Source organism: Pseudomonas sp. TE3728, from assembly GCF_056279145.1.
In genome coordinates this window covers 2,519,833-2,635,175 of sequence record NZ_JBWBQT010000001.1, presented here as the reverse complement: position 1 = coordinate 2,635,175, position 115,343 = coordinate 2,519,833, and the positions used below count along the sequence as shown (strand labels likewise).

Here is a 115,343-nt window from a genome sequence, read left to right as displayed (position 1 = left end):
GCGTCCCAACGGTGCAGCGCTTCCCCTGCCAGCCCTGGCAGGCTCAGGCGCCAACCGGCATCGACGCTGTCAACGCAGAGCGATTCGCCCGCAAGACTATAGACGCGGGCAAGGTTGGGTTTGGGGGCCGTGCCGAACAAGCGCGGATCCCATTGCGCCACCAGGTGGCCGGCCGCATCGTAATGCTGGCGGGTTACCAGGGCGGTTGCCGTGTCACTGGCAACCGTACGTAGATAGGCGACCTGGCGGACCGGCAGGCCACGGCCGTCATTCACCGACAGTACGGGAGTGCGCCAATGGACATTGGCCGTCATGACGATGCCTGCGGCGGCAGCGTCTCATCGGTGTCGTTGAAGTCTTCGCTGACGTGATACCAAGGGTGATAGGTATCGCGGGAGAAATAGCCTTTGGCGTTGATCAGCTTGATCGGCCGGCCCGCTACGTCATAGAACAGTTGATCGAAATGGCCTAGCTCGCGCAGGGACTGGTCGTTGACGTAGTGATGGGTGTTGGCAAAAAACGGCCGATACTGCCGGACGGCCTGACCTTTGTTGTTGTAGTCCACCCGTTCGCTGATGCGCCAGCGCGGGTCGGCGAACTCCTCGAGAAATTGACCATTCTCGATGATCAGTTTGCCGTCGGCATCCACCGCGTAGGCCATGCCGGGCTCGACCCGTTGTTGGGTTTGCAGCGCCCGGCCAAAACCGTCCACGCAAGCTTTAACGATTTGAATCTGTGCCGGTTCCCTGTCGTAGGGATAACGGTCGGCGCTGAGGATGACGCTGTGCACCGGCTCGCGGTGAACCGTGTCGATGAGTCGGCTCAACGCCTGTTCCGCCGTCGTCAGCGGACTGCGTCGCTGCAACCGCAGGCGCGCGCTGGCGCGGATGTGCCCACTGGGCAGAACATAACCGTCCGCGATCCAGGCGTCGCGCCATTCGGCGGTCTCGCTGGCGAAGGGAGGAAGCTGTCCCATCCAGCTGAACAAGTCTTTGCGCAACGTACTGGCGGCGTTTTGCACGGCGGCCGGCGGGTCGTCGATGGCCGGGTCCGGCCGATGATCCTCCGGCCGCACGTATTCGCTCAGCGGCCGGAAGCCGGCGGCGCTGCCATTCTCGGTGCCGTAAAAACTGAGGGCCAGCGGCTGTCCGGAAGGTTCGTAAAGGGCTTCCTGAACGTTGTCGTTGGCATCGATGATGCGCAGGGGTTGCAGCGCGTGATAGTCGTATTCGATCCGGGTCGTACAGCCGTCCGGCAGCTCGACGCTTTTAATCGTCAGGCCATAGTCGTCGTATTCGGCCGTCGTCTCGCCGTGGCTGAGGGTTTCGCGGTATTTGCGCACGCTGTAAAAACCGGCGAGGTCGTCGTAGCTGGCGAAACCATAGTGGGCGGACCACAGATTTTCTTCGTTGTCTGCCGGGAACGACGGCTCGAACAGAAGCGACATGGGGGCATAACCGATGTTGGCCAGTTCGTCGCGGATGTCGAAGGGCGGCGGCAGGTCGCCATAAGCGTCGAGCGCCGTTTTATCCAGTTGCGCCACTTCCAGAGGGCCGGCCAGGGCTTCGAACTCCGCCCGGCCATTGGGCAGCGGCGACTGATCGGCCGTCTTGAGATACCGCTGCACCGACTGTCGGGTCAGCACACGCAAGGCATTCCATTGCGGCGAAGCCTGATGCCGGGTCAGTTCCTCATACGACACTTGAGCCGGTTCCAGGCCGCTGGGGAGCGGGCCTTTGGGCAACACTAGCGCATTGCCGCGTTGCTCCCAGGGTAACCCGAGCCGCCAGTGCTGGGGGTCCTCGTCCAGGTCGATGAACCGGGCGCGGGTTTCGTCCACGTACCAGTTCTGCTGAGCGTCGTCATGAGCGTCCCGCCACCACTGCTGTTCATCTGGATCGGTAAAGGGCGGCGTGTCGGCTGCGGCCCGGCGCCGCGCATAGTTGACGGTCAGCGCGTGAGTGGGCAGGCCGTAGGCGTTCCACCGCAGGGTCACGTCATGACGGCACAGCGGGTCGTCGACACAGCGTTCGTACTGGTAGCTGATCGTCTCCAGCGCCAGGGGTAGCAGCACCGCCGCGGCATACAGTTCACCGCGGGGCCGTACTTCGCGAACCAGATAGCGGTGCTCTTGCACCGAGTAAGGCTGCGCCGTGGCCGGGTCATCCTGAGCGGCATAGGTTTCGATTCTGGCGACCGAGCCAACCAGTGCCCGGGCGATTTCGTAGCGGGTGGTATCGTCGGGCGGTGTCACGGGCTCATCACACTCATCATTGGCGTGATAACGGCTGAACAGCGTGTCTCCCAAGGGGAAGGCCTCGGTGTCGCGATCGAAATAACCCTCGCGTGGCCTGTCCATGGACTGCCCGGTATGGAACCAGGTGCACACCCGTACCGGTGCCGTGAAGCCAATATCGTCGTCGCCCGTGGCGGTCTCGCTGTCGGTTTGTCGCAGTTGGCCAAAGCCGCGGAACTCGCGCTCCTTGCCGTCGTAAACACCCTTGCGATAGGCAAACGATTGGGTCAGGCAATTCCCCGTGACTTCATCCAACTGGCGCTGTTGATGCACGACCTGGACGGGGAAGGGTAAAAAGCACGCCGGGACCTCTGTCGGGTTGGCCACGAGCCGTTCTTGCTTTTCGTCCAGCCATTCCTGCGCGCAGCTGCGATAGACCGCCCGGGCGCTGCAGCCCATGTTGTTGTTGCTGGCCGTCAGCAGGTACGGTTTGGCGGCGACAAAGTCATAGCGCCAATGCTGCGGTTTCATGTGCGGCACCGTGAGGATCAGGCTGGCACAGCCCAGGCCTTGCAGGTCGGCGAAGGTGACCTGGCACAGAGGGTCGTAACGCACGTCCTGCGGCCAGGGCACAACGATCGGCGTCTGCTCCAGCCCGTTGCCGCCACGGTTCAGGTAAATCTCGAATGCAGCGGATTTCAGATAGATCAGTGCCGGTGCGCCGGACCCGTCGAGATCGGCGATTCGCACCCGTGCGGAATCGAATTCGCCGTACTCGAACGGCAAGGCGCTGATCACCCGTCCCTGGCCGAATTTGCCGTGCCCCAGATTTGGCCAGCATTCGATTTGGTCATGCCGGATGCGGCACAGCTCGGTCATGTCGCTGCCCAGCAGGTTGCCCAGCAGCACCAGCTCACTGGAGGAATTGCTGAACAGAGGGAGCCGGTCATCCAGTGGCTCATGCGGCGTTTCTTCGGCCGGGGCAAATCCTTGCTCGCGACGATTGGCGTACAGGCGCACGCATTGCGGACCGATCAGCCCCAGGGAATTGAGCCCGTCTCCCGAAAAATCACCCAAGTGGGAAAGGGTGTTGAAAAACTCCAGCGGAAACGCATCAAAGGCGATGGATGCTGCCCAGTTGCGATCGGCCTTCAGCGTGCGGAATACGCTCATGCCCGGTTGGGCACTGATCCAGTCGAGGCGGCCATCCCCAGTCAGGTCGGTGAGTACCTGATGCACGGGTTGGTTGCGGTTCGCGACGGGGATTTTGTCCAGCGCTGTCCAGGGCCCGTAGCCGATGTCATCGGGCCCCGACGAGGCCCGTAGCGGTTCTCGGTAATACCAGTTCTGGTCATAGCGGCAGAGAACGCCTGGCACGCCTTCACCGTACAGGTCGACACTCTGGTAGTACTGGCTATCCTCGATGCCTGGCATGTTGTCCGCTTCAAGCCATCGTGTGGGCGTTTGATTGATCTCGAATGGCGAGTAGTCGAACTCCACCGGTGGGCTGTTTTCCACGGCACCGCTGGCGTCGTAGGCCTGATAGTGGGCGGCGGTTACCTGGCTGAAGGTCCATGCCGGTGTGTTTTTTGAGTACTCCAGCAACAGACGTCGCACCAGCACTGGCTCGACGTCCAGTTCGGTAGGGAAGTAGTGGAACATCAACACTTGCCGGCAGAGTCGGCGCGTGCCCGTTTCAAAGCCCTGCCCATAAGACGAGAAGGCGTCCGCGCGCGTCAGCCAGGGGCGCAGTGTGCCGCCGGCATATTCGGGTTTTTCGGTCAGCGACGTGCTGCGCTCGCCGTAGTCGAACAGCAGATGAAAATGCCAGTCCAGGTCAGCCGGGTTTTCCATCGTCCAGGTATACAAATCCTTGCTGGCCGTGAAGTTGCCGTAGAACACCCGATGCAGGTAACGCTGGGCGCGGTAGTCATGGACGGGGTCGGCGTCTTGATCATCGGCTTTGTAATCGAAGCAAATATGTTCGCCGTGGGTGTTCATGCTTTCGCACAGCAGCCAGGTGCCCACGTGTAGCGGATCGTCGGGATCGGCCCGGCGCGAAGACGTGGTTTTGCCGTACACGTGCAGTGAGCCATCGGCGTTGTGCACCAGCCAGAATGTTGGTGGATTCGCCTCTCTTGACCGGCTCACCCGTTGCCAGCGTTCTCGCAGGGCAAAGCCCTTTTCGCCCTGTGGGCTATAACGCACCACGCTGTGCGGGCCGATGTCGACGCCGTTGTAGCTACTTTCGAGGCGGGACTTGAGTGTTTTGTCTTCGTTGCGTTCGGGCTCCCAGATTTTGCCGTCGTCACCGATGATTTCGTCATGATCGGTGTAGCGCGGCACACCTTTGTGGGTGCGGCGGCTGATCTGGCCGACCCCCAGGCTCCAGCCGATGCCGAACGGCCCGTTACCCGCCTGGCTGCTGTAACTCAGGGACAGTTGCGGATCCCAACCCCGCCCTGCGGAAGCTGGTATCGGCAGTTCGAAGGCTGCCGCTCCGGTCGGGCCCACGGCGACCCAACTTTTGCCGATGGTGGCGATCGATGCGCTTTTCGCGATGGACGGCGTCGTGATGCTGAGGTCTTGATCTGCCATGGTTTCATCCAATGCGCACGGTGGGCGTGGGTGGACTAACGCTATCAAGAAGGGGAAGAGACGTAACCTGTCAGATCTGACAGGTGAAGGCGATTTTTTTAGAATGATTGGGTTGCAAGGCGTGGCTTTTTATCGCGATTGCAACCATTAAAGCCTAATGAGAGCGATGTTGAATGTGATGGCCTCATCGCGAGCAGGCTCGCTCCCACAGGGTTTTGTGGTGTTGGGTCGATCGACAAAAAAACGGCCGGGTCATCTGGGGGATGACCCGGCCGTGTTTGGAGAGGGTTGCGCTTACTGCACTTCCACCGCCAGGCTTTCACTGATCTTTTTCTGCCAGATGGCAGGACCGGTGATGTGTACCGACTCGCCCTTGCTGTCGACCGCAACGGTCACAGGCATGTCTTTGACGTCGAACTCGTAGATCGCTTCCATGCCCAGTTCGGCGAAAGCCACCACGCGGGATTTCTTGATGGCTTGCGCCACCAGGTAAGCCGCGCCGCCGACAGCCATCAGGTAAACGGCTTTATGGTCCTTGATCGCTTCGATCGCGGTAGGCCCGCGCTCGGATTTGCCGATCATGCCCAACAGGCCGGTTTGCTCGAGGATCTGACGGGTGAACTTGTCCATCCGCGTCGCAGTGGTCGGGCCGGCCGGGCCAACCACTTCTTCGCGTACCGGATCGACCGGGCCGACGTAGTAGATGAAGCGACCCTTGAGGTCCACCGGCAGGGTTTCACCCTTGTTCAGCATCTCGACCATGCGCTTGTGCGCCGCGTCGCGACCGGTGAGCATTTTGCCGTTGAGCAGGACGGTTTCGCCCGGCTTCCAGCTCTGCACTTCTTCCGGCGTCAGGGTATCGAGGTTGACGCGACGGGCCGATGGGCCGGCTTCCCAGACGATTTCCGGGTAGGCGTCCAGCGGTGGCGCTTCCAGCGAGGCCGGGCCGGAACCGTCGAGCACGAAGTGCGCGTGACGGGTGGCGGCGCAGTTAGGGATCATGCACACCGGCAGGGACGCGGCGTGGGTCGGGTAATCCATGATCTTCACGTCGAGCACGGTGGTCAGGCCGCCCAGGCCCTGGGCGCCGATGCCCAGTTGGTTGACCTTCTCGAACAGCTCCAGACGCATCTCTTCGATACGGTTCTGCGGGCCGCGTGCTTTAAGCTCGTGAATGTCGATGGATTCCATCAACACTTCCTTGGCCATTACCGCGGCTTTCTCGGCGGTGCCGCCGATGCCGATGCCGAGCATGCCCGGTGGGCACCAGCCGGCGCCCATTTCCGGAACGGTCTTGAGTACCCAGTCAACGATCGAGTCGGACGGGTTGAGCATGGCCATTTTCGACTTGTTCTCGGAACCGCCACCCTTGGCTGCCACGTCCACTTCCACGGTGTTACCCGGAACGATGGAGTAGTGGATAACGGCCGGGGTGTTGTCCTTGGTGTTTTTGCGAGCGCCCGCCGGGTCGGCGAGGATCGAAGCACGCAGGACGTTTTCCGGCAGGTTGTAAGCCCGGCGTACGCCTTCGTTGATCATGTCGTCCAGGCCCATGGTGGCGCCATCCCAACGAACGTCCATGCCCACGCGCACGAACACGGTAACGATACCGGTGTCCTGGCAGATTGGGCGGTGGCCGGTAGCGCACATGCGCGAGTTGATCAGGATCTGCGCCATGGAATCGCGGGCTGCCGGCGATTCTTCACGCAGGTAGGCCTCGTGCATCGCCTGGATGAAATCCACGGGGTGGTAGTAGGAAATGAATTGCAGGGCGTCGGCAACGCTCTGAATCAGGTCGTCTTGCTTGATCACGGTCATGAGTCGCGCTCCTCTAAAAGACGGGAACATTCAATAAGGTGCTTGCAGCTTGGGTGCATCGGTCGGTTGCAAGCACCTTTCAAGGCACGCCGGGCATGCTGGCGCGACGCTAAAAAGGCGCGGCAGTATACCGCGCCTCGATGGCGGGCACATCCGTTGACAGTCAAACGTTGGTCGCATAGGTCGGTGTTGGCTGTCGTGCCCCGATATTTGTCGTGGCTCCTGCATTGATAGCGTGCGACCGTGAGATAACGGGTGTACCCCAACCCCTGTAGGAGCTGGCGAAGCCTGCGATCTTTTGACTTTGCTCTTTTTTGAAGTTGCCGAAGAGCAAGATCAAAAGATCGCAGCCTTCGGCAGCTCCTACATTGATAGCGTGCGACCGTGAAATAACGGGTGTACCCCAACCCCTGTAGGAGCTGGCGAAGCCTGCGATCTTTTGATTTTGCTCTTTTTTGAAGTTGCCGAAGAGCAAGATCAAAAGATCGCAGCCTTCGGCAGCTCCTACATTGATAGCGTGCGACCGTGAAATAACGGGTGTACCCCAGCACATTGATAGCGTGCGACGTTGAAATAACGGTGTACCCCAACCCCTGTAGGAGCTGGCGAAGCCTGCGATCTTTTGATTTTGCTCTTTTTTGAAGTTGCCGAAGAGCAAGATCAAAAGATCGCAGCCTTCGGCAGCTCCTACATTGATAGCGTGCGACCGTGAAATAACGGGTGTACCCCAACCCCTGTAGGAGCTGGCGAAGCCTGCGATCTTTTGACTTTGCTCTTTTTTGAAGTTGCCGAAGAGCAAGATCAAAAGATCGCAGCCTTCGGCAGCTCCTACATTGATAGCGTGCGACCGTGAGATAACGGGTGTACCCCAACCCCTGTAGGAGCTGGCGAAGCCTGCGATCTTTTGACTTTGCTCTTTTTTGAAGTTGCCGAAGAGCAAGATCAAAAGATCGCAGCCATCGGCAGCTCCTACATTGATAGCGTGCGACCGTGAGATAACGGGTGTACCTCAATCCCTGTAGGAGCTGGCGAAGCCTGCGATCTTTTGACTTTGCTCTTTTTTGAAGTTGCCGAAGAGCAAGATCAAAAGATCGCAGCCTTCGGCAGCTCCTACATTGATAGCGTGCGACCGTGAGATAACGGGTGTACCTCAATCCCTGTAGGAGATGGCGAAGCCTGCGATCTTTTGACTTTGCTCTTTTTTGAAGTTGCCGAAGAGCAAGATCAAAAGATCGCAGCCTTCGGCAGCTCCTACATTGATAGCGTGCGACCGTGAGATAACGGGTGTACCCCAACCCCTGTAGGAGCTGGCGAAGCCTGCGATCTTTTGACTTTGCTCTTTTTTGAAGTTGCCGAAGAGCAAGATCAAAAGATCGCAGGCTTCGGCAGCTCCTACAGGGGGAACGGGTCATGGCTTTGACGCCAGTTTTCTGCCCCGAAAATTGAATGGTCATTTATCAGACTCGCCACTAAAGTGGCATCCGGCCTGTAGAGTAGGACACTCGATCAGCCTCCTTCCCCACGGTGAATCAGCGATTGACCCATAACGCCATTCAGCGGCTTTTGCTTAAACGCTTTGCCCTCGCAGCTGGCACCTACGCCCTGGCTTTGCTGCTGCTGTGGCTGGCGTTTTTCACCGGTCACTACCAGGAATCCGTCACCGGCATGGCGATCGGCAGCGCGTTGGTGGTGCTCAGCCAGGCGGTGTTGTTCGCGGTGTTCTCCAGCGGCCGCAACCTGCGTTTTTCCGACCCGAGCCTGACCGAAGTGCAAATACTGCTGGGGCTGGGTTGGCAAACCTGGCTGATCGCCCATCTGGACGAGGCGCGCGGCGTGTTTCTGGTGTTTTACCTGCTGATTCTGTTGTTCGGGCTGTTTCATCTTTCGCGCATGGCTTTCGCCCGTTGCGCGTTTCTGGTGTTTTTCAGTTTCAGCGCCATCACCTTGTGGGAGGGCTATCACTTTCAGCTGCCCGACCCGACGCTGGCCCTGTTGCAGGTGTGCGTACTGTTGGTGGTACTCGCGTGGCTGGTGCTTTACGCCCGTTACGTCCAGATGTCGCGCCAGCGTATGCGTCAGCGGCGGTTTGCCTTGCAGGCGCATCAGGACACCCTGCGCGGGATGATGCGCCAGCTCGAAGGTTTGGTGGCGACCGATGAACTCACCGGGCTGTTCAACCGCCGGCATTTCCTGCGCCTGGCCTCCCGGGAGTTGAACGCCATGGAAGCCGATGTGGTGCATGGCCTGGCGTTGATCGACCTCGATCACTTCAAACGCATCAACGATGTTCATGGCCATGCCGCCGGCGATCAGGTGTTGCAAGCGTTTGCCGGAGTGGCCACCGCCTGCCTGCGCGATGGCGATGTTCTGGCCCGCTATGGCGGTGAAGAGTTCGTGGTGCTGTTGCCCGATTGCGATGCCGAGCGCCTGACGGCGTGTTGTGAGCGGTTGCGCATTGCGTTCATGGATGTCGAATTGGTCGGCCTGGATGTGCGCAACCTCAGCCTGTCGGTGGGCATGACTTTGTTGGCGCTCGGCGACGATCTGGATGACGCCTTGCACCGCGCGGATCAGGCGCTGTATCGCGCCAAGCGTGATGGTCGTAACCGTTGCGCGGCGGCCTGGGAGAATGTCGATGCCTGAGTTACGGGTCGGCGAACGCCAATGGACGGTGGCGGCGGGGAGCAACCTGCTCGATGCTTTGAATCAGAACGGCGTGTCGGTGCCCTATAGCTGCCGCGCCGGCAGTTGCCATGCGTGCCTGGTTAAATGTGTCGAGGGCTTGCCCAGCGACAGCCGTCCCGATGCCTTGAGCCATGAGCAGCGTCAGCAAGGTTGGCGGCTGGCCTGTCAGTGCCAGGTGGTCGACGATCTGCAAGTCGAAACCTTTGACCCGCTGCGTGATGGACTTGCCGCTCAAGTGGCCGCCAGCGATTGGCTGAGCCCCAGCGTTTTGCGTTTACGCCTGACGAGTGAGCGACTGTTGCGCTATCAGGCGGGGCAGCATCTGGTGTTGTGGGCGGGCCAGATTGCGCGGCCGTATTCCCTGGCCAGCCTGCCGGAAGAAGATCGCTTTCTGGAGTTTCACCTCGATTGCCGTCAGCCGGGGGAGTTCAGTGATTCGGCACGCCAGTTGAAAATCGGCGATCCGATCCGCCTCGGTGAGTTGCGCGGCGGAGCGTTGCACTACGACCCGGACTGGCACACCCGACCGCTGTGGCTATTGGCGGCCGGCACCGGTCTGGGGCCGTTGTTCGGTATTTTGCGCGAAGCATTGCGTCAGGATCACCAGGGCGCCATCCGTGTCATTCATCTGGCCCATGATGCGGGTGAGCATTATCTGGCCAAACCCCTGCAAGCCATGGCCGCCAGCCGTGAAAACCTTAGCGTCGAGCTGTGGACCGCGGCCGAGTTGCCCGCGGCTTTGGCACAACTGCGCCTTGTTTCGCGGCAAACCCTGGCCTTAGTCTGCGGGGCCCCCGACAGCGTCGACGCCTTTGCCCGGCGCCTGTACCTGGCGGGTTTGCCGCGCAATCAACTGCTGGCGGATGTCTTTCTACCCCGTGGTTGAGCGCTGATTTCTCTGTGGCGAGCGAGCTTGCTCGCGCTGGGCTGCGCAGCGGCCCCAAAAGTTTGTGAGCGCTGCGCACTCAAGCGCGAGCAAGCTCGTTCGCCACAGTTGATCCTCTCAGATCAGGACTCACCATGCCCGATACCCTCCAGTTTGAACGCGAGCGCGGCCTGCTGACCCTGCGCATCAATCGCCCCGAGAAGAAAAACGCCCTGACGCGTGCCATGTACAGCCAACTGGCGGAGGGTTTGCGGCTTGCCGACAGCGACCCCGAAATCAATGCGGTACTGATCACCGGTGGCGTCGAGTGCTTCACCGCCGGCAACGACATCTTTGATTTCCTCCAGCAACCCCCGAGCAACCTCGACAGCCCCGTGTTCCACTTCATGCTCAATTTGCTCGAGTGCCGCAAACCGGTGATCGCCGCCGTGGCCGGTGCAGCAGTGGGGATCGGCACGACGATGCTGCTGCATTGCGATCTGGTTTACGTCAGCACCGACGCCCGGTTGCGCATGCCGTTCGTCAACCTCGGGTTATGCCCTGAGTTCGGCTCCAGTCTGATCCTGCCGCGAATGCTCGGGCATGCCAAAGCGGCGGAGCTGTTGTTGCTGGGCGAAGGTTTCAGTGGTGAACAGGCAGCCGCGTGGGGGATCGCGACTGAAGCCTTGGACAGTGGCGACGCGGTGTTGGCCAAGGCGCGGGAGATGGCGTTGCGTTTCGAGTCGTTGCCGGCGGAGGCGGTGCGCATCAGCAAGCAATTGATGAAAGCCCCGGATCGGGAACAGATACGCAAAGTGATAGAAGAAGAGGGCGCGTTGTTCACCCAGCGGCTGCGTTCGCCGGAAGCGATGATGGCGTTGTCGGGGTTTATCAATAGGCACTAAATGTGTGGAGATCGGGCTGACGCCATCGCGAGCAGGCTCGCTCCCACAGGGTTTTGTGGTGGTCGCTTGATTTGTGAACAACTCTGGCCAATGTGGGAGCGAGCCTGCTCGCGATGAGGCCCGCCCAGGCAACACAACTTTCGGCTCAAAAACCAAAAAGCCCCGCCATTCACATGGCGGGGCTTTTGTTTTTCAGCGCTCGATCACTCAGACCATCTTGTCGCCAACGTGCAGGATTTTCATCCCGTTGGTGCCGCCGGTGGTGTGGTAGCTGTCGCCCTTGGTCAGGATGACCCAGTCGCCTTTCTCGACCACACCCAACTTGAGCAACTCGTCGATCGCGGCCTGGCTGACTTGCTCAGGCGGCAAGGACGCCGGGTCGAACGGTACGGTGTAGACGCCACGGAACATGGCCGCGCGGGCCTGGGTTTCGCGGTGCGGGGAGAACGCGTAGATCGGCACCGAGGAACGGATGCGCGACATGATCAACGGCGTGTAGCCACTTTCGGTCAACGCGATGATCGCCTTCACGCCCGGGAAGTGGTTGGCGGTGTACATGGCCGCCAGCGCGATGCTCTGGTCGCAGCTTTCGAAGACCTTGCCGATGCGGTGGCTGGAGGTCTTGCTGGTCGGGTGCTTTTCAGCGCCGATGCAGATGCGCGCCATGGCTTGCACGGCTTCCAGCGGGTACAAACCGGCAGCACTTTCGGCCGAAAGCATCACGGCGTCGGTGTAGTCGAGCACGGCGTTGGCTACGTCGGAGACTTCGGCGCGGGTCGGCATCGGGTTCTGGATCATCGACTCCATCATCTGGGTCGCAACGATCACCGCTTTGTTGTGGCGGCGTGCATGCAGAATGATTTTCTTCTGAATGCCCACCAGTTCGGCGTCGCCGATTTCCACACCCAGGTCACCACGAGCCACCATCACCGCGTCGGAGGCTTTGATCAGGCCGTCGAGGGTTTCGTCGTCGGCCACGGCTTCGGCGCGTTCGATCTTCGCCACCAGCCAGGCAGTACCGCCGGCTTCGTCGCGCAGTTGACGGGCGTATTCCATGTCGGCAGCGTCGCGCGGGAAGGACACCGCGAGGTAGTCGACTTCCATTTCGGCTGCGAGCTTGATGTCGGCCTTGTCTTTTTCGGTCAGGGCCGGTGCGGTCAGGCCGCCGCCGCGACGGTTGATGCCTTTGTGGTCCGACAGCGGGCCGCCGATGGTCACGGTGCAATGCAGCTCGGTGGCGGTGGCGGTATCAACGCGCATCACCACGCGGCCGTCGTCGAGCAGCAACTCGTCGCCCACGCCGCAGTCTTTCACCAGGTCCGGGTAGTCGATGCCGACTACTTGCTGGTTGCCTTCGGTCAGCGGATGGCTGGTAGAGAAGGTGAATTGATCACCGATCTTCAGCTCGATCTTCTTGTTGGCGAATTTGGCGATACGGATTTTCGGGCCTTGCAGGTCACCCAGCAGGGCGACGAAGCGGCCGTGCTTGGCAGCGAGGTCACGCACCAGCTTCGCGCGAGCCTTGTGCTCGTCGGGGGTGCCGTGGGAGAAGTTCAGACGGGCGACGTCCAGGCCAGCCAGAATCAGCTGTTCGAGAACTTCCGGCGAGTTACTGGCCGGGCCAAGGGTAGCGACGATTTTGGTGCGACGGACGGACATGCATAGACTCCTGAGTTCAAGCGCTAGCAGAGGCTACTATGGTCTTTGGGTGTAGTCATTGTTCGTTTGCACTACTTATTAGTTTCTTTATTGAACGCGACAATCGGCACAAACCGTCCTGAAGATTTCCGCCCAAGGGTCGATACAGAGCTCAAGACAGGAGATCCCCCATGCGATTCGTGCTCATTGCCGCCCTTGCCATTAGTGCCCTCAGTGTCACGGGCTGCACCCGTTGGTCGATGAACCATCATTTGAATAATGCCTACAGCGCCTACGAGCGCGGCAACTGCGAGCAAGTGATGCTCGAACTGTCCAAGGTCGAGCGTGCCAGCCATGCGCGGCCTTATGTGTGGCCGGAAGTGTCGATGATGCGCGGCCAGTGTCTGGAGCGGCAGAAGCTGTTTATCGATGCGGCGCAGACTTACCAGTTCATCATGGCCTCTTACCCGCAAAGCGAATACGCCTACCGCGCCCGTGCCCGCCTGGAAACCCTGCAGAGCCTGGGCCATTACCCGACCCGCAGCGCGGCGGCGGTGCGTGCGACACGGTTCTGATTGTCATGCGACAGCGGTGAGCTATAGTCCAATGGATCGGTTTAGAGCCTTGCCTCTAATTCGAGGTAACACCTGTGATCGGCAGCAGTAAGCGACAGCGGTTGGAAGGACTGTCGCACCAGGATCGGGGAGAGCGCGGCTGATGCCTCTAAAACAATAGAGCAGGCCCGTTCCGAAGTATTGGTGCGGCCCTGCTCAAGGGCCTTGCGTAGCGAAATCAGCATGTTCACTGACCGCCGGATCGAGCGGCATCAACTGCCGTATTTTCTCAAAGTGTTCAACAGCGTCACCGACAAGCCTATCGGCTTTCTGGGTAATCTGTCCGAGGACGGGCTGATGTTGATCAGCCAGTTGCCGATGATGGTGGGCGCCGATTTTAATCTGCGCCTGAAAATCCCCATGGATGGCGATTGTCAGCAGGTGATCGACCTCAATGCCTGCTGTCTGTGGTGCCATGAAGACGCAACCCCCCACCACTATGACGCCGGCTTCAGCCTGCAACGGGCACCGCCGGAGTATGGGCAATTGGTGGAGGCGTTGAGGCAGTACTTCAGTTTTCAGCCGTTGCCTGCTTCTGCCTGAAAGCAAAAGATCGCAGCCTGCGGCAGCTCCTACATTGACCGCGTTCGCCGCTGTTAACACGGATGAACGTAAGGATTGATGTTCACCGCACTATCGCGGATGACCATCGATCCCCTGTAGGAGCTGCCGAAGGCTGCGATCTTTTGATCTTTGCTTTATGCCGGGCTGATCGCCCGCTCGATATCCAGCGACCGCTCCGCCAGCATCAACCCCATCTCGCTCATCTGATAAATCGCCATCGCCAGATGCCGCTGTTTGTCTTCCAGGCTGTCCGCCAGGTCCAGCAGCAGAAGGCTCACCGAAGAAAAGGTTTCATAGGTCTGGATGATGAGGGCTTCGGGGTTTGCATCAGGTACGACGGTGAACATTTTCATGGCACGGTCCTGGGATGAGCGCTGCGATTCGATGGCGGGTTTGAGGTAGTGGTCGAGGGCCTTTTCGGCGGCGGCGTGGAGCTTTTTTGTATCGAGGGAGGCGTAGGGGGAAACCGGGTCGGTTTCGGGTGGATTTGGTGTTGCTTTGAACATATCTCATTTCTCCGTGATGGGGCTGCCACCCGGCTCGCGACTAAACGAGGGGTGGCGGCTGGACGCAGGTTAGTCGACCGGGGAGAAATGAAAACCGGCGCGCCCGAGGGCGCCCTGCGTACAGCCACCATCAAGTGCGGGGATAGGGAAGACCCGACTGGATGACGCTTATACACATCATTTCACCACCGGGCGACTAAACCCGATCGCTGATTGGCAGCGACGCGGATCAAGTTACGGGGCATGACCAAAGTGCACAAGCCGGCGGATTCTGGCGGATCTGTAGGCAACGACGCAAGGCCGTGTAGTCACTTGCCAAACTTTGTAGGAACCGCGCGAAGACGCCGGGGTGGGGCGTTACCGTTCGTCAGAACTGTCAGATTTAACAGGTGTCAGGCAAGGAGCATGACGACACATCATGTGTTCCTCCCAACCCTGTGAGGTGACGATCATGACGGATGAAACACAGCGCGCTGCCACTGATGATCCCAAGACACAGGACCCCATAAATAATGTCCCGTTGGCTATCTACCCGTCATCCGGTTTGGACGTCAAAGGTCCTCCGGTGTATGTCTGGGGAACCGGAGTCTATGGCATCAATGCGTGGGTGCAGGTCATTGAAATAGTCAACGGCCAGCGGGTGCAGGTGGGGTCGGGAATAACCAGTTCGGCATTTTGGAGTGCGAGATGTAACTTCAGTCAGAGCAGTGGAGAGAAGACCTTCATCGTAAAATATGTCAACTCTGTCCTCGAAAGTGCCCCCCGTACGTTTACGTATGAGTACGATCCAATCACAGGCGACCCGCCCACCATTGACAGCCATGAGAACGGTTCTGCCGTCGACGTGTCCGTACTGATTGGAGGTGTTGGGAGGCATTCGGCCATTGTCCGGGCCTATCGGGATGGAACGGAGGACCTTTTAGGCAGTTCCGTCGTGGGCTATGTCGGAAATGATCCCGGTCCCTTCCCTGAACGCTGGAGAATGCAACTCTACAATCTTCCCGCTGGCAATTTCACCATCACGGCTACGCAGACTACCCTTCTAGGTACTTCACCGCGTAGTGAGCCTTTGATGCTCAGGGTGCGGCCACCCCTGCTGGCAAACATCGCGGTGACCTTCCCAACCAATAACACGGTGAAGTTCTCAGGTGCCGGCTATCTCGATGCCAAGGTCGAGATCACTGTTATCAGCCCGAGTGGCGCGACGCCGCCCCCCGTTGTCGATGTGGTCAACGGTAGTTGGGAAACGACCGCAACGGGCTGGCAACCGGGCGACTACACCCTGAAGGCAATACAAAGTGTTGTCGATCATGCCGGTGGCAGGATTGAGTCGCACGCGTATGAGTTCTCCGTCAAGGTGTTGCTATTACCGCCTACCGAAGTGATTTTCGACACGGACTACAGGCCCACCTTCTCCGGCAAGGGCTATACCGGGGCGACGGTTTCCGTGAAGGATCAGCCTGATGGAACCCAGGTTGCGCCCCCTGTTACGGTCCGCAACGGGGTATGGTCGAGCCGTGCGTCGAGCGAGTGGGGGCCGACCTGGCAGCGCCTTGTCCGCGTCGTGCAGCAGAGGGGTGATTTAACATCGGACCCGGTTGACATGACGGTGACCATCGCACCATTGGCGCCAGTCATTACCCGTCTTGAAGATAACGGGTTCTCACCTCATATTTTCGGCGCTTGCTGGCCAGGGGCTGTCGTTAACCTCAAGTACAGCGATAGCGACATGGTGCATCATCCTTCTGGTGCCAATGGCAGTTGGGACTTTCGCCGTGAAACTGACTTTTCACAGGGTGTTATCCATACAGTCACCGTAACCCAGACCACCGCACAGCAAACCTCACTGTCGGCATCCGAAACATTCACGGTGCAAAGGCAACTCCTCAAACCGGTGATCACTCACCCTTCGCCAAACGAGGAAGTGGGGCGCGACTTGATTGTTCAAGGAGAGGACGGCGTTGCGGGTGCAACAATGCATCTGTGGGACGCCCAATTTGGCAGGCCTCTGGGCGAGCCCGTGCTGCTGTCCCGTTACGGCGCCTGGTCAGTGGAACTCAAGGGGCTGGCGTTTCGCCTATACACCATTGACGCTGTGCAGGCCCACGGTGAGCGGGAGTCTGAACGTAGCGACTATTGCGTCTTTAACGTGGTGCTATTGCCTCCGGAGATCGAGGTACCGCAATCGGGAGAAGATCGGCCGCGAACCTCGATCATTTCAGGCTCCGCTATGCCGGGCGGTGAGGTGACCGTCCGGCTACAGGGCAGTGTCGAGCCTTTGCTCAGGAACCTTCCCGTCGACGACAACGGCCATTGGGAAGGCGAAGTGACTTTGCCGATCGGGACAAAAACCATCCGGGCCATGCAAACCTTCAACCAGCAGACCTCCCGAGAGAGCCCCCCGCTGACCTACAACGTTGTCCCGGCTGCACCGTTTATCGAAACCCCGGCTGAAGACGAAAGCGCAGGGCAGCAAGTGGTGGTGTCAGGGTTTGGCTACGCAGGAGATACGGTGACGGTCAGGCTTGAGGATGCGCCGGACACGGCTCTTGGGCAGGCCACAGTGCTTGAAGACCGGAGCTGGTCGGTGCCGGTCATGATCGACCGCCCCGGTGGCAGTCATCGATTGATTGCCGTGCAATCGCGCGACGGCTTTGACTCCGCCCGGTCAGCTGAGCGATCGATTCGGGTGGGCGCCTACCTGCCGCAGATTGACGTACCGACCGAGGGTGCCCGGGTCACTGACCCGGTGCTGTTCGAGGGGCAAGGCCAGCCCGGCATAGGTGAAGTGACAGCCTGGTTCAATCCAGATCAGGTGTTGGCCGATGCCGTGGGGATCGCTAACGGCGTTTGGCGGGCGACGTCCCGACATACGCTGCGACTCGGTGGCCAATGGGTCCGGTTTCGTCAGGACCTTACGGGGGGGGAATCTGCCTGGGTCGAAAGCCAGCGCTTTGAGGTCGACCCGCCAGAGCCTCCCCGTAAATAGCCCTCTTGCGCTTCCGACAAACGGTCGTCTCTACTGTCATTTATGACAGTAGACGCCGGCCTTGAGGCAGCATCAAATCCGAGCGACGGGTTGTACAGATCAGGCGCCTCCTGGCTGTTCAACGATGCGTAACTGCCAGAAGGAGCTCCAGCATGGCGGCCAACCAGAATCGACCTTCCCTGCAAATGTTCGAGCAAGTGTTCCCATCGTTGCGGGGGGCAGAGTATTCAACGTTGAAGCAGTACCTGGAGGACGGCAAATCGGTTTTCCCTCTGGTGGAAAAAGGTGTGCCGGGGCTGGTGGCTGATTTCGGCCTGACCCCCGCCGACGCACAACGCTTTTTGCAGCGTGCGAATGCGCTGGCGATCTATGTGCGCCGTCAGTTTATCGAACAGCGGTTGTACGGCGCTGATACAGAGGTTGCCAAGCCTTCCAGCGGGCTTTTGTCAATCGTCGCAGGGCCGAGTTTCGAGGGCTTGTTCGACGTTGATTTCGACACACTATGCCCCCCCGATGCACTGGAATCAGTGGCTTCACCGGTGGCTTATCTGGTGGACCTGATGAAGTGGATCAGCGACCGGATCGAGTCAGTTCCGGGTGACGGCGTAAACCCGAAAATGCCACTGAGCGCACGCCGTAAAGACCTTGCGAGGCTCCCCATCCACTTCAATGCCGTGCATCAAGCGGTGTCTGCGGTAGACATCATCCTTGCGAAGCTGGAAACGTTCATCGGAGACCACACTGGTGGGCCTGACAACTTCGACGTCAACGAGGCCATGAGCACTGCTCGATACCCCAACGGGCTTCCCTATTACCAGGCTTGGGTGACGCTGGATTACGTAGCCCGGCAAAACGCGCTGTCGGTGGGGGATGTGACGCGGGCCGTGGATCAGGCCTTTCCCTATTTTCTGCAACCCGAGGCCTGGGCCGCCGAGGGGGGGCGGGCGATGCTCCATGCCTCCCGGTTGGGGCCTTATCAACGGGAGTTGTTGACTGAGGATCCATTTGATAGCGAAGACGATGATGAGCAGGAGCAGTTCTATCTGCTGAATTTTGGCACTATGCCGACGGACTGGCGGAACATCAGTCAAGTGCCGTTCTTCTGTGAACGAACAAAACTTGATGCCTTGCAGCTTGAGGCGTTGCTGTCGCTTCGAAGCTTCGCTCCGGTGCGGTCCGCCAATGCGCTTCCCCTCGATGGCGCATCAAGCGGTGCGCAGTCCGGCTCTGTCTACCTGAATGCGGGTAGCACGCCCGCTGTCGACATTGATTACCTTGCTGACGAGAAACTGCGTCGGTTGTCAGTGTTTCCCGAAGAGCCCGCCCGATACGACCGAATGAATCGCAAACTGCGGCTGGACCAATGGCTCGGCCTGCCACCCGAGCAGGTGGACGGGTTGCTGGTCGCGGCGATCAATGCCCAGGTGCGGGCTCAGATACCCGACCACCCGTGGTGGATCTCGGACCACACCGTACAAGCGCTCGGTTTGTTTCAAGAGTTGCGCGAGCGCTATGACTGCACGGCTGAGGACTTCTCGGTGTTTGTCGATGCGCTGTCGATTTTCGGACGCGGTGATATGCCCTCACAGTTTGACCGGGTCTTCAATGCCCAGACGACCTTTCAGGCTCCGTTGAAACTGGATGGAGGGGCATTCCCGGTGTTCCCGGTCGCCAGTGCAGAAGAACTGACCATCAAGCAACTGTGCAGCGGGCTGGGTATTGACCTGAAGACCTACAGTTACCTGGCGCTGACGATTGCCCAGGCCCATGGCCGGGAAGATACCCTGCTTCGTAACCTGGCCATTGTTTCGAGTTTTTACCGCCTGGTGAAACTGCCCAGGATGCTGGGCATGACGCCGATAGAGGGGCTTGTGCTGCTCACGACGCTGGGAGGTGAAACCTGGCTCAAGGCATTGGCCGGCGTCCCGCAAATCAGGCAGCGCAACCCTTTGCCGGTAGAATCCCAACCGGATGTGCTGAACATCATCCACGGCATGGAGTCCTGCGTGGGTTGGTGCCGTGAGCGTGAATTGCCGGTGCTGTGGATGGTGCAGCAGGTTTCGCCGATCATGGCGTCAGCCACAGCGTCGGCGAATGAGCAACAGTTGTTCGAAAAACTGCGAAGCTTGCTACCGGCAACACTCTTTTCCGATAACGCGTTGCTGATGGCCGGTGTTCCACCGCTGGCAGGCGGGGCGGTGTGGCTGGATTTGCTGACTTCGCTGGTGGACAGCAACGGCTTGGTGATCACGCAGTGGCCGTCGATCGAGTCCGACTACCCGGTATTCGCGCGTGAGCGACTCGATACGGCGGTCAGGGAGGGGCTTGGTGAAGATGACGAGGCGTTGCGTGCGCCTGTCGTTGAGAAAATGCTCGCCGTTCTCCTGCAGGTCAGAGCGGGCCAGGTGTCGGTGGTCAAAGAAAGCCTGGCGGTCTATGCCGGTGTCTCGTCCGAGCTGGCGATACCCGTACTCACTTGGGCGAACGGTACTGTTTATAGCGTGCTCAAACAGGCGCTCGAGCGAGCAGCTGACACAGCGAACAGGCGTTGGCGGGATGGGGAGAACGACGAGCGGTTCCTCGCGTTGCTGGCGGATGTGCGGCGACGCAGTGCCGTGGTGCTAAAGCTGGACCTGAGTGTGGAGCTGTTGGAGGACTACCTGACCTATGGTTATCTCGACTGGTTTGACGGCCTCGACAAACACGCCTTCTCGTTGCGGATTCTGTATTACCTGACGGTGCTTACCCGTGCGTTCGGGTTGAGTGAACTTCCACCGACGCAATTGCTCGGTTATCTGCGAGAGGTCAACGCACTGCTGGGCGACCTGGGGGAGGATGCCTTGGAACTGGTCCGGGAAACAGCGGCGATCAGGCTGGCCGCTTTTTTCAACTGGAGCGTCCAGGAAGTACGCGAGTGCGCCAGTCGGATCAACGCGCAGCACGTTATTCGAAACCTCAAGGAGCTGGACCTGATGCTTCGGGTTCGGGTGCTGGCCACCCGTACCTACATGGATGCCGAGACCCTGTTTCTGATGGGAACGCTCCCGGCGACGCTCGACAGAGCGGTTTACCGCGCGGCGGCCGAGCATGCGGTGCTGAGCCTTTACGAATCGCGAGTACCACTTATACCGGGCGGCGATGAGGCCCTGAAACCATCGACGCCGGTGACCATCGCAGTGGATCGCACCGAGTTGGTGGCTAAAAAAGCGGGAGAAAAAGCCACGTTCACGGTGACCGTTACAAATGCCTCAGGTCGCGCCTTGAGCGGGATTTCTGTCAATGGCTACACCACCTTGGGCTCCATCCAGGAAAGCGTTGCAACCGGGGTGAACGGGGTGGCGACTTTCGAGTTGTCAGCGGGGGGCGTCATGGGCGAAGCAATCGTGCACTTTCAACTCCCTCTGCATGAGAGGCAGCAAGCACCTCGCAGTGTGATGATCGGTGCCGATAAAACCGAGCTGTTCTTTCCACCACCGTTGAAGTCGCCGGTACCGGCTGACGTTGTGTTGTTCGGTGAGTCAATCGAGTTGTCTGCAGCGATGCTGGACAACAATGGAAACTTCGGGATCGGTATGCCGGTGCGATGGAGCAGTACGCCCGATCTGGATATCCGGCCAAGCGAGGGGCTGACCAGTGCGCAGGGACTAACGCAGGTGCGTGTCTCCAGTTCCACGGGCGGGACATTTGTGATCCGCGTCACCAGCGTGCACAACGAAAGATCCGCCGATTTTGAAGCCATTACCTTCGCAGGCCCTGCGTCCCGTTAAACGGAATGGCTGCCGAACCAGGCGCTTGCTGCCTGGCTGAATTCAACTGGGTTACCCCTCGGGAGCAAGGACTATGGGCAACAATAAGATGGCCGGACTGCTCGAAAAACGTCGTACGGCGTTTGTGGAGTATTGCATCGGGCAGGTTAAACCCGACAGTCAATACAGCTTCGTAAAAACACCCGGGGATTTGTTCGAACTCCTGCGCATGGACCCGCTGGACAGTTACCCGGTGCAAAACTCCTGGGTCGCCGAAGCCACAAGTTGCGCCCAAAACTATATTCATGCGGTGTACCGCAAGCTGGAACCGGGGTACTCGACGCATGAGTTTGATAAAGATGAGCTGAAATTATGGGAGCTCTTCAGCAACTACCCGGATTGGGCGGCGCTGCAAATGATCGCGCTCTACCCGGAAAACTACATCAACCCCTATGTGCGCCAGCGTAAGACCAGCCTGTTCAAAAACCTTGAGAACAACTTGAATCAGACGCGCCTGAGTATTGATGCCGTGCTGCTGGCTTTGCGCGATTATCTGCAAGTGTTCGAGCAGACCTGCAACCTGGATGTTATCAGTTGCTATATGGACGGCCTTTCTCCCTCGCGCGCCGATTATTACGTGGTCGGCCGGCAGCGTGTTCAGCCCTTTCAGTACTTCTGGCGCAAGGCCGAGATTGAAATCACGGCTTCCTGTCGGGCGATCAATCCGGCGGCGTGGGGCGAGTGGCAGCCGATCGAGGTTCCCGTGGGGGGGACGGTGCTGGATGTGCGGCCGGTGTTCTGGGGCGGACGTTTGTGCCTGGTCTGGGCCGAGTGGCGTGACAAAGTGGTCGGTACAAACGATGTAGTGCTGCCTAACAAACTGGATATCAACCTGGCATTCATGGCGCAGAACGGCCATTGGTCTGCACCGCTTTCGTTGCACAGCGTTGAAATTTCTCGCGATGTTTCGCCTGGCAGCCGTCTGATCGCGACGGTGTTTGTCGATGACCAGCACCCCAAAGGCAAATTGGCGGTGTTGTTGACCAACCGTAAGAGAGGCACGTCTCCCGAAGTCCCTGTAGATATCTATGAAACGCGGGACGTGCTGTTTCGCAAGATTGACGACGACAAGATGGCGATGGATGCGCTGGCTGACGATCGCTTTGTCAATCCAGAGATTGTGCAGCATCCGATGGTGCCAGAGGGCGCTCCGGATATTACCGACTCTGTTGAAATCGCTGGTACGTTGACCGATCTCTACTCGTTGCAGGCCGTTGTCTGGCGCGTTATCGATGAAACCAGTCAACGTGAGGACGTTCTACTGGTCAGAGGCCTGTGCGCGGCGAGAACCACTGGCGAAGATCCTGTCGAAAAGTACTTTGATCTGAAGTTTCCATTATTTGCAGGAGATGACCCCGAAGAGATCCGTGGCACTTTCTCCAATGCAGGGGGCTGGAGTACGGGCTGGATGGCCATTCGCCGGCCGGCGGGCGGTATGGGAACTTTCAAGTTTACGTTCGGTGGTAGTGACACAACCGACGGGTACGGACGCAAAGAATTTACGGTGTCAGTGGGCGCAGTGACGGCTTTTGTTCCTCCATCACTGGATAAGAGCAATGCCCAGGGCGCGCAATTTCTCTCCCTCAATCAACTCGAACTGGACCTCAAATACGTGCGTCTGAACTCGTTGTTCGGGCCAGAGCTGGTGCAGCGCGCCAATATTTCGGTCGACGCCGTGCTGGACTGGAGTACTCAGTTTCTGGAAGAGCCGGGGCCAACAACGGGTGACATCGACGAACCGAACGGCGCGTTCAATGGCGCCAACGGGCTGTTCTTCTGGGAACTGTTTTTCCACCTGCCGCACCTGGTGGCTTCGCGCCTGAGCGCGGAAAACCGTTTTCTGGAGGCGCAACAGTGGTTGCACTACCTCTTCGATCCCCAGGCCCCGGAGGTCATCCCGGATCCTCCGAAGCCCGAGGATCCAACCAAACCCCGTTACTGGCGGTGTCGGCCGTTGACAAGTGCCGGTAACATGGGCTGTGAGATGCAAACACCGACCGACCCGGATGCCATCGGCTACTCGGATCCCCAGCATTTCCGGATCGTTGCCTACATCGAGTACGTGAAAAACCTGATGGCCTGGGGCGATTGGTACTATCGCCAGCTCACCCGTGACAGCCTGGTGGCGGCCAAGTTGTGTTATGTGCAAGCCGAGTTTCTGATGGGCAAGGCGCCCACCGGCAGAACCATCAACGACTGGCAGACGACCACCCTCGGTGAACTGTTGGGGGCGGCTTCAACCCGGCCCGCGTTGGAACAATTCGAAAAAAATCTTGATTTCACCCTGGCGGACTTCCCTGCCAGCGCCCCGACCATGCCAGCGCTGGGCATGCTCGCCGTCGAACCGTTCAATTTTCCGATCAATGAACAGTTGCTCGACCTGTATGCGTTGCCCGGTCGGCGTCTGCAAAACCTGCGCAATAATCTGACCCTCGACGGTAAACCGATGGATATTCCATTGTTCAGCCCGCCGACGGATCCCAATCAGCTACTGCGTGATCTGGCAGCCGGTGGCACCGGCTCGCCACGCCCGATGGGTGGGCAGTTGGTGGTGGTGGCGTTTCGCTGGAGGGTCATGTTCGAGGCTGCGCTGCGTGCGGTGCAGACGCTGCAAGAGTATGGCAATCAGGTCTTGCGCCTGCTCGAACAGCGGGATCGGGCCGAGGTGGAGGAGCTGCAACACAACCATTTGGTGGAGTTGGGGGCCTATGCACAGACCGTGCAGGAACAGACTATCACGCAGATGCAAGCGAGCGTGACCGCGCTGGAGCAGAGCAAGGTGGCGGCGCAGGAGCGGTCCGAGGCGTATGCGCTCAGGTATGAGCGCAACGTCAGCGACGTTGAATACGACGTGATGGCTCAAATACTTCAGGCAAAACAAATGAGCCTTGCCTCCAATGCCATCAAAGGCGGTGGCGCGGTGATTGCCTCGCTGCCTAATATCTTTGGTATGGCTAACGGCGGCCATCGTGGAGAGGAACTGGCGAACGCGATTGTGTATGGGCTGGAGCTCGCGTCATCAGCGCTGCTGATGGACGCGGAAAAAAGCTCGACCGCTGAAGCCTACCGTCGGCGTCGCGAAGAATGGGCATTGCAACGCGATCAGGCCCTGGCCGAGGTTCGCGTGATCGACGAGCAACTCATTGCGCAGCGTTACGCGGTAGACGCGGCCAACGCCAGCCTGGCGCAAACGTTGCGGGCCAATAGCCAGGCGTTGACGCTCTACACCTTCATGAAGAAGCGTGCGACCAACGCCGAGCTGTTCGGCTGGTTGCTGGGTCAACTCAAGGCGCTCCATTATCAGGCCTATGACGCGGTCGTCGGTTTGTGCATCAGTGCCCAGACTGCACTGAGCGCGGAAACCGGTGATTACGATTCGCAGATTCCACTGCCACAGGTCTGGCTGGACAATCGCCATGGTCTTACGGCGGGCGAGCACTTGCGGGGCTACCTGTTGCGCATGGAGCGTGAGTACCTGCATCGCCATGAGCGGCGCCTGGAACTGGTCAAACCCATCTCCCTGCGGCAGCTGTTCGATGACGGCCGGCAAGTGGGGTTCGACAGCTGGCAGCGGGCGCTCGGTTCGCTTCAGAGCACCGGCACCCTGGAGTTCGGGCTCACCCAACTGCTCTTTGACCGCGACCACCCGGGACACTACTGCCGACAGATCAGTTCTGTGGAAGTGGACCTGCCAGTACTGACAGGCCCGTACGAGAATGTGAGGGCCACCCTGCTGCAAGTCAGCAGCACGACGGCCACCAAGGCAACGGCTCGTTCGGTGGAGTACCTGTACGCTCCTGATAACGCGGTAGCACCGGTCGACGTGCGATTCAATTTACGCAGTGGCCAGCAAATCGCCTTGTCGATGGGGATCGCAGACACCGGCATGGCGGCGATGAAGCCTGATGAAGGTTTGCTCAACCCCTTCGAATGCACGGGGGCGGTGTCGCGCTGGACGTTGAATTTCCCGTGGCCGGGCAGGCAACCGCAAAAGGCCATGCTGGCGTCGCTGACGGACATCATCGTGCGTGTTCGCTACACGGCCAGGGTCGGCGATCCAACGTTCACGCGAAAAGTCGAGGAGTTGGTCAAGAGTGTCGTTCCGGATGAGCCCACCGCGTTGGATGAATCGCCGACACGCGCGGCCAAAACGGACGGACAAGGGAGCATGCAGTCATGAGTGCACCGGTTATTCAGGCCAATACGAGCCTGGTACGCGATGGCGATTTTCGTGAGGGGCTTACTCAATGGGACAAAGGACCGATCAATCCGAGTTGGCTCGGTACTGAATCTGATGGGAACTATCCGGAGGGGCCGATTCGGTATTTGACGGCCGGGAATGGATCGTCGGTCAGCCAACTGATCGACGTGCCGAAAGACTATAGCGAGCATGCTCGTTACGCCCTCAGTTTTCTCTATGAAACGACGCATACCCGTGCCGGCAGGCTGGAGATCAGCATTGAGCGCGAGTCTGGGGCGCCGGAGCCGCAAGTGATCCTGCTGCCCCCGCGTAATAGCCAGGAGGATGGGCAACCCCTGGCGTTCAGGCCGATCAGGCTTGAAGTCGACCTGACTCTGGCGCTCAGAAAAGATGACAAGATCCGCGTCAGCGTATTCAGCCCGGAAAATGATAACCCCCATGACTATTCGTCGAGGGTTTGCATTACCCGCATCAAGCTACTTCTGCACTTGGGACCTCTGGGATTGGAACGCTTGACGGTTGACCGCCAATTACTGCCGCCAGAGCGTCCGTTGTACCTGTGTCTCGGTGCTTCAGGGAGCTTTCAACACAGCTTTGGAGTTGTGCCGGTTGTGAACAATTCCTGGCTGGACACCAAGGCTGCACTGTTCAGTGAAAACAATCCGCAGGAGGCCATCGTCACGATACCAGGGTTGGGTACGGACCATCCGCTGGACAGCGAATGGTTGATTGATTGCCCGATGATCGACGGGGACGGCCCTCATCTGTTCTCGCTGATGCTGTTCAACCAGTACACCGCCGAGGCCTATCCGATCCCTGTTTCGCTGGGACATCACCGGCTTGCGTTCCGTGAAGTCCGAGAGGCCGCCTACTACCCGGTTTTCGAGTACGGACAAGGTGTCCGGCTGGGTGTTCAAGTGGTGTCGCACTACACCGGTCAGGCGCTCAGCGGACTGATCGTGAACTGGGGACTTCAGGGCCAGCAGACGAAAAAATTCGTGGTCACCGATAACGAAGGTTGGGCCTGGTTCGATTTTCAGCCAGCGAGTGCTGATCTGTTTGTTATAGAAGCATCGGTCCAGAGTTTGTATTACGCCAGCGGCAGACTTACTCAAGCGCTCAACGTCCGGGTGTTGGCGACAGATCCCTGGAAGGACGTGATGGCCGTTGTCGATGGGATCGAAGCGCCGTGGAACGAGAAGACCGGCTATCCCAATCGTGGCTCCCGGTATCCCGTTGTTCTGAAATTGCCTGATGACAGCCCGTTGCTAGGCTCCGATCTGTGGCTGCAATCGGAGGGCGCCTCCCTGGATCAATTGGGGGTGACAGTGAGTCCCGCGCTTGACGAGCCGGTGCCGGTTATTGATAGCGCCCCGGTCTGGATACTGGAGTGTGAGGATCGCCTCGACGGCCGCTTCGACCTGTCGCTGGGCTGCTCGAAACTGTTGCTGGCTTCGGGCAAAAAACCCATGTCACTGGCGCGCAACGAGGTCAGGATCGGCGGGGTGCAGGAAGCGAACAAATTTCCGATCGTCGATGAAAATGAAAGTGTGCTGTTGAGGGTACAGGTGGTGCACGTTGGGTCAGGTGACCCTGTGATCAATGCGTTGGTCGATTGGGTGGGGCCTGATGAAACAGTGTCCACCGTCACCGGTGCCGGTGGCTGGGCAAACTTTTGGTATACCCCGCGCAACGCCGGGGATCAGGTCATCATCGCCAGCGTCAAGGCCCACCCAGACGCGCTTGCGGTTGAGCGGTCTTTCAATGTGAAGGCTCTGGCAAACAGCCCCTGGAGAACCGAGGTCAAAATCTTTCTCGATGACGTCGAGGTCGACCGGGTTGCGCTGGGCGTGCTCTGTTGGCGTGGCCAACTCCATACCTTGAAGGTCGAGCCTGTAGCTGCCAGCCAGTTGATCGGAAAGTCCATGATTCTGAGCTGGCGCGGTACTTCCCCGGCTATCGGACTGGTGCCGAGTGACCTTGGCGTGCCGAGGACACTACCGTCAGGTGGTCTGCAATGGACGTTCAGTTCACAGATGGCTACCAGCGTCAGCAGCCTGTTCGAGCTTGAACTGCACAGTGATGCGCTTTCCTCCCCTCGGGAGTTGTTCGGGCGTTTGATCTCCCCGGATCTGGCCGACGAAATGAGCGTTGTGCTGGATCAGATACCGGCAACGATAGGCAATCAGACGCTTTATCCATGCCTGGGGGCGCTTCACCGTTTCAATGTCTTGCCCCATGCACTGAGTCCATTGACCGGGCTGCAGGTCATTCTGCACTGGTCAGGGACGCCGCCCGCAGAGTTGGGGGCAACCGTCGACCCTGAGTTGAACGCTCCTCAGGTCATCAGTGACGGGGGCGCACTCTGGTGCCTGGACTTCAAATTCAGTGAACAAAATGGTCGTTTTTCTCTGGCTGTGGAGCTGCCTCAACTGGGGTGGACGTCCACCGTCAACGAGATGGAGCTGGGGCACTATAAACTCAGGATCGAAGCGTTGCGCGGGACGGCGGTGGACCCGGTCGCCGGGCAGGATCTTGCCTGGATGTGGGTGCAAGTGTTTTCCGCTTTCACCGGGCAACCGGTCCAGCACGCTCCCGTGTCATGGACGGCCACGGGGGCGGCGAGCATCGTGGAAACTGATGCAGATGGGTGGGCCGGCTATGGTTTTGCGCCGTCAGTCGCACAGCAGTATGACGTCGATGCGCTCGTCGTCAGCCCCTATGACGGCTATCAGGAGACCCGCTCCACGACGGTCACCGCACTGGCGAGTGATCCGTGGGAGGGGCTGATGGTGAGTTTTGATCAGCAAACGCCTCAGCCCTGGGGGGCGAAGACGTATTTCCCTCGACGCAAGGGTGAGCACCTGATCGAACTGTCGGCGCAGGAAGGCAGTCCGCTGTTTGATCAGGACTTGACGCTCGGGCTGACAGGCACGGGACCTGGCGAACTGGGTGTCAGTTTTGTACCGGCCGCCCTTGGGATACCGCAATGGTTCTCCAGCGTGGGGTTGCGTTACACGGTCAAGGGCGGTGATCTGAAGGACGGGAGTTTTGCGTTGCGCCTCTCGGCTTCCAGGCTGGCCAAGTTGTCGCCAACGAATGCGATGTCACTGGGCGAAGGTTCGCAGGTGGTGAAAATCATAGCGAACAATCGTGCTCACCTGGTGCTTGACTGGGAGCAGGAACTTTATGAACAGGTGACGGTGATCTCGGTCATCAGCGGCAAGCCGATGCGCCATTTGACCGTGACCTGGCGCAGCCCCGATCTGGGGGTAGTGACCTCGCGGACTGATTTCTATGGCATGACGAAAATTCGCTTCACACCGCTGACCCCTGGGGCGGCCGAGTTGACGGCGACGGTGGGGGATGAGTGGTATTCAGACGCAATTTCGCTGCCGTTTACCGTGAACGAACCTCGGAAAATACAGGCGCTGGTCAGCCCGCAGTCAAGCGGTTATCCAGGGCAGGAGGTCTCGGCGACGGCGACCGTGGTTTCCGCCAGGACAGGCGAACCGCTGTCGGGTGTGAAAGTGATGTGGGAATACACGGGCGTCTCGCTTGCACCAACGATGACAGACGCCGATGGAGTGGCAACGGTCTTGTTCAAGCTTCCCATGAACAGCGATGCGTTGATGGCCAGTGTGCAGGGGGGCGTTGGCGGGTGGGATGTGGCGCAGTTGTTGATTACGGTGTTGGCGGATGAGCCTGTTCTTGAAGACATCAACAGTGATACCCCGACGATTCGTCTGGGTGACGACGTGATCGCTTGGGTGAAAGTGGTGGGCCGCAATGGCGGTGTTGAAATGGAGAATGTTGAGGTTGCCTGGCGTTTTCCAGATCAGGTGTTGCTGCCTTCATCATCCGATAAAAATGGAATCGCAAGGGTCACGTTCAAGCCAGACAAGCTTGGAACCTACGACCTTACAGCCACGCTAGAGAGCAGTAACCCGAGCTCCGTTGCATGGGTCACCATCATGGAAGCGTGGCATGTCGAGATAACGGAGCTAACGCCTTCGGGCGGAAATTATTACCCTATTGGGGGGTATCCTACGGTTCGAGCCATTGTTGCTTCCAAATTTACTCAGCATCCTGCGCAAGGAATAGAAGTATTTTGGTTTAGAAATGGAAATTCGGCGGCACCGGCGACACACACCAATTTGGATGGTTTGACTAGCAAAAACTTTGGGCCTCTCGCCGCTGGAGAGACACGTATTCGTGCTCAGGTGAGGGATCCGCAGGGCAATGTTCTCAGTGAAAAATACTGTGACCTGATCGCTATGAATCGCCCTTGGCCAGTGAATCAATGATGGTTTCGTGAATGAGGCTGTAATCGAAGATGGCGGTGATGAGCTGAGTCTCTGGGGTTTGTTGTCCTGGAGTCTCTCTAAATCACCCCAGCCCGCTTCCAACTCAAATACCGCGTCACCAACGCCGCGCCCAGTTCACTGGGCCTCGCATCCAGCACCGGCACTCCATGAGCACGCAACTGCTCATGGAGTTCGGCTCGCGCGTTCAAATAATCCACCGTGCCGCAATACGTCAGGGCCTCAGGCAAGGTTTGCACGGGGGCCTGGCGCAAGTGGTCGAGCACCTCTTCGCGCAGGCTGACCACCAGCACTCGATGTTGACGGCCCAGGCGTTTGACAGCGGTGAGCAGTTCTTCGTCGTCTTCGTCTCGCAGGTTGGTGACCAGTACCACCAGTGCCCGGCGTTTTTGTCGGGCCAGCAGCTGGTTGATGGCGGCTGGGTAATCGGCAGGGCGTTGCGTGCTGGCCAGGTCGTAGACGGTGTTGAGCAACACGTTGAGCTGGTCTGTGCCCTTGACCGGAGCGAGGTAGCGTGGCGAGTCGCCGGCGAAGGTACACAGGCCCACCGCATCACCTTGACGTAGCGCGACGTAACTGAGCAGCAGGCAGGCGTTGAGTGCATGGTCGAAATGCGACAGTTCACCGTCCTGGCTGCGCATGCGCCGGCCGCAGTCGAGCAGGAACATGATCTGCTGATCGCGTTCATCCTGGTACTCCCGGGCAATTGGCGTACGTTGGCGCGCGGTGGCTTTCCAGTCGATCTGACGCAGGCTGTCGCCTTCTCTGAATTCCCGTAACTGGTGAAATTCCAGACCCAGACCACGGCGTTGACGCTGACGCACGCCGAGTTGACTGAGCCAGTTGTCCACCGCCAACAGTTGGCCACCGTAGAGGCGGGCGAAGTCGGGGTAGACGCGGGTGTGATGAGTCAGGTTCAGAATGCGTTTGTCGAGCCACAGACCCAACGGACTTGGCAGGTGGATTTCGCAGTGTTCAAAGGTGAAGTGGCCGCGCTTGAGCGGGCGTAGCCGATAGCCGATGTGGCTGCGCTGGCCGGGTTGCAGCTCGACTGGCAGTGGCAGGTTTTCGAAACTCAGGCCGCCCGGCACATGGTCGAAGAGCTGAATGCTCAAGGGCTGGGCAAGATCATGCTCGACCTCCAGCCGTACTTCGCCCCATCGACCGAGCGCCAGGCTGCCGGGCATCTGCCGTTGCACACGAGGCGAGGGCAGTCGTTTGAGGCGGATGGCGTCGAGTATCGCCAGGGCCAGCAGCGCCAGGAGCAATCCCCAGTTGATCGATAACAGGCTGGATGGAATGGCGATGTCCAATGCTCGCAACGTGCCCAGTAGGATGCCGATGGTCAACAGGACTGCTAGCCAGATCAACAGAAGCCGGGACGGTTTCATGGCGTAACACCGCGTGGCCTGCTGAAAAGATCGCAGCCTGCGGCAGCTCCTACAGGAGACCGCATTCGGCGTAGGAGCTGCCGAAGGCTGCGATCTTTTCTTGGGGCGACGCGGATCTCGATCACCGTGTTCACAGCCGCGGTGCCGGCACTTGATCGAGCAGTTGTTTGAGCACCTGATCGACTTCCAGCCCTTCGATGTCCAGTTCCGGGGCAATCCGCACCCGGTGGCGCAACACCGACAGCGCGCAGCCTTTGATGTCATCGGGAATCACAAATTCACCACCGCGCAACAAGGCCCGGGCGCGGGCGCAACGTACCAGCGCGATTGACGCGCGAGGCCCGGCGCCGAGGGTCAACCCCGGCCAGGTTCGGGTGGTGCGGGCCAGGCGCACGGCGTAATCGAGTACCTGATCGTCCATGGGCAGATCACTGGCAATGCGTTGCAAGGCCAACACGTCCTTGGCTTGCAACACGGTGCGCAACGGTTGCACGTCGAGCATGTCGGCCCGGGTCGAGCGGCTGACCTGGCGCACCATGTTCAATTCCTGCTCGGCATCGGGGTAGTCCATGCGCACCTTGAGCATGAAGCGGTCGAGCTCGGCTTCCGGCAACGGGTAAGTGCCTTCCTGTTCGATGGGGTTTTGCGTGGCCAACACCATGAACGGTTGCGCGATCGGCAGCGCGCGGCCTTCGAGGGTGACCTGGCGTTCCTGCATGGCTTCGAGCAGCGCCGCCTGGGTTTTCGCCGGGGCGCGGTTGATCTCGTCGGCCAGCAGCAAGTTGGTGAACAGCGGGCCTTTGCGCAGTTTGAATTGCTCGGTCTGCAAGTCGTACACCGCGTGCCCGGTGACATCACTGGGCATCAGGTCCGGGGTGAACTGGATACGTGCGAACTCACCACCGAAGCAGCGGGCGAGGGCGCGCACCAGCAACGTTTTTCCCAATCCCGGCACACCTTCGAGCAGCACATGGCCGCCGGCGATCAGGGCGGTGAGCACGTCGTCGATCACAGTGTTCTGGCCGATCACGGCTTTTTGCAATTCTGTTCTTACCGCTTGGGCCAACTGACTGGCGCGCTGGCGCTGCTGGGCGGCATGGGTCTGTGTGCCGGGCTCGATCTGTTCAGTCATAAGGCATTCCTCAAGGTTTGCAGCTGGGCGACCTGACGGCAGAATTCAGCGCTGGGCAGCCGCTGCTTCGCTCGCGGGCTCATGGCCTGGCTGATGACGCGTGTGGGTTGGCCAGTCAGGCGTGCGAGCACCAGCCATTGTTCGGCAACGCCGAGTTGTTCAAAACCGGGATGACGGTGACGGACACGGCGCAGGATATCTTGTTGCAAGGCTTGCAACAGGCTGTGCTGGCCGTTGCGACGCAGCATGAAATCGGCGCTGGCACGCAGGTGTTCCTGAAGTTGACGACGTGCCCTCGGGGCAGGTTCGAGCAATGGGCCGTTGCGCACGCCAACGTGCCAGAACCCCAAGGCGATCAAGGCAATCAGGGCCACCAGTGCTTGGGGGAAGTTGCGCCACAGCAAGGTCAGCAGACTGTCGTGATCGGTGTTGAACAGCAGGGTCACGTCTGTGTCGGCCGTCAGGTACCACAGCAGCCAGGCGTTATCGTACTGGTCGATGGCCGGGGTTTTCCAGAGGTCGGCATCGGTGATCACGGTGATCGAACCCAGCCCGTGAGTCAGTTGCATCATGTGCGTGGCCTTGCCGCTGTTGGCCCAGGCCTGGGCGAGATTTTTCGGATCGTCGAGATGGAACGCGGTATCGAAGCTGACGTAGGCCGGCGCCTCTTCGTTTTCCAGGTACAGCTTGGTCAGTTTCGGGTAGGGGTCGTCTTCAGGATCGGGCGGTGGTTCCTTGAGGTCTTTGCTCAGGGACTGGTGCACCTGCACCCGATCGAGCAGCAGGTCATTGCTCTGACCGGTCTTCTCATCCCACAGGGCTTCGGCGACGAACAAAAGACGTCCACCGGCCCGGGTCCAGTTCAACACCTGATCCACCTGTCGCGGCGACATGTTCGACCGATCGCCGAGCAACAACAAACTGCGCTGATGAGGCTCGAGCGTCGGCAAGATGTCGAGGCTGCTGGCGTGGCTGACAGTCAGGCCCTGTTTACGCAGAAAATGCTCGGCCGCCAGGTAGGGGTTGGCCTGTGCTTCGGGGGACGGGCCGTGATCGATTTCTGCCTGATAGGGGATGGCCTTGAAATACAGGTAAACACTCAACGCACACACGAGCAGGGCGATGAGCGCACCGACCGAAAGCCACAAACGCCGGTTCAACGGGCCGCTCCGGGACCGAATAACGCGCGCCAGCCGTCACAGAGTTCCTGCTGCAAATGCGCCGGTGGCAGGCGATGCCCGTAGGCCATGTTCTGCCAGTGCCCGGTGAGGTTTTTACTGAAGGCCAGCAAGGCAGGTTGTTGCAGTTGTTCGACCCGCTGAAGAACTTCACCTTCGGTGTCGGCGGGTTTGAGCGCCATGTTGAAATCGTGCAGCAAGTGGCTGAGCAGGGCCCGATAGAGCAACCCGAGGGCTTCACGGGGATTGCTCTGCCAGAGGCTTTCGGCGCTGGCGGCGATGTCGGCGGGCAGGGTTTCGCGGTTGAGGTCCAGGCCGAACGCCTGCTGCGGTAACGGCCGCGCGACTTTACGATTTAACGTGGGTCGACGGCTGACAAAGGCCTGCAGCCAGTCGCGGTAACGCCAGATCAATAGCCCAATGGCGCCGATCACTGTGCCCCACAGCAACACTTCGATCAGGTTGGCCAATACGCCAAAGCGTTGGCTGTCCAGCAAGCTGAACAGCGCCTTCAGCCAGGCGGGTGTTTGACCCTCGTCCGCGTTGTTGGCGGCGGGTTTGTCTTCGCCAAAACGATAGCGGGTGACCGTTTCCTTGTTCTTGAAGGGGGGCTGATCGAGGATGGCCTTGATGCTGTCCCGGGATGCCTGACTGGTCAGTGGTTGCTCCAACAGGCGGGCAGATTCCGGTGAAGTATTCGATTCGGCGGCCCAGCCACTTTGCGCCGTCGGCACCAGCAGCATCCAGGCCAGCAGCAGCGTGACGACCGTGCTGGTCAAGCGTTGGCGCAATCGGCGAAACACCAGTTCGATATCCCAGGCTTCCAGCCGCGTGCGCCGGTTCAGATAAAGGCTGAAACCGCAGGCCACATAGATCGGTTCCCAGACAATCAGCACCAGAACGTAAAAGGTATTGGTCAGGTGTTCCAGCCAGCGCCAGTCTTGGGTGGCGGCGGTAATCAAGGTCTGCCAGCCCCAGTCGAGTTCGACCTGTTGCGGCAAGAGCATGTAGAACAGCACCATCAAGCCGATCCACAGCGCGGTTTCCAGATGCACGCCGATGATCGTCAGCCATTGGGCGGCACCCGCGTTGCGCTGCAGCAGCACGCGCAAACGTTGTTGGCGTGCTTCCCCCGCCAGACCTTCGAGTTGCACCACCGGCATCAGAAAACTGCGGCTCAGGCTCAGGCGACGCCAGGTCAGGCTGGCCAGCAATTGCGGTTTGAGCAGGCGCGGCCATTGGCGCAGGGCCTGCTTCAGTGTGGGCGTTTCGCCGAACATGGCTTTGGACAGGATGTACAGCGGCAGCCGATCGAACGCCGGTTTGAGCCACCAGAACAGGAACACAGCGAGGGAGGGCGAATCCCACAACAGCAAGGTGAGCAGGGCGAAGATCGGCAAGGTCACGATGGCCCAACTGGTCATCAACAAGCGTCGATGGCGCTGACTCAGCAGCACTCCCAGGTCCATGGCTTCCCAGGTCGTGCGCGGGCGGATCACCACACTGGCATCACTCAGGCGCATGACGAGTCCGTCCGGCGAACAATAGATAAATCGCCACCAAGCCCCAGAGTGCCGCGCCGACCAGGTATTTGGTCAGCGGCGCGAGCCCGGTCCGCGACGACCAGTAGGCTTCGATAAACGCCGCAATCAGCAGAAACAACATGACCCCGCAAATCAGCAACACGCTTTTGCGCGCCGCCAGCTGCAGGGCTTCGGCGCGAGGCAAACGCCCCGGCGCGATCAAGGCCCAGCCCAGTTGCAGGCCTGCGGCGCCTGCCAGGGCAATGGCGCTCAGTTCGAAGGCGCCATGGCCGATCACGAACGACCAGAAGGTTTGGCCATAGCCGACGTACGTCAGGTGCCCGGCCACCGCACCGATCATCAACCCGTTGAAGAACAGGAAAAACGCGCTGCCCAGGCCAAACAGCAAACCGCTGGCGAAGGTCTGAAAAGCGATGCCGATGTTGTGCATGATGTAGTAACCGAACATCACCCAGTTTTCACTGGCCGCCCGTTCGGCCGAACGTCCCAAATGGCCGGCGACGGGGTCGTACATGCTTTGCATCTCACTGACCTGCTCGGCCGGGATCAGGTTGTAGATCAGGTCCGGGAACAGATACACCAGCAACGCAAAGCCGATCAGGCTGCCAAAAAACATCAGGCTGGCGGCAAGCACGAAACGCCACTGCTCACGCACCAGTCGCGGAAAATCGGCGAGGATGAAACTCAACACGTTGGCACCCAGTCGACTGCGATGCCGATAAAGCTGTTGATGCCCGCGCAGGACCTGTTGCTGCAATGAATCGATCAGGAAACTGCTATAGCCGCGCTCCTGAGCCAGGGCCAGGTGTTGGCAGAGCCGTCGGTAATCGCTGGGGAAACTGGCGACTCCTGAGGCGTCCTTGCCGCGTTCCAGCCGTTCAAGCATGAGTGCAAACTGCTCCCATTCGGCACGGTGGCGACTTTCGAAAAGGCTTTGCTTCATGTGGGGCCCAACAGTCCGCGGGCGATGCCGTTGAGTTCGGCCACCGCCTGCGGCTTCGATACCTGCAACGGTTGCGCGAGTATCGAGGCGAGCTCGTTGACCCGCGCCTCGGAGAGTTCACCCTGGCGCTCGGCAAACCCGAGGATGGCGCGCTGCTCGGTTAGCGTCAGCGTGAAGGCTGCGCGCCGTGGCGGGACGTCGGGCAGTTGCGGTCGGGTGAGCGGTTGTTCGCGGTAGATCACCAGCGTACCGGCGGCCAGGTCGCCGAGGCGTTTGAAGGTGGGATGTTGCAGGCAGCTGATTGCTCCGAGAAAGTAGCCGAATGGCAACATGTCGACAAATCGCAGCAGGTTGCGCAGCAAGGACGCGGACCAGCCGATCGGCGTGCCATCGTCATGCACCACGCGCAATCCCATCCATTGCTTGCCCGGCGAGCGGCCCTGATTGAGCACCTCGAACAGCACCATGTACCACCAGCTCACCACGAACAGCAGAATCGAACCCAGCCCGGCGCCGAGTTTTCCGAGAAACGCCAACGCAATGAACAGCAGGCCCAGCATCATCCCGCGCAGGCCCAGGTCTATGGCGAACGCCAGCGCACGTACCATCAACCCGGCCGGGCGCAGCGGCAAGTCGATGCCTTCGGGCGTTTCGACGTGATACCGCGTGTCCAGTGGCCGGGACAGCGTCGCTTTCCCTGGCAGTGCTGTGGTGTCGAGCATGGGCAACCTTGATGTGGCCTGGTCCGTCGGATGCTAGCAGCCTCTCGGGGGAAAACGACATAACTATGTATTGCACGGTGCGTGGTCAGAGGTGATTGAATGACAAGATTTCTGGTCGGGGCGGCCTATGTGCGCCTAGACTTCGCCGGTCTTCAGTTCAGGAACAGCCCGTGACCTCGATCTTCTGGTACGACTATGAAACCACTGGCATCAACCCCCGTTGCGACCGCCCGCTGCAAGTGGCGGGGATTCGCACCGACTTCGATCTCAATGAAATAGACGAACCGGTCAACCTTTATTGCCAGCCCAGTGACGACATCCTGCCTCATCCGGCGGCGTGTGCGATCACCGGTATTACGCCCGCGCGTCTGGCCGAACAAGGTTTGAGCGAAGCCGATTTCATGACTCGGGTTCATGCCCAGCTCGCGGCGCCCGGCACCTGTGGGGCCGGATACAACACGCTGCGTTTCGATGACGAGATGACCCGTTACAGCCTGTATCGAAACTTTTTCGACCCCTATGCACGGGAGTGGCAGGGCGGCAACAGCCGCTGGGACTTGATCGATGTGGTGCGCGCCGCTTATGCCTTGCGTCCCGATGGCCTCGTCTGGCCCAGGGACGACGAGGGGCGGGTCACGCTCAAACTCGAACGTCTGACTGCCGCCAATGGTATCGATCATGGGCATGCGCACGAGGCGCTGTCGGATGTGCGCGCCACTATCGCTTTGGCGCGCCTGATTCGGGAAAAACAGCCGAAGTTATATGACTGGCTGTTTCAACTGCGCAGTAAACAAAAGGTCATGGATCAAATTCGACTGTTGCAGCCGATGGTGCATATTTCCGGGCGCTTCTCGGCAGCCCGCAACTATGTGGGTGTGGTACTGCCATTGGCCTGGCATCCACGTAATCGCAACGCGCTGATTGTCTGTGACTTACACCTGGACCCTCAGGGGCTGCTTGATCTGGATGCCGAAACCTTGCGTCAGCGGCTTTATACCCGCCGTGATGACTTGGCCGAAGGCGAACTGCCGGTGCCGCTCAAGCTCATACACATAAACAAGTGCCCGGTAGTGGCGCCGTTATCGGTACTCCGTCCTGTAGATCAGCAACGTCTGGGGCTGGATATGGCGCTTTATCAGGAGCGGGCGCTGCGGCTAAGTGACGCACAACAAGTTTGGCGAGATAAAGTGGCAGACATTTACGCCAGCGACGATTTCTCTTCGAGCCAAGACCCCGAGCAACAGTTATACGACGGTTTTATCGGTGACCGGGACCGGCGTCTATGTGAGCAAGTCAGAGCTGCCGACCCTGCGCAATTAGCACAAGAACAGTGGCCTTTCGATGATGAACGTTTGCCTGAATTATTGTTTCGTTATCGCGCACGCAACTTTCCCGATACGTTGAGCCTGGAAGAGCAAGAACGCTGGCGAATATTCTGTCAGAAACGTTTGTGTGCACCTGAGTGGGGCGCGCCAAATACGCTGGATAGTTTTCTGGAGGCGGCTGCTCAATTGACGACTAGTGCTACATCGATTCAGCGAGAGGTTCTGGATGAATGGCAAAATCATGTCCAGTCATTACGCAAACGTTTGAATCTTTGAAAACGAAAATAATTTGCGCTTGAATTTCAGGCATAAAAAAACGCCAGCATTTGCTGGCGTTCTTTTGGTCGCGGATCAGTCTGCGACACGCTTGCGGCTTATCCCAGCAGGGTAGCCCAACCTTCAACCACATCACCGCCCCACTTGGCTTTCCACTCTTTCAGAGTCTTGTGGTTGCCACCTTTGGTTTCGATGACTTCGCCATTGTGCGGGTTTTTGTATTGTTTAACTTTGCGAGCACGCTTGGTGCCAGTAGTTTTTACTGCGCCGCCACGTGGAGCCTTGGTTTTGGACTCTGGATCCAACAGCGCGATGATGTCGCGCAGGGATTTGGAGTATTCGCCCATCAGGGTGCGCAGTTTGCCTTCGAATTCCAGCTCGGTTTGCAGTTTGTCGTCTTGGGACAGATTCTTCAAACGGGCTTGCAGCTCTTTGATAGCTTCTTCGGTGGCGCGGTATTCGTTGATCAAGGACATGAGGACTACCTTATGTTGGGCGCTGGATGGCAGGTGACAGTGCGACAATAATAGTCAGGGTGTTTCATCAAGTAAACATTTAACCGGAGTTTTATTTAAATTAGTTGCGGAACAGGACACACATTGGAGTGACAGTTAAATAGAGTCACAAATATTCTCAGTTGACCTCTTGAAGATTGCCCGCAAGAACACCATCGCGTGGGGCCGCGTGTGCTTGCAGAACCTGTACCGGACCTGCGGGCAAGGCCATACGTCATCAATACTGCAGTTTTGCTGCGCAATCGCTAGAATGGCGGCCTTTGCGAAGTTCTGGAGTTTCCCCCTCATGCGCACTTTTCGGCTGGTGATTGCTTGCCCGGACCGCGTCGGCATCGTTGCTAAAGTCAGTAACTTTCTGGCGTCACATAATGGCTGGATCACTGAAGCGAGCCATCACTCGGATAATCTCAGTGGCTGGTTCTTCATGCGTCACGAAATTCGTGCCGATTCGCTGCCTTTCGGTATCGAAGCCTTTCGTGAAGCGTTTGCACCGATTGCCGAAGAGTTCTCGATGGATTGGCGCATCACCGACACCGAGCAGAAGAAACGCGTGGTGTTGATGGCCAGCCGTGAATCTCACTGTCTGGCCGACTTGCTGCACCGCTGGCACAGCGACGAACTGGACTGTGAAATCACCTGCGTGATTTCCAACCATGATGATTTGCGCAGCATGGTCGAGTGGCACGGTATTCCTTACTACCATGTCCCGGTCAACCCACAGAACAAGGAACCGGCCTTCGCCGAAGTCTCGCGCCTGGTCAAACAGCACGAAGCGGAAGTGGTGGTACTTGCCCGTTACATGCAGATTCTGCCGCCCGAGTTGTGCAGCGAATATGCTCATAAAGTCATCAATATTCACCACAGCTTCTTGCCGTCGTTCGTCGGTGCCAAGCCCTATCACCAGGCTTCGTTGCGTGGTGTGAAGTTGATCGGCGCCACTTGCCACTACGTCACCGAAGAGCTGGATGCCGGTCCGATCATCGAGCAAGACGTCGTACGCGTGAGTCACAGCGACAGTATTGAAGACATGGTGCGCTTCGGTCGTGACGTCGAGAAAATGGTGCTGGCCCGTGGTCTGCGTTATCACCTGGAAGACCGGGTGCTGGTGCATGGCAACAAAACCGTGGTGTTCTGATAGCCATACGGTTGAAATTCGAAGGGCCTGGGCGTTCAATCGCTTCAGGCCTTTCGCCGTTTTTGCACTGAGAACATGACCATGGCCGATCCATTGGACAAAGCCACTTCCAAAGCACCCGCCACATTGGGTGAGGGCTGTTTGAGTCGCTATGACCCGGATGACCTGAGCGCCGAAGACGGCACGGAGTTTCCCGGCGCAGCCGAGTTGTGGGAGCAGTTGCAGGGCGATTGCGACGATGCAGTCGGGGGCGCCTGAAAAAGATCGCAGCCTTCGGCAGCTCCTACAAGGGCGCGTGTATACCCTAATGTAGGAGCTGCCGAAGGCTGCTATCTATTAAGCCCGTTTGAACTTCATCAGCTTCCTGAGCAATGGCCGCCCGAGCATCAGCAAAAACACCGGACCACCGACCACCAGGTAGAAGTAATAAGTCACTGTCCGCCAGATCAGAATCGCCGCCGCCGCGGTGGACTTCCCGACCATGGGCGCCAGCAGCGCCGCCGATGTCAATTCCGCCGCTCCGGCCCCGCCCGGCAACAGGCTGAACTGCCCCGCACTCAGCGACAGCATCTGGATCAGAAAACACCAGGCCCACTGCAAGTCCGTGCCCAGCCCACGCAACGCCAGATACAACACGCTATAGCGCAAAAGCCAATGCAGGCAGGTCAGTGCAAATACCGTGATCAATGTCTGAAAGGGCAACTTCAGTGTGTCAGTGAACGCCGCCAGGAAGTGCAGGAGCTTTCGTGCCCAGCGCATCCGGGTGGTGCCTTTGACATTGAGATGAGCGAGCAACCGACCACTCAGACGAATCAGCGAGCGGTGGTAGCGAGCCGCCAATACGCAGCTGAACAGTCCGCCGAACATCGAGATGGCGCTGACGGTCAGCAGCCATTCCATGCGCTGACTGAGGTGCTGGAACAGTGCATAAATCAGAATCCCGCTCAGTGCGCAGAGAAAAAACAGCAGATCGCTCAACTGATCCATGGCGAACACGGCGCTACCCCTGGCCGGTCGTACGCCGTGGCGTGCCAGCAGGGCCATGATGGTCAGCGGTCCGCCACTGCCACCGGGGGTGGCGCAGTAAGCGAATTCGGCGGACATCACCACCCCAAGGCTTTTGACGTGACTGATCTTGCCGCGCTGATCTCCCAGCAACAGGCGCAAGCGCAGGGTGTTGAGCATCCAGCACAGCAGGATCATGCCGAACATGACCAGCAACCATTTCAGCGGAAAGCTTTGCAACCGCGACCATGTCTCGCCGCCGCCCAGCAACGACGGGATGAGCACCGCAGCGAGCAGGGCGACGACCAGCAGAATCCCGCGGCTCATGCGGCGCGACCGACGACGTCGCGTTGCTGTGCCAGCCAGTCGGCCTTGGTCATCGGCACACGTCCCTCGTCGAGCAAGCGTTTGAGGGTGTGCAGCCAGTAGTGACGCGAAAACTCATGGCGCATGTCCACGGGGTGCAGGCCGAGACGAATCACCGGCGCCTGGCGCCAACGTTGCTCGCGCTGATCGCTGACGATTTTCGACAGGACTCGACGCCAGGCGCTGTGCGCGCTCCAGACCAGGCACGGGGCATCGATCGCGGTGAAATCCGGCAAACGATACAGATGCTGCGAGTCGCTGGTGTAGTGCAGCGGTACCTGGCGCAAGGCCTGGCGGGTGCCTTCGCTCATCAGCCAGGCCGGAGCGACGAAACCTTCCAGTGGCCAATCATAACGGTGAAACACCTCGATTCCGGCACGCAGGCGGGAGAGGGCGGCTTCCAGAGGCAGGTCGTAGAACTCGCCTTCATGGGTGTAGATTCGGCGCATGAACCAGTCTCGGGGAGTGATGGGGATTGGCCCTTCATCGCAATGGAAATAACCGTGCAGTGCCAGTTCGTCGCCGCGAGCGACGCGGCGGGTCAGCAAACGCCGAAACGCCGGATACGCAGCCAGGTCGTTATGTTTGTGGAAATTTGGCACCACCAGCCAGGTGATCGGCACCTTACCCAATGCGTCGACGGCTTCGACAAAGGCTTGGTAATCGGGCCAGGTTTGCGGCGCAACGTCGTGCAATACCAGTATCAGGCTGGGCGCGTTCATGGGCTCAACCATTGGCGATCAGTGGCCATTGGGTGCCGAGTACCGCGTGATAGTGCCCCAGCAGGCTGTCGACCACGATATCCCAGGCGTAATGCTGCTCGACATGGCTACGGGCTGTTTTGCCCAGCGCGGCGCTGCCCTGACTGAACAGTTCGCGCACCGCGTTGGCCATCGCTGCTGGATTGTTCGGCGCGCAAAGCAGGCCGCATTGACCGGTGACAATTTCCTGAAAAGCCCCGGCCGCCACGGCCACCACCGGAATGCCACTGGCCATGGCTTCAAGGACCACCAGGCCAAAAGTTTCCTGATCACCGGCATGCACCAGCGCATCGGCACTGGCCATCAAGCGCGCGACTTGCGCCGCTGGGTAGAATTCATCGAGGACGGTGACATTGCGCGGTACCAGGGTCGGCATTGATGAGCCCACCAGTAACAGATGGTAACGACGACCCAGGCGTTTCATGCATTTGAGCAGCACCGGCAGGTTTTTTTCCTTGGACCCACGGCCGGCGAAGATCAGCAGGTGGGTATTTTCATCGATGCCCAATTCGGCCCGCAAACCTGGATCCCGTGCATTGGGGTTGAACGTTTGCAGGTCGACGCCCAGCGGTTGTACGAAAACGTTTTTTACGCCCAACCCGATCAGTTTATCGGCCATGATTTGACTTGGTGCCAGAACCCGGTCGAAGTTGCTATAAAGCTTGCTGACATAAGCTTCGACATTGGGTGTAACCCAATTGCCCATGCGATTGCTGACCAGCAGCGGCAGATCCGAGTGATAAAAACCGATCACCGGTACATCGAGTTGCCGCTTGGCGTCCAAAGCGGCCCAGGCAGTCAGGTAAGGGTCGCCGGCTTCAATCAGGTCAGGCTGCAAATCCTGCAGGACATTGCGCCACGGCGCGAGACGGAGGGGGAAGCGATAACCCTTGCCAAAGGGCAGGGCAGGGGCCGGAACCGTGTAAATGCCATCCTGTTCACTCAAATGAGCCCCAGGAATCAGCAAGCTGTGACGAATGCCTGGCTTGCTGCCCAGGCGACGGTGTTTGGCATCCAGATAAGTGCGCACGCCACCGCTGGCAGGGGCGTAGAACATGGTTATGTCAGCGATATGCACGATGAACATCCCTCCGGTCCGTTTGTTCTCCCTTGGGTTGACCTATATGAAGGATAGATGTTCGTTTGGGGTTTTGCGGCGAAGCCAAGGGCTTTGGACGGGGGGGTGGCGAGGGAGCTTGCTCCCGCTCGACTGCGAAGCAGTCGCAAATCAGCCGGTGTGTTCAATCTGACACACCTTTGATCCCGATTTTGGGGGCGTTTCGCGACCCAGCGGGAGCAAGCTCCCTCGCCACAGTGTCCGTAATCAGGCTCTAGATGCGGAAACTACCCACCAACTGCTTCAATCGCGAAGCCTGCTGTTCAAGGTCCGAGCATGCCCGCAACGTCGATTGCAGGTTTTCCACGCCCTCCTGGTTCAGCGTATTGATCTCGGTGATGTCCACGTTGATCGATTCAACCACCGCCGTCTGTTCCTCGGTCGCCGTGGCCACGGACTGGTTCATGCCGTCGATTTCGCCGATGCGCAGCGTCACGCTGTTCAAGCGTTCGCCGGCCAGGTTGGCGATTTCCACGCTGTCCTGGCTGTGGCGCTGGCTGTCGCTCATGGTGCTGACCGATTCCCGGGCGCCGACTTGCAGCTCCTCGATCATGGTTTGCACCTGTTGCGCCGACTCTTGTGTGCGGTGCGCCAGGTTGCGCACTTCGTCGGCCACCACGGCAAAACCGCGCCCGGCTTCACCGGCCCGTGCCGCTTCAATGGCGGCGTTCAGCGCCAGCAGGTTGGTTTGCTGGGAGATGCTGGTGATGACTTCGAGAATCTGCCCGATGTTCACGGTTTTGCTGTTCAGCGACTCGATGTTGGTGCTCGAGGCGCTGAGCATGGTCGACAGCTGATTCATCGCGGCAATGCTGCGATCCACCACCTGCTGGCCATCTTCGGCCAGGCTGCGCGCGTCGCTGGCCTGACTTGACGCTTGTGCGGCGTTGCGGGCGATTTCCTGGGCCGCGGCGCCGAGTTGGTTGATTGCCGCGGCAACGCTGCTGGTGCGCGAGGCTTGCTGGTCGGAATTGAACATCGACGAGTTCGAGGCGGCCACCACACGCAGGGCTACTTCGTTGACTTGGCCGGTGGCCGAGGACACTTCGCGGATCGAGGTATGAACCCGTTCCACGAAACGGTTGAACGCCGTGCCGAGGATGCCGAATTCGTCCTGATTCTGGATGGTCAGGCGCTTGGTCAGGTCGCCTTCACCGTCGGCGATGTCTTCCATGGCGCGGGTCATGACGTGCAGTGGCTGGATCAGCAAGCGGATCAGCATGCCGAGCAAGGCGATGATGATCGCCACCGCAATTATGGTTGCGACGACCGCCGAGGCGCGAAATTCGCTGAGCATCGAGAAGGCTTTGTCTTTATCCACCGACAGGCCGATGTACCAATTGACCGAAGACAGGCCTTTGATCGGAGTGAACGTGACGATGCGGGTCTTGCCGTCGACGTCGATTTCACTGAGTTCGTTGCTGATGCGCGGGGTGTTTTTCGGGTACGCCTCGCTCAGGGACTTCATCGCCAGGGCTTTGTCCGGGTGAACCAGGATCTTGCCATCGGCGCTGATCAGGAAGGCGTAACCCATGCCGTCGAAGTCCAGCGCGTTGAGGCTGTCGGCGATCACCTGCAAGCTCAAGTCGCCACCGACCACACCGATGCTTTGACCGTCCTTGAGCACACTGTTGACGATGGAAATGACCAGTTGACCGGACGCGAGATCGATGTATGGCTCGGTCAGTGCCGAGCCGCCGGTGCTTTGGGCGCTCTTGTACCAAGGCCGGGCGCGAGGGTCATAGCCGTCGGGCATCTTGCTGTCAGGGCGGATGATGAAGGTGCCATCCTTGTTGCCCAGATAAGCGCCCATGAAGGTCGAGGTCACGGCCTTCTGCTCAAGTAGCGAGGAGACGTTACCGATGTCAGCGTTCAGGGCGACGTTTTGTGACAGGTTTTCGATCAACAGGCTACGTCCGGCCAGCCAGGTCTGGATATTGTTGGCTGTTACGCTGCCCATTTCTTGCAGGTAGTTGTCCAGGTCGTTGCGTATCGCATTACGCTGCAGATAGTCGTTGTACAACGTGAACGAGGCGAAGGCAGCAATAACGATGAGGGCGGCGGCAAGCAGTATTTTATGGCTGAAGCGCAGATTTTTATTCATGGCTTGGGGTCCGCTAAAGTCTTAATGTCCAGGGCGTGCTTTTATAAAGGCGCGCAAAATGGGCAGTGTTGAAAGTAAGCTGATATTTCCACCTCTCCTTAGGGGATTACCGACGCTATTTTCAGTCTGGTCTCTCGCTTGTTATCGGCCATGAAGGATCAAAGATTAACCATGGGTGACAAAATGCCTGATTCATCGCAACTCGTTATCGGCGCCGACCTCGCGGGCCAGTCCATCGCCCAGGCCATGCGCCTGGCCAACCGTCACGGGTTGATAGCGGGGGCTACCGGGACCGGTAAAACCGTCACTTTGCAGCGCCTGGCCGAAGCCTTCAGCGACGCCGGCGTGGCGGTGTTCGCGGCGGACATCAAAGGCGATCTGTGCGGCCTGGGCGCTGCCGGCAACCCTCAAGGCAAAGTCGCCGAGCGGATCGCCGGCATGCCTTGGCTGAACCATAAGCCTCAGGCGTATCCGGTGACCCTGTGGGACATTAATGGTCAATCGGGTCATCCACTGCGCACAACCTTGAGCGAAATGGGGCCGTTGCTGCTCGGCAGCCTGCTGGAACTGACCGACAGCCAGCAGTCGGCACTCTATGCCGCGTTCAAAGTGGCCGACCGTGAAGGGTTGCTGCTGCTGGACTTGAAGGACTTGAAGGCGCTGCTCAATCACCTGCGCGACAGCCCCGAACTGCTGGGGGATGACGCGGCGCTGATGACCACCGGTTCCAGCCAGGCGCTGTTGCGCCGTTTGGCAACGCTGGAACAGCAAGGCGCTGAAGCGTTGTTCGGCGAACCGGCGCTGCAACTGGAAGACATGTTGCAACCGGCCGTGGATGGTCGCGGGCGCATTCACTTGCTCGATGCCAGCCGTCTGGTGCACGAAGCGCCGAAGGTCTATGCGACGTTCCTGCTTTGGCTGCTGGCCGAACTGTTCGAGCAACTGCCGGAGCGTGGCGATGCCGAGAAACCGCTGCTGGCGCTGTTTTTCGACGAAGCGCACTTGTTGTTCGCCGGTACGCCCAAGGCGTTGCAGGAGCGTCTGGAACAAGTGGTGCGACTGATTCGCTCGAAAGGCGTGGGCGTGTATTTCGTCACCCAATCGCCGGGCGACTTGCCCGATGATGTACTGGCTCAACTGGGCCTGCGCATTCAGCACGGTTTGCGCGCGTTTACCGCCAAAGAGCAGAAATCCCTGCGCGCGGTGGCCGACGGTTTCCGGCCGAACCCGGCATTTGAAGCCTTGTCGGTGTTGACCGAGTTGGGGATCGGCGAGGCGCTGGTCGGCACCTTGCAGGACAAGGGCACACCCGGGATGGTCCAGCGTGTATTGGTTGCACCGCCACAATCGCGGATCGGCCCGCTGACCGAGACCGAGCGCACCGTGCTGATCGCCGGTTCGCCGTTCAAGGGGCGTTACGACAAACCGGTCGATCGCGAATCGGCTTATGAAGTGCTGATGGGGCGCAAAGGCCTGGCGCCGGAGCCCGAAGCCGCGCCGGGCAAACCTGCACCTGAAGAGCCGAGTTTCACCGAGCAGGCCGGGGAATTCCTCGGCACAGCGGCAGGCCAGGCATTGAAATCAGCGATGCGACAGGCGGCGAATCAATTGGGCCGACAATTGGTACGCGGGTTGATGGGGTCTTTGCTCGGTGGCAGCAAACGCCGCTGAAAATCAAAAGATCGCAGCCTTCGGCGGCGCCCACAGGCGCGTAGGAGCTGCCGAAGGCTGCGATCCTTTGATCTTGCTTTTAAATAATCTTGCTTTTAAACCTTGGGTTTGGCGTGCGCCGCCAACCGCTCCAGCGCCGCCCGCAGGTTCGGGTCGGTAATCCCGTCAGCCGTCGCCTGAATGGTCGCCGCCGCATCGGTCGACAAATTTATCGTATGCCCCGCAGCCCCTTGCTGAACGGTAGGCGGTTGAACCTTGAACAGAATCCGCGTCAGGCTGGCGAACTCGTCGAACAGCTGTAACTGCCGTTGCAGACGCTTTTGTTGATAACGCAGGCGGGTGGCCCAATGGCCGTCGGTGACAATCAGCAATAAACTGCCTTCGCGCCACGACGCCACATGGCAATGCTCGCGGGCTGCTGGCTGCAACTGACTTTCCACCAGACGTTGTAAATGACCCAGGCGTTGAGCGTGGCCAAAAATGGCTTTCAGCGGTTTGGCTTCGCGAAGCAGAACGGCGGGTGCTCTGGCCGTGAGAGGGCGAAATGCCATGATCAGACACCTGAAGTAACAGAGCGGCCATGGTAACAGAAAGCACCCGCTGCCCCCGACCCATTGCTTTGCGAGCGCTTTACCCATTAAATCAACAAGTAACTTGTGCCCTTGATGGGTTGAAGTTCAGCAAAATGCCCTTATTTTAAGTGAGCCCCGTCATAGCGCAGTGCATGCATCGTGGAATAACGCCACTTTCCTCACCATCGTTTCCGGGTAGAATACTCGTTCGCATGCGGCCATGAGGGCTGCACGGGCGACTCACGGGGCCGCCCTCCATCCCTTTAGTGTGGAAGATCCTGCCGATATGTTTGCGCCTTTGTTAAAGAAACTTTTTGGAAGCAAGAACGAGCGTGAAGTCAAACGCATGCTCAAGACGGTGCAGCTCGTCAATGCCTTCGAAGAGCAAATGGTGGCCCTTTCGGACGATCAATTGCGTGCCAAGACAGACGAGTTCAAGGCCCGCCTCGCCAAAGGGGAAACCCTCGACAAGCTGCTGCCAGAAGCCTTTGCGGTCGCCCGCGAAGCCGGTAAGCGCGTCATGGGTATGCGCCACTTCGATGTCCAGCTGATCGGCGGCATGACCTTGCACGAAGGCATGATCGCGGAAATGCGTACCGGTGAAGGCAAGACCCTGGTGGCAACACTGGGCGTTTACCTCAACGCACTGTCCGGCAAGGGCGTGCACGTTGTGACGGTGAACGACTACCTGGCCCGCCGTGACGCCAACTGGATGCGTCCGCTCTATGAATTCCTCGGCATGACGGTCGGCGTGGTCACGCCATTCCAGCCGCCGGAAGAGAAGCGTGCCGCCTACGCCGCCGACATCACCTACGGCACCAACAACGAATTCGGTTTCGACTACCTGCGCGACAACATGGCGTTCAGCATGGAAGAAAAATTCCAGCGCGAACTCAATTTTGCCGTGATCGACGAAGTCGACTCCATCCTCATCGACGAAGCCCGTACCCCGCTGATCATCTCCGGTCAGGCCGAGGACAGCTCCAAGCTGTACATCGAGATCAACAAACTGATCCCGCAGCTGGAATTGCACGTCGAAGAAGTCGAAGGCGAAGTCACCAAGGCTGGCCACTACACCGTGGACGAGAAGACCCGTCAGGTCGAACTCAACGAAGCCGGTCACCAGTTCATCGAAGACATGCTCACCCGCGTCGGCCTGCTGGCTGAAGGCGAGAGCCTGTATTCGGCGCATAACCTCGGTCTGCTGACCCACGTTTATGCCGGTCTGCGTGCGCACAAACTGTTCAATCGCAACGTCGAATACATCGTGCAGGACGGTCAGGTCGTACTGGTCGACGAACACACCGGCCGTACCATGCCGGGTCGCCGTTTGTCCGAAGGCCTGCACCAGGCCATCGAAGCCAAGGAACACCTGAACATCCAGGCCGAGAGCCAGACCCTGGCGTCGACCACGTTCCAGAACTACTTCCGTCTTTACAACAAGCTGTCCGGCATGACCGGTACCGCAGACACCGAAGCGTTCGAATTCCACCAGATCTATGGCCTGCAGGTCATGGTCATCCCGCCAAACAAACCGTTGGCGCGTAAAGACTACAATGACCTGGTGTTCCTGACCGCCGAAGAGAAATACGCGGCGATCATCAACGACATCAAGGAATGCATGACTCAGGGCCGTCCGGTGTTGGTGGGTACTGCCACCATCGAAACGTCCGAGCACATGTCCAGCCTGCTCGTGAAGGAAGGCATCGAACACAAGGTTCTGAACGCCAAGTTCCACGAAAAAGAAGCCGAAATCATTGCTCAGGCCGGTCGTCCGGGCGCACTGACCATCGCCACCAACATGGCCGGTCGTGGTACCGACATCCTGTTGGGCGGTAACTGGGAAGTGGAAGTCGCTTCGCTGGAAGACCCGACCCCTGAGCAGATTGCCCAGATCAAGGCCGACTGGCAGAAACGTCACCAGCAAGTGCTGGAGTCGGGCGGTTTGCAGGTGATCGCTTCCGAGCGTCACGAATCGCGCCGTATCGACAACCAGTTGCGCGGTCGTGCCGGTCGTCAGGGCGACGCCGGTTCCAGCCGCTTCTACCTGTCGCTGGAAGACAGCCTGATGCGCATCTTCGCCTCTGACCGGGTGAAGAACTTCATGAAGGCGCTGGGCATGCAGTCCGGTGAAGCGATCGAGCACCGCATGGTGACCAACGCCATCGAGAAGGCTCAGCGCAAGGTTGAAGGCCGCAACTTCGACATCCGTAAACAACTGCTCGAGTTCGACGACGTCAACAACGAACAACGTAAAGTGATCTATCACATGCGTAACAGTTTGTTGGCCGCCGACAACATCGGCGAAACCATCGCCGATTTCCGTCAGGACGTGCTCAACGCAACCGTCAGCGCGCACATTCCGCCGCAATCGCTGCCAGAGCAGTGGGACGTGGCCGGTCTGGAAGCGGCGTTGCAGAGCGACTTCGGTGTAGCGCTGCCGATTCAGCAATGGCTGGACGAAGACGATCACCTCTACGAAGAGACCCTGCGCGAAAAGCTGATGAACGAGCTGATCGCCGCGTACAACGAGAAAGAAGACCAGGCCGGTGCCGAAGCACTGCGCACCTTCGAGAAGCAAATCGTGCTGCGCGTACTGGACGACTTGTGGAAAGACCACCTGTCGACCATGGATCACCTGCGTCACGGCATCCACTTGCGTGGTTATGCGCAGAAGAACCCGAAGCAGGAATACAAGCGCGAGTCGTTCACCTTGTTCTCTGAGTTGCTGGATTCGATCAAGCGCGACTCGATCCGTGTGCTGTCGCACGTTCAGGTTCGCCGCGAAGATCCGATCGAAGAAGAAGCTCGCCTGCGTCAGGAAGCCGAAGCACTGGCTGCGCGCATGCAGTTCCAGCACGACGAAGCCCCTGGCCTGGAGCAACCGGAAGTGTTGGGTGAAGAGGTCGATGTAGCCCTCGCCACCGCACCGGTGCGCAACGAGCAGAAGCTGGGCCGTAACGAGCTGTGCTACTGCGGTTCGGGCAAGAAGTTCAAGCATTGCCACGGGCAGATCCAGTAAACCCCGTTTCATACGCTGAAATACCCGCGCCGCGACCGGCTTATGCCGTCGCGGCGTTTTGCCATTTAAACCACCGACGCCCCGACGGCGGTGCAGACATCATTTATTAAGGAGCGCATTCATGGCTGTTGGTCTTGGTCCTTTGCCAACGTTGCACCCGGTTGCCGGTTTTGAACTCGGTATCGCCTCGGCCGGCATCAAGCGCCCGGGGCGCAAAGATGTCGTGGTCATGCGCTGTGCCGAAGGTTCCACGGTCGCGGGCGTGTTCACCCTGAACGCCTTTTGCGCCGCTCCCGTGATCCTGGCCAAACAACGCGTGCAAGGCCCGGTACGTTATCTGCTGACCAACACCGGCAATGCCAACGCCGGCACCGGTGAACCTGGCCTGGCAGCCGCCGAGCGCACGTGCGCCAAACTGGCTGAGCTGACTGGCGTCGATGCAAGCCTGGTGCTGCCGTATTCCACCGGTGTGATCGGCGAGCCGTTGCCGGTCGAAAAAATCGAAGGCGCGCTGCAAGCCGCCCTCGACGATTTGTCGGTGAATAACTGGGAAGCCGCCGCTACCGGCATCATGACCACCGACACCCTGCCAAAGGGTGCCAGCCGCCAGTTCCAGCATGACGGCGTGACCGTCACCGTCACCGGCATCAGCAAAGGCGCGGGCATGATTCGTCCGAACATGGCGACCATGCTCGGCTACATCGCCACCGACGCCAAAGTCTCGCGCGATGTGCTGCAAAACCTGCTGCTGGACGGCGCCAACAAGTCGTTCAACCGCATCACCATCGACGGCGACACCTCGACCAACGACTGCTGCATGCTGATCGCCACCGGTCAGGCAGCACTGCCAGAAATCACCGAAGCGAGCGGTCCGCTGTTCGCTTTGCTGAAACAAGCGGTGTTCGAAGTCTGCATGGACGTGGCCCAGGCCATCGTGCGCGACGGCGAAGGCGCGACCAAGTTCGTCACCGTGGAAGTCAACGGCGGCGGCAATCACCAGGAGTGCCTGGACGTCGGTTACACCGTGGCCCACTCGCCGCTGATCAAGACCGCGTTGTTCGCCTCCGACCCGAACTGGGGCCGCATTCTGGCCGCCGTGGGCCGTGCCGGCGTACCGAATCTGGACGTGAGCAAGATCGACGTGTTCCTCGGCGACGTGTGCATCGCCAGCCGTGGTGCTCGCTCTGCCACCTACACCGAAGCCCAGGGCGCGGCGGTGATGCAGCAGGAAGAAATCACCATCCGCATCGAACTGGGGCGCGGTGATTGCAGCGAAACCATCTGGACGACTGACCTGTCCCACGAATACGTGAAGATCAACGCTGAGTACCGTACTTGATCACTCGTTAGACCGAGTCGCTGCAATCGCGAGCAGGCTCGCTCCCACAATAGATCTCCAGTGAATACAACATTTGTGTTCGGCAGGATCAAATATGGGAGCGAGCAGGCTCGCTCCCACAATAGATCTCCAGTGAATACGACATTTGTGTTCGGCAGGATCAAATGTGGGAGCGAGCCTGCTCGCGATGACGGTCTGCCAGTCGCTGCATAGGCTGGCCTGTTTCCTTCATAAAAAGGTCCCGAACATGAGCCTCCACCTGATCATCGGCGACAAACTGCATTCCTCCTGGTCCCTGCGCGCCGCACTGGCCCTTGACCTGACCGGCGCGTCCTACACCGAAGAACTGATCAAGCTGAACCAGCCGGACACTCGCGAGCGCGTGCTCAAGCATTCGCCAACCGGGAAAGTCCCGCTGCTGAAAACCGAACACGGCACCGTCGCCGATTCCCTGGCGATTGCCGAATACCTGGCCGAACAATTCCCCGATGCCGGGCTCTGGCCCAAAGACACTGCCGCCCGTGCCCAGGCGCGTTCGGCGTGTGCGCAGATGCACAGCGGTTTTTTCGCCATGCGCGGCAACATGCCGTTCGACCTGAGCCACGATGCGCCACTGTCGCCGACCCCGCCTGAGGTTCAGGCTGAAATCGAGCGCATGCTGGCGTTGTGGGCTGAATGTCGCGCCGCCGCGACTGAAACCGGCCCGTTCCTGTTTGGCGGCGCGACCCTGGCCGATGCGTTTTTTGCACCGATCGCCGTACGCCTGCGCACCTATCAGGTAAAACTGCCCGAGGCCGACGCGGCCTATGTCGAAACCATCTACCAATGGCCAGCCTTCAAGGCTTGGCGGAAGGCGGGTCTGGAGGAAATAGAGCGGTGAAACGAGTCCATGTAGCAGCCGCGGTTATCCGCGATAGCAGCGGCAAGATCCTCATTGCCCGCCGTGCCGACACTCAGCATCAGGGCGGTTTGTGGGAGTTCCCCGGTGGCAAGGTCGAGGATGACGAATCCGTCGAGATGGCCCTGGCTCGTGAGCTTCACGAAGAGTTAGGCATTGTGGTCAACACAGCGCGACCGATGATCAAGGTCCGCCACGATTACCCGGACAAGCAGGTGTTGCTGGATGTCTGGGAGGTCTCGGCGTTTACCGGCGAACCCCATGGCGCCGAAGGCCAGCCTTTGGCCTGGGTGACCGCGCGGGAACTGGTGGATTACGAATTTCCGGCCGCCAACCAGCCGATCGTCGCCGCTGCACGCTTGCCCGGCGACTACCTGATCACCCCGGAGGGCCTGGAAACCCCGGCCTTGCTGCGCGGTATCCAGAAAGCCATCGCTGGCGGCATCAAGCTGATTCAGTTGCGTGCACCCAACGGCTACGACCCGCAATACCGCGATCTGGCGGTGGATGCGGCGGGGCTGTGTGCCGGCAAGGCGCAGTTGATGATCAAGGGGCCGTTTGAATGGCTGGGGGACTTCCCGTCCGCCGGTTGGCACATCACATCGCAGCAGTTGCGCAAGTACGCGGCGGCCGGGCGTCCGCTACCGGCGTCACGCTGGTTGGCAGCGTCTTGCCACAATGCTGAAGAACTGGCGTTGGCCGAGCAAATGGGCGTGGACTTCGTGACCCTGTCGCCGGTGCAGCCGACGCAGACTCATCCGGATGCTCTGCCATTGGGTTGGGAGCAGGCTTCGACTTTGATCGAGGGCTTCAGCAAACCGGTGTTTTTGCTGGGAGGGGTTGGCCCGGCAGAGCGGCAGAAAGCCTGGGAAGCAGGGGCGCAGGGTGTGGCGGGGATTCGGGCGTTTTGGCCTGAGGCCTGATTCTGCGGTGTTGCTGCTGGCCTTATCGCGAGCAGGCTCGCTCCCACATTGGATTTGTGTACACCTCGATGTGGGAGCGAGCCTGCTCGCGATGGCGTCTTCGGACGCCCCGATTAAATCCCGGGTTTCGCCGCCGGCTGCCACAAAATCTCGGCAATCCCCTGACGCTTGGCAATCAACCTCGCCGCCACAAACAACAAATCCGATAACCGATTGATGTACGCCAGGCCAACCCCGGCCAATGGCTCGATCGCATTCAACTGCTGACAGCGCCGCTCGGCACTGCGCGCCAGACAGCGGCATACGTGAGTCTGGGCGATCAACGCCGAACCGCCGGGCAGAATGAAATTCTCCAGCGGCCCCAACTCTTCATTCCACACATCGATCGCCGCTTCCAGCCGCTCGACTTCCGCCGTGTTCAGTGCCTGATAAACCGGCATCGCCAGTTCGCCACCCAGGTCGAACAACCGATGCTGGCAGGGCGCCAACACCTCGATCACTTCGTTCAACCCCGGATACGTATCACTTTGCGCCGCCAACCCGGCCAACAGCGACACCCACCTGGCTGTTCAGCGTATCGACTTCGCCAATGGCCTCGATGCGCGGATGGTCCTTGGGCACCCGGCGGCCATCGCCGAGCCCGGTTTCGCCTTTGTCGCCAGTGCGGGTGTAAATCTTCGACAAGCGAAAGCCCATGGTTACCTCGACAGCTGATTGAGTTCTTGAGAGACCACCGGAGTGCCTGACAACGGCAGGCGCAAGGTGAAACAGGTACCTTGGCCCGGCGTCGATTGCACTTCCATCTGGCCCTTGTGGTTGTTGGTGATGATGAAGTACGAGACCGAAAGCCCAAGGCCGGTGCCCTGACCGATTTCCTTGGTGGTGAAGAACGGCTCGAACGTACGTTTGCGCACGTTCTCGCTCATGCCGATGCCGTTGTCTTCGACCTGAATTTCCGCCCATGGCGGGTTCAGTTTTGTACGCAGAATGATCCGCCCCGGTTCGCGGTCGTCCGGGCGCTGGTGAATGGCTTGCGCGGCGTTTTTCAGCAGGTTGAGCAGCACCTGTTCCAGTTCGTTGGCAGTGCCGGGCACCGGGCCCAGTGCCGGATCGAACTGCCGAATGATCGCCTGCCCCTTGAAGTCGAAACCGATGGCCAGGTCGAAGTCGTTGCCGGCGATCTCCACCGCTTGATCGATCAGCGCCGGCAAATCGCAAGGCGCCATCTGCCGGGTGCTGCGGCGGCTGAAGCTGAGCATGTGCGTCACGATTTTCGCTGCCCGGGCGCCGGCCTGTTGAATGCCATCGAGTAATTGCGGCACTTCGCGAGCTTTCAAGTACTGGTTGACCGTTTCCAGCTCAATGCCCAGTTGCTCGGCCTGTTCGAGGTTTTTCGGCAGATCGGGTGACAGACGCCGACGAATGTTCTGCACGTTGTGCAGGATTGCACCCAGTGGATTATTGATTTCGTGGGCCATGCCGGCGGCGAGGCCGCCGACCGAGAGCATTTTTTCCGACTGCACCATCATTTCTTCCAGGGACAGACGCTGGGTGATGTCGTCGATCCGGATCACCACACCGCGCCCGGCACCGCCCATCAACGGATAGAACGTCAGGGCGTAATGCTTGGGTTCATCGTCCTTGAGCCAGGTAACCCGTTCAATCTTCGCCACCGTGTGCTGCTCGACGGTTTGCCTGAGTTGCGGCAGGAACGGTTTGAGCGGTTCGAAGGCGAGGAAGATCGGTTGGTTCAAGGCTTCGTCCAGGCGCGTGCCGGACAGGGCGCTGGCTTCCTGATTCCACTGGGTTACGTAGAGCTGCTCGTCGAGGGCGATCAAGGCCGACGGCATGGAGTCGATGATGCTGTTGAGGTAGTTCTGGAAACCGGTGAGTTTCTTTTCGATCTTGCTGCGCACCTGAACTTCCAGTTCCAGCTTGCGGTTGGTGTGACGGGTTTCTTCGGCCAGCCCCTGAGCCTGGTCGTAAGCGGCCTGGGAATCATCGCGGGCGCGCTTGAGCTGCTGCTCCCGGGCCTCGATGCGCGAGAGCATGGTGTTGAACGCTTCGGCGAGGCTGCCGATTTCGTCGTGGTTGCCGCGAGAGGCGCGCAGGGCGTAGTTCTCTTCCCGGGTCACTTGCCGGGACAACTCTTCGAGCTGATGGATCGGCCGGGTAATCAGGCGTTTGATCTGCCGGGCGATCACCAGCCACAACAGCACGCTGAAGATCAGAATCCCCAAACTGGCGGTCAGGGTCCCGGTGTAGAATGCCATCGGCAATTCGCTGCTGGCTACCAGCAGCAAGTGCCCCGGCGCGGTACCGGGGCGGGGCAGGGTGATCACTTGATTGCTGCGAAACTCGGTGGCTTGCCAGGCTTCCAGATGCCGGAAATGCTTCGGTAGATGGAGCTCGTCGCCCTGCTGCAGCTGCGCCAGAAGCACACCTTTGCCGTCATAGAGCGCTGCTGCACGCAACGGTGTATAGCTGTTGAGCTCGTTGAGCAGACGCTGGGCGGTTTGCGGTGACTTCAAGGCGTCGGAGATCAGGCTTGGGTTGGACACCAGTCGGCCGATGGTCTGCAAGGCCTGGGGAGCCATGCTTTCCTGGGAGATGTAATAGGCGGCGCTGATAAAGGTCAGGTTGGCGACCAGCAAAACGGTGGTCAACAGCACCAGCAGGGCGGCCAGCAATTTCTGGCCGACTGGAAGGTTTTCAAGGCGCTGGCGCAATGGCATCAGGTTCATCGCTGAAAAGGAACAAGTGGCCAGCGTAGCCGCTGCTCAGTCGCTGGGCAATCCAAGGCTGCGCAGATGAGCAATCAGGCGCTCCTGCAATTGACTGAGGTGGGGCAGGTTCAACTGATGCCGCGACGCGACCTTGCAGGCATGGCCCAACAGGTAGCTGATTTCTGTGCGGCGCTGACTCGCGACGTCCTGGTACATCGAGGAGAAATTGGCCGCTGTGGCCTTGATCACTCGTTCGACTTCCTCCCGGAGGTTCTCCGCCGCCGCCGGCTGGCCGCAGCGCTCCAGCAGTTCGGTGAGCTCGGCGCACAGGGTGGCGACTTCGCATTGATGTTGCTGCAAACCGCCGTTGCGGCATTCGTGCAGTACGGTCAGCGGGTTGATCGCACAATTGAGCGCCAGTTTTCGCCACAGCCTTGTGAGGATGTCGGTGCTCCACTCATGGGGAATACCGGCGGCGCTCAAGTCCTCCAGCCAGATCGGCGCTACCGGATGGCCGGCATCGCCCAGCCAGGTGTAGCCGTGACCGGCGAACACCACACGCCAGTCGCCATCGCGAAACGCGCCTTCGGTACTGGAGGCGAAGATGCAGCGCGCCTGAGGCACCTGCGCGGCAACCGCGTCCTGACTGCCGAGGCCGTTCTGCAACAGGATCAGTTCGGCGTCGGGTGTCAGGCGATGGGCGAGGCGGGCCACGGCTGTTACGGCGTCGTAGGCTTTACAGGCCACCAGCAGACGACTGATCGGCCCGTCGCTGTCGGCTGTTTCGCCGGGCACCGGATACAGCTGCGCTTCGCCGTGTTCGACCAGCGTCAAACCGCCCACCGTCTGATAGGCCTGTAAGCGTGTCGCGTCCCGCACGATCAACCTGACCGGTACGTCAGCCCGCGCCAGACGTGTGGCCCAAAGGGTGCCGAGGCTGCCGGCGCCGAGAATATGCCAAGGGGTAGACATCAACTTTCTGCTCGGTTTGACGCTGGCATGTGAGGCTCGCAGTATCGGTTGGAAAAGACCCGTTATAATGAGCCCGATTTTAACCGCAAGCCAAGCGCGCTCCATCGTTATCGAGCGTGCCTTTTTATTGGAGAGATTACATGCCGTCGTTCGACGTGGTATCCGAACTGGACAAACACGAAGTCACCAACGCGGTCGAGAACGCCGTCAAGGAACTCGATCGTCGTTATGACCTGAAAGGCAAAGGCACCTTCGAGTTCAAGGAAAAGGACCTGACCGTCAACCTGACCGCAGAAGCCGATTTCCAGCTCGAAGCGATGATCGAGATCCTCAAGCTGGCTCTGGTCAAGCGCAAGATCGACGTGCAGTGCCTTGAAGTCAAGGATGCCTACGCGTCGGGCAAGTTGATGAAGCAGGAAGCGGTCCTCAAGGAAGGCATCGACAAAGAGCTGGCGAAGAAAATCGTCGCTCACGTCAAAGACGCCAAGCTCAAGGTCCAGGCCGCCATTCAGGGCGAGCAAGTGCGCATTACCGGCAAGAAGCGTGACGATTTGCAGGAAGCGATTGCAGCCCTGCGCGCCAAGACGTTCGACATGCCACTGCAGTTCAACAACTTCCGCGACTGATTTTACAGGCGGAACCTCTTGGCGTTTTCGACGTCCGAGGCCCAAGCAAAGGCAGAAACGATTGAGCCCTCACGGGTTTGGTCTTTCTGCCGCTTATTTTTCGCGTGCCGGATGGCCGGAAATCAGGAGAAAGTAGATGGATTTGAATACTGAAGTGGACAATCTGGTCAAGGCATCCCAAGCCTGGATTCCGATGATCATGGAATACGGTAGTCGCGTGCTGTTGGCGGTGATTACCCTGGCCATCGGTTGGTGGCTGATCAACAAGGTGACGCAAAAACTCGGCGGCCTGCTGGCGTTGCGTAATGCCGACCTGGCGCTGCAAGGTTTCATCAGCAGCCTGGCGAACATCATTCTCAAGGTTCTGCTGATCGTCAGCGTAGCGTCGATGATCGGCGTGGAAACCACCTCGTTCGTCGCCGCGATCGGTGCTGCTGGCCTGGCGATCGGTCTGGCGTTGCAGGGCAGCCTGGCGAACTTCGCTGGCGGCGTGCTGATTCTGTTGTTCCGCCCGTTCCGCATCGGTGACTGGATCGAAGCTCAAGGTGTTGCCGGTACGGTCGACAGCATCCAGATCTTTCACACCGTACTGCGCACCGGCGATAACAAAACCATCATCGTGCCTAACGGTAATCTGTCGAATGGCATCATCACCAACACCAACCGTCAACCGACCCGCAAGGTCGTGTTTGATGTCGGTGTGGCTTACGAGGCGGACTTGCAAAAGGCCCGTGAAGTGTTACTGGAACTGGCCAAGGACCCGCGAGTATTGGCTGATCCAGCACCGGAAGCGGTGATTTCCATGCTGGGTGATAGTTCGATCACTGTTTCCCTGCGAGTGTGGGTGAAGACCGCTGACTACTGGAATGTGATGTTCATGTTTAACGAGCAATCGCGCGATCGGTTGAAGACTGCCGGTATTGATATTCCATTTCCGCAGCGGGTTATTCGAGTGATGCAGGAATCGGCAACGGTGTAATGATCGGTCTTTCGATTCATGTTTGACCTTTCGGTCAGACTTGTTCTGCAAGAGCTGAACCGTTAAACACAATGCTGTAGCCAATAAAAAAGGCCCATCCGAAGATGGGCCTTTTTTGATTACCGCGAAGTAGCTAACGGCAATTACAAAATCGACAGCGGGTAGTCGACGATCAGACGGAACTCTTTGATATCGCCTTCGCCCTGGTCGCCATTAGCGAAGTGCCATGCTTGACGAACGCGGAAGGAAAGATCTTTTGCCGGGCCAGTCTGAACAACGTACTTGGCTTCCAGGTTGGTTTCATTGTGCTTGCCATCTTCACCGTACAGGCCGGCGTAAGCACTGCCTGTTGGAGTGTTGGTGCCGTCGATGTCCCAACCTTTTACGTAACGGGTCATGAAGCTCAGACCTGGAACGCCGTACTCAGCCATTTTCAGGTCATAACGGACCTGAGCAGACTTCTCGTTAGGACCGTTGAAGTCAGAGTACTGGATGGAGTTGGCGAGGAAGATCGAGTCGCCGCCACGGTTGTTGTCACCCACGCCGATGTAGTCGAACGGGACGTCGCCGTTAACTTTCTGGAAGGCCACGGTAACGGTGTGTGCTTTCAGGAACGAGTAAGCAGCAGCCAGCGAGAACGTGGTGTTGCTGATCTCGCCTGCTTTGGCGGAACCGGTATCTTTGGTGTTGTAGATGTTACCGTCCAGGTTAATCGACTGATCGCTACCCATTGGGATGGTGTAGTTCAGGTTGGCGTAGTACTGGTTCCAGATGTCTTCCAGCTGGGCGCCGTAAAACGATGCGCTGAGGTTGTCGGTGAACCCGTACTTGCCGCCAGCATAGTCTGCGGTTTTAGCGGTAACGCCGGCGTAGTTCGCCCACAGTTCGCCATCGCTGTTCATCTCATCCTGGCTGGAGGCCGAGTAGAAGTGACCGCCTTCCAGGTCCAGGTTCTTGATTTCGCTGCTCTGCAGTTGGAAACCGGTAGCGGTTTGAGGCACCAGACGAGAACCGCCGATAGCGAATACTGGAGAGGTGCTTGGCTGCATCTCACCGAACTTCAGTTCAGTTTTGGAGATGCGAACTTTAACGGCGGCACCGGCTTTGCCGAAGTCGTCGTGGTTGCGGCCTTGGGAGTCGCGGCTCAGGTTACCCGAGCCAGTTGTGCCGTCGCCACCGTCCAGTTTGATACCCAGATAACCGAATGCATCAACGCCGACACCTACGGTACCTTGAGTATAACCGGAGCTGAAATTGCCCCAGATGCCCTGTGTCCAGTCTTTCTGGTCGTTTGCGCCGTCTCTGCGGTCACGGTTGAAGTAATAGTTGCGAAGCAGCAAGTCGAACTTGGCGTCTTCAACAAAACCTTTGGCTTCAGCCTGGTCACTTACGAAAGGTGCGGCCGTAGCCAATTGAGTACTGGCTGCTGCTGCAACTGCCAGTGCGATCATGCTCCACTTCATCACGCGCATCGTGATTTGCTCCTTTGGTTTTTAGAAGAGTACTGCCGTCCCGCCTGTTTTATTATCCGGGCGGCTCTTTCTTTTTGTGTCGGCGCAAACTTATATCACGCCGACCATGTTGGCGATACTTGCGCATCTAACCTTTCAGCTTCTTTACGACCCTGTCGCAAATGGCTGGGTAGATGTCGCAAATTCACAATCCCGACGCAATCGGACTGACAACTTCAACGTTGTTTTCCATGGCTTGAGCGTCGGTAAAAAAGAGTCCCTTGTCCTGCACTTGAATCTCCATCGGGCAACCCTGCCGCTGTTTTTATTGGTCTTAAGGCTTCCACTTCCAGCGGAGCGCTTATAGACGATACGGGTGTGAATGCAACAAGCGTGCACAAATCGGAATTCTGTTGCTGTTTTTTTCCAAAGGCCTGCCTGTTGCTGTAAAAACCTCATAAAACCGGGGGGTTCAAGCTCGTTTTACCTGAGCTTGACGCCATGCTTCGCATCGTGTTTACCACATCGATCCAGTGGGGGCGACAACCAAAAACGTTACCGGTTCACCCCGCCAGTGAGTAGTTAGCGGATGCTGACGCACTGAGCGTAGACGCGTTGTGCGGTTTTGGTGCAAAAAATTTCAATTGTTGTACCGAATTCACACAGTGTCGCTTTGTCGTGGATTCGAACGGCCCGTCGTTTATCGGTCATTTCGGCATTTTTTGTGCGGCGGCTGGTTCTGTCATGGTGCATACCGGATCAAAATGGCTCATGTCGGGGCGCCCGTAGGCCACAGCAGGTGGCAGTTCGTCGTGAAGCGTGTGGCGTTCGCAGGTATGCTGCCGTCCTGTCGCTTGGTGCGCCGTCATTCGCAATGGGGCGCTAAGCTGAAAAAAGATCACCAGAGGGGAGTGTGCGCTGTGTTCGCTTTAGATCCACGACTTCAACAAGACACGTTGCCTATCGGCGATTTCCCGCTCTGTCGGTTGCTGTTGTCCAATGATTCGAACTACCCGTGGTTCATCCTCGTGCCCCGCCGCGAGGATATCAGTGAGATATTTCAATTAGATGTCGCAGATCAACAGCAGCTGTGGCAGGAAACCACCGCACTGGCGGAAATGCTCAAGGACTCGTTCGATGCGGACAAGTTGAACGTTGCGGCCCTGGGTAATGTCGTCAGCCAGTTGCACATGCATGTGATTGTGCGCAAGCGTGAGGACGCCGCCTGGCCAGCTCCGGTCTGGGGCAAGCAGCCGGCCAAACCCTACAGTCCAGAGCAGATCGCGACAATTCGCGAACGGCTGCGTCTGGTGTTGACCGATGACTTCACGTTTCTGGAGGGCTAAAACATGAGCCTGGAAGAACGCGTTACCGATCTGGAAAGCCAGTTGGCGTTCCAGGATGACACCATCCAGGCATTGAGTGATGTGCTGGCGACGCAGCAACGCGCAGTGGAGCGCCTGCAACTGCAAATGGCCGCATTGCTCAAGCGGCAAGAGGAAATGGCCGGTCAGTTCGAGTCCTTCGAAGAAGAGGCGCCACCGCCGCATTACTGAGCCACATTAGTGAAGAGCAGGCCATAAAAAAACCGCGAACAGCCTGGGCTGTTCGCGGTTTTTTTTAGCCTTGGAATCAGCGACGCGGCAGGGCGGCGATCACATCTTCGGCTTGCAGGCCTTTGTCACGGTTCATGACAGAGAACTCCACGCGCTGGCCTTCGACCAGAACACGGTGGCCTTCACCGCGAATTGCCCGGAAGTGCACGAAAATATCATCGCCGGAATCACGGGAAATAAAGCCGAAGCCTTTGGAGGTATTGAACCACTTGACGGTGCCGGTATCGCGGTTGCTCATGTCATAGCTTGGCGAGGCGGCGGCCGGTGAAGATTTGTAGAAGCTGACAGCCAGGTGCAAAAGAATGGCGATCAGGGCAACGACCAGACTGAACAGAACGGCAGGTTGACCGGCGATGACAGGCATCGGGGCGAACAATGTCAGTGTTTGCAATACCACAGCCAGAACCAGCAAGGCGCTGACCAGGTTTTGCAGTTGATGACGCGGGCCTTTGTTCCAGTAAGGGATAACAGGTGCAAGGGTGAGGTTGAGCAGGCCGAAAAAGGCCAGGTACAGCGCATCGGGTTGTTGCAGGTAAGGTAGCGCTTCGGATCGCAGGCTAGGGATGAAGGACAGCAGCAAGGCTGCTGCGCCCATTAGCAGGTGGACGATTTTCAACATTTTGATTAACTCACGTTAAGACGGATCACAAGGAAGAGCTGATGGAGCACGGTTCGCTTCGGAACAATAAGAGGCGTTGGACACGTTCCCGCTATCAGCCTATGCGCAGCCCCCGGAAAATAGGCGGTAGCGACACACTGCCTATTTAACAGCAAAGCCCGCAGCTACTCAAATCAGGCAGTCCAGCGGTACTCCCGCTGGCCGCTGTGTGCATGACGCTTGCTGAGTATTATTTGCCGGCTGTGTTTCGCGCGGCTTTTTGCCGTTTCGCTGAAAGACATTGCGTCAGTTTTCGTAGGAAATCGTCCGGTCTAGGACGAGCTCCATGATCTCCCCTCAGTTGTTGGCTTATCCTACGTCGATGGTCATAAAGTCATCTAGATATCCCTGTGCGCCTGCGCTTTTATAAGGAAACGGAATATGACTCTTATAAGCAGCAAGGATGGCAAAGGAGTGTCAACGCTATGGTTTATCAAGACAGGCGAAGCGAGGGGAGGGTCAGTCCACTCAAGGATGTGAGGATTGATTCATTTGTCAGCGAATTCGATATGGGCCTGGCCCAGCCATTATCCCGGTCAGTGCGTTTGAATGGCTTTGCGACCTGTTTGCGGCTTGAACAGGTCTATTGGGATATTTTGGGTGATATGGCCAAGGTCAATTGCTGCTCGGTCAGTGCGCTGTTGTCCCACGTGGATCGCGAAGTGCATCTGCGTCACGGCGGGGTGAAGAACTTCACCGGGCTGGTGCGGGTTGTCTGCGTCGTGCACAGCCTGAAGGAAGGAAGTTGCCCCATCATGGCTTGACGATGGCGGTTGATCGGGTCGAGTGTCGGTCTGTGCAGTCTTACGGCTGCACAGGCTGCATTTAATGGATATAATCCCGCCCTTTGCCGCAAAGCCCAGCATGCGCGGTAGCAATCTGATCGCCGAGACAACCCCCATGCCGATGTACGACTATCAATGTGCTTCCTGTGGTCATCAGTTGGAAGCCATTCAAAAGATCAGCGCAGCACCGCTGGTCGACTGCCCTGCCTGCCAGGCGCCAGAGCTTAAAAAGATGCTGTCCATGCCGGGCTTCCGCCTCAGCGGCACCGGCTGGTACGAAACCGACTTCAAGACCGGTTCCAAGAAGAATCTGGCCGGTGGCGACAAAGCTGACTAGGGTCTAGCACCCGGGCTGAATGACACGCGCGAGCTCTTGCATCATCCGGCACCTTATTTAAGTGTGGGGGTGCGGCAAGACCTCCAACCGAATTTCGAATTACGAGAAGTGAAACCACTACCATGATGCGCAGCCATTATTGCGGCCAACTGAACGAAAGCCTGGAAGGCCAGGAAATTACCCTTTGCGGATGGGTTCACCGTCGCCGTGACCACGGTGGGGTGATTTTCCTCGATATCCGTGATCGTGACGGTCTGGCCCAGGTGGTGTTCGACCCGGACCGCGCTGAATCCTTCGCCGCCGCCGATCGCGTGCGCAGCGAATACGTGGTCAAGATCACCGGCAAGGTGCGCCTGCGTCCGGCCGGTGCCACCAACGCCAACATGGCGTCGGGTATGATCGAAGTGCTGGGCTACGAGCTGGAAGTATTGAACGAAGCGGAAACCCCGCCGTTCCCGCTCAACGAGTTCTCCGACGTCGGCGAAGAAACCCGCCTGCGTTATCGCTTCCTCGACCTGCGTCGCCCGGAAATGCTCGAGAAGCTGCGTCTGCGTTCGCGCATGACCACCAGCATCCGTCGCTTCCTGGACGAGAACGGCTTCCTCGATGTCGAGACGCCGATTCTGACCCGCGCCACGCCAGAAGGCGCTCGCGACTACCTGGTGCCGAGCCGTACTCACGCCGGTAGCTTCTTCGCCCTGCCGCAATCGCCACAGCTGTTCAAGCAGCTGCTGATGGTCGCCGGCTTCGACCGTTACTACCAGATCGCCAAGTGCTTCCGCGACGAAGATCTGCGCGCCGACCGTCAGCCGGAATTCACCCAGATCGACATCGAGACCAGCTTCCTCGATGAAAAAGAGATCATGGGTATCACCGAACAAATGATCCGCAACCTGTTCAAGGAAGTGCTGGACCTGGAATTCGGCGACTTCCCGCACATGACCTTCGAAGAGGCCATGCGTCGTTACGGTTCCGACAAGCCGGACCTGCGTAACCCGCTGGAACTGGTTGACGTTGCCGATCAACTGAAAGAAGTCGACTTCAAGGTGTTCAGCGGCCCTGCCAACGACCCGAAATGCCGCGTTGCCGCTCTGCGCGTTCCAGGCGCGGCAAGCATGCCGCGCAGCAAGATCGACGACTACACCAAGTTCGTCGGCATCTACGGTGCCAAGGGCCTGGCGTACATCAAGGTCAACGAGCGCGCCAAAGGCGTTGAAGGTCTGCAATCGCCAATCGTCAAGAACATCCCTGAGGCTAACCTCAACGTGATCCTCGATCGCGTCGGTGCAGTTGATGGCGATATCGTGTTCTTCGGCGCTGATAAATCGAAGATCGTCAGCGAAGCCTTGGGCGCGCTGCGGATCAAGGTTGGTCACGATCTGAACCTGCTGACCTGCGAGTGGGCACCGATGTGGGTCGTCGACTTCCCGATGTTCGAAGAGAACGACGACGGCAGCTTCACCGCGTTGCACCACCCGTTCACCGCGCCGAAGTGCACGCCGCAAGAACTGGAAGCCAACCCGGCAACCGCGCTGTCCCGTGCCTACGACATGGTCCTGAACGGCACCGAACTGGGTGGCGGTTCGATCCGTATCCACCGCAAGGAAATGCAACAGTCGGTGTTCCGCCTGCTGGGTATCAGCGAAGCGGAACAGGAAGAGAAGTTCGGCTTCCTGCTCGACGCCCTGAAATATGGCGCGCCGCCGCACGGTGGTCTGGCCTTCGGTCTGGACCGTCTGGTGATGCTGATGACCGGCGCCCAGTCGATCCGTGAAGTGATCGCCTTCCCGAAAACCCAGAGCGCTGCCTGCGTCATGACTCAGGCACCGGGGCTGGTGGATGCCAAGGCATTGCGCGAACTGCACATTCGTCTGCGCGAAACGCCTAAAGCTGAGTAAGGCTGGCCAGAAGGGCGCATCTTCGGATGCGCCCTTTCTTTATACAATGGTCGAGATTTTTATTTGCTGGCCGGCGCATCATGGCGTGGCGGGCAATGTTTCAAAGATAATTCGGAGCGAGTTATGGCGGGTCATTCCAAGTGGGCGAACATCAAGCACCGCAAAGAACGTCAGGATGCCAAGAAGGGCAAGATTTTCACCAAGTGGATTCGTGAACTGACGGTTGCTGCTCGTCAGGGCGGCGGTGATCCAGGCTCCAACCCGCGCTTGCGTCTGGCGCTGGATAAAGCGCTGGGTGCGAACATGAGTCGCGACATCATCGATCGCGCAGTGGCCCGCGGTGCCGGTGCTGCCGATACCGACGACATGGTCGAACTGACCTATGAAGGTTACGGTCCGGGCGGTGTGGCGGTGATGGTCGAATGCATGACCGACAACCGCAACCGTACTGCAGCGGCTGTTCGCCATGCGTTCAGCAAGTGTGGCGGCAACCTCGGCACCGATGGTTCGGTGGCCTACCTGTTCGAGCGCAAGGGGCAGATTTCCTTCGCGCCAGGCGTGGATGAGGATGCGCTGATGGAAGCGGCCATGGAGGCCGACGCCGATGACGTGGTGACCCACGAAGACGGTTCAATCGACGTGTTCACCTCGTTCGCCGGCTTCTATTCCGTGCGCAACGCTTTGGAGGATGCAGGCTTCAAGGGCGATGACGCGGAAATCGTCATGCTGCCGACCACCAGTGCCGAGCTGGACCTGGAAGGCGCCGAGAAGATTCTGAAGCTGATCGACATGCTCGAAGACCTGGATGACGTGCAAAACGTGTATTCCAACGCAGACATCCCGGAGTCGGTGGCCGCACAGCTCGGTTGATGCATTGATAAAGATCGCAGCCTTCCCTTGGCCCCTGTAGGAGCTGGCGAAGCCTGCGATCTTTTGACTTTAAGATCGAAAATCAAAAGATCGCAGCCTTCGGCAGCTCCTACACAGTTATCCTCAAGCCACCGCGATCTCTTTCTGCAGGCGTTATGACTTTAATTCTTGGTATCGACCCCGGTTCGCGTATCACCGGTTATGGCGTGGTACGTGATACCGGGCGTGGCTGCGTGTACGTGGCGTCGGGCTGCATTCGCACGGGCTCCGGCGAGCTGCACGAGCGCCTGCAAATCGTCTACCGGGGCGTGCGCGAAGTGATCCAGACCTACGGCCCGGTGACCATGGGCATCGAAAAAGTCTTCATGGCCCGCAATGCCGACTCCGCCCTCAAGCTCGGTCAGGCCCGCGGCGCTGCCATCGTGGCCGGTGCCGAGGAAAGCCTGGAAATCGCCGAATACACCGCGACCCAAGTCAAACAGGCGGTGACCGGCACCGGCGCGGCGAATAAGGAGCAGGTGCAGATGATGGTCATGCACATGCTGAAATTGACCAGCAAGCCGCAAATCGATGCCTCGGATGCCCTGGCCATCGCGATTTGCCACGCTCACACCCGGTCCAGCCTGTTGCCTCATGGTCTGGGCACAGCACGCAGTCGTGGCGGGCGCCTGCGTCTCTGATAGCATCAGCAATCATTTTTTATGGAATGAGGGTTTTGCGCCTGTGTTGTCGGTGCAAAACCCTTGTTCTGTCAGTCGCCAGCACTGATCTGGCCAAGACTCAAGGATCTGAAACGTGATTGGACGCTTGCGCGGCACTTTGGCTGAGAAACAGCCGCCGCACCTGATTCTGGATGTAAACGGTCTGGGGTATGAGCTGGAAGTGCCCATGACCACGCTTTATCGTTTGCCGTCGGTCGGTGAACCGCTGACCTTGCACACCCATTTGGTCGTACGCGAAGACGCGCAGTTACTCTATGGCTTCTTTGGCAAGCGCGAGCGAGACTTTTTTCGCGAGCTGATCCGTCTCAATGGTGTGGGGCCGAAACTGGCGCTGGCCTTGATGTCGAGCCTGGAGGTCGACGAGCTGGTTCGTTGCGTGCAATCCCAGGACACTTCGGCGCTGACCAAGGTGCCTGGCGTGGGCAAAAAGACGGCCGAGCGTTTGCTGGTGGAACTCAAGGATCGCTTCAAGGCCTGGGAAACCGTGCCGGCGATGTTCGCGTTGGTGCCAAACCAGCCGGGTGGGCCAGATGTGCCTCCAGTCGCCACCGCCGAAAATGACGCGGTCAGCGCGCTGATTTCCCTGGGCTACAAGCCGCAGGAAGCCAGCAAGGCGATTTCCGCGATCAAGGAGAAGGGTTTGAGCAGTGAAGACATGATTCGTCGCGCCCTGAAGGGAATGATCTAAGTGATTGAAGCTGATCGTCTGATCGCTGCCACGGGTGGTCCCCGTGACCGCGAGGAAGTCCAGGACCGGGCGATTCGTCCCGTCAGCCTGGCCGAGTACATTGGCCAGCCAACCGTTCGCGAGCAAATGGAGTTGTTCATCCAGGCCGCGCGTGGGCGCAATGAATCCCTGGACCACACGCTTATTTTCGGCCCGCCGGGACTGGGTAAAACCACCCTGGCCAACATCATTGCCCAGGAAATGGGCGTGTCGATCAAAAGCACCTCGGGGCCCGTTCTTGAGCGTCCGGGTGATTTGGCAGCGTTGCTGACCAACCTTGAACCCCATGACGTGCTGTTCATCGACGAGATCCATCGGCTGTCGCCGATCGTCGAAGAAGTGCTGTACCCGGCGATGGAAGACTTCCAGCTCGACATCATGATCGGCGAAGGGCCGGCCGCGCGCTCGATCAAACTCGATCTGCCGCCGTTCACCCTGGTCGGCGCAACCACTCGTGCCGGCATGCTGACCAATCCATTGCGCGACCGTTTCGGGATCGTTCAGCGTCTGGAGTTCTACAACACCGCCGACCTGGCAACGATTGTCAGCCGTTCGGCGAACATTCTCGGTTTGCCGCTGGACCCGGAAGGTGCCTTCGAAATCGCCCGCCGTGCCCGTGGCACGCCACGGATCGCCAACCGCTTGCTGCGCCGAGTGAGGGATTTCGCCGAGGTTCGCGCCAAAGGCCACATCACCAAGCCGATCGCCGACCTGGCGCTGAACCTGCTGGATGTCGACGAGCGTGGCTTCGATCACCAGGATCGACGCCTGCTGCTGACCATGATCGAGAAGTTCGACGGTGGGCCGGTGGGGGTGGACAGTCTGGCGGCGGCGATCAGCGAAGAGCGTCACACCATTGAAGACGTGCTGGAGCCGTATTTGATCCAGCAGGGCTATATCATGCGCACTCCGCGGGGGCGGGTGGTCACTCGACATGCGTACCTGCACTTCGGTTTAAACATCCCGTCACGATTAGGCGAGATGCCCGTGGTAGACGAGTTCCTCGATGCCGTGGACGATTAGTAACCTTTGCGCGCTGATTTATTCGGGGTTTGTGCTGTCCCAGGACCGTACTTTCGCCGCAAAGCCGCGAATCAATGAAAAACAGTTGCCTGGCCGGATTGGCAACCTGAGGAGTAAGCACTAGAGTATGCGCGCGCAAAACGGGCTTGAGCCGTTCGCACATCGTTGTCGCGTTTATTACGAGGACACCGATGCGGGCGGCATCGTGTATTACGTCAATTACCTCAAGTTTATGGAACGGGCTCGAACCGAGCGGCTCCGGGAGCTGGGCTTTGCCCAGTCGGCGCTGGCAGGGGAGGACCTGTTGTTCGTCGTGCATTCCAGCGAAGCGCGTTACCACGCGCCGGCGCGACTGGACGACGAACTGCTGGTAAGCGCTGAAGTAATTGAATTGAACCGGGTCAGCCTGCGCTTCAAACAGCAGGTCAGGCGGGCTGCGGATAATGTGCTGCTCTGCGAAGGGCAGTTTCTGGTGGCCTGTGTGCGCACCAACAGTTTGAAACCCCGGGCCATTCCCGAAGCTCTACGTGCGGCCTTTGCCGACGTGAGCGGCGCGGGTACACACTCAAAGCAGGAGATAAAGCGTGGAAGCTAACGTCGTCGACCATTCCTCCATGTGGAGCCTGGTCAGCAATGCCAGTATCGTGGTGCAACTGGTAATGCTGATCCTGGTAGCCGCATCGGTGACCTCATGGATCATGATCTTTCAGCGCAGCAACTTGCTGCGCGCCGGTCGACGTGCCCTGGAGAGCTTTGAAGAGCGCTTCTGGTCCGGTATCGACCTGTCCAAACTCTACCGTCAGGCCGGCAGCAACCCTGATCCGGATTCGGGTGTGGAGCAAATCTTCCGTGCCGGTTTCAAGGAATTCTCCCGTCTGCGTCAGCAGTCGGGCGTTGACCCGGAAGCAGTCATGGAAGGCGTGGCCCGTGCCATGCGCGTGGCCATCTCCCGCGAGGAAGAAAAACTCGAGCAGAGCCTGCCGTTTCTCGCCACCGTCGGTTCCGTCAGCCCGTACATCGGTCTGTTCGGTACGGTCTGGGGCATCATGAACTCCTTCCGTGGTCTGGCAACTGCCCAGCAAGCGACCCTGGCCACTGTGGCCCCAGGTATCGCCGAAGCACTGATCGCTACCGCGATCGGTCTGTTCGCCGCCATCCCGGCCGTTATCGCTTACAACCGTTTTGCTGCTCGCAGCGAAACCCTGCTGGGCCGTTACTACACCTTCGCCGATGAATTCCAGGCGATCCTGCACCGCAAAGTGCACACCAGCGAAGAATAAGCAGGTAATTTCCAATGGCTTTAATCGCTCGAGCTCGCAAAAAGCGCAAGCCGGTTGCCGAGATGAACGTGGTGCCTTACATCGACGTGATGCTGGTACTGCTGGTCATCTTCATGGTGACCGCGCCGATGCTCAATCAGGGCGTGAAAGTTGATCTGCCCAAGGTTTCCAGCGAAGCCTTGCCGCAGGACAACAACACTCAGGTCCTGACCATTTCGATCAAGTCTGACAAGACCTACTACTGGAACCTTGGCAGCGAAGTCGACACTGATAAGCAGCAGGACAAGGCCATGACCTTGCCGCAAATGACCGACGCGGTGACCAAGATCATTCGCGCCGGTACTGAAGGCGGCAAGCGTACCCAAGTATTCATTCGCGGCGACAAGACTGTCGATTACGGCTCCGTCATGGGCGCGATGGGCGGGTTGCAGAAAGCCGGGGTCGGTAATGTTGGCTTGATTACCGAGGCACCCTGATGCAGCAAATGCGAGAGCCGTCCGCCTCGGAAAGCTACTTCTGGCCCAGTGTCTGGGCGATTGTCTTGCACGTGCTGGTGTTCGGCATGCTGTTCGTCAGCTTTGCCTTCACACCGGAACTGCCGCCGGCCAAGCCGATTGTCCAGGCGACCTTGTACCAGCTGAAATCGAAAAGTCAGGCGACCACCCAGACCAATCAGAAGATTGCGGGTGAGGCGAAGAAATCCGCCGCGCGCCAGACTGAAGTCGAACAGATGGAACAGAAAAAGATCGAGCAGGAAGCGATCAAGGCCGCGGAACAAAAGAAGGAAGATGCGGCTCAAAAAGCCGAAGAATCCAAGAAGGCCGACGAGACGAAGAAAGCGGAAGAGGCAAAAAAGGCTGATGAAGCCAAGAAAGCCGATGAAGCCAAGAAGACCGCCGAAGCCAAAAAGGCCGAAGAGAAACAATTGGCTGATATAGCCAAGAAGAAATCTGAAGAAGAAGCCAAGAAAGCTGCTGAAGAAGAGGCCAAGAAAGCGGCCGCTGAAGAAGCGAAGAAAAAGATCGTCGAAGACGCGAAGAAGAAAGCCGCCGAAGACGCCAAGAAGAAATCTGAAGCTGAAGAGGCGAAGAAGAAAGTCGCCGAAGACGCGAAGAAGAAAGCTGCTGCCGATGCTGCGAAGAAAAAATCGCAGGAAGCGGCACGTAAATCCGCCGAAGACAAAAAGGCTCAGGCCTTGGCTGATTTGCTTTCCGACACGCCAGAGCGTCAGCAGGCCTTGGCCGATGAGCAGGGCGACGAAGTCGCCGGCAGTTTCGATGATCTGATTCGTGCTCGTGCAGCGGAAGGTTGGGCTCGTCCACCTTCGGCACGCAAAGGCATGACGGTCGTGTTGCAAATCGGCATGTTGCCCGATGGTACGGTGACTTCGGTCGGCGTGGCCAAGTCCAGCGGCGATGGTCCGTTCGACGCTTCCGCTGTAGCGGCGGTCAAGAACATTGGACGTTTGACAGAAATGCAGGGAATGAAGCCGAGCGATTTTGCTCCGTATCGTTCATTCAAGATGACATTCACACCTGAGGATCTAGCCTTGTGAGAAACCTTCTTCGAGGAATGCTTGTCGTTATCTGCTGCATGGCAGGGATAGCGGCAGCAGATGAAAAAAATATTCTGGTCACCAGCGGCAGTGATCGGGCCACCCCGATCGCAGTCGTTCCGTTTGGCAACCAGGGCGGCAGCGTGCTGCCGGACGACATGGCCGAAATCATCGGTAACGACCTGCGCAACTCGGGTTACTACTCGCCGATTCCAAAACAGAACATGATCAGCCAGCCAAGCCAGGCCAGCGAAATCATCTTCCGTGACTTCAAGGCGCTGGGTGCCCAGTACGTCATGGTCGGCAGCATTGTTCCAGCGGGCGGTCGCCTGCAGGTTCAATACGCACTGTTCAACGTCGCCACCGAGCAGCAAGTGCTGACTGGTAGCGTGTCGGGCAGCGTCGATCAACTGCGTGACATGGCGCATTACATCTCCGACCAGTCGTTCGAGAAACTCACCGGTATCAAAGGTGCGTTCTCGACTCGTCTGCTGTACGTGACGGCCGAGCGGTTCTCCGAGAAGAACACTCGCTACACGTTGCAACGTTCGGACTATGACGGTGCCCGTGCCGTGACACTGCTGCAATCGCGCGAGCCGATCCTGTCGCCGCGTTTTGCACCGGATGGCAAACGCATTGCCTATGTCTCGTTCGAGCAGAAGCGTCCGCGCATTTTCATGCAGAACATCGACACCGGTCGCCGTGAGCAGATCACCAACTTCGAAGGCCTGAATGGTGCGCCAGCATGGTCGCCGGATGGTCAGCGTCTGGCGTTCGTATTGTCGAAAGACGGCAACCCGGACATTTATGTGATGAACCTGGGTTCGCGTCAGATCAGTCGCGTCACCAACGGTCAAGGCATCAACACCGAACCGTTCTGGGGTAAAGATGGTTCGACCATCTACTTCACCTCCGACCGTGGCGGCAAGCCACAGATCTACAAAACCAGCGCAAGCGGTGGTGGTGCGGAGCGTGTGACCTTCATCGGTAACTACAACGCCAACCCTAAACTGTCGGCCGATGAAAAGACCCTGGTGATGATCCATCGTCAGGAAGGCTTCACCAATTTCAAGGTGGCGGCCCAGGATTTGCAGCGAGGTAGTGTAAAGATCCTCACTGATAGCACTCTGGACGAGTCGCCTACTGTTGCGCCCAACGGCACCATGGTAATCTACGCCACCCGCCAGCAGGGCCGGGGAGTCTTGATGCTCGTGTCCATTAATGGACGCGTGAGGCTCCCGCTTCCTACCGCACAAGGCGAAGTCAGAGAACCGTCCTGGTCCCCTTACCTGAACTGACGCGGCGCTACACGTTGTACTTAACACACTGGGGTTCATTAGGAGTTTCACGATGGAAATGCTGAAGTTTGGTAAATTTGCTGCGCTGGCTCTGGCCATGGCTGTAGCTGTAGGTTGCTCGTCCAAAGGCGGCGACAACGCCGGTGAAGGCGCTGTTGATCCAAACGCTGGTTACGGCGCTAACACTGGTGCTGTTGACGGCTCCCTGAGCGAAGAAGCTGCTCTGCGCGCAATCACCACCTTCTACTTCGAATACGACAGCTCGGACCTGAAGCCAGAAGCCATGCGCGCTCTGGACGTTCACGCCAAAGACCTGAAAGCAAACGGCGCTCGCGTTGTTCTGGAAGGCAACACCGACGAACGTGGTACTCGTGAGTACAACATGGCACTGGGCGAGCGTCGTGCGAAAGCCGTTCAGCGTTACCTGGTACTGCAAGGTGTTTCCCCAGCTCAGCTGGAACTGGTTTCCTACGGCGAAGAGCGTCCAGTTGCTACCGGCAACGACGAGCAGTCCTGGGCTCAAAACCGTCGCGTCGAACTGCGTAAGTAATTCGTCATGCGAACGTGCCGTCGTGCTGTAACTGTTTTGGCTCTCAGCCTCGCACCGCTTGCGGTGTGGGCTGCGGTTCCTGTGGTCGAGGACAACTCCGGCTATAACAATAGCGGGAGTAGTTATCCGCCTGCGGGTTACGGTACGAACGGCGCCTATGCCGGGGGAGGGGTTTCGGCCCCTGTCTCGGCACAGGGCGAGCTGTTCAACCAACTGCAATCGATGCAGGAGCAGATCTCACGCCAACAGGGTGTGATCGAAGTTCTGCAAAATGATGTAGCGCGCATGAAGCAAGAGAACCTGGAGCGATATCAGGATCTTGATCGGCGCATAGGAACCGGCGTTACACCCGCCGCGACTCCTGATAATTCTTCCACCGGTGGCAATTTGAATGCCCCCGGTGCAGCAGCTGGCGCAGGTGCGGGAGCGGCAGCCGCTGCCACTTCCACACAAGCGCCTGCCGCGGGTGGCGAACCGGCTGATCCGGCGAAGGAAAAACTGTATTACGATGCAGCCTTCGACCTGATCAAGGCCAAGGATTTCGACAAGGCCAGCCAGGCTTTCGCCGCATTCCTGCGCAAATACCCGAACAGCCAATACGCGGGCAACGCCCAGTACTGGTTGGGTGAAGTGAACCTGGCCAAAGGCGATCTGCAAGGCGCAGGTCAGGCATTTGCCAAGGTTTCGCAGCTGTACCCCAAGCACCCCAAAGTGCCTGATTCGCTGTACAAGCTCGCTGATGTAGAACGCCGCCTCGGTCATACCGACCGGGTCAAAGGCATTCTGCAACAGGTTGTGTCCCAGTATCCGGGCACTTCCGCCGCTCAGTTGGCGCAGCGTGACTTGCAGCGCATGTAAGTCTGCTTGGACTGGTTTGAAGAAACCCGCGCTTGTCGCGGGTTTTTTCGTTAGAATTCATGCCCTTTTTATGAAACACGCTTTTTGGGATCTGCGCGTTGGCGAGGTTCCTTGAAGTGCCTGACGGAGGCGGACAGCCTGTTTAGCTGTTACGCCCGTGGCGACTATGCAAGACACATTGAGAATCACCGAAGTTTTCTACTCGTTGCAGGGTGAAACGCGGACTGCCGGGCTGCCCACTGTTTTTGTGCGCCTGACCGGTTGCCCATTGCGTTGCCAATACTGCGACAGCGCCTACGCGTTCACTGGCGGCACCATTCGCACGCTCGATGACATCCTCGAGCAAGTGGCCGGTTTTCGCCCGCGTTATGTTTGTGTCACGGGCGGCGAGCCCCTGGCGCAACCGAATGCCATTCCCTTGCTCAAGCAGTTGTGTGACGCCGGCTACGAAGTGTCGCTGGAAACCAGTGGCGCGCTGGATATCTCGGCGGTCGATCCGCGGGTCAGTCGCGTCGTCGACCTGAAAACCCCGGGTTCGAAAGAAGCGCATCGCAACCGCTACGAGAACATTGAGCTGCTCACGCCTAACGATCAGGTAAAGTTTGTCATCTGCTCGCGGGAAGACTACGACTGGGCCGTGTCCAAGCTGATTCAGTACGGTCTGGACCAGCGTGCCGACGAAGTCCTGTTCTCGCCGAGTCACCATGACCTGAATGCGCGTGATCTGGCGGACTGGGTGGTGGCGGACAATCTGCCTGTGCGCCTGCAATTGCAGCTGCATAAATATCTTTGGAATGACGAGCCGGGGCGCTGAAATGACTGAACAACTGAACACTGTCGAAAAACGTGCCGTCATCCTGCTGTCCGGCGGCCTCGACTCCGCGACAGTCGTGGCCATGGCCCGTGCCGAAGGCTACCGCTGCTACACCATGAGCTTCGATTACGGTCAGCGGTCTCACGCCGAATTGCACGCCGCTGCACGTGTCGCACAAGACTTGGGTGTGGTCGAGCACAAGGTGATCGGCCTGAACCTGAATGGCATCGGCGGCTCGGCGTTGACCGACACTAGTATCGATGTGCCGGAAACGCCGGGTGAAGGTATCCCGGTGACTTACGTGCCGGCGCGCAACACCGTGTTTCTGTCCCTGGCGCTGGGCTGGGCCGAAGTGCTGGGCGCGCGTGACATCTTTATCGGCGTTAACGCGGTGGATTACTCCGGTTACCCGGATTGCCGTCCCGAGTTCATCGAAGCCTTCGAGCGCATGGCCAACCTGGCGACCAAGGCCGGGGTAGAAGGGCAGGGCTTCCGTATCCAGGCGCCACTGCAGAACCTGAGCAAGGCGCAGATCGTTCAGGCTGGCGTGAAGCTTGGCGTCGATTACGGGCTGACTGTTTCCTGCTATCAGGCAGACGATAATGGCCGTGCCTGCGGTAAATGCGACAGCTGCCGCCTGCGTGCGGAAGGCTTCGCGGCGGCCGGTGTAACTGACCCAACACCTTATTTTTGATTTATTTCAAATTAGGTGTTGAATAGTCCTTAAAAATCAGTATTATACGCGCCACCACACAGCGGGTCGTTAGCTCAGTTGGTAGAGCAGTTGGCTTTTAACCAATTGGTCGTAGGTTCGAATCCCACACGACCCACCATTTTAAAAAATCTGGAAGGCCCACGTAAGTGAGGATTTCCGGGTTTTTTTTTGCCTGCGATTTGAGGTCCACTCAGTCCGGGTGACGCAGGTCAGAATCATCTTTTGCATCCACGGGATATTCTGTAGCCTTGCGCAGCTTCAACGCTATCCACGCCTGATGAATACTCACTCTCCCGGCGGTACCCTTAAGGGTCCGGAGCCGGGTGTATACTCGACTTTCGCGCGAAAGCGCCTGCAGGTCTTGCGAACATGACGCAGATTTCCGAACGCCTTCTGGTTCAAGCCCACCTCGACGCCAAGCAGCCCAAGCCGCTGACCGCCGAGGAAGAGGCTTATTACCGTACTGCCATCGCTGCCGAGCTCAAGGCTCAGGACGCGGTGCTGGTTGCCCACTTCTATTGCGATCCGGTCATTCAGGCCCTGGCCGAAGAAACCGGTGGTTGCGTCTCCGACTCTCTGGAGATGGCCCGCTTCGGCAATGCCCACCCGGCCAAGACTGTGGTAGTCGCCGGCGTGAAGTTCATGGGCGAAACCGCGAAAATCCTCAACCCTGAAAAACGTGTACTGATGCCGACCCTGGAAGCGACTTGCTCGCTGGACCTGGGTTGCCCGGTGGACGAGTTCTCGGCGTTCTGCGATCAGCATCCGGAACGTACGGTGGTGGTGTATGCCAACACCTCGGCGGCGGTCAAAGCCAGGGCGGATTGGGTGGTGACGTCCAGCTGCGCGCTGGAAATCGTCGAAAGCCTGATGGATAACGGCGAAACCATCATCTGGGCTCCGGACAAGCACCTGGGCACTTACATCCAGCGCAAGACCGGTGCCGACATGCTGCTGTGGGACGGTGCCTGCATCGTCCATGAAGAGTTCAAGGCCAAGCAGCTCGAAGACATGAAAGCGCTGTACCCGGATGCGGCCATCCTGGTGCACCCGGAGTCGCCGACCGCCGTAATCGATTTGGCCGACGCGGTGGGTTCCACCAGTCAGCTGATCGCTGCGGCGCAAAGTTTGCCGAACAAGACCCTGATCGTCGCCACCGACCGTGGCATCTTCTACAAGATGCAGCAGCTGTGCCCGGACAAGGTCTTCATCGAAGCGCCAACGGCCGGTAACGGCGCAGCCTGCCGCAGTTGCGCACATTGCCCGTGGATGGCGATGAACACGCTTGAGCGCACGCTGAAGAGCTTGCGTGAGGGCACCAACGAGATCTTCGTTGATCCGGCGTTGATTCCGCAGGCGGTGCGGCCGTTGAAGCGGATGCTTGATTTCACGCAGGCGGCGCGGATGAAGTTGGCCGGCAACGCTTAAGGGAAGGATCGAAAGGCAAGATCAAAAGATCGCAGCCTTCGGCAGCTCCTACAGGTCTATATAGAACCTTGTAGGAGCTGCCGAAGGCTGCGATCTTTTTTATGGGCGCTACTTTTGTTTCTTTGGAGTCCGCACGAGCTGGGTATTGGAGTAGATGTCATGCCAGCTGCGCTTCTGCTTGTCGAACAGCGACCAGAAGAACCCCAGCCCGAGGCATAGCCAGGACGCGATCGACACCACAAAGCGCAACAGAGCCTGCCACAGGCTGATGGATGAGCCGTCGGCGTTTTGCACGCGGATGCCCCACACCTGCATCCCCAGCGTCTGCCCCGACCAGGTCCAGAACTTGGCAAAGAAACCGAACAGTACGAACAACAGCACCGTCGATAGCAGTGGATCACCGTCCAGTGCACCGGCTTCGGTCAAGGCACGCATTTGGCCTTCGCCGATGATCGCCATCTGGATCATCTTGTAAACGCCGCTGGTGACGATCAGCAGGGCGGTGCATAACAGGAAGTCGTAGAACATCGCTGCCAGGCGACGACCCAGGCCGACGGCGGGGAAGTCGCCCTGTGGATATAGCAGGTGTTTCGACATGGCAGCCTCTGAACGGAAAAAGAAGCCATTTTACGGATTTACGCGCACAAAAAAGCCCCTGATATCAGTATCAGGGGCTTTTTCGTTACAGAAGATCAGGCTTCTGCTTGTACTTCGTCAGCCTGCATGCCTTTCTGGCCTTGCACAGCAACGAAAGTCACTTTCTGGCCTTCTTTCAGGCTCTTGAAGCCGTTGCCCTGAATAGCGCGGAAATGTACGAACAGATCCGGACCGCTTTCTGGAGTGATAAAACCAAAACCTTTCTCGTCGTTAAACCACTTGACGGTACCGCTCTGACGTTGGGACATTTCTTATTTCCTTTGACGCAAAAATGAATGACAGTCTCCTTCTGGTGAAAGAGTACTGGGGCTGGTTGCAGGAGAGTAAGAAGACGTCGAACGGGATGTAGCTAACTTGTAGGCTACTGCCCAGGTCACGATTCCAAGCGACCCATGCAAACACAGTGGACAAACTCTACGCCAACTACGGGAGAAAAAACAAGCCCTGCGAAGGCCCGGATTTCCTCGGGTTCTGGCAATCAAGGGGGGTACTAACGCAGGCTTATTCGATAGAGTTGTTCAGTTGTTTTCGATCGTTATAAGTAACGTTCATAAACGAAACGTTCGCACTGTTTTATGGCGGCTGCGTTACAGATTAGTGCACTGTTAACGCAACCGCGTTACTTATAGAAACAGTCAATCAACCGCGATAGTAGCGTTGTGGAACAAATGGCATTTTGCTTACAAGCAAAGGCACCCTTTTCCCACGAACAATCGCCCAAACCGGCGTATCCAGAGCGATGTAAGCGCTGTCGAGGTAACCCATGGCCAAAGGACCGCCGAGGGTCGGACCGAAGCCGCCGCTGCACACGCTGCCGATGATTTCGCCGGCTTCGTTGACGATTTCCGCACCTTCGCGCACCGGCGTACGTTCCTGCGGCAGCAGGCCTACGCGTTTGCGGCTGACACCGGCTTGCTGCTGGGCGAACACGGTTTCAGCGCCGGGGAAGCCACCGGCCCGCGCGCCATCGGCACGACGAGGCTTGGAGATGGCCCACAGCAGACTGGCTTCGATTGGGGTGGTTTCGGTGTTCATGTCGTGGCCGTAGAGGCACAGGCCGGCTTCCAGGCGCAGGGAGTCGCGAGCGCCGAGGCCGATGGCCGCCACTTCCGGTTCAGCCAGCAGGGCGCGAGCCAGGGCTTCGGCATTGGCGGCCGGTACGGAGATTTCGAAACCGTCTTCACCGGTGTAGCCCGAACGGCTGACAAAGCAGTCCACGCCCAACAACTTCACGCGGGCGAACTGCATAAAGGTCATCTTCGCCACTTCAGGCGCCAGGCGTGCGAGCACGGTGACGGCGGCCGGGCCTTGTAACGCCAGCAACGCGCGCTCTTCGAACAGTGGTTCGATCGTGCACTGGTCGCCGATGTGCTTGCGCAGGTGCGCCAGATCCTGATCCTTGCAGGCTGCGTTGACCACCAGGAACAGTTCGTCATTACCGAGGTTGGCGACCATCAGGTCGTCGAGGATGCCGCCGGTCTCGTTGGTGAACATCGCATAGCGCTGCATGCCCACTGGCAGGTCGATGATGTCCACCGGCACCAGAGTCTCCAGGGCTTTGGCCGCGTTGGCGCCGGTCAGGCGGATCTGGCCCATGTGCGAAACATCGAACAGCCCGGCCTGATCACGGGTGTGCTGGTGTTCTTTCATCACGCCCAACGGGTATTGCACCGGCATATCGTAGCCGGCAAACGGCACCATGCGGGCGCCGAGTTCGAGGTGCAGTGCGTGCAACGGGGTTTTCAACAGTTGTTCGGTGGACATATCCAGCTCCTGAAAATAGTGCAGATGCGCGCATCAGCACTCGATAATGTTGACCGCTAAACCGCCACGGGCGGTTTCCTTGTATTTGCTTTTCATGTCGGCGCCGGTCTGGCGCATGGTGCGGATGACTTTGTCGAGGGAGACGAAGTGCTGACCGTCGCCGCGCAAGGCCATGCGCACCGCATTGATGGCCTTGACCGAGCCCATGGCATTGCGCTCGATGCAAGGTACTTGCACCAATCCGCCCAATCGGGTCGCAGGTCAGGCCGAGGTTGTGTTCCATGCCGATTTCGGCGGCGTTTTCCACCTGCTGCACGGTGCCGCCAAGCACTTCACACAAGGCGCCGGCGGCCATGGAACAGGCGACGCCAACCTCGCCCTGACAGCCGACTTCGGCGCCGGAGATCGAGGCGTTTTCCTTGTACAGAATGCCGATCGCGGCGGCCGTCAGCAGAAAGCGCACCACGCCGTCTTCGTTGGCCCCGGGGATGAAGCGCATGTAGTAATGCAACACCGCCGGGATGATTCCGGCCGCACCGTTGGTGGGCGCGGTGACCACGCGTCCGCCGTTGGCGTTTTCTTCGTTGACCGCCAAGGCGTACAGGTTGACCCAGTCCAGCACCGACAGCGGATCGCGCAGTGACGATTCCGGGTTGTTGCACAGTTGCCGATGCAGCGCTGCAGCCCGGCGTTTGACCTTCAGTCCACCGGGCAGGATGCCTTCGTTGCGGCAACCGGCGGCGACGCAGTCTTGCATCACTTGCCAGATCTTCAGCAAACCGGCACGGGTTTCCGCCTCCGGACGCCAGGCACTTTCGTTGGTCAGCATCACTTGGCTGATGGACAAGCCATAGGTGGTGCAATGACCGAGCAAGTCCTTGGCGCTTTTGAACGGGAAGGTCAGGGGGGTGGCGTCTTCGACGATGCGGTCGGCGCCGGCAGCGTCTTCATCGACCACGAACCCGCCACCAACCGAGTAGTACTCGCGGCTGCGGATTTGCAGGCCAGCGGCATCGAATGCGCGAAAGATCATGCCGTTGGGGTGATAGGCCAACGGTTTGCGAATCATCGCCAGGTGTTCTTTCTCGTTGAACGCAATGCTGTGTTCGCCGAGCAGGTTCAAGCGACCGCCGCCGCGAATTTCTTGCAGGCGAGCGGCGACGGTTTCGGTGTCTACAGTATCCGGGTGTTCGCCTTCCAGGCCCAGCAACACAGCCTTGTCGCTGCCGTGGCCTTTGCCGGTGGCGCCGAGCGAGCCGTAGAGTTCGACTTTGACGCAGGTGGTTGCCGCCAGCAGCCCTTCACGGCGCAGACCTTCGGCGAAACGCGCAGCGGCACGCATCGGGCCGACGGTGTGGGAGCTGGAGGGGCCGATGCCAATCTTGAACAGGTCGAACACGCTTAACGACATGGTTGTTCTCCGGTTTCTTGTTATAGGCGCGGATATCTCGGCGGATGCATTCTGTAGGAGCTGCCGCAGGCTGCGATCTTTTGATTTTGCTCTTGAAACCCAAGATCAAAAGATCGCAGCCTCGTTTCACTCGACAGCTCCTACAGAGGGAGCGGCGTGACCGCTCCCGCACTGCCTTAAGCGTAGCTTTCGATCGACGGGCAGGCGCAGACCAGGTTGCGATCGCCGAAGACGTTGTCGACGCGACCGACCGGTGGCCAGTACTTGCCTTCGATCAGCGACGCTACCGGGTACACCGCTTGCTCGCGGCTATACGGGTGAGTCCACTCACCGACGATTTCCGCGGCGGTGTGTGGCGCGTTTTTCAGCGGGTTGTCGTCCTTGTCCAGCGTGCCGTTTTCCACCGCGCGGATTTCTTCGCGGATGCGGATCATGGCGTCGCAGAAGCGGTCCAGTTCTTCCTTGGATTCGCTTTCGGTCGGTTCGATCATCAACGTGCCGGCCACCGGGAACGACATGGTCGGGGCGTGGAAGCCGAAGTCGATCAGGCGCTTGGCGACGTCATCGACGCTGATGCCGCTACTGTCTTTCAACGGACGCAGGTCGAGGATGCATTCATGCGCCACCAACCCGTTGCTGCCGGTGTACAGCACTGGGTAGTGCTCTTCGAGGCGACGGGAAATGTAGTTGGCGTTCAGGATCGCCAGTTGCGAAGCACGCTTGAGACCCGCGCCACCCATCATTCGAATGTACATCCAGGTGATCGGCAGAATGCTCGCGCTGCCGAACGGTGCCGCGCAGACCGCGCCTTCTTTGCGTTCCATCTGGGCGTGACCCGGCAGGAACGGCGTCAGGTGCGACTTGACGCCAATCGGGCCGACGCCCGGGCCGCCACCGCCGTGTGGGATGCAGAAGGTTTTGTGCAGGTTCAGGTGGGACACGTCGCCGCCGAACTTGCCCGGTGCGCAGAGGCCGACCATGGCGTTCATGTTGGCGCCGTCGATGTACACCTGGCCGCCGTTGTCGTGAATGATGCCGCAGATTTCGCGGATGCCTTCTTCGAACACGCCATGGGTGGACGGGTAGGTGATCATCAGCGCAGCGAGGTGTTCGCGGTGCTCGATGGCCTTGGCGCGCAGGTCTTCGATGTCGACGTTGCCGCGGGCATCGCACGCGGTCACGACCACACGCATGCCAGCCATGTTGGCGGTGGCCGGGTTGGTGCCGTGGGCGGACGATGGGATCAGGCAGATGTCGCGACGGTCTTCGCCACGGCTCTGGTGGTAGGCGCGGATCGCCAGCAGGCCAGCGTATTCACCTTGGGAACCGGCGTTCGGTTGCAAGGAGATCGAGTCGTAACCGGTGGCGGCGCAGAGCATCGCTTCCAGTTCATCGGTCAACTGCTGGTAGCCGGCGCTTTGCTCGGCCGGGGCGAAGGGGTGCAGGGCACCGAATTCAGCCCAGGTCACCGGGATCATTTCGCTGGCGGCGTTGAGTTTCATGGTGCAGGAACCCAGCGGGATCATGGTGCGATCCAGGGCCAGGTCCTTGTCGGCGAGCTTGCGCAGGTAGCGCATCAGCTCGGTTTCCGAGTGATAACGGTTGAACACCGGGTGGCTGAGGATCGGCGATTGGCGAACCAGCGCGGCCGGGAGGGTGCTTGCAACGCTCGCGGCGAGGGCGGCGAAATCTGGCAGCGCCTTGCCTTCAGACAGCACGCTCCACAGGGTTTCAACGTCAGCTTGCGACGTGGTTTCGTCCAGCGACAGGCCCAGACGTTCAGCATCGACGACGCGCAGGTTGATCTGCTGAGCACGCGCCTGGTCGTGCAGCTTGGCGGTGTTAACGCCGGTTTTAATTGTCAGCGTATCGAAGAAGTTGGCTTGCTCGACGCTCAGACCCAATGCGCTCAAGCCTTTGGCGAGGATCGCGGTCAGGTGATGAATGCGCTGGGCGATCTGCGTCAGGCCTTTCGGGCCGTGGTACACGGCGTACATGCTGGCGATGTTGGCCAGCAGAACCTGGGCGGTGCAGATGTTGCTGGTGGCTTTCTCGCGACGGATATGTTGCTCGCGGGTCTGCATGGCCAGGCGCAGGGCCGGCTTGCCGAAACGGTCCACGGAAACGCCGACCAGACGGCCTGGCATGTCGCGCTTGAACGCATCGCGGGTGGAGAAGTAGGCCGCGTGCGGACCACCGAAACCCAGCGGCACGCCGAAGCGTTGCGCGCTGCCGATGGCCACGTCGGCGCCGAATTCGCCTGGCGGAGTCAGCACGGTCAGGGCCAGCAGGTCAGCCGCGACGGCGACCAGCGCATTAGCAGCGTGGAAACGCTCGGTCAGTTCGCGGTAGTCGAACACATCACCGTTGCTGGCCGGGTATTGCAGCAAAGCACCGAAGAACGCGCTGACGTCGCTCAGTTCGCGCTCGTCGCCGACCACCACGTCGATGCCCAACGGCTCGGCACGGGTGCGCAGCACGTCGAGGGTTTGCGGGTGGCAATGCACCGAGGCGAAGAACGCATGGCTGCCTTTGTTCTTACTCAGGCGTTTGCAGAAGGTCATGGCTTCGGCAGCGGCGGTGGCTTCGTCGAGCAGGGAGGCGTTGGCGATCGGCAGGCCGGTGAGGTCGCTGATCAGGGTCTGGAAGTTCAGCAGCGCTTCGAGACGGCCTTGGGAAATTTCTGGCTGGTACGGAGTGTAAGCGGTGTACCAGGCCGGGTTTTCCAGCAGGTTGCGCAGGATCGGCGACGGCGTGTGAGTGCCGTAGTAGCCCTGACCGATGTAGGTCTTGAATAGCTGGTTTTTGCCGGCGATGGATTTGATCAGCGCCAGGGCATCCGCTTCACTCAGGCCGTCTTCCAGGCCGAGGACGCTGGTGCCTTTGATGCTCTCGGGAATGACGCTGGCGCTCAGGGCTTCCAGGGAGTCGAAACCGAGACTGTTGAGCATGGCTTGCTCATCACCTGCACGCGGGCCGATGTGGCGGGCGATGAATTCGTTGGCGGTGCTGAGGTTTACTTGAGTCATGTCGGCGCTCCTCAGGCTTGGGCGATCAGACGGTCGTAAGCGTCTTGATCCAGCAGTTGGCCGACAGCCGAGGCGTCGGTTGGCTTGAAGCGGAAGAACCAGCCTTCGCCCAGCGGATCTTCGTTGACCAGTTCAGGGCTGCTGTCCAGCGCCGGGTTCACTTCCAGCACTTCACCGTCGAGTGGCATATACACGCCGCTGGCGGCCTTTACCGATTCCACGGTGGCGGCTTCAGCGCCTTTGTCGTAGGACTGCAGCTCAGGCAGTTGTACGAAAACCACGTCGCCCAGGGCGTTCTGTGCGAAAGCGGTGATGCCGACTATGACGGTGCCGTCAGCTTCGGTGCGCAGCCATTCGTGATCTTCAGTAAAACGCAACTCGCTCATGGAAACTCCTAAGGGGGCCAGACTCGTCTGGTGGACGCGATTGAATGCTCGGCAATGCCGTACTTTATGGATGGTTACTAAGCAAAAACGCGGCCAATATTTTTTTGTTGTTAAATATCAATAAGTTATATGTTTTTTTGAGGCGCGGCGATTTGCGGGCTGTAGCGAAATCGCTACAGCGCAAGGCGGAGAAAAAAGTTTAAGAGGATCAAAGCCTTGCACAGCGGTGATTGAGAAGGGGTGTATCGATATCGTTCCGCTGTAGCGCTTTCAGTACAGATGGAGGTCGTTTTTGCACAGGTTAGAAACCCTTGAATTGGAATCCGACCTGTAGGAGCTGCCGAAGGCTGCGATCTTGTCCCAGGCACTACAAAGCTAAAGTCAAAAGATCGCAGCCTTTGGCAGCTCCTACAGGATGTATACCGAGCCTTTGTAGGAGCTGGCGAAGCCTGCGATCCTTTACTCACCAAAGCAGGATCAAAAGATCGCAGCCTTCGGCAGCTCCTACATGGGTAAGCGCACGGCCCGATACAAGGTAAGTGTACGGCCGAAGGCAAAGGAGCTTTCAGGGCTTATTGGGTATGCCGTACTTACGCAACCGATGGGCGATCGCGGTATGGGAGGTTTGCAGGCGGCTGGCCAGTTGGCGGGTCGAGGGGTAGCTGACGTAGAGCTTTTCCAGCAGGGTTTTCTCGAACTCTTCCATGGCCTGTTCGAGGCTGTCGACCTCGCTGTCGCTCTGGCGCGCCACGGAGGTGCCAGCGATGTCGAGGTCGCCGATGTCCACCAGGCTGCTTTCGCAAATCGCCGCGGCGCGGAAGATTACGTTCTGCAATTGCCGCACGTTCCCCGGCCAGCGATTGTCTAGCAGCGCCGGATAAGTGCCCGGCGCCAGGCGACAGACCGGGCGCTGGATCTGCGCGCAGGCCTGCTGCATGAAGTAGCGCGCCAGCAGCAGAATGTCCTGGCCCCGTTCGCGCAACGGCGGGACTTCGACATTCAGCACGTTGAGGCGATAAAACAGGTCTTCGCGGAAGGTACCTTCACTGACCATTTTTTCCAGATCGCGGTGAGTCGCGCTGAGGATCCGCACATTGACCTTCACTTCGCGATCGCCACCAACCCGTCGGAAGCTGCCGTCGTTGAGAAAGCGCAGCAGTTTCGCCTGCAAATACGGCGACATTTCACCGATCTCGTCGAGAAATACCGTGCCCTGGTTGGCCAGTTCCATCAGCCCCGGTTTGCCGCCCCGTTGCGCGCCGGTGAAGGCACCGGGGGCATAGCCGAACAGCTCGCTTTCGGCGAGGTTTTCTGGCAATGCCGCGCAGTTCAAGGCCAGGAACGGCGAACCGTGGCGGGCGCTGATGGCGTGGCAGGCGCGGGCCACCAGTTCTTTACCGGTGCCGGTTTCGCCCTGGATCAGCAACGGTGCATCGAGGGCTGCGACGCGCTGTGCGCGTGTCTTGAGTGTACGAATCGCCGGGGATTCGCCGAGCAGGGCATCGAAGCCTTCGGCGTGGTCGTGGTGCAGCGCCGAGAGGCGTTCACCGATGCGGTTCGGTTGGTACAGGGTCAGCAGTGCGCCGGCGTCGGTGATCGGCGTGGCGTCCAGCAGCAGGGTCTGACCGTTGACGGTGATCTCCCGCAGCGGCAGGCGGAAGCCGTTTTCCAGCAATGTGTCGAGCAGCGCCGGGTCGGCAAACAGCTCGCTGATGCTTTCATCCGCCGGTTCGCGGCCGTACAGGGCGATCAGCGCCGGGTTGGCCAGCAGCACCTTGCCAGCGCTGTCCAGAGCCAACACCGGGTCGGTCATGGCGGCGAGCAACGCATCGAGCTGCAAGTGACGGCGCTGGCCGGGAAGAATGTCGACCACCGTCACCGCTTGCACGCCGCGCACGCTGAACAGCGCATCGCGCAGTTCTTCGAGCACTGCCGGGCTCAAGGTCGGGGCGTCGATGTAAACATTGGGCGGGACCATTTCCACCGCATCCAGATTGAGATTGCGCCCACCGAGCAGGGCCAGGACTTCCTGGGTGATGCCGACGCGGTCGATGAAACTGACGTGGATACGCATGGGGCGGTTGGGTTCTGGAGTGCGAAGGGTGGCAAGTATGCCTTGGGGCGGGTCTTAGGTGAAATGTGCGTTCTAATTTGTAGGAGCGAGGCTTGCCCGCGAAGAGGCCATCAAGACCGCTAAAAGCTTCGCGGGCAAGCCTCGCTCCTACAGGTCGTGTGTTGCGGTCTTTTCAGTCGGTTTCCATAGCGAATGAAAGTCCGTCATCGCGAGCAGACTCGCTCCCACAAGGTGCGTGGGTTACTCGAAGTTCTCGAGGTTTACCGGGTCGCCGGATTTCATATCCAACTGCTTCCGGATGTCTTCAAACATTAAATCGTAATGCTTGTGAATCGAGCCGATCTGGCTGTGTGTCTTCGGGATTCCGTACTTCTCGGCGATTTTCGTCACATTGTTGGCGAAGTTGTAAGCCTCCTCCTTGGGCAGAAAGAAGGTCTCCGTCATGTCTTTTCCCTGCATGCTGCCGTGCATGGTGAACAGAATCCCTTTGCCTTTCTTGGGATCCTGCGAGACTTCATAGTCGAGGTGCACGTTGTAGTTGACATCATCCGGGGTCAGCGCGTGGCGCTCGATGTGCAGATGACCGGGCTCAAACGTTGCCATTGACGTCTCTCCTTACAAGTAAGTTATGCCAGGTGTCGCCGTACTGATACGCGTGCCGGCCTTGCCCTGGACGATCGCTTCGATGTCCGAGAGTGAACCGATCACCGCGGTTTTTCCAGTATGGCGGGCGAACTCGCAGGCCGCCTGGACCTTCGGTCCCATGGAGCCGGCGGCGAAGCCGAGTTTTTCCATCTCATCGGGGTGGGCCTGGGCGATGGCTTTCTGGGTGGGTTTGCCGAAGTCGATGAACGCCGCATTGACGTCGGTGGCGATCACCAACAGATCGCTTTCAAGCTGTTCGGCCAGCAGCGCCGAGCACAGGTCCTTGTCGATCACCGCTTCCACGCCCTGCAGTTTGCCGCTGGCGCCATACATCGTCGGGATGCCACCACCGCCCGCGCAGATCACGATGCTGCCTTTTTCCAGCAGCCACTTGATCGGACGGATTTCGAAGATGTGTTTAGGTTTCGGGCTGGCCACCACGCGGCGGAATTTGTCGCCGTCCGGCGCAATCGCCCAGCCTTTCTCGGCGGCGAGTTTTTCCGCTTCGGCCTTGGTATAGACCGGGCCGATGGGTTTGCTCGGGTGCTGGAACGCCGGATCGTTGGGGTCGACTTCGACCTGGGTCAGCAGGGTGGCGAACGGGACTTCGAAGTCCAGCAGGTTGCCCAGTTCCTGTTCGATGATGTAGCCGATCATGCCTTCGGTTTCGGCACCCAGCACGTCCAGCGGGTAAGCGGACACCTGCGTGTAGGCCGCCGCTTGCAGCGACAGCAGGCCGACCTGCGGACCATTGCCGTGGGCGATCACCAGTTGGTTGCCGGGATGGACCTTGGCGATCTGTTCGGTGGCGATCCGGATGTTGGTGCGCTGGTTGTCCGCGGTCATGGGTTCACCCCGGCGGAGCAGGGCGTTACCGCCCAGAGCAACGACGATACGCATAGTGCAGTCCTTTCAAGAGTTCGGTGATCCCCGTAGGAGCTGCCGAAGGCTGCGATCTTTTGATCTTGGTCTTTTGATCTTGATCCTTGCCTGGCCATTGAAGATCAACATCAAGATCAAAAGATCGCAGCCTTCGGCAGCTCCTACAGGGTCAGGTCATGAACAAGTGTTCAGCCTCAGATATCCGCCAGCGCCGACACCAGAATCGCCTTGATGGTGTGCATGCGGTTTTCCGCTTGCTCGAAGGCGATGTTGGCCGGCGACTCGAAGACGTCTTCCGTCACTTCGACGCCGTTGGCCAGGTGCGGATAGCGCGCGGCGATGTCTTTGCCGACCTTGGTTTCGCTGTTGTGGAACGCCGGCAGGCAGTGCATGAATTTCACGCGCGGGTTGCCCGAGGCCTTCATCATCTCGGCGTTGACCTGGTAGGGCAGCAGTTGCTCGATGCGCTCGTCCCACGCCTCCACCGGCTCGCCCATCGACACCCAGATGTCGGTGTGGATGAAGTCCACGTCCTTGACCGCTTCCTTCGGGTCTTCGGTGATGGTGATGCGCGCGCCGCTTTCCTCGGCGAAGGCCTTGCACTGATCGATGAAGTCCTGATGTGGCCACAGCGCTTTCGGCGCGGCGATGCGCACGTCCATGCCGAGTTTGGCGCCGATCATCAACAGCGAATTGCCCATGTTGTAGCGGGCATCGCCGAGGTAGGCGTAGCTGATGTCGTGCAGCGGCTTGTCGCTGTGTTCACGCATGGTCAGGGTGTCGGCGATCATTTGCGTCGGGTGGAATTCAGCGGTCAAACCGTTGAACACCGGCACACCGGCGAATTTCGCCAGCTCTTCGACAATTTCCTGTTCGAAGCCGCGGTACTCGATGGCGTCGAACATCCGCCCCAGCACGCGGGCGGTGTCTTTCATGCTTTCCTTGTGGCCGATCTGCGACGACACCGGGTCGATGTAGGTGACGTGGGCGCCCTGGTCATGGGCCGCGACTTCGAAGGCGCAACGGGTGCGGGTCGAGGTTTTTTCGAAGATCAGCGCGATGTTTTTGCCTTGCAGGTGCGGACGCTCGGTGCCGGTGTATTTGGCGCGCTTGAGGTCACGGGACAGGTCCAGCAGGTAATTGAGCTCGCGAGTGGTGTGGTGCATCAAACTCAGCAGGCTGCGGTTGCGCATATTGAAAGCCATGATTGGATCTCCTTGGGTATCGGTTATCCCCCAGGCCGCGCTGGATAAGCGGCGGCCAGGGTTTGAGAGTTAATAGTCGATAGGGTCACGGATGATCGGGCAGGTCATGCAGTGGCCGCCGCCACGCCCGCGACCGAGTTCGCCGGCGCTGATGGTGATGACCTCCACACCGGCCTTGCGCAGCAGGGTGTTGGTGTAGGTGTTGCGGTCGTAACCGATCACCACCCCGGGTTCCACGGCCACCACGTTGTTGCCGTCGTCCCATTGCTCGCGTTCGGCGGCGAAGGCGTTGCCGCCGGTTTCCACCACGCGCAGTGCTTTGAGGTTGAGGGCCTTGGCCACGGTGTCGAGGAAGCTGGTTTCTTCGCGGCGAACGTCGACGCCGCCCGGTTTGCTTTCGTCAGGGCGCACACTGAAGGCGACGATCTGGCTCACCACTTCCGGGAAAATGGTCACAAGGTCGCGGTCGCAGAAGCTGAACACGGTGTCCAGGTGCATCGCGGCGCGGGACTTCGGCAGGCCGGCGACTATCACCCGCTCGACGGCTTTGTTCTTGAACAGGTTGACCGCCAATTGGCCGATGGCCTGGCGGGATGAACGCTCGCCCATGCCGATCAGCACCACGCCGTTGCCGATCGGCATCACGTCGCCGCCCTCAAGGGTGGCGCTGCCATGGTCCTGATCCGGGTCGCCGTACCAGATCTGGAAGTCGGCGTTGGTGAACTGCGGATGGAATTTGTAGATGGCGGTGGTCAGCAGGGTTTCCTGACGGCGCGCCGGCCAGTACATCGGGTTGAGCGTCACGCCGCCGTAGATCCAGCAGGTGGTATCGCGGGTGAACTGGGTGTTGGGCAGCGGCGGCAGAATGAAGCTGGAGTGACCGAGAAATTCGCGGAACATCTGGATGGTCTTGCCGCCAAAGCTGTCCGGCAGGTCATCGGCCGAAACACCGCCAATCAGAAACTCGGCGATCTTGCGCGGCTCCAGGCTGCGTAGCCAGGAAGCGGTTTCATTGACCAGACCCAGGCCCACCGAATTGGCGGTGATCTTGCGCTCCAGGATCCAGTCCAGCGCTTCAGGAATTGCAACGATGTCGGTCAGCAGGTTGTGCATTTCCAGCACGTCGACGTTGCGCTCGCGCATTTTGGTGACGAAGTCGAAATGGTCACGCTTGGCTTGAGCCACCCACAGCACATCGTCGAAAAGCAGTTCATCGCAGTTGTTCGGGGTCAGCCGCTGGTGGGCCAGGCCGGGGGAGCAAACCATGACTTTACGCAGTTTGCCGGCTTCGGAATGGACGCCGTACTTAACTTTTTCGGTGGTCATTACAGTGTTCCTCCAGATGACAAATGGGTCAGGTGTTACAGGGTCAGGAAGCCGTCATACAGCCCGTAAGCCGCCACCAGGGCGCCCACGACGACCGCTGCGAAAATCAGCTTCTCGACGTTGGTGAAAACCGGTTTGTTGACTTCAAGCTTGGCCTTGGCGAACAGGATCGCGCCGGGCGCATAGAGCAGGGCGGAGAGCAGCAGGTATTTGACGCCGCCGGCATAGATCAGCCAGACCGCGTAGGTCAACGCGATGGTGCCGATGAACAGGTCTTTCCTGCGCTCGGCCGCAGCGTTTTCATAACTCTCGCCGCGCACCGCCAACAGCAGCGCGTACGCCGCCGACCACAGGTACGGCACCAGAATCATCGACGTGGCGAGGTAGATCAGCGACAGGTAAGTGCTGGCCGAGAACAGCGTGATGATCAGGAACAACTGGACCATGGCGTTGGTCAGCCACAGCGCATTGACCGGCACATGGTTGGCGTTTTCGCGGCGCAAAAAGGCCGGCATGGTGTGGTCCTTGGCGGCGGCGAACATAATCTCCGCACACAGCAGCACCCACGACAACAGCGCACCCAGCAACGAGATGATCAGGCCGACGCTGATCAGCACCGCCCCCCAATGACCGACCACATGCTCCAGCACCGCGGCCATGGACGGGTTCTGCAGTTTCGCCAATTCCGGTTGAGTCATGATGCCCAGCGACAGCACGTTCACCAGCACCAGGAACAGCAGCACGGTGATGAAACCGATAACGGTGGCTTTACCCACGTCGCTGCGTTTTTCTGCACGGGCCGAGAAGATGCTCGCGCCTTCGATGCCGATGAACACCCAGACGGTGACCAGCATCATCTTGCGCACCTGGTTCATCACGCTGCCCAGGTCCGGGTTTTTCAGACCCCAGATGTCGGCGGTGAAGATCTCCAGCTTGAAGGCGAAAATCGCGATCAGGACAAACAGCAGCAGAGGCACGACCTTGGCGACGGTGGTCACCAAGTTGATGAACGCCGCTTCCTTGATGCCCCGCAACACGAGGAAATGTACGCCCCAGAGCAGCACAGACGCGCCGATCACGGCAGCAACCGTGTTGCCTTCGCCGAAGATCGGAAAGAAGTAACCGAGGGTGCTGAACAACAGAACGAAGTAACCAACGTTACCCAGCCAGGCACTGATCCAGTAACCCCAAGCGGACGAGAAACCCATGTAGTCGCCGAAACCGGCCTTGGCGTAGGCGTAAACACCGCCGTCAAGATCTGGCTTGCGATTGGCCAGGGTCTGGAACACGAAGGCTAGAGTCAACATACCGACGGCGGTAATTGCCCAACCGATAAGAACGGCCCCGACGTCGGCACTGGCGGCCATGTTCTGAGGCAGCGAGAAAATCCCGCCACCGATCATCGAGCCGACCACCAGCGCAACCAGAGCGCCAAGTTTCAGTTTTCCGGGGGATTCAGACATGCATGACTCCAGTGCAGGAGAAAGAGAGAAAACAGATTAATTCGTTTGCTTTTCAATCATCTGACTTGGATCAATGCATGATCACATTCCATTGTTAATTAACGACTTATGTAATTTTTATAGGCGTAAGGTTATTGCCGGAAGAGCTCTTTCCAGAGGCCTCGGCTGACGATTGGAGAAATAAAGCGCATCGATTGAAGTTTAGACGCTAGTTTGTTTTTATGTTTTGGCAAGTGATGAATTCTGATTTTGGAGTGAGATGGATTTATTAGAACATACAGACAAAACTGCGATTTCGAGTCAGCGCGTTAGCGTGATCAGCTATAAGTAAAAGACAGAGATTGGCGTTAATTGATAAACGTTATTGCGCTTTATCTATTTAGTTAAAAACAACAATGTGACGGTCTCGCGGTGATAGTCGGCGGGGTAATGGAGGTGCCCGAATGTCGCAACCGACGCAAAAGCTTCGCCTGAGTGCGCTGATCGCTTTGGTGGTGGGATCGATGATTGGCGGTGGAATTTTTTCCTTACCGCAAAACATGGCGGCGCGTGCCGATGCCGGGGCGATATTGATTGGTTGGGCGATTACTGCTGTGGGCATGCTGACCCTGGCTTTCGTCTTTCAGACCCTGGCCAATCGCAAGCCGGAACTGGACTCCGGGGTGTACGCCTACGCCAAGGCAGGTTTCGGCGATTACATGGGTTTCTCGTCGGCCTGGGGATACTGGATCAGTGCCTGGCTGGGCAACGTCGGTTATTTCGTCTTGCTGTTCAGCACCCTCGGTTATTTCTTTCCGGCCTTTGGCCAGGGCAACACACCCATCGCCATCGGCTGCGCGTCGGTGCTGCTGTGGGCGGTGCATTTTCTGGTGCTGCGCGGAATCAAGGAAGCGGCGTTCATCAATCAACTGACCACCGTGGCCAAGATCGTACCGCTGATCATGTTCATCGTCATTGCCGCTGTGGCCTTCAAGGCAGACATCTTCACCCGAGACATCTGGGGTCGCAGCAATCCGAATTTCGGCGGCGTGATGGACCAGGTGCGCAACATGATGCTGGTCACCGTGTTCGTCTTCATCGGCATCGAAGGCGCCAGCGTGTATTCGGCGAGGGCGCAGAAACGTTCGGACGTGGGCCGGGCGACGGTCATCGGTTTTGTCGGTGTGTTGGCGCTGCTGGTGCTGGTGAACGTGTTGTCGCTCGGCATCATGAGCCAACCGCAATTGGCCACCTTGCAGAACCCGTCGCTGGCGGCGGTGCTGGAACATATCGTCGGCCCTTGGGGCGCGCTGCTGATCAGCATCGGCCTGGCTATTTCACTATTGGGAGCTTTGCTGTCCTGGGCGTTGCTATGCGCCGAAATCCTCTTCGCCACCGCGAAAGACAAGACGATGCCTGCCTTCCTGAAAAAAGAGAACGCCAACCATGTGCCGGTCAACGCACTGTGGCTCACCAACGTGATGATCCAGATTTTTCTGCTGATCACGCTGTTTTCCGCCGGTACTTACACCAGCCTGATCTACCTCGCCTCGTCGATGATTCTGGTGCCGTATCTGTGGTCGGCGGCGTATGCGGTGTTGTTGAGCGGGCGAGGAGAAACCTATGAGCATGCTTCGGCCGAGCGCACGAAAGACTTGCTGATCGGTGGCATTGCCCTGTGTTACGCGGTCTGGTTGTTATATGCCGGCGGCGTGAAATACCTGCTGCTCTCGGCATTGTTGTATGCACCGGGGGTGATTCTGTTTGCCCAGGCCAAGCGGGAGCAGGGCAAACCGCTGTTTACGTCGGTGGAGAAGGGGATTTTCAGCTGTGTGGTTGCCGGGGCGGGGTTGGCGGCCTATGGGTTGTACAGCGGATTGTTGTCGTTGTGAGGTTATTGCTGGCGTATCAACCACCTTATGACTGGTCGGCGATGCTGTTTCTGGTTGTGGATACGGGCCGAGGCTTGGCGGCCTGTCGAGAACATACAGCTCAGGTGCTTTGGAAATCGTTGAGCCGACCAGACTGAATACAGTTCCAGCAATTGTGTTGAGTGTTTCGGGCCCTATCGCGAGCAGGCTCGCTCCCACAGTTGACCGAGTCGTACTGGAGAAATGTGATCACCTGTGGGAGCGAGCCTGCTCGCGATAGCTATTTGAGGGTCACCACCACTGCGCGCGATGGGAACCCAATTCCCCGGCCGGCAGCGCCCACTGCAGCGGCGTTCCGGTGATTTTCAGCGGAACCTTCAACCGATGGGCCGGCCCCCAAGGTGTCTGCTCAATCAACAGCCCTTGATCGTTGTCATCCTCCGCCCGCAACGGCTCATCGGTCCCTGCACCATGTTCAATCAGCAACTTGGCGGTCCGCGCCAACGACAACCTGGCCGACCCGCCACGTCCCAATAACGTGATCGCCGCCGCTGCCATCAAATACCCGGTGGTGTGATCAAGCGCCTGCACCGGCAGCGGCGTCGGCTGGTTCGCTTTCTTCCACTGCATCCCCGCTTCGGCAATCCCGCTGCTCATCTGTACCAAACTGTCGAACCCTCGACGGTTCTGCCAAGGGCCGCTCCAACCGTAGGCGTTGAGGCACACATCAATCAGGCCAGGCGCCAGTTGTTGACGCTCGGCGGCGCCGTAACCCAACCTTTCCAATGCATCGGCGCGGTAGCCGTGGAGCAGGATATCGGCGTCCTTGAGCAGGCTTTCGAACACCGCGCGATCAGTCTTGTCGTGCAGATCCAGGCGCGCACAGCGTTTGCCCAAGGTGACTTCCGGTACCACGCCCGGTTCGTTCCAGGTCGGTGGGTCGATGCGCAAAACATCGGCGCCGAGGCCGGCGAGAAAACGGCTGGCGATGGGGCCGGCCAACACGCGGGTCAAATCCAGCACCTTGATGCCCGCCAGCGGTTGCGCCACCGAACCCCGCCACGGCTTTGCATTTTCGCCGCTGTCGGCGCTGAACTGAATCAACGGCTCGGCATTCACCGCCAAACCTTGGGGATGCGCTTGCCATCGCGACCAGCTGCGCATTTCGGCCGCGCAACCACCAGCATCGACTACGGCCTGTTCCAGATCGCTTTTCGCCCATTGCGCAACCTTGCTCGCCATCGCGGCGCGGTCGGCACAGGCGCCGAGCACGCTTTCAGCGGCGGCACGGTGATGAGGCGCGTTGGTGTGTAAACGAACCCAGCCGTCCTTGGTCGCATAGTCACCGGCAACCGGGTCCCATAACGGTGGAACGCTCCAGCCCACGGGGCGGATCGACGTTGCGAACCAGAACGACGCAAGGCGCCGGTCGACTTCAAGAGTAGGCAAACGGCCGGTGTGTTGTTGCAGCCATTCACTGACAGCCTGACCGGCAGCGGCAATGCTGGCGCAGGCAAGGTCGGTGACGGCAAATGCCGAGGGCAGGGCGCCGCTTGAGGTGAACGGGATGGGTGTGTGGGGCAAGCCGAGTGCGGCTTGAATGGACGTGAGTAAATCAGTCATCGAAGGCCCTCCGGAGCGAGAGCCCGAGCATAGATCAAAAAACTGGCGGGTCGGATGAAATCCTGTGGGAGCGAGCTTGCTCGCGATAGCGGTCTTTCAGTCGACATCATGGTGAATGTCAGTCCGTCATCGCGAGCAGGCTCGCTCTCACAGGGGATTTGTGTCAGGAGGGTATCGAGAGTGATTCCGGGCGCTTTACCCGCGCCCTAGCAAATAGGTCGCGTAATCCGGAATGCGGTGTTCGTGAGCCTGATCCATCAACGGGCTGCTGAGCAGGTAATCGGCGCTGCACTCATTGCAGGCCACCGGGATGTTCCACACCGCCGCGACCCGCAGCAGCGCTTTGATGTCCGGGTCGTGGGGTTGCGGTTCGAACGGGTCCCAGAAGAACACCAGCATATCGACTCGCTGCTCGGCGATTCGCGCGCCCAGTTGTTGGTCGCCGCCCAGCGGACCGCTGATCATGCTTTCCACCGGCAGGTCGAGGCGTTGTTGTAACAACAACCCCGTCGTGCCGGTGGCGACCAGTTCATGCTGTGCGAGTTTGTCTTTCTGCCGCTCGGCCCAGTCCAGCAAAAATACCTTGCAGTGGTCGTGGGCAACCAGGGCGATACGCTTGCGCGCCGCCAGGGTTTTTTGCGTAAAGCTGATACCGATCATCGCTTGCTTCTCCTGACGAGAATGCGCCTGGGACGACGCATTTTTCGGCGTTTTCACATACCTGTAGGAGCTGCCGAAGGCTGCGATCTTTTGATCCTGATTTTCAGCGATCCAGAGAAGATCAAGATCAAAAGATCGCAGCCTTCGGCAGCTCCTACGGGGGCCGCGTCGACGTAGCTGTTTATTCTGCGTTGCAGAGCGCCAGGCAGTTATCGAGCATGCGGTTGGAGAAGCCCCATTCGTTGTCGTACCAGGCCAGCACTTTAAGCAGCTTGCCGCTGGACTTGGTGTGGTTGGCGTCGAAGATCGACGACAGCGGGTTGTGGTTGAAGTCGCTGGAAACCAGCGGCAGGGTGTTGTAACCGAGAATCTTCGAGTGCTGGCTGGCGTGTTTGAGCATCGCGTTGACTTCATCGGCCGACGCTTCACGCTTGAGCTGCACGGTCAGGTCCACCAGCGACACGTTGATCACTGGAACCCGCACCGCCATGCCGGTGAGTTTGCCCGCCAGTTCCGGCAGCACCAGGCCCACCGCTTCAGCGGCGCCGGTCTTGCTCGGGATCATGTTCTGGGTGGCGGAACGGGCGCGGTACGGGTCGGTGTGGTAGACGTCGGTCAGGTTCTGGTCGTTGGTATAAGCATGGATGGTGGTCATCAGACCGCTTTCGATGCCCAGCTCGCGGTGCAGCACCTGGGCCACCGGGGCCAGGCAGTTGGTGGTGCACGAGGCGTTGGAAATGATCTGGTGCGATTGGCGCAGAATGTCGTGGTTAACCCCATAAACCACGGTGGCGTCGGCGCCTTTGGCCGGGGCCGAGATAATCACTTTGCGCGCGCCGGCCGTAATATGCGCGGCGGCTTTGGCACGGTCGGTGAACAGACCGGTGCATTCGAACACGACGTCGACCTTTTCCGCGGCCCAGGGCAGTTCGGCCGGGTTGCGAATGGCACTGACCGAAATACGGTCGCCATTGACGGTCAGGCTTTCCTGATCGTGTTGGACATCGGCATCGAATGTGCCGTGAACGGTGTCGTACTTGAGCAGATGAGCATTCATCGAGCTGTCGCCCAGGTCGTTGATCGCTACGATCTGCAGATCCTGACGATAGCCTTGGGTATACAGTGCGCGCAGGACATTACGGCCGATACGGCCAAAACCATTGATTGCAATTCGAAGAGTCATTTACAGCGCCGCCGTCGTTTTGTTGTTGGAATTACAAGATTATTCGCAAAAAAATAGAAAACAAGCCTTTTTAGTGGCAATATTTTGTTTTATCTACAACGAGTGACCTGAATCAACTGGTCCGAATGATCAAGAAAACCGTCTGTCACCCCGATCACAGCGGTACTTGGTCAGCATAGACAATCAGGTCGCCACATCCGTTAGCCTGGAGTTCTACACATGCATCCCCGCGTCCTTGAGGTCACCGAACGGCTTATCGCCCGCAGCCGCACCACGCGTGAGGCTTACCTTGCATTGATCCGCGGCGCCGCCAGCGATGGCCCGATGCGCGGCAAGCTGCAATGCGCCAACTTCGCCCATGGCGTAGCCGGGTGTGGCAGCGACGACAAGCACAGCCTGCGGATGATGAACTCCGCCAACATCGCCATCGTTTCGTCTTATAACGACATGCTCTCGGCGCACCAGCCGTACGAAGTCTTTCCTGAACAGATCAAAAAAGCCCTGCGCGAAATCGGCTCCGTCGGCCAGTTCGCCGGTGGCACCCCCGCGATGTGCGATGGCGTGACCCAGGGCGAACCGGGCATGGAACTGAGCCTGCCGAGCCGCGAAGTGATCGCGTTGTCCACCGCTGTGGCGCTGTCCCACAACATGTTCGACGGCGCGCTGATGCTCGGCATCTGCGACAAGATCGTGCCGGGCCTGATGATGGGCGCGTTGCGTTTCGGTCATCTGCCGACGATTTTCGTGCCGGGCGGGCCGATGGTGTCGGGCATCTCCAACAAGCAGAAAGCCGATGTGCGTCAGCGCTACGCCGAAGGCAAGGCGACGCGCGAAGAGCTGCTGGAATCGGAGATGAAGTCCTATCACAGCCCTGGCACCTGCACTTTCTACGGCACCGCCAACACTAACCAGTTGCTGATGGAAGTCATGGGCCTGCACTTGCCGGGCGCCTCTTTCGTCAACCCGAACACCCCGTTGCGCGATGCCCTGACCCGCGAAGCGGCGCACCAGGTCACCCGCTTGACCAAGCAGAACGGCGACTTCATGCCGATCGGCGAAATCGTCGACGAGCGTTCACTGGTCAACTCCATCGTGGCCCTGCACGCCACGGGCGGCTCGACCAACCACACCCTGCACATGCCGGCCATCGCCATGGCCGCGGGCATCCAGTTGACCTGGCAGGACATGGCCGACCTCTCCGAGGTGGTGCCGACCCTGAGCCACGTGTACCCGAACGGCAAAGCCGACATCAACCACTTCCAGGCGGCGGGCGGTATGTCGTTCCTGATCCGTGAACTGCTGGAAGCCGGCCTGCTTCACGAAAATGTCAACACCGTGCTCGGTCACGGCCTGAGCCGCTACACCATGGAACCGTTCCTCGAAAACGGCGAACTGGTCTGGCGCGAAGGCCCGATCGAAAGCCTCGACGAAAACATCCTGCGTCCGGTCGCTCGCGCATTCTCGGCAGAGGGTGGCTTGCGGGTGATGGAAGGCAACCTTGGCCGTGGCGTGATGAAGGTCTCGGCAGTCGCGCTGGAAAACCAGGTCGTCGAAGCGCCAGCCATGGTGTTCCAGGACCAACAGGACCTGGCCGATGCGTTCAAGGCCGGTTTGCTGGAGAAGGATTTTGTCGCGGTGATGCGCTTCCAGGGGCCGCGTTCCAACGGTATGCCGGAACTGCACAAGATGACGCCGTTCCTCGGCGTGTTGCAGGATCGCGGCTTCAAAGTCGCGTTGGTGACTGACGGGCGTATGTCCGGCGCCTCGGGGAAAATCCCGGCGGCGATCCACGTCAGCCCCGAAGCTTATGTGGGTGGCGCTTTGGCGCGGGTGCAAGAGGGCGATATCATCCGCGTCGATGGCGTCAAAGGCACCCTGGAGCTTAAGGTGGACGCCGAAGAATTCGCAGCGCGCGAACCTGCCAAGGGTCTGTTGGGCAACAACATTGGCAGCGGTCGCGAACTGTTTGGTTTCATGCGCATGGCCTTCAGCTCCGCAGAGCAAGGCGCCAGCGCCTTTACTTCTGCCCTGGAGACGCTTAATTGAAACTGGCTCTGGTCGGTGACATCGGTGGCACCAACGCACGTTTCGCGTTGTGGAAAAACCAGCAGCTGGAATCGGTCCAGGTGCTGGCGACGGCAGACCACGCCAGCCCGGAAGAGGCCATTGCGCTCTACCTGAGCGGCCTCGGTCTGGCGCCGGGTTCGATCGGTTCGGTGTGCCTGTCGGTGGCAGGCCCCGTGAGCGGCGATGAATTCAAATTCACCAACAATCACTGGCGGCTCAGCCGCAAGGGTTTCTGCAAGACTTTGCAGGTGGATCAACTGCTGCTGGTCAACGATTTCTCGGCGATGGCCCTGGGCATGACCCGCTTGCAACCGGGTGAATTTCGGGTGGTCTGCGAAGGCACGCCGGAACCGTTGCGGCCGGCGGTGGTGATCGGCCCGGGCACTGGCCTGGGCGTGGGCACCTTGCTCGACCTGGGCGAAGGTCGTTTTGCCCCGCTGCCGGGGGAGGGCGGTCACGTCGACCTGCCGCTGAGCAGCCCGCGAGAAACCCAACTGTGGCAACAGATCTTCAATGAGATCGGCCATGTCAGCGCTGAAACGGCGTTGAGCGGCAGTGGTTTGCCGCGGGTCTACCGGGCGATCTGCGCGGTGGACGGACATGAACCGGTGCTCGACACGCCGGAAGCGATCACAAAGGCCGGGCTGGCGGGCGATCCGATTGCCCTGGAAGTGCTCGAGCAGTTCTGCTGCTGGCTCGGTCGCGTGGCCGGCAACAACGTCCTGACTACCGGGGCGCGCGGTGGTGTATACATCGTTGGCGGCGTGATTCCACGGTTTGCCGATTTCTTCGTAAAAAGCGGTTTCGCCCGCTGCTTCGCCGACAAGGGCTGCATGAGCGATTACTTCAAAGGCATTCCGGTGTGGCTGGTGACGGCGCCGTATTCCGGCCTGATGGGCGCGGGTGTGGCGCTGGAGCAATCCATTCCAGCCTGAAATGCAATCCAGTGTGGGAGCGAGCCTGCTCGCGATGACGGAGTGTCAGTCAACAAGTATGTTGAATGTGATGGCCCCATCGCGAGCAGGCTCGCTCCCACAATTGGTTCTGCGGTGTTTGTAGATTTCTTGCTTAAGGCATAATCCAACCAATTCAAACAACAAGGATGCCGCCCCGTGAGCTCAGTCAACAAGTCGATTTTGTTGGTCGATGACGATCAAGAGATACGCGAGTTGCTGGACACCTACCTGACCCGCGCCGGTTTCCAGGTCCGTACCACGCCCGACGGTGCAGGCTTTCGTCAGGCCTTGAACGAGGCACCGAGCGATCTGGTGATTCTCGACGTGATGCTGCCGGACGAAGACGGGTTCAGCCTCTGTCGCTGGATTCGCCAGCACCCGCGTCAGGCCCATGTGCCGATCATCATGCTCACCGCCAGCTCCGACGAGGCCGACCGCGTCATCGGCCTGGAACTGGGCGCAGACGACTACCTCGGCAAACCCTTCAGCCCGCGTGAATTGCAGGCGCGCATCAAAGCCTTGTTGCGCCGCGCGCAGTTCGGTCAGGAGCGTTCCGGCAGTGAAGTGCTGGCCTTCGATGACTGGCGGCTGGACATGGTCAGCCATCGGCTGTTCCATATCGACGGCGAGGAAGTGATTCTCTCGGGCGCCGATTTCGCGCTGCTGAAACTGTTCCTCGATCATCCTCAGGAAATCCTCGACCGCGACACCATCGGCAACGCCACCCGTGGCCGTGACCTGATGCCGCTCGATCGCATCGTCGACATGGCGGTCAGCCGTTTGCGCCAGCGCCTGCGCGATACCGAAAAACCGCCGCGGCTGATCCGTACCGTGCGCGGCAGTGGCTACCAACTGGCAGCCAACGTGGTTGCCAGCAATGGCCACTGAGTTCCTGCGCAAGCTCGCCGGGCGGGTGCCGGTGCCGCGCTCGCTGCTCGGGCGCATGTTGCTGCTGACCCTGCTGGCGGTGCTGTTCGCACAGGCGTTGTCGAGCGTCATCTGGGTCTCGCAATTGCGCGCCACGCAGCTTGAAGGTTTGGTCACCAGTGCCCGTAGCCTGGCCCATTCCATGACAGCCAGCGTCAGTTATTTCCGCTCGTTGCCGGTGGCATTTCGGCCGCTGGTGCTCGATCAGTTACGCAGCATGGGCGGCACTCGATTCGTGGTGACCCTCAACGACAAACCACTGGGCATGGAAGTGCTGCCGATCACCCCGCGCAAAGCAGCGGTGCTCAAAGCGGTGGACGAAGTGCTGCGCCAGTCGTTGGGCCAGGACACCGATATCTCGGTGACCTTCGTCAGCCCCGAAGACCTGCGGATTTTCAATGGTGGCTTGAAGCTCGATGAGTTGCCGCGCTCCTGGGCGCATTACGCGTTGACCCTGGAGCCGGTGAACCCGCCGGTACTGGTCACGCAAATCCAGATGGCACCGGGGGAATGGCTGTACATCGCCTCACTGTTGCCCGAGCCCTACACCAGTCTTGAAGAACAAGGCCTGCCGGCGCAGCAGGTCTGGTTCATCGTACTCACCAGCGGGTTCTTGCTGCTGTTCATCGGCCTACTGGTGCACTGGCAGAGCCGTCCGCTCAAACGTCTGGCCCGTGCGGCCAGGGACATGTCGTTGGGCGCGGAAGTCGAACCGGTGGCCGAGTACGGCGGCAGTGAAGTGGTGGAAGTGGGTCGCGCCTTCAATGCGATGCGCGAACGTATCAGCCGTTACCTGACTGAACGCAGCCAATTGTTCAGCGCGATTTCCCATGACTTGCGCACGCCGATTACCCGGCTGCGATTGCGGGTGGAATTGCTTGAAGACGAAAAACTGCAAGCCAAGTTCGGCCGTGATCTGGATGAGCTGGAGTTGCTGGTAAAGGGCGCGTTGCAATGCGTGAAAGACACCGACATCCACGAGAACATCGAGCCGGTGGACCTCAACCATGTGCTCGACTGCCTGGTGGAACCGTATCTGGCGCCCAACGGTAATGGTCGCGTGACTCAGCATGGCCGGGCGTTGGCGCCGTATCCCGGCAAGCCATTGGCGCTCAAGCGTTGCATCGGCAACCTGATCGACAACGCCTTGAAATATGGGCAGAACGCGCATCTGCACATCGATGACGATGAGAGCGCGTTTGTCCTGCATGTCGACGATGAAGGGCCGGGCGTGCCGGAGCAGCGGCTGGAGCAGGTGTTCGAACCGCACTTCCGCTTGGCCGGGCAGCAGCAGGGTTATGGCCTGGGGCTGGGGATTGCGCGCAACATTGCCCATAGCCATGGCGGTGAAGTCAGCCTGCAAAACCTGCGTGAAGGCGGGTTGCGGGTGACGTTGCAGTTGCCGCGATCTGTCGATTGAGAAGATCAAAAGATCGCAGCCTTCGGCAGCTCCTACAGAATTTGTGTCCGCCCGATATTCACGGGGGTACGCGATTCCTCTGTAGGAGCTGCCGAAGGCTGCGATCTTTTGATTTTGCTTTTTTTTGTCACAGCTCCGTGACAAAAGCCGCCCCCTTCGTTACCTGCCCGCCATCGCCCGTTGTTTAGACTGCCCCCAGTCATAACAACAAAAAAGGTACTCCCATGGACACCTTCCAACCCGCCTTCAGCAGTTGGCTGAACGCGCCTGCCCATCAGCAATGGCTTGCCACCGAAGGCCTGCGCCTGCTGGCATTCGCCAAGGCTGCAAAGCTTGCCGAAGGCTTCGGCAATCTCGATGAAAAGGGTCGCCTCCCGGCCAACGCGCAAGCTGAAACCATGAACACCGCGCGCATGACCCACAGCTTCGCCATGGCCCACATCCAGGGCCTGCCGGGTTTCGCCGAGCTGGTGGATCACGGCATCCAGGCCCTCAGCGGGCCGCTGCGTGATGCCGAACACGGCGGCTGGTTCGCCACGCCCGAACACCGTGACGGCAATACCGGCAAAGCTGCTTACCTGCATGCTTTCGTGGCGTTGGCCGCGAGTTCTGCGGTGGTCGCCCAGCGCCCCGGCGCACAAGCGCTGCTGGACGATGCAATCCACATCATCGACAGTCATTTCTGGAGCGAAGAGGAGGGCGCGATGCGCGAATCCTTCAACCGCGACTGGAGCGTCGAGGAAGCCTATCGCGGCGCCAACAGCAACATGCACGCCACCGAAGCCTTCCTCGCCCTGGCCGATGTCACCGAAGACAACCGCTGGCTGATTCGCGCCCAGCGCATCGTCGAGCGCGTCATTCACGATCACGCCGCGGCCAATGACTATCTGGTGGTCGAGCATTTCGACCGCGACTGGCAGCCGCTACGCGACTACAACCACGACAACCCGGCTGACGGATTCCGCCCTTACGGCACCACGCCGGGACATGGTTTTGAATGGGCGCGGCTGTTGCTGCATCTTGAAGCGGCGCGGGTGCAGGCCGGGATACTTACACCGGGTTGGCTGGCAACCGATGCGCAAAAACTCTTCGACCACAATTGCCGTCACGGTTGGGGTGTCGACGGAGCGCCGGGCATTGTCTACACCCTCGATTGGGATAACCGTGCGGTGGTTCGTCATCGCCTGCACTGGACGCACGCCGAAGCGAGTGCCGCCGCCAGTGCGCTGCTCAAACGCACCGGTGATGAGCAATACGAGCGTTGGTACCGACTGTTCTGGGAATTCTGTGACAGTCATTTCATCGACCGTTGCGATGGCAGTTGGCACCATGAACTCGATCCGCTGAACCGTCCGAGCGCCGACATCTGGGCCGGCAAACCCGACCTGTATCACGCCTGGCAAGCCGTTTTGATCCCGCGCCTTCCGTTGGCGCCGAGCATGGCCAGTGCGCTGGCGCAATTGTCCCAGAGCGTTGCTGTGTAACCATGTGGTGACATTCGCGCGTCCCTTCGTTACCTGCGAAGGGGCATCCCCTGTTTAGAATCCTATGCAGCGCAAGCACCAGACTTGCATGCATAACAACAAGAAAGGTACTACTAGATGAATGCGATTTCTCGCCTCGCTACTGTCATTTCTCTCGCTTCACTGCTTCCTGTTGCTGCATTCCCCATCAGTGCCCTTGCCGCCGATGCCAAAGGTTCGGTGGAAGTCGTTCACTGGTGGACGTCTGGTGGTGAAAAAGCAGCCGTCGATGTGCTCAAGGCCCAAGTCGAAAAAGACGGTTTCACCTGGAAGGACGGCGCAGTCGCCGGCGGTGGCGGCTCCACGGCCATGACCGTACTCAAAAGCCGCGCCGTGGCCGGTAACCCGCCGGGCGTTGCCCAGATCAAGGGGCCGGACATCCAGGAGTGGGGCAGCACTGGCCTGCTCAGCACCGACACCCTCAAAGAGGTTTCCAAGTCCGAAGGCTGGGATAACCTGCTGATCAAGAAAGTCTCCGACACCGTGAAATACGAAGGCGATTACGTCGCCGTGCCGGTGAACATCCACCGCGTCAACTGGCTGTGGATCAACCCGGAAGTCTTCAAGAAAGCCGGGATCGAAAAAGCGCCGACCACCCTCGAAGAATTCTATGCCGCTGGCGACAAGCTCAAAGCCGCCGGCTTCATCGCACTCGCTCACGGTGGCCAGCCGTGGCAGGACAGCACCGTGTTTGAAGACGTGGTGCTCTCGGTCATGGGCGCAGACGGGTACAAGAAAGCGCTGGTCGATCTGGACCAGAAAACCCTCTCCGGGCCCGAGATGGCCAAGGCCTTCACCGAGCTGAAAAAAGTCACCGGCTACATGGACCCGAACCGCGCCGGTCGTGACTGGAACATCGCTGCCGCCGACGTCATCAACGGCAAGGCCGGCATGCAGATGATGGGCGACTGGGCCAAGAGCGAATGGACCGCCGCGAAGAAAGTCGCGGGCAAGGACTACCAGTGCGTGCCATTCCCTGGCACCGAAAAAGCCTTCACCTACAACATCGACTCGATGGCTGTGTTCAAGCTCAAAGCTGATCGCAAAGGCGACATCGCCGCCCAGCAAGACCTGGCCAAGGTGGCTCTGGGCAAAGACTTCCAGAAAGTCTTCAGCATCAACAAAGGCTCGATCCCGGTGCGTACCGACATGCTTAACGACATGAGCGCGCTGGGCTTCGATTCTTGCGCTCAAGCGGCGGCCAAGGATTTCCTGGCTGACGAGAAAACTGGCGGCCTGCAACCGAGCATGGCGCACAACATGGCCACTTCCCTGGCTGTGCAGGGCGCGATCTTCGATGTGGTCACCAACTTCATGAACGACAAGAACGCTGACCCGGCCAAGGCCAGCGCGCAACTGGCATCGGCTGTCAAAGCTGCCCAGTAATCCCTGACGCCGCGTGACCCCTGTGGGAATGGGTTTATGTGGGAGTCAGGCTTGCCCGCGATGCAGGCGATTCGGTTTAACTTCAAACCGAGTTGATGCCATCGCAGGCAAGCCCGCTCCCACAGAAGCCCGCTCCCACAAGGGATCGCCGTGCCGATTTCTTTCCTCTTCACCTGGATTATCCCGATGAGCTCTGTGGCGGTTTTCAGCAAAGCCTCACCGTTCGACGCATTGCAGCGCTGGCTTCCCAAGCTGGTTTTGGCGCCAAGCATGCTGATCGTCCTGGTTGGTTTTTACGGTTACATCATCTGGACATTCGTTCTGTCCTTCACCAATTCGAGCTTCATGCCGAGCTACAAATGGGTCGGCCTGCAGCAATACATCCGCCTGATGGACAACGATCGCTGGTGGGTCGCGAGCAAGAACCTTGCGGTGTTCGGCGGCATGTTCATCGGCATCAGCCTGGTGCTGGGCGTGTTCCTCGCCGTGCTGCTGGATCAGCGCATTCGCAAGGAAGGCTTCATCCGCACCGTTTACCTGTACCCGATGGCGCTCTCGATGATCGTTACCGGTACCGCATGGAAATGGCTGCTCAACCCAGGTCTGGGCCTGGACAAAATGCTGCGTGACTGGGGCTGGGAAGGCTTCCGTCTCGACTGGCTGGTGGATCAGGATCGCGTGGTGTATTGCCTGGTGATCGCCGCCGTGTGGCAAGCCTCCGGGTTTGTGATGGCGATGTTCCTGGCCGGCCTGCGTGGCGTCGATCAATCGATCATCCGCGCGGCGCAAGTCGACGGTGCGAGCCTGCCGACCATCTACCTGAAGATCGTATTGCCGAGCCTGCGCCCGGTGTTCTTCAGCGCTTTCATGATCCTGGCGCACATCGCGATCAAGAGCTTCGACCTGGTGGCGGCGATGACCGCGGGTGGCCCGGGCTACTCGTCTGACCTGCCGGCGATGTTCATGTACTCCTTCACTTTCAGCCGTGGCCAGATGGGCATTGGTTCGGCGAGCGCCATGATGATGCTCGGCGCGATCCTGGCGATTCTGGTGCCGTACCTGTACTCCGAATTGCGAGGCAAACGCCATGAGTAATCAACTTGGCAAACCGGGCATCAGCTTCAGCCGCATCGCGATCTACGCAACTCTGTTGCTGGCCGCCGCGATCTATCTGGTCCCGCTGGTGGTGATGCTGCTGACCAGTTTCAAATCCCCGGAAGACATCCGCACCGGCAACCTGTTGAGCTGGCCGCAAGTGATTGATGGCATCGGCTGGATCAAGGCCTGGGACAGTGTCGGCAGCTACTTCTGGAACTCGGTGAAAATCACTGTGCCGGCGGTACTGATCTCTACGTTCATCGGTGCCATGAACGGCTACGTGCTGTCGATGTGGCGCTTCCGTGGTTCGCAACTGTTCTTCGGCCTGTTGTTGTTCGGCTGCTTCCTGCCGTTCCAGACCGTGCTGCTGCCAGCCTCGTTCACCCTCGGCAAGATCGGCCTGGCCAACACCACCACGGGCCTGGTGCTGGTGCACGTGGTCTACGGCCTGGCGTTCACCACGCTGTTCTTCCGTAACTACTACGTGAGCATTCCGGATGCGCTGGTCAAGGCGGCGCGGCTGGATGGCGCGGGCTTCTTCACGATTTTCTGGAAGATCCTGCTGCCGATGTCGATCCCGATCGTGATGGTCTGCCTGATCTGGCAGTTCACGCAGATCTGGAATGACTTCCTGTTCGGCGTGGTCTTCGCCAGTGGCGATGCCCAGCCGATTACCGTGGCCCTGAACAACCTGGTCAACACCAGCACCGGGGCCAAGGAATACAACGTTGATATGGCCGCCGCGATGATCGCCGGGCTGCCGACACTGCTGGTCTACATATTCGCTGGCAAGTATTTCCTGCGTGGGCTGACGTCCGGCGCGGTCAAGGGGTAGAACATGGCAACTCTCGAATTACGCAACGTCAACAAGACCTACGGTGCCGGTTTGCCGGACACCCTGAAAAACATCGAACTGAAGATCAATGACGGTGAGTTCCTGATCCTGGTCGGTCCATCGGGCTGTGGCAAATCCACCTTGATGAACTGCATCGCGGGACTTGAAAACATCAGCGGCGGCGCGATTCTGGTGGACGACGCCGACATCAGCGGCATGAGCCCGAAAGATCGCGACATCGCCATGGTGTTCCAGTCTTACGCGCTGTACCCGACCATGAGCGTGCGGGACAACATCGCGTTCGGCCTGAAGATTCGCAAAATGCCCACCGCCGAAATCGACGAAGAAGTCGCTCGCGTGGCCAAGCTGCTGCAGATCGAACACCTGCTCAGCCGCAAGCCGGGCCAGCTTTCCGGTGGTCAACAACAGCGCGTGGCCATGGGCCGGGCGCTGGCGCGGCGGCCGAAGATTTACCTGTTCGACGAACCGCTGTCCAACCTCGACGCCAAGCTGCGGGTCGAGATGCGCACCGAAATGAAACTGATGCACCAGCGTCTGAAAACCACCACGGTCTACGTGACTCACGACCAGATCGAAGCCATGACCCTGGGCGACAAAGTGGCGGTGATGAAGGACGGGATCATTCAGCAGTTCGGCACGCCGAAAGACATCTACAACAACCCGGCCAACCTGTTCGTGGCGAGCTTCATCGGTTCGCCGCCAATGAACTTCATTCCTCTGCGTTTGCAGCGTAAGGAAGGTCGTCTGGTGGCACTGCTCGACAGCGGTCAGGCGCGCTGCGAATTGCCGCTGGGCATGCAGGACGCCGGTCTCGAAGACCGCGAAGTGATCCTCGGCATGCGCCCGGAGCAGATCGTGCTGGCGGGCAGCGAGCCGAATGGTTTGCCGACCATTCGTGCCGAAGTACAGGTCACCGAACCGACCGGTCCCGACACCCTGGTGTTCGTCAATCTCAACGACACCAAAGTCTGCTGCCGCCTGGCACCGGACGTCGCGCCGGCCGTAGGCGAGACCCTGACCCTGCAATTCGATCCATCGAAAGTGCTGTTGTTCGATGCCAAGACCGGTGAACGCCTGGGGGTGGCCGGCCTGCCAAAAACCGAAGCTCACAGCGCCAACGTGGCCAAATTCAAAGGCCGCTGAAGAATCAAATGTGGGAATGGGCTTTTGTGGCGAGGAGGCTTGCCCCCGTTCGACTGCGAAGCAGTCGTAAACCGGTCACTGCTTTCTAATCCTGGATCGCGGTGACTGGTTTCAGGGGTGCTTCGCGCCCCAACAGGGGCAAGCCCCCTCGCCACAGGCTCGCTCCCACAGGGGGAATCCGTGGCGCCCGGACTGTCGTGCGTCACGACCGTTGTAAACCGCGTTAGATAAAAACAGTTAATAACAATAAAGACGAGGATGTAGGGATGAAGAAGAAGAACAACGCTCAGCTTATCTGCCAATTGTCAGCTCTTGCGATGATGATTATGGCCGGTAGCGCACACGCGGCTGACGCGTTCAGTGCCGACTCGCAGTGGATGACCGGGGATTGGGGCGGCGAGCGGACCAGGCTGATCGAACAAGGTATCGACATCAAGGCCGACTACGTTGGTGAAGTGGGCGCCAACCTGCATGGCGGCTACAACGACGACAAGACGGCGCGTTACGCCGACCAGTTTGGCTTGGGCGTGGCGCTGGACCTGGAAAAACTGTGGGGCTGGGATAACACCCAGGCGAAGATCCAGCTCACCAACCGTAACGGTCAGAACATCTCCAATGACCGTGTCGGCGACCCGCGTGCCGGCACCTTGAGTTCCTCCCAGGAAGTCTACGGCCGTGGCCATATGGTCCGTCTGACCCAACTGTGGATCAAACACCAGTTTCTCGACGGTAAACTGGACGTCAAGGCCGGTTACTTCGGCGAAGGCGAAGACTTCAACACCTTCCCTTGCGAGTTCCAGAACCTGGCATTCTGCGGTTCACAAGCGGGTAACTGGGCGACCAACATCTGGTACAACTGGCCGGTCATGCAGGCAGCGGTTCGCGTGAAGTACAACATCACGCCCGAGTTCTATGCGCAGATCGGCGCGTACAACCAGAACCCCTCGCAACTTGAGCACGGTAACGGCTTCAAGCTCAGCGGCAGTGGTACCGAGGGCACCGTCTTGCCGGTTGAATTGGTCTGGTCACCGAAGGTCAACAACCTGCCGGGCGAATACCGTGTCGGTTACTACAAGAGCACTGCTAACGCCGATGACGTACGTAAAGACGACAACGGCGACGATGCCGCGACCAGCGGCAACGCCTATCGCAGTCACGATAGCAAGCACGGCTACTGGTTCGTGGCGCAGCAACAACTCACCACCCACAACGGTGACGCTTCGCGCGGTCTGAACATCGCGGCCAACGCCACCTTCCACGACAAGGACACCAACTTCGTCGACAACTACCAGTCGCTGATGTTTGTGTACAAGGGGCCGTTCGATGCGCGTCCTAAAGATGACGTCGGAATCGGTTTCGCCCGTATCCATGTCAACGATGACGTGAAGAAAAACGCCGAGTTGGTCAACGCCGCCAATGGTGTCACCGACTACGAAGACCCGCTGTTTTCGCCGTTGCGTTCCACCGAGTACAACTACGAGATCAACTACGGCTTCCACGTTACCAACTGGCTGACCGTCCGTCCTAACCTGCAATACATCACTCACCCGGGCGGTGTGGATGAAGTCGACAACGCTCTGGTGGCTGGTCTGAAAATTCAGTCGGTGTTCTAACGCTGTTGCGATAAGCTCCTCTCTATGTGCGCATATTTGCGGACGGCCATGGCTGTCCGCTTTTTTTTGGGGCTGATCCGCCAGGCGGCTGGCGAAGCATTGTGGCGAGGGAGCTTGCTCCCGCTCGGCTGCGAAGCAGTCGTAAACGCGGCGAATGCGGTTTGCCTGAAGCACCGCAGTGAATGGTTTTAGGGCAGCTTCGCAGCCCAGCGGGAGCAAGCTCCCTCGCCACAGAGACATTCACTGGCTACAAAAGCGCTGTTGTTTTCAGAGATGGTGAGTACACCCATGATTTTCAGGACCGCGGCACATGCTTGAACATCCGCTACAACGCTTCTTCAAATCCTTGCGCGAACGTCCGGTGTTTGCGTGGGAGCGCTATCAGATGCGCGATGTGCTGGTGATCGACCATCCGCTGTGTCAGGCGGTGTTCAGTCGGCAGGGCGCGCAGTTGCTGCACTTCCAGCCAAAGGGTCAGAAACCCTGGCTGTGGTGCGCGGCGAAGTGGCCGCATGTCGGTGCGATTCGCGGCGGTGTGCCGGTGTGCTGGCCGTGGTACGGCCGTCATCCGAGCGAAAACGCCTGGCCGTCCCATGGCTGGGCGCGTTTGCTCGACTGGAAACTGCTCGACAGCAGCAGTGATGACGATGGCGTGCACCTGCACTGGCAGTTACAGCTGTGCGACTGGCAAGTGGACTTGCACGCGCACTTGGGTGAGCGCATGGATTTGCACCTGAGCACCGAGCATCAGGACGACATGCCGTGCCAGTTGAGCCAGGCGTTGCACGCCTATTGGCGTATTGGTGACGTGGGTGAGGTAGCGCTGTCTGGGCTCGATGGCGCGCAAGGTTACGACCAGTTGAGCCGCCAGGTTTGTCAGCAGGAAGGTGAGTTGCGGGTCGACGGCGGTTGTCAGCGAGTGTTCCAGCATGACGGCGAATTGCAGCTCAAGGACCACGCCTGGCAGCGGCAATTGTGCATCGACACCGGTGACCATGCAGACACGGTTGTCTGGCATCCCGGCTCGCGGCCGTTGCTGGGTGTGAGCTGGAACGAGATTTTAGAGTTTGTTTGTGTGGAAGCGGCCAGCGGCGGGACCGACAGCTTGAGCCTGGCACCGGGTGAGCGGGCGCATTTGAGTTTGCAGGCGCGGGTTGGAGCGTAGGAAAGATCAAAAGATCGCAGCCTCGCTTCGCTCGACAGCTCCTACAGGTTTACGCCAATCCCATGTAGGAGCTGTCGAGCGAAGCGAGGCTGCGATCTTTTAAGGTGGACTAATTGAACTCATCCCCAATCGGATACCGACTGGCATTCAGGCTTTCCTTGATCTTGCGCAAATGCGGCTGGAAATCCACGCCTCGGCGCAGGGTCATGCCGGTGGCGAGCACATCGAGCACGGTCAGCTGAATGATCCGTGACGTCATCGGCATATAGATATCAGTGTCTTCCGGCAACGGGATGTTCAGGCTCAAGGTGCTGGCCTTGGCCAGCGGCGAACCCTCGGCCGTCAGTCCCAGCACCGAAGCGCCATTTTCCCGGGCAATGCGCGCCACTTCCACCAGTTCGCGGGTGCGGCCGGTGTAGGAAATGATCACGAACAACTCACCGGTATGGGCTACCGAGGCGATCATGCGTTGCATCAGCACGTCGGCATGGGCGGTCACTGCCAGGTTGAAACGGAAGAACTTGTGCTGCGCATCCAGCGCCACCGGAGCCGAAGCGCCGAGGCCGAAGAAGTGGATCTGGCGGGCCTGGATCAACAAGTCAACGGCACGGCTGATCAGGCTCGGGTCAAGCGCCTGCAACGCGCTGTCCAAAGAGGCGATGGCGCTGCCGAAAATCTTTTTTGTATACGCTTCCGGATTGTCATCGGCTTCAACCGCCCGGCTGACATACGCCGCGCCACTGGCCAGGCTCTGGGCCAGCTGCAGTTTCAGTTCCGGGTAGCCGCTGACGCCGAACGAGCGGCAGAAACGGTTGACCGTCGGCTCGCTGACCTTCGAGGCCTGGGCGAGGGCGGCAATGCTGAACCGGGTGGCCTGCTCCGGGTTGAGCAGAATCACTTCGGCGACTTTGCGTTCAGCCTTGTTCAGGTCTTCAAGGCGATTCTGGATCTGTTCCAGTAAATTTCGCACGCGATCCATTTCATGTTCCTTAGGTCAGCAGCGCAAATAAGCGTTCGACTAATGCAAATTGGGCCTTTGATATGGCCCATAACGGTGGCCTATCCTACTGATGGCTCCGACCGACCACCACTCGGAATCTGTATTTTGCGAAAATGTTGTGGTTATTACTACATTTTCCCTTGAGTGATGCCTTGAAAAAAGGTATTTGTAGCTTAACTTGATAAAAGAACAAACATCATGCCTTCGATTACGGTTGAACCTTGCACCTTTGCCTTGTTCGGCGCTCTCGGCGATCTGGCCCTGCGCAAGCTGTTTCCTGCCCTTTATCAACTCGATGGCGCCGGCCTGCTTCATGAGGATACGCGCATTATCGCGCTGGCCCGTGAACCCGGCAGCGAGCAGCAGCACCTGGCATTCATCGCCACTGAACTGCGCCGCTACGTGGGCGCCAAAGAGCTGGATGAAGCGGTGCTCGAGCGCTTCCTGGCCCGTTTGAGCTACCTGCACGTCGACTTCCTCAAGGCTGACGATTACGTCGCCCTGGCCGAGCAGGCCGGCAGTGCCCAGCGGGTGATTGCCTACTTCGCCACCCCGGCGGCGGTGTATGGCGCTATTTGCGAGAACCTGTCGAAGGTCGGCCTGACCGAAAACACCCGCGTGGTGCTGGAAAAACCCATCGGTTCGGACCTGGAATCCTCGCGCAAGGTCAACGACGCCGTGGCGCAGTTCTTCCCGGAGAACCGCACCTACCGCATCGACCACTACCTGGGCAAAGAGACCGTACAAAACCTGATCGCCCTGCGTTTCGCCAACAGTCTGTTCGAAACCCAGTGGAACCAGAATTACATCTCCCACGTGGAAATCACCGTGGCCGAGAAGGTCGGGATCGAAGGCCGTTGGGGCTATTTCGACAAGGCCGGGCAGCTGCGGGACATGATCCAGAATCACCTGCTGCAATTGCTCTGCCTGATCGCCATGGACCCGCCGGCCGACCTGTCCGCCGACAGCATTCGCGATGAGAAAGTCAAAGTCCTCAAGGCGCTGGCGCCGATCAGCCCGGAAGGCCTGACCACTCAAGTGGTGCGCGGCCAGTACATCGCCGGGCACAGCGAAGGCAAATCGGTACCCGGGTATCTGGAAGAGCCTAATTCCAACACCCAGAGCGACACCGAAACCTTCGTCGCCCTGCGTGCCGACATTCGTAACTGGCGCTGGGCCGGCGTGCCGTTTTACCTGCGGACCGGCAAGCGCATGCCGCAAAAGTTGTCGCAGATCGTCATCCACTTCAAGGAGCCGTCGCACTACATCTTCGCCCCCGAGCAGCGCTTGCAGATCAGCAACAAACTGATCATCCGCCTGCAACCGGACGAAGGCATTTCCTTGCGCGTGATGACCAAAGAACAAGGCCTGGACAAGGGCATGCAGCTGCGCAGCGGTCCGTTGCAGCTGAATTTTTCCGACACCTATCGCAGCGCGCGGATTCCCGACGCCTACGAGCGGTTGTTACTGGAAGTGATGCGCGGCAATCAGAATTTGTTTGTCCGTAAAGATGAAATCGAAGCCGCGTGGAAGTGGTGTGACCAGTTGATCGCCGGGTGGAAAAAATCCGGCGATGCGCCCAAGCCGTACGCGGCCGGGTCGTGGGGGCCGATGAGCTCCATTGCACTGATTACGCGGGACGGGAGGTCGTGGTATGGCGATATCTGAATTGAAACTGCCTCAGGGCGTCAGCGCCCATGAGTTCAAGAGCCCGGTGCTGCTGGCCGAAGGCCTGGCATTGACGGTGGCCAAGCAACTGAGCGACGCCATTGCCGCACAAGGCGCCGCGACGCTGGTGGTGTCTGGCGGGCGCAGCCCGGTGGCGTTTTTCCAGCACCTGGCCAAGCAGAAGCTGGACTGGTCGAAGGTGGTGGTCAGCCTGGCTGACGAGCGCTGGGTGCCGGTGGAGCATGCCGACAGCAATGCCGGCCTGCTCAAGCGTTACCTGTTGCAAGGCCCGGCGGCCAAGGCTCAGTTCCTGAGCCTCTACAGTGCCACCGCCAACCTGGAACAGGCCGCCGAGCAGGCTGATCGCTTGCTCGCCGAATTGCCGCCGATTGACGTGCTGGTGCTGGGCATGGGTGACGATGGTCATACCGCGTCGCTGTTCCCCAACAGCCCGAACCTGGTCGATGCCTTGAAAGTCGACGGCACCCGCCGTTGCTGGCCGATGCTGGCGCCGACCGTGCCCCATCAACGCCTGACCATGAGTCGCGCGCTGCTGGCTTCGGCGAAGCACACCGTTCTATCGATTTCCGGTCAGTCCAAGCTGACTACCCTGAATGCCGCCCTGGCCGGTGACGATGTCGCCGCCATGCCGATTCGGGCGTTTCTGCAACCTACGTTAGAGATTTACTGGTGCCCATGAACCAAGGATCAGCCGCTATGACAAACACATCCCCGACCGTTTCCATGGCGGACAAAGTTGCCCTGATCGACAGCCTTTGCGCCAAG

90 protein-coding genes, 1 tRNA gene and 3 pseudogenes (2 of these 94 only partly in view) are annotated in these 115,343 nt (G+C 59.2%); 54 read left to right on the top strand and 40 right to left on the bottom strand.

The genetic code is table 11. From position 1 onward, the window contains the following. From ACZ89R_RS11245 to ACZ89R_RS11230, 4 genes are all read right to left on the bottom strand, one after another. Positions 1-314: the start of an RHS repeat-associated core domain-containing protein gene (locus ACZ89R_RS11245; RefSeq protein WP_429545765.1), read on the bottom strand. It extends 2,443 nt beyond the left edge of the window; the window shows 314 of its 2,757 coding nt (coding positions 1-314); its start codon is at positions 312-314; its stop codon lies off the left edge, out of view. After that, complete coding sequence (locus ACZ89R_RS11240) at positions 311-4,834, bottom strand: SpvB/TcaC N-terminal domain-containing protein (RefSeq protein WP_429545766.1); 4,524 nt, start codon at positions 4,832-4,834, stop codon at positions 311-313. Before ACZ89R_RS11240 ends, ACZ89R_RS11245 begins: the two co-directional genes overlap by 4 nt. Positions 4,835-5,128: 294 nt before the next feature. Continuing rightward, positions 5,129-6,652, bottom strand: coding sequence for a fumarate hydratase (locus tag ACZ89R_RS11235; RefSeq protein WP_095632211.1), 1,524 nt, complete (start codon positions 6,650-6,652; stop codon positions 5,129-5,131). Between the two features lie 163 nt (positions 6,653-6,815). After that, positions 6,816-7,598 carry a hypothetical protein gene (locus tag ACZ89R_RS11230; protein ID WP_476241469.1) on the bottom strand — a complete coding sequence of 261 codons (783 nt, stop codon included), beginning with the start codon at positions 7,596-7,598 and terminating at the stop codon, positions 6,816-6,818. A gap of 590 nt (positions 7,599-8,188) precedes the next feature. Here ACZ89R_RS11230 and ACZ89R_RS11225 point away from each other — a divergent pair. From ACZ89R_RS11225 to ACZ89R_RS11215, 3 genes are all read left to right on the top strand, one after another. Continuing rightward, the gene (locus ACZ89R_RS11225; protein WP_429384383.1) at positions 8,189-9,295 is read left to right on the top strand and encodes a GGDEF domain-containing protein; all 1,107 of its coding nucleotides are present in this window, start codon (positions 8,189-8,191) and stop codon (positions 9,293-9,295) included. Continuing rightward, positions 9,288-10,223: an iron-sulfur-binding ferredoxin reductase gene (locus ACZ89R_RS11220; protein ID WP_429545768.1), complete on the top strand. Its 936-nt coding sequence runs from the start codon at positions 9,288-9,290 to the stop codon at positions 10,221-10,223. Before ACZ89R_RS11225 ends, ACZ89R_RS11220 begins: the two co-directional genes overlap by 8 nt. A 134-nt stretch (positions 10,224-10,357) precedes the next feature. Then, positions 10,358-11,107, top strand: coding sequence for an enoyl-CoA hydratase-related protein (locus ACZ89R_RS11215; RefSeq protein WP_429545769.1), 750 nt, complete (start codon positions 10,358-10,360; stop codon positions 11,105-11,107). Between the two features lie 207 nt (positions 11,108-11,314). Here ACZ89R_RS11215 and pyk read toward each other — a convergent pair whose 3' ends face one another. After that, the gene (gene pyk / locus ACZ89R_RS11210; RefSeq protein ID WP_123501356.1) at positions 11,315-12,766 is read right to left on the bottom strand and encodes a pyruvate kinase; all 1,452 of its coding nucleotides are present in this window, start codon (positions 12,764-12,766) and stop codon (positions 11,315-11,317) included. Positions 12,767-12,936: 170 nt separating this feature from the next. On the opposite strand from pyk, the gene ACZ89R_RS11205 reads away from it, so the two are divergent. Both ACZ89R_RS11205 and ACZ89R_RS11200 read left to right on the top strand, forming a co-directional pair. Further along, on the top strand, positions 12,937-13,320 hold the full coding sequence (locus tag ACZ89R_RS11205; RefSeq protein ID WP_429545770.1) for a tetratricopeptide repeat protein: 384 nt from the start codon (positions 12,937-12,939) through the stop codon (positions 13,318-13,320). 222 nt (positions 13,321-13,542) lie between these two features. Further along, entirely contained in the window at positions 13,543-13,902 is a 360-nt protein-coding gene (locus ACZ89R_RS11200; RefSeq protein WP_429545771.1) for a PilZ domain-containing protein, read from the top strand. Positions 13,903-14,057: 155 nt separating this feature from the next. Here ACZ89R_RS11200 and ACZ89R_RS11195 read toward each other — a convergent pair whose 3' ends face one another. Next, the gene (locus ACZ89R_RS11195) at positions 14,058-14,429 is read right to left on the bottom strand and encodes a DUF6124 family protein (RefSeq protein ID WP_429545772.1); all 372 of its coding nucleotides are present in this window, start codon (positions 14,427-14,429) and stop codon (positions 14,058-14,060) included. A gap of 451 nt (positions 14,430-14,880) precedes the next feature. On the opposite strand from ACZ89R_RS11195, the gene ACZ89R_RS11190 reads away from it, so the two are divergent. The 4 genes from ACZ89R_RS11190 (at position 14,881) to ACZ89R_RS11175 (ending at position 29,732) form a co-directional block, all read left to right on the top strand. Continuing rightward, entirely contained in the window at positions 14,881-17,418 is a 2,538-nt protein-coding gene (locus ACZ89R_RS11190) for a hypothetical protein (RefSeq protein WP_429545773.1), read from the top strand. A 152-nt stretch (positions 17,419-17,570) separates the two neighbouring features. Then, complete coding sequence (locus ACZ89R_RS11185) at positions 17,571-21,185, top strand: Tc toxin subunit A (RefSeq protein WP_429545774.1); 3,615 nt, start codon at positions 17,571-17,573, stop codon at positions 21,183-21,185. A gap of 73 nt (positions 21,186-21,258) precedes the next feature. Then, the gene (locus tag ACZ89R_RS11180) at positions 21,259-25,404 is read left to right on the top strand and encodes a Tc toxin subunit A-related protein (protein WP_429545775.1); all 4,146 of its coding nucleotides are present in this window, start codon (positions 21,259-21,261) and stop codon (positions 25,402-25,404) included. Next, the gene (locus ACZ89R_RS11175; RefSeq protein ID WP_429545776.1) at positions 25,401-29,732 is read left to right on the top strand and encodes a hypothetical protein; all 4,332 of its coding nucleotides are present in this window, start codon (positions 25,401-25,403) and stop codon (positions 29,730-29,732) included. Before ACZ89R_RS11180 ends, ACZ89R_RS11175 begins: the two co-directional genes overlap by 4 nt. A gap of 77 nt (positions 29,733-29,809) precedes the next feature. On the opposite strand, the gene ACZ89R_RS11170 is transcribed toward ACZ89R_RS11175, so the two are convergent. The 6 genes from ACZ89R_RS11170 to ACZ89R_RS11145 form a co-directional block, all read right to left on the bottom strand. Next, the gene (locus tag ACZ89R_RS11170) at positions 29,810-31,141 is read right to left on the bottom strand and encodes a DUF58 domain-containing protein (protein WP_429545777.1); all 1,332 of its coding nucleotides are present in this window, start codon (positions 31,139-31,141) and stop codon (positions 29,810-29,812) included. Positions 31,142-31,271: 130 nt separating this feature from the next. Next, on the bottom strand, positions 31,272-32,273 hold the full coding sequence (locus ACZ89R_RS11165; protein ID WP_429545778.1) for an AAA family ATPase: 1,002 nt from the start codon (positions 32,271-32,273) through the stop codon (positions 31,272-31,274). Then, positions 32,270-33,433 (bottom strand): DUF4350 domain-containing protein, encoded by a 1,164-nt coding sequence (locus ACZ89R_RS11160; protein WP_429545779.1) that lies wholly within the window; start codon positions 33,431-33,433, stop codon positions 32,270-32,272. Before ACZ89R_RS11160 ends, ACZ89R_RS11165 begins: the two co-directional genes overlap by 4 nt. Next, complete coding sequence (locus tag ACZ89R_RS11155; RefSeq protein WP_429545780.1) at positions 33,430-34,974, bottom strand: DUF4129 domain-containing protein; 1,545 nt, start codon at positions 34,972-34,974, stop codon at positions 33,430-33,432. The genes ACZ89R_RS11160 and ACZ89R_RS11155 overlap by 4 nt, the downstream gene beginning before the upstream one ends. Further along, the gene (locus ACZ89R_RS11150) at positions 34,961-35,938 is read right to left on the bottom strand and encodes a stage II sporulation protein M (protein WP_429545781.1); all 978 of its coding nucleotides are present in this window, start codon (positions 35,936-35,938) and stop codon (positions 34,961-34,963) included. Before ACZ89R_RS11150 ends, ACZ89R_RS11155 begins: the two co-directional genes overlap by 14 nt. After that, the gene (locus ACZ89R_RS11145; protein ID WP_429545782.1) at positions 35,935-36,660 is read right to left on the bottom strand and encodes an RDD family protein; all 726 of its coding nucleotides are present in this window, start codon (positions 36,658-36,660) and stop codon (positions 35,935-35,937) included. Before ACZ89R_RS11145 ends, ACZ89R_RS11150 begins: the two co-directional genes overlap by 4 nt. Positions 36,661-36,830: 170 nt before the next feature. On the opposite strand from ACZ89R_RS11145, the gene sbcB reads away from it, so the two are divergent. Beyond that, positions 36,831-38,261 carry an exodeoxyribonuclease I gene (gene sbcB, locus ACZ89R_RS11140; protein ID WP_429545783.1) on the top strand — a complete coding sequence of 477 codons (1,431 nt, stop codon included), beginning with the start codon at positions 36,831-36,833 and terminating at the stop codon, positions 38,259-38,261. A 98-nt stretch (positions 38,262-38,359) separates the two neighbouring features. Here sbcB and mvaT read toward each other — a convergent pair whose 3' ends face one another. After that, positions 38,360-38,737, bottom strand: coding sequence for a histone-like nucleoid-structuring protein MvaT (mvaT, locus tag ACZ89R_RS11135; protein ID WP_007933316.1), 378 nt, complete (start codon positions 38,735-38,737; stop codon positions 38,360-38,362). A 325-nt stretch (positions 38,738-39,062) separates the two neighbouring features. Between mvaT and purU the strand changes: the two genes are divergently transcribed. Both purU and ACZ89R_RS11125 read left to right on the top strand, forming a co-directional pair. After that, positions 39,063-39,911: a formyltetrahydrofolate deformylase gene (purU, locus tag ACZ89R_RS11130; RefSeq protein ID WP_123501370.1), complete on the top strand. Its 849-nt coding sequence runs from the start codon at positions 39,063-39,065 to the stop codon at positions 39,909-39,911. A gap of 81 nt (positions 39,912-39,992) precedes the next feature. Beyond that, positions 39,993-40,169, top strand: coding sequence for a hypothetical protein (locus tag ACZ89R_RS11125; RefSeq protein WP_185022263.1), 177 nt, complete (start codon positions 39,993-39,995; stop codon positions 40,167-40,169). Positions 40,170-40,247: 78 nt separating this feature from the next. On the opposite strand, the gene ACZ89R_RS11120 is transcribed toward ACZ89R_RS11125, so the two are convergent. The 5 genes and pseudogenes from ACZ89R_RS11120 to ACZ89R_RS11100 all read right to left on the bottom strand — a co-directional run. Further along, positions 40,248-41,243, bottom strand: a complete 996-nt coding sequence (locus ACZ89R_RS11120; RefSeq protein WP_123501371.1) for a lysylphosphatidylglycerol synthase transmembrane domain-containing protein — start codon at positions 41,241-41,243, stop codon at positions 40,248-40,250. Continuing rightward, positions 41,240-42,016, bottom strand: coding sequence for a DUF2334 domain-containing protein (locus ACZ89R_RS11115; protein ID WP_429545784.1), 777 nt, complete (start codon positions 42,014-42,016; stop codon positions 41,240-41,242). Before ACZ89R_RS11115 ends, ACZ89R_RS11120 begins: the two co-directional genes overlap by 4 nt. Next, positions 42,009-43,130, bottom strand: a complete 1,122-nt coding sequence (locus tag ACZ89R_RS11110; protein WP_429545785.1) for a glycosyltransferase family 4 protein — start codon at positions 43,128-43,130, stop codon at positions 42,009-42,011. Before ACZ89R_RS11110 ends, ACZ89R_RS11115 begins: the two co-directional genes overlap by 8 nt. Before the next feature lie 244 nt (positions 43,131-43,374). Continuing rightward, entirely contained in the window at positions 43,375-44,139 is a 765-nt protein-coding gene (locus ACZ89R_RS11105) for a methyl-accepting chemotaxis protein (protein WP_427623017.1), read from the bottom strand. A gap of 93 nt (positions 44,140-44,232) precedes the next feature. Next, positions 44,233-45,264: pseudogene (locus ACZ89R_RS11100) on the bottom strand (HAMP domain-containing protein); the annotation flags it as partial. Positions 45,265-45,447: 183 nt separating this feature from the next. On the opposite strand from ACZ89R_RS11100, the gene ACZ89R_RS11095 reads away from it, so the two are divergent. Continuing rightward, positions 45,448-46,935: a helicase HerA-like domain-containing protein gene (locus ACZ89R_RS11095; protein ID WP_123495529.1), complete on the top strand. Its 1,488-nt coding sequence runs from the start codon at positions 45,448-45,450 to the stop codon at positions 46,933-46,935. A 95-nt stretch (positions 46,936-47,030) separates the two neighbouring features. Here ACZ89R_RS11095 and ACZ89R_RS11090 read toward each other — a convergent pair whose 3' ends face one another. After that, positions 47,031-47,486, bottom strand: coding sequence for a DUF721 domain-containing protein (locus ACZ89R_RS11090; RefSeq protein WP_123357942.1), 456 nt, complete (start codon positions 47,484-47,486; stop codon positions 47,031-47,033). Positions 47,487-47,793: 307 nt separating this feature from the next. On the opposite strand from ACZ89R_RS11090, the gene secA reads away from it, so the two are divergent. From secA to ACZ89R_RS11070, 4 genes are all read left to right on the top strand, one after another. After that, on the top strand, positions 47,794-50,529 hold the full coding sequence (secA, locus tag ACZ89R_RS11085) for a preprotein translocase subunit SecA (protein WP_192343859.1): 2,736 nt from the start codon (positions 47,794-47,796) through the stop codon (positions 50,527-50,529). Positions 50,530-50,650: 121 nt separating this feature from the next. Beyond that, entirely contained in the window at positions 50,651-51,868 is a 1,218-nt protein-coding gene (argJ, locus tag ACZ89R_RS11080; protein ID WP_429545786.1) for a bifunctional glutamate N-acetyltransferase/amino-acid acetyltransferase ArgJ, read from the top strand. Positions 51,869-52,115: 247 nt separating this feature from the next. Then, entirely contained in the window at positions 52,116-52,748 is a 633-nt protein-coding gene (locus ACZ89R_RS11075) for a glutathione S-transferase family protein (protein ID WP_429545787.1), read from the top strand. Continuing rightward, positions 52,745-53,689 (top strand): Nudix family hydrolase, encoded by a 945-nt coding sequence (locus ACZ89R_RS11070; protein ID WP_429545788.1) that lies wholly within the window; start codon positions 52,745-52,747, stop codon positions 53,687-53,689. Before ACZ89R_RS11075 ends, ACZ89R_RS11070 begins: the two co-directional genes overlap by 4 nt. 113 nt (positions 53,690-53,802) lie before the next feature. Here ACZ89R_RS11070 and ACZ89R_RS11065 read toward each other — a convergent pair. The 3 genes and pseudogenes from ACZ89R_RS11065 to ACZ89R_RS11055 all read right to left on the bottom strand — a co-directional run bounded on the left by ACZ89R_RS11065 (position 53,803) and on the right by ACZ89R_RS11055 (position 57,387). After that, positions 53,803-54,385: pseudogene (locus ACZ89R_RS11065) on the bottom strand (cob(I)yrinic acid a,c-diamide adenosyltransferase). Positions 54,386-54,387: 2 nt separating this feature from the next. After that, positions 54,388-56,424, bottom strand: coding sequence for a sensor histidine kinase (locus ACZ89R_RS11060; protein ID WP_429545790.1), 2,037 nt, complete (start codon positions 56,422-56,424; stop codon positions 54,388-54,390). Positions 56,425-56,469: 45 nt separating this feature from the next. Beyond that, a complete protein-coding gene (locus tag ACZ89R_RS11055) occupies positions 56,470-57,387 on the bottom strand; it encodes a putative 2-dehydropantoate 2-reductase (RefSeq protein WP_429545791.1) in 918 nt (305 codons plus the stop codon). Positions 57,388-57,527: 140 nt separating this feature from the next. Here ACZ89R_RS11055 and ACZ89R_RS11050 point away from each other — a divergent pair, with 140 nt between their 5' ends. Beyond that, the gene (locus ACZ89R_RS11050; RefSeq protein WP_007906601.1) at positions 57,528-58,013 is read left to right on the top strand and encodes a YajQ family cyclic di-GMP-binding protein; all 486 of its coding nucleotides are present in this window, start codon (positions 57,528-57,530) and stop codon (positions 58,011-58,013) included. A 136-nt stretch (positions 58,014-58,149) separates the two neighbouring features. After that, positions 58,150-58,992, top strand: a complete 843-nt coding sequence (locus ACZ89R_RS11045; RefSeq protein WP_123495511.1) for a mechanosensitive ion channel family protein — start codon at positions 58,150-58,152, stop codon at positions 58,990-58,992. A gap of 143 nt (positions 58,993-59,135) precedes the next feature. Here ACZ89R_RS11045 and ACZ89R_RS11040 read toward each other — a convergent pair whose 3' ends face one another. Further along, complete coding sequence (locus tag ACZ89R_RS11040) at positions 59,136-60,464, bottom strand: OprD family porin (RefSeq protein WP_429545792.1); 1,329 nt, start codon at positions 60,462-60,464, stop codon at positions 59,136-59,138. Positions 60,465-61,363: 899 nt separating this feature from the next. Here ACZ89R_RS11040 and ACZ89R_RS11035 point away from each other — a divergent pair. Together ACZ89R_RS11035 and ACZ89R_RS11030 are read left to right on the top strand one after the other, a co-directional pair. Then, complete coding sequence (locus tag ACZ89R_RS11035) at positions 61,364-61,789, top strand: HIT family protein (protein WP_032830486.1); 426 nt, start codon at positions 61,364-61,366, stop codon at positions 61,787-61,789. A 3-nt stretch (positions 61,790-61,792) separates the two neighbouring features. Further along, complete coding sequence (locus tag ACZ89R_RS11030; RefSeq protein WP_050683199.1) at positions 61,793-61,999, top strand: SlyX family protein; 207 nt, start codon at positions 61,793-61,795, stop codon at positions 61,997-61,999. Positions 62,000-62,075: 76 nt separating this feature from the next. Here the strand turns inward: ACZ89R_RS11030 and ACZ89R_RS11025 are convergent, their stop codons facing one another. Then, positions 62,076-62,678: a cold-shock protein gene (locus ACZ89R_RS11025; RefSeq protein ID WP_007897045.1), complete on the bottom strand. Its 603-nt coding sequence runs from the start codon at positions 62,676-62,678 to the stop codon at positions 62,076-62,078. Positions 62,679-63,142: 464 nt separating this feature from the next. Here ACZ89R_RS11025 and ACZ89R_RS11020 point away from each other — a divergent pair, with 464 nt between their 5' ends. From ACZ89R_RS11020 to nadA, 18 genes are all read left to right on the top strand, one after another. Then, positions 63,143-63,481: a ribbon-helix-helix domain-containing protein gene (locus ACZ89R_RS11020; protein ID WP_123495504.1), complete on the top strand. Its 339-nt coding sequence runs from the start codon at positions 63,143-63,145 to the stop codon at positions 63,479-63,481. Positions 63,482-63,617: 136 nt separating this feature from the next. Continuing rightward, the gene (locus ACZ89R_RS11015) at positions 63,618-63,839 is read left to right on the top strand and encodes an FmdB family zinc ribbon protein (protein WP_010457489.1); all 222 of its coding nucleotides are present in this window, start codon (positions 63,618-63,620) and stop codon (positions 63,837-63,839) included. 122 nt (positions 63,840-63,961) lie between these two features. Next, positions 63,962-65,737: an aspartate--tRNA ligase gene (aspS, locus tag ACZ89R_RS11010; protein WP_008072428.1), complete on the top strand. Its 1,776-nt coding sequence runs from the start codon at positions 63,962-63,964 to the stop codon at positions 65,735-65,737. A gap of 123 nt (positions 65,738-65,860) precedes the next feature. After that, complete coding sequence (locus tag ACZ89R_RS11005) at positions 65,861-66,607, top strand: YebC/PmpR family DNA-binding transcriptional regulator (RefSeq protein WP_429545793.1); 747 nt, start codon at positions 65,861-65,863, stop codon at positions 66,605-66,607. Between the two features lie 155 nt (positions 66,608-66,762). After that, complete coding sequence (gene ruvC / locus ACZ89R_RS11000; RefSeq protein WP_008147379.1) at positions 66,763-67,287, top strand: crossover junction endodeoxyribonuclease RuvC; 525 nt, start codon at positions 66,763-66,765, stop codon at positions 67,285-67,287. 115 nt (positions 67,288-67,402) lie between these two features. Then, the gene (ruvA, locus tag ACZ89R_RS10995) at positions 67,403-68,017 is read left to right on the top strand and encodes a Holliday junction branch migration protein RuvA (RefSeq protein ID WP_429545794.1); all 615 of its coding nucleotides are present in this window, start codon (positions 67,403-67,405) and stop codon (positions 68,015-68,017) included. Beyond that, positions 68,018-69,079 (top strand): Holliday junction branch migration DNA helicase RuvB, encoded by a 1,062-nt coding sequence (gene ruvB, locus ACZ89R_RS10990; protein WP_008006678.1) that lies wholly within the window; start codon positions 68,018-68,020, stop codon positions 69,077-69,079. Positions 69,080-69,206: 127 nt separating this feature from the next. Then, positions 69,207-69,674, top strand: a complete 468-nt coding sequence (gene ybgC, locus ACZ89R_RS10985) for a tol-pal system-associated acyl-CoA thioesterase (protein ID WP_429378294.1) — start codon at positions 69,207-69,209, stop codon at positions 69,672-69,674. After that, positions 69,664-70,359: a protein TolQ gene (gene tolQ, locus ACZ89R_RS10980; RefSeq protein WP_007897030.1), complete on the top strand. Its 696-nt coding sequence runs from the start codon at positions 69,664-69,666 to the stop codon at positions 70,357-70,359. The genes ybgC and tolQ overlap by 11 nt, the downstream gene beginning before the upstream one ends. Before the next feature lie 23 nt (positions 70,360-70,382). Beyond that, positions 70,383-70,835 carry a protein TolR gene (tolR, locus tag ACZ89R_RS10975; RefSeq protein WP_162130599.1) on the top strand — a complete coding sequence of 151 codons (453 nt, stop codon included), beginning with the start codon at positions 70,383-70,385 and terminating at the stop codon, positions 70,833-70,835. Next, positions 70,835-71,914 carry a cell envelope integrity protein TolA gene (gene tolA / locus ACZ89R_RS10970; protein WP_123495502.1) on the top strand — a complete coding sequence of 360 codons (1,080 nt, stop codon included), beginning with the start codon at positions 70,835-70,837 and terminating at the stop codon, positions 71,912-71,914. Before tolR ends, tolA begins: the two co-directional genes overlap by 1 nt. A 17-nt stretch (positions 71,915-71,931) precedes the next feature. After that, a complete protein-coding gene (tolB, locus tag ACZ89R_RS10965; RefSeq protein WP_185022094.1) occupies positions 71,932-73,212 on the top strand; it encodes a Tol-Pal system beta propeller repeat protein TolB in 1,281 nt (426 codons plus the stop codon). Positions 73,213-73,264: 52 nt separating this feature from the next. Further along, on the top strand, positions 73,265-73,762 hold the full coding sequence (pal, locus tag ACZ89R_RS10960; RefSeq protein ID WP_003178634.1) for a peptidoglycan-associated lipoprotein Pal: 498 nt from the start codon (positions 73,265-73,267) through the stop codon (positions 73,760-73,762). 6 nt (positions 73,763-73,768) lie between these two features. Next, complete coding sequence (ybgF, locus tag ACZ89R_RS10955) at positions 73,769-74,620, top strand: tol-pal system protein YbgF (RefSeq protein WP_429545795.1); 852 nt, start codon at positions 73,769-73,771, stop codon at positions 74,618-74,620. A 166-nt stretch (positions 74,621-74,786) separates the two neighbouring features. Then, the gene (gene queE, locus ACZ89R_RS10950; RefSeq protein ID WP_429545796.1) at positions 74,787-75,434 is read left to right on the top strand and encodes a 7-carboxy-7-deazaguanine synthase QueE; all 648 of its coding nucleotides are present in this window, start codon (positions 74,787-74,789) and stop codon (positions 75,432-75,434) included. A 1-nt stretch (position 75,435) separates the two neighbouring features. Beyond that, positions 75,436-76,128: a 7-cyano-7-deazaguanine synthase QueC gene (gene queC, locus ACZ89R_RS10945; protein WP_008072915.1), complete on the top strand. Its 693-nt coding sequence runs from the start codon at positions 75,436-75,438 to the stop codon at positions 76,126-76,128. Between the two features lie 63 nt (positions 76,129-76,191). Next, positions 76,192-76,267, top strand: a tRNA-Lys gene (locus ACZ89R_RS10940). 251 nt (positions 76,268-76,518) lie between these two features. After that, positions 76,519-77,577, top strand: a complete 1,059-nt coding sequence (nadA, locus tag ACZ89R_RS10935; protein ID WP_048395651.1) for a quinolinate synthase NadA — start codon at positions 76,519-76,521, stop codon at positions 77,575-77,577. A gap of 108 nt (positions 77,578-77,685) precedes the next feature. Here nadA and ACZ89R_RS10930 read toward each other — a convergent pair whose 3' ends face one another. The 12 genes and pseudogenes from ACZ89R_RS10930 to arcD (ACZ89R_RS10875) form a co-directional block, all read right to left on the bottom strand. Beyond that, positions 77,686-78,174, bottom strand: a complete 489-nt coding sequence (locus ACZ89R_RS10930) for an RDD family protein (protein ID WP_429545797.1) — start codon at positions 78,172-78,174, stop codon at positions 77,686-77,688. 95 nt (positions 78,175-78,269) lie between these two features. Then, entirely contained in the window at positions 78,270-78,482 is a 213-nt protein-coding gene (locus ACZ89R_RS10925; RefSeq protein WP_003175786.1) for a cold-shock protein, read from the bottom strand. A gap of 391 nt (positions 78,483-78,873) precedes the next feature. Further along, positions 78,874-79,998, bottom strand: coding sequence for a glycine cleavage system aminomethyltransferase GcvT (gene gcvT / locus ACZ89R_RS10920; protein ID WP_429545798.1), 1,125 nt, complete (start codon positions 79,996-79,998; stop codon positions 78,874-78,876). 33 nt (positions 79,999-80,031) lie between these two features. Beyond that, positions 80,032-81,409, bottom strand: a pseudogene (locus ACZ89R_RS10915) (L-serine ammonia-lyase). A 176-nt stretch (positions 81,410-81,585) separates the two neighbouring features. Beyond that, positions 81,586-84,438: an aminomethyl-transferring glycine dehydrogenase gene (gene gcvP / locus ACZ89R_RS10910; protein WP_429545799.1), complete on the bottom strand. Its 2,853-nt coding sequence runs from the start codon at positions 84,436-84,438 to the stop codon at positions 81,586-81,588. An 11-nt stretch (positions 84,439-84,449) separates the two neighbouring features. Further along, positions 84,450-84,824 carry a glycine cleavage system protein GcvH gene (gene gcvH / locus ACZ89R_RS10905; RefSeq protein ID WP_429545800.1) on the bottom strand — a complete coding sequence of 125 codons (375 nt, stop codon included), beginning with the start codon at positions 84,822-84,824 and terminating at the stop codon, positions 84,450-84,452. A gap of 565 nt (positions 84,825-85,389) precedes the next feature. Next, positions 85,390-86,898, bottom strand: a complete 1,509-nt coding sequence (locus ACZ89R_RS10900) for a sigma-54-dependent transcriptional regulator (protein ID WP_429545801.1) — start codon at positions 86,896-86,898, stop codon at positions 85,390-85,392. 240 nt (positions 86,899-87,138) lie between these two features. Then, positions 87,139-87,501 (bottom strand): DUF5064 family protein, encoded by a 363-nt coding sequence (locus ACZ89R_RS10895; RefSeq protein WP_429545802.1) that lies wholly within the window; start codon positions 87,499-87,501, stop codon positions 87,139-87,141. A gap of 12 nt (positions 87,502-87,513) precedes the next feature. After that, on the bottom strand, positions 87,514-88,443 hold the full coding sequence (gene arcC, locus ACZ89R_RS10890; RefSeq protein WP_429545803.1) for a carbamate kinase: 930 nt from the start codon (positions 88,441-88,443) through the stop codon (positions 87,514-87,516). Positions 88,444-88,619: 176 nt separating this feature from the next. Then, positions 88,620-89,630 carry an ornithine carbamoyltransferase gene (locus tag ACZ89R_RS10885; protein WP_007903335.1) on the bottom strand — a complete coding sequence of 337 codons (1,011 nt, stop codon included), beginning with the start codon at positions 89,628-89,630 and terminating at the stop codon, positions 88,620-88,622. Positions 89,631-89,699: 69 nt separating this feature from the next. Then, entirely contained in the window at positions 89,700-90,956 is a 1,257-nt protein-coding gene (arcA, locus tag ACZ89R_RS10880) for an arginine deiminase (RefSeq protein WP_123495475.1), read from the bottom strand. A 35-nt stretch (positions 90,957-90,991) separates the two neighbouring features. Further along, on the bottom strand, positions 90,992-92,419 hold the full coding sequence (gene arcD, locus ACZ89R_RS10875) for an arginine-ornithine antiporter (RefSeq protein WP_429545804.1): 1,428 nt from the start codon (positions 92,417-92,419) through the stop codon (positions 90,992-90,994). Between the two features lie 443 nt (positions 92,420-92,862). Between arcD (ACZ89R_RS10875) and arcD (ACZ89R_RS10870) the strand changes: the two genes are divergently transcribed. Continuing rightward, positions 92,863-94,290, top strand: coding sequence for an arginine-ornithine antiporter (gene arcD, locus ACZ89R_RS10870; protein ID WP_429545805.1), 1,428 nt, complete (start codon positions 92,863-92,865; stop codon positions 94,288-94,290). A gap of 270 nt (positions 94,291-94,560) precedes the next feature. Here the strand turns inward: arcD (ACZ89R_RS10870) and ACZ89R_RS10865 are convergent, their stop codons facing one another. The 3 genes from ACZ89R_RS10865 to gap form a co-directional block, all read right to left on the bottom strand. Next, positions 94,561-95,892 carry a CoA transferase gene (locus ACZ89R_RS10865; protein ID WP_429545806.1) on the bottom strand — a complete coding sequence of 444 codons (1,332 nt, stop codon included), beginning with the start codon at positions 95,890-95,892 and terminating at the stop codon, positions 94,561-94,563. 195 nt (positions 95,893-96,087) lie between these two features. After that, positions 96,088-96,552 carry a methylglyoxal synthase gene (locus ACZ89R_RS10860; RefSeq protein WP_007903352.1) on the bottom strand — a complete coding sequence of 155 codons (465 nt, stop codon included), beginning with the start codon at positions 96,550-96,552 and terminating at the stop codon, positions 96,088-96,090. Between the two features lie 181 nt (positions 96,553-96,733). Next, positions 96,734-97,735, bottom strand: a complete 1,002-nt coding sequence (gene gap, locus ACZ89R_RS10855) for a type I glyceraldehyde-3-phosphate dehydrogenase (RefSeq protein ID WP_048395661.1) — start codon at positions 97,733-97,735, stop codon at positions 96,734-96,736. A 219-nt stretch (positions 97,736-97,954) separates the two neighbouring features. Here gap and edd point away from each other — a divergent pair, with 219 nt between their 5' ends. The 11 genes from edd to ACZ89R_RS10800 all read left to right on the top strand — a co-directional run bounded on the left by edd (position 97,955) and on the right by ACZ89R_RS10800 (position 111,889). Then, entirely contained in the window at positions 97,955-99,781 is a 1,827-nt protein-coding gene (gene edd / locus ACZ89R_RS10850; protein WP_429384453.1) for a phosphogluconate dehydratase, read from the top strand. Beyond that, the gene (locus tag ACZ89R_RS10845) at positions 99,778-100,737 is read left to right on the top strand and encodes a glucokinase (RefSeq protein WP_429545807.1); all 960 of its coding nucleotides are present in this window, start codon (positions 99,778-99,780) and stop codon (positions 100,735-100,737) included. Before edd ends, ACZ89R_RS10845 begins: the two co-directional genes overlap by 4 nt. A 177-nt stretch (positions 100,738-100,914) precedes the next feature. Continuing rightward, the gene (locus ACZ89R_RS10840; RefSeq protein ID WP_008006907.1) at positions 100,915-101,646 is read left to right on the top strand and encodes a response regulator; all 732 of its coding nucleotides are present in this window, start codon (positions 100,915-100,917) and stop codon (positions 101,644-101,646) included. Between the two features lie 31 nt (positions 101,647-101,677). Further along, positions 101,678-103,105 carry an ATP-binding protein gene (locus ACZ89R_RS10835; RefSeq protein ID WP_429547867.1) on the top strand — a complete coding sequence of 476 codons (1,428 nt, stop codon included), beginning with the start codon at positions 101,678-101,680 and terminating at the stop codon, positions 103,103-103,105. 224 nt (positions 103,106-103,329) lie between these two features. Beyond that, positions 103,330-104,589: a D-mannose isomerase gene (locus ACZ89R_RS10830; protein ID WP_429545808.1), complete on the top strand. Its 1,260-nt coding sequence runs from the start codon at positions 103,330-103,332 to the stop codon at positions 104,587-104,589. Between the two features lie 117 nt (positions 104,590-104,706). Next, positions 104,707-106,014, top strand: coding sequence for an ABC transporter substrate-binding protein (locus ACZ89R_RS10825; RefSeq protein WP_429545809.1), 1,308 nt, complete (start codon positions 104,707-104,709; stop codon positions 106,012-106,014). Positions 106,015-106,200: 186 nt separating this feature from the next. Continuing rightward, complete coding sequence (locus ACZ89R_RS10820; RefSeq protein ID WP_007902369.1) at positions 106,201-107,109, top strand: carbohydrate ABC transporter permease; 909 nt, start codon at positions 106,201-106,203, stop codon at positions 107,107-107,109. After that, positions 107,102-107,947 (top strand): carbohydrate ABC transporter permease, encoded by an 846-nt coding sequence (locus tag ACZ89R_RS10815; RefSeq protein ID WP_102616685.1) that lies wholly within the window; start codon positions 107,102-107,104, stop codon positions 107,945-107,947. Before ACZ89R_RS10820 ends, ACZ89R_RS10815 begins: the two co-directional genes overlap by 8 nt. 3 nt (positions 107,948-107,950) lie before the next feature. Continuing rightward, positions 107,951-109,111 carry an ABC transporter ATP-binding protein gene (locus ACZ89R_RS10810; RefSeq protein WP_429545810.1) on the top strand — a complete coding sequence of 387 codons (1,161 nt, stop codon included), beginning with the start codon at positions 107,951-107,953 and terminating at the stop codon, positions 109,109-109,111. A gap of 266 nt (positions 109,112-109,377) precedes the next feature. Beyond that, positions 109,378-110,724: a carbohydrate porin gene (locus ACZ89R_RS10805; RefSeq protein ID WP_429545811.1), complete on the top strand. Its 1,347-nt coding sequence runs from the start codon at positions 109,378-109,380 to the stop codon at positions 110,722-110,724. Between the two features lie 310 nt (positions 110,725-111,034). After that, positions 111,035-111,889, top strand: coding sequence for a D-hexose-6-phosphate mutarotase (locus ACZ89R_RS10800; protein ID WP_008009461.1), 855 nt, complete (start codon positions 111,035-111,037; stop codon positions 111,887-111,889). A 109-nt stretch (positions 111,890-111,998) separates the two neighbouring features. Here ACZ89R_RS10800 and ACZ89R_RS10795 read toward each other — a convergent pair whose 3' ends face one another. Beyond that, complete coding sequence (locus tag ACZ89R_RS10795) at positions 111,999-112,859, bottom strand: MurR/RpiR family transcriptional regulator (RefSeq protein WP_177319492.1); 861 nt, start codon at positions 112,857-112,859, stop codon at positions 111,999-112,001. 228 nt (positions 112,860-113,087) lie between these two features. Between ACZ89R_RS10795 and zwf the strand changes: the two genes are divergently transcribed. The 3 genes in view from zwf to ACZ89R_RS10780 are tightly spaced (at most 17 nt apart) and all read left to right on the top strand, a layout consistent with a single transcriptional unit that may run on beyond the window. Then, complete coding sequence (zwf, locus tag ACZ89R_RS10790; RefSeq protein ID WP_123495454.1) at positions 113,088-114,557, top strand: glucose-6-phosphate dehydrogenase; 1,470 nt, start codon at positions 113,088-113,090, stop codon at positions 114,555-114,557. After that, positions 114,544-115,257 (top strand): 6-phosphogluconolactonase, encoded by a 714-nt coding sequence (gene pgl / locus ACZ89R_RS10785; RefSeq protein WP_218397888.1) that lies wholly within the window; start codon positions 114,544-114,546, stop codon positions 115,255-115,257. Before zwf ends, pgl begins: the two co-directional genes overlap by 14 nt. 17 nt (positions 115,258-115,274) lie before the next feature. Next, positions 115,275-115,343, top strand: the beginning of a protein-coding gene (locus tag ACZ89R_RS10780) for a bifunctional 4-hydroxy-2-oxoglutarate aldolase/2-dehydro-3-deoxy-phosphogluconate aldolase (RefSeq protein ID WP_008072964.1). The gene runs 597 nt beyond the window's last position; 69 of the gene's 666 nt are visible here — the first part of the coding sequence; it begins with the start codon at positions 115,275-115,277; its stop codon lies beyond the right edge, outside the window.

What these genes read in the sequence shown, in the direction of transcription:
- ACZ89R_RS11240 (WP_429545766.1), bottom strand. Translation starts at nt 4,834, where the DNA reads ATGGCAGATCAAGACCTCAGCATCACGACGCCGTCCATCGCGAAAAGC.
- ACZ89R_RS11235 (WP_095632211.1), bottom strand. Translation starts at nt 6,652, where the DNA reads ATGACCGTGATCAAGCAAGACGACCTGATTCAGAGCGTTGCCGACGCC.
- ACZ89R_RS11220 (WP_429545768.1), top strand. Translation starts at nt 9,288, where the DNA reads ATGCCTGAGTTACGGGTCGGCGAACGCCAATGGACGGTGGCGGCGGGG.
- ACZ89R_RS11215 (WP_429545769.1), top strand. Translation starts at nt 10,358, where the DNA reads ATGCCCGATACCCTCCAGTTTGAACGCGAGCGCGGCCTGCTGACCCTG.
- pyk (WP_123501356.1), bottom strand. Translation starts at nt 12,766, where the DNA reads ATGTCCGTCCGTCGCACCAAAATCGTCGCTACCCTTGGCCCGGCCAGT.
- ACZ89R_RS11205 (WP_429545770.1), top strand. Translation starts at nt 12,937, where the DNA reads ATGCGATTCGTGCTCATTGCCGCCCTTGCCATTAGTGCCCTCAGTGTC.
- ACZ89R_RS11200 (WP_429545771.1), top strand. Translation starts at nt 13,543, where the DNA reads ATGTTCACTGACCGCCGGATCGAGCGGCATCAACTGCCGTATTTTCTC.
- ACZ89R_RS11195 (WP_429545772.1), bottom strand. Translation starts at nt 14,429, where the DNA reads ATGTTCAAAGCAACACCAAATCCACCCGAAACCGACCCGGTTTCCCCC.
- ACZ89R_RS11190 (WP_429545773.1), top strand. Translation starts at nt 14,881, where the DNA reads ATGACGGATGAAACACAGCGCGCTGCCACTGATGATCCCAAGACACAG.
- ACZ89R_RS11185 (WP_429545774.1), top strand. Translation starts at nt 17,571, where the DNA reads ATGGCGGCCAACCAGAATCGACCTTCCCTGCAAATGTTCGAGCAAGTG.
- ACZ89R_RS11180 (WP_429545775.1), top strand. Translation starts at nt 21,259, where the DNA reads ATGGGCAACAATAAGATGGCCGGACTGCTCGAAAAACGTCGTACGGCG.
- ACZ89R_RS11175 (WP_429545776.1), top strand. Translation starts at nt 25,401, where the DNA reads ATGAGTGCACCGGTTATTCAGGCCAATACGAGCCTGGTACGCGATGGC.
- ACZ89R_RS11170 (WP_429545777.1), bottom strand. Translation starts at nt 31,141, where the DNA reads ATGAAACCGTCCCGGCTTCTGTTGATCTGGCTAGCAGTCCTGTTGACC.
- ACZ89R_RS11165 (WP_429545778.1), bottom strand. Translation starts at nt 32,273, where the DNA reads ATGACTGAACAGATCGAGCCCGGCACACAGACCCATGCCGCCCAGCAG.
- ACZ89R_RS11155 (WP_429545780.1), bottom strand. Translation starts at nt 34,974, where the DNA reads ATGCGCCTGAGTGATGCCAGTGTGGTGATCCGCCCGCGCACGACCTGG.
- ACZ89R_RS11150 (WP_429545781.1), bottom strand. Translation starts at nt 35,938, where the DNA reads ATGAAGCAAAGCCTTTTCGAAAGTCGCCACCGTGCCGAATGGGAGCAG.
- ACZ89R_RS11145 (WP_429545782.1), bottom strand. Translation starts at nt 36,660, where the DNA reads ATGCTCGACACCACAGCACTGCCAGGGAAAGCGACGCTGTCCCGGCCA.
- mvaT (WP_007933316.1), bottom strand. Translation starts at nt 38,737, where the DNA reads ATGTCCTTGATCAACGAATACCGCGCCACCGAAGAAGCTATCAAAGAG.
- purU (WP_123501370.1), top strand. Translation starts at nt 39,063, where the DNA reads ATGCGCACTTTTCGGCTGGTGATTGCTTGCCCGGACCGCGTCGGCATC.
- ACZ89R_RS11125 (WP_185022263.1), top strand. Translation starts at nt 39,993, where the DNA reads ATGGCCGATCCATTGGACAAAGCCACTTCCAAAGCACCCGCCACATTG.
- ACZ89R_RS11120 (WP_123501371.1), bottom strand. Translation starts at nt 41,243, where the DNA reads ATGAGCCGCGGGATTCTGCTGGTCGTCGCCCTGCTCGCTGCGGTGCTC.
- ACZ89R_RS11115 (WP_429545784.1), bottom strand. Translation starts at nt 42,016, where the DNA reads ATGGTTGAGCCCATGAACGCGCCCAGCCTGATACTGGTATTGCACGAC.
- ACZ89R_RS11110 (WP_429545785.1), bottom strand. Translation starts at nt 43,130, where the DNA reads ATGTTCATCGTGCATATCGCTGACATAACCATGTTCTACGCCCCTGCC.
- ACZ89R_RS11105 (WP_427623017.1), bottom strand. Translation starts at nt 44,139, where the DNA reads ATGTTCAATTCCGACCAGCAAGCCTCGCGCACCAGCAGCGTTGCCGCG.
- ACZ89R_RS11095 (WP_123495529.1), top strand. Translation starts at nt 45,448, where the DNA reads ATGCCTGATTCATCGCAACTCGTTATCGGCGCCGACCTCGCGGGCCAG.
- ACZ89R_RS11090 (WP_123357942.1), bottom strand. Translation starts at nt 47,486, where the DNA reads ATGGCATTTCGCCCTCTCACGGCCAGAGCACCCGCCGTTCTGCTTCGC.
- secA (WP_192343859.1), top strand. Translation starts at nt 47,794, where the DNA reads ATGTTTGCGCCTTTGTTAAAGAAACTTTTTGGAAGCAAGAACGAGCGT.
- argJ (WP_429545786.1), top strand. Translation starts at nt 50,651, where the DNA reads ATGGCTGTTGGTCTTGGTCCTTTGCCAACGTTGCACCCGGTTGCCGGT.
- ACZ89R_RS11075 (WP_429545787.1), top strand. Translation starts at nt 52,116, where the DNA reads ATGAGCCTCCACCTGATCATCGGCGACAAACTGCATTCCTCCTGGTCC.
- ACZ89R_RS11060 (WP_429545790.1), bottom strand. Translation starts at nt 56,424, where the DNA reads ATGCCATTGCGCCAGCGCCTTGAAAACCTTCCAGTCGGCCAGAAATTG.
- ACZ89R_RS11055 (WP_429545791.1), bottom strand. Translation starts at nt 57,387, where the DNA reads ATGTCTACCCCTTGGCATATTCTCGGCGCCGGCAGCCTCGGCACCCTT.
- ACZ89R_RS11050 (WP_007906601.1), top strand. Translation starts at nt 57,528, where the DNA reads ATGCCGTCGTTCGACGTGGTATCCGAACTGGACAAACACGAAGTCACC.
- ACZ89R_RS11045 (WP_123495511.1), top strand. Translation starts at nt 58,150, where the DNA reads ATGGATTTGAATACTGAAGTGGACAATCTGGTCAAGGCATCCCAAGCC.
- ACZ89R_RS11040 (WP_429545792.1), bottom strand. Translation starts at nt 60,464, where the DNA reads ATGCGCGTGATGAAGTGGAGCATGATCGCACTGGCAGTTGCAGCAGCA.
- ACZ89R_RS11030 (WP_050683199.1), top strand. Translation starts at nt 61,793, where the DNA reads ATGAGCCTGGAAGAACGCGTTACCGATCTGGAAAGCCAGTTGGCGTTC.
- ACZ89R_RS11025 (WP_007897045.1), bottom strand. Translation starts at nt 62,678, where the DNA reads ATGTTGAAAATCGTCCACCTGCTAATGGGCGCAGCAGCCTTGCTGCTG.
- ACZ89R_RS11020 (WP_123495504.1), top strand. Translation starts at nt 63,143, where the DNA reads ATGGTTTATCAAGACAGGCGAAGCGAGGGGAGGGTCAGTCCACTCAAG.
- ACZ89R_RS11015 (WP_010457489.1), top strand. Translation starts at nt 63,618, where the DNA reads ATGCCGATGTACGACTATCAATGTGCTTCCTGTGGTCATCAGTTGGAA.
- aspS (WP_008072428.1), top strand. Translation starts at nt 63,962, where the DNA reads ATGATGCGCAGCCATTATTGCGGCCAACTGAACGAAAGCCTGGAAGGC.
- ACZ89R_RS11005 (WP_429545793.1), top strand. Translation starts at nt 65,861, where the DNA reads ATGGCGGGTCATTCCAAGTGGGCGAACATCAAGCACCGCAAAGAACGT.
- ruvC (WP_008147379.1), top strand. Translation starts at nt 66,763, where the DNA reads ATGACTTTAATTCTTGGTATCGACCCCGGTTCGCGTATCACCGGTTAT.
- ybgC (WP_429378294.1), top strand. Translation starts at nt 69,207, where the DNA reads ATGCGCGCGCAAAACGGGCTTGAGCCGTTCGCACATCGTTGTCGCGTT.
- tolA (WP_123495502.1), top strand. Translation starts at nt 70,835, where the DNA reads ATGCAGCAAATGCGAGAGCCGTCCGCCTCGGAAAGCTACTTCTGGCCC.
- tolB (WP_185022094.1), top strand. Translation starts at nt 71,932, where the DNA reads ATGCTTGTCGTTATCTGCTGCATGGCAGGGATAGCGGCAGCAGATGAA.
- pal (WP_003178634.1), top strand. Translation starts at nt 73,265, where the DNA reads ATGGAAATGCTGAAGTTTGGTAAATTTGCTGCGCTGGCTCTGGCCATG.
- ybgF (WP_429545795.1), top strand. Translation starts at nt 73,769, where the DNA reads ATGCGAACGTGCCGTCGTGCTGTAACTGTTTTGGCTCTCAGCCTCGCA.
- queE (WP_429545796.1), top strand. Translation starts at nt 74,787, where the DNA reads ATGCAAGACACATTGAGAATCACCGAAGTTTTCTACTCGTTGCAGGGT.
- queC (WP_008072915.1), top strand. Translation starts at nt 75,436, where the DNA reads ATGACTGAACAACTGAACACTGTCGAAAAACGTGCCGTCATCCTGCTG.
- nadA (WP_048395651.1), top strand. Translation starts at nt 76,519, where the DNA reads ATGACGCAGATTTCCGAACGCCTTCTGGTTCAAGCCCACCTCGACGCC.
- ACZ89R_RS10930 (WP_429545797.1), bottom strand. Translation starts at nt 78,174, where the DNA reads ATGTCGAAACACCTGCTATATCCACAGGGCGACTTCCCCGCCGTCGGC.
- ACZ89R_RS10925 (WP_003175786.1), bottom strand. Translation starts at nt 78,482, where the DNA reads ATGTCCCAACGTCAGAGCGGTACCGTCAAGTGGTTTAACGACGAGAAA.
- gcvT (WP_429545798.1), bottom strand. Translation starts at nt 79,998, where the DNA reads ATGTCCACCGAACAACTGTTGAAAACCCCGTTGCACGCACTGCACCTC.
- gcvP (WP_429545799.1), bottom strand. Translation starts at nt 84,438, where the DNA reads ATGACTCAAGTAAACCTCAGCACCGCCAACGAATTCATCGCCCGCCAC.
- gcvH (WP_429545800.1), bottom strand. Translation starts at nt 84,824, where the DNA reads ATGAGCGAGTTGCGTTTTACTGAAGATCACGAATGGCTGCGCACCGAA.
- ACZ89R_RS10900 (WP_429545801.1), bottom strand. Translation starts at nt 86,898, where the DNA reads ATGCGTATCCACGTCAGTTTCATCGACCGCGTCGGCATCACCCAGGAA.
- ACZ89R_RS10895 (WP_429545802.1), bottom strand. Translation starts at nt 87,501, where the DNA reads ATGGCAACGTTTGAGCCCGGTCATCTGCACATCGAGCGCCACGCGCTG.
- arcC (WP_429545803.1), bottom strand. Translation starts at nt 88,443, where the DNA reads ATGCGTATCGTCGTTGCTCTGGGCGGTAACGCCCTGCTCCGCCGGGGT.
- ACZ89R_RS10885 (WP_007903335.1), bottom strand. Translation starts at nt 89,630, where the DNA reads ATGGCTTTCAATATGCGCAACCGCAGCCTGCTGAGTTTGATGCACCAC.
- arcA (WP_123495475.1), bottom strand. Translation starts at nt 90,956, where the DNA reads ATGACCACCGAAAAAGTTAAGTACGGCGTCCATTCCGAAGCCGGCAAA.
- arcD (WP_429545804.1), bottom strand. Translation starts at nt 92,419, where the DNA reads ATGTCTGAATCCCCCGGAAAACTGAAACTTGGCGCTCTGGTTGCGCTG.
- arcD (WP_429545805.1), top strand. Translation starts at nt 92,863, where the DNA reads ATGTCGCAACCGACGCAAAAGCTTCGCCTGAGTGCGCTGATCGCTTTG.
- ACZ89R_RS10865 (WP_429545806.1), bottom strand. Translation starts at nt 95,892, where the DNA reads ATGACTGATTTACTCACGTCCATTCAAGCCGCACTCGGCTTGCCCCAC.
- ACZ89R_RS10860 (WP_007903352.1), bottom strand. Translation starts at nt 96,552, where the DNA reads ATGATCGGTATCAGCTTTACGCAAAAAACCCTGGCGGCGCGCAAGCGT.
- gap (WP_048395661.1), bottom strand. Translation starts at nt 97,735, where the DNA reads ATGACTCTTCGAATTGCAATCAATGGTTTTGGCCGTATCGGCCGTAAT.
- edd (WP_429384453.1), top strand. Translation starts at nt 97,955, where the DNA reads ATGCATCCCCGCGTCCTTGAGGTCACCGAACGGCTTATCGCCCGCAGC.
- ACZ89R_RS10830 (WP_429545808.1), top strand. Translation starts at nt 103,330, where the DNA reads ATGGACACCTTCCAACCCGCCTTCAGCAGTTGGCTGAACGCGCCTGCC.
- ACZ89R_RS10825 (WP_429545809.1), top strand. Translation starts at nt 104,707, where the DNA reads ATGAATGCGATTTCTCGCCTCGCTACTGTCATTTCTCTCGCTTCACTG.
- ACZ89R_RS10820 (WP_007902369.1), top strand. Translation starts at nt 106,201, where the DNA reads ATGAGCTCTGTGGCGGTTTTCAGCAAAGCCTCACCGTTCGACGCATTG.
- ACZ89R_RS10815 (WP_102616685.1), top strand. Translation starts at nt 107,102, where the DNA reads ATGAGTAATCAACTTGGCAAACCGGGCATCAGCTTCAGCCGCATCGCG.
- ACZ89R_RS10810 (WP_429545810.1), top strand. Translation starts at nt 107,951, where the DNA reads ATGGCAACTCTCGAATTACGCAACGTCAACAAGACCTACGGTGCCGGT.
- ACZ89R_RS10805 (WP_429545811.1), top strand. Translation starts at nt 109,378, where the DNA reads ATGAAGAAGAAGAACAACGCTCAGCTTATCTGCCAATTGTCAGCTCTT.
- ACZ89R_RS10800 (WP_008009461.1), top strand. Translation starts at nt 111,035, where the DNA reads ATGCTTGAACATCCGCTACAACGCTTCTTCAAATCCTTGCGCGAACGT.
- zwf (WP_123495454.1), top strand. Translation starts at nt 113,088, where the DNA reads ATGCCTTCGATTACGGTTGAACCTTGCACCTTTGCCTTGTTCGGCGCT.
- pgl (WP_218397888.1), top strand. Translation starts at nt 114,544, where the DNA reads ATGGCGATATCTGAATTGAAACTGCCTCAGGGCGTCAGCGCCCATGAG.